Source organism: Myxococcus sp. SDU36 (assembly GCF_030168875.1).
Classification (GTDB): Bacteria; Myxococcota; Myxococcia; order Myxococcales; family Myxococcaceae; genus Myxococcus; species Myxococcus vastator.
Genome location: NZ_CP077414.1, coordinates 55,999 through 171,341, shown reverse-complemented (window position 1 = coordinate 171,341; position 115,343 = coordinate 55,999). Strand labels below are relative to the sequence as shown.

86 protein-coding genes and 1 pseudogene (2 of these 87 only partly in view) are annotated in these 115,343 nt (G+C 69.4%); 53 read left to right on the top strand and 34 right to left on the bottom strand.

What is annotated here, in order from left to right; all coding sequences use genetic code 11:
• A protein-coding gene (locus KGD87_RS00685) for an NADase-type glycan-binding domain-containing protein (RefSeq protein WP_284665664.1) crosses the window boundary here: on the top strand, positions 1-586 show its 3' portion. Its footprint begins 938 nt before the window's first position; only the last 586 of its 1,524 coding nucleotides appear in the window; its start codon lies off the left edge, out of view; it ends in the stop codon at positions 584-586.
• 60 nt (positions 587-646) lie between these two features.
• Here the strand turns inward: KGD87_RS00685 and KGD87_RS00680 are convergent, their stop codons facing one another.
• Positions 647-1,273 (bottom strand): hypothetical protein, encoded by a 627-nt coding sequence (locus KGD87_RS00680; protein WP_284665663.1) that lies wholly within the window; start codon positions 1,271-1,273, stop codon positions 647-649.
• A gap of 71 nt (positions 1,274-1,344) precedes the next feature.
• Positions 1,345-1,821, bottom strand: coding sequence for a putative toxin-antitoxin system toxin component, PIN family (locus KGD87_RS00675; protein WP_284665662.1), 477 nt, complete (start codon positions 1,819-1,821; stop codon positions 1,345-1,347).
• Positions 1,822-1,903: 82 nt separating this feature from the next.
• On the opposite strand from KGD87_RS00675, the gene KGD87_RS00670 reads away from it, so the two are divergent.
• Positions 1,904-3,160, top strand: a complete 1,257-nt coding sequence (locus tag KGD87_RS00670) for a DEAD/DEAH box helicase (protein WP_284665661.1) — start codon at positions 1,904-1,906, stop codon at positions 3,158-3,160.
• Between the two features lie 18 nt (positions 3,161-3,178).
• Here the strand turns inward: KGD87_RS00670 and KGD87_RS00665 are convergent, their stop codons facing one another.
• From KGD87_RS00665 to KGD87_RS00650, 4 genes are all read right to left on the bottom strand, one after another.
• Positions 3,179-4,060, bottom strand: coding sequence for an alpha-ketoglutarate-dependent dioxygenase AlkB (locus tag KGD87_RS00665; protein ID WP_284665660.1), 882 nt, complete (start codon positions 4,058-4,060; stop codon positions 3,179-3,181).
• Between the two features lie 96 nt (positions 4,061-4,156).
• Entirely contained in the window at positions 4,157-5,851 is a 1,695-nt protein-coding gene (locus KGD87_RS00660; RefSeq protein WP_502887991.1) for a LysM peptidoglycan-binding domain-containing protein, read from the bottom strand.
• Between the two features lie 117 nt (positions 5,852-5,968).
• Positions 5,969-6,688 carry a purine-nucleoside phosphorylase gene (gene deoD / locus KGD87_RS00655; protein WP_284665658.1) on the bottom strand — a complete coding sequence of 240 codons (720 nt, stop codon included), beginning with the start codon at positions 6,686-6,688 and terminating at the stop codon, positions 5,969-5,971.
• A gap of 13 nt (positions 6,689-6,701) precedes the next feature.
• Complete coding sequence (locus tag KGD87_RS00650; protein WP_284665657.1) at positions 6,702-7,115, bottom strand: energy transducer TonB; 414 nt, start codon at positions 7,113-7,115, stop codon at positions 6,702-6,704.
• 185 nt (positions 7,116-7,300) lie between these two features.
• On the opposite strand from KGD87_RS00650, the gene KGD87_RS00645 reads away from it, so the two are divergent.
• The 5 genes from KGD87_RS00645 (at position 7,301) to KGD87_RS00625 (ending at position 9,753) form a co-directional block, all read left to right on the top strand.
• The gene (locus KGD87_RS00645; RefSeq protein WP_284665656.1) at positions 7,301-7,972 is read left to right on the top strand and encodes an abortive infection system antitoxin AbiGi family protein; all 672 of its coding nucleotides are present in this window, start codon (positions 7,301-7,303) and stop codon (positions 7,970-7,972) included.
• Between the two features lie 60 nt (positions 7,973-8,032).
• Positions 8,033-8,473, top strand: a complete 441-nt coding sequence (locus KGD87_RS00640) for a hypothetical protein (RefSeq protein WP_284665655.1) — start codon at positions 8,033-8,035, stop codon at positions 8,471-8,473.
• Complete coding sequence (locus tag KGD87_RS00635; RefSeq protein ID WP_284665654.1) at positions 8,442-8,939, top strand: MerR family transcriptional regulator; 498 nt, start codon at positions 8,442-8,444, stop codon at positions 8,937-8,939. The genes KGD87_RS00640 and KGD87_RS00635 overlap by 32 nt, the downstream gene beginning before the upstream one ends.
• Positions 8,940-9,003: 64 nt before the next feature.
• Complete coding sequence (locus KGD87_RS00630) at positions 9,004-9,573, top strand: hypothetical protein (protein ID WP_284665653.1); 570 nt, start codon at positions 9,004-9,006, stop codon at positions 9,571-9,573.
• Between the two features lie 51 nt (positions 9,574-9,624).
• Positions 9,625-9,753, top strand: coding sequence for a hypothetical protein (locus KGD87_RS00625; RefSeq protein WP_284665652.1), 129 nt, complete (start codon positions 9,625-9,627; stop codon positions 9,751-9,753).
• A 48-nt stretch (positions 9,754-9,801) separates the two neighbouring features.
• Here KGD87_RS00625 and asnS read toward each other — a convergent pair whose 3' ends face one another.
• On the bottom strand, positions 9,802-11,202 hold the full coding sequence (asnS, locus tag KGD87_RS00620) for an asparagine--tRNA ligase (RefSeq protein ID WP_284665651.1): 1,401 nt from the start codon (positions 11,200-11,202) through the stop codon (positions 9,802-9,804).
• 284 nt (positions 11,203-11,486) lie between these two features.
• Here asnS and KGD87_RS00615 point away from each other — a divergent pair, with 284 nt between their 5' ends.
• Both KGD87_RS00615 and KGD87_RS00610 read left to right on the top strand, forming a co-directional pair.
• A complete protein-coding gene (locus KGD87_RS00615; protein ID WP_284665650.1) occupies positions 11,487-12,515 on the top strand; it encodes a coiled-coil domain-containing protein in 1,029 nt (342 codons plus the stop codon).
• A gap of 84 nt (positions 12,516-12,599) precedes the next feature.
• Positions 12,600-13,625, top strand: a complete 1,026-nt coding sequence (locus tag KGD87_RS00610) for a methyltransferase (RefSeq protein ID WP_284665649.1) — start codon at positions 12,600-12,602, stop codon at positions 13,623-13,625.
• A 1-nt stretch (position 13,626) separates the two neighbouring features.
• On the opposite strand, the gene KGD87_RS00605 is transcribed toward KGD87_RS00610, so the two are convergent.
• Complete coding sequence (locus tag KGD87_RS00605) at positions 13,627-15,837, bottom strand: fused MFS/spermidine synthase (RefSeq protein ID WP_284665648.1); 2,211 nt, start codon at positions 15,835-15,837, stop codon at positions 13,627-13,629.
• A 145-nt stretch (positions 15,838-15,982) separates the two neighbouring features.
• On the opposite strand from KGD87_RS00605, the gene KGD87_RS00600 reads away from it, so the two are divergent.
• Positions 15,983-16,792 (top strand): SAM-dependent methyltransferase, encoded by an 810-nt coding sequence (locus KGD87_RS00600; RefSeq protein WP_284665647.1) that lies wholly within the window; start codon positions 15,983-15,985, stop codon positions 16,790-16,792.
• Positions 16,793-16,984: 192 nt separating this feature from the next.
• On the top strand, positions 16,985-17,662 hold the full coding sequence (locus KGD87_RS00595; protein WP_284665646.1) for a hypothetical protein: 678 nt from the start codon (positions 16,985-16,987) through the stop codon (positions 17,660-17,662).
• Between the two features lie 61 nt (positions 17,663-17,723).
• Here the strand turns inward: KGD87_RS00595 and KGD87_RS00590 are convergent, their stop codons facing one another.
• The 3 genes from KGD87_RS00590 to KGD87_RS00580 form a co-directional block, all read right to left on the bottom strand.
• Positions 17,724-19,178, bottom strand: a complete 1,455-nt coding sequence (locus KGD87_RS00590; RefSeq protein ID WP_284665645.1) for a tetratricopeptide repeat protein — start codon at positions 19,176-19,178, stop codon at positions 17,724-17,726.
• 146 nt (positions 19,179-19,324) lie between these two features.
• The gene (locus KGD87_RS00585) at positions 19,325-21,079 is read right to left on the bottom strand and encodes a DUF4215 domain-containing protein (RefSeq protein WP_284665644.1); all 1,755 of its coding nucleotides are present in this window, start codon (positions 21,077-21,079) and stop codon (positions 19,325-19,327) included.
• A gap of 244 nt (positions 21,080-21,323) precedes the next feature.
• Positions 21,324-22,784, bottom strand: a complete 1,461-nt coding sequence (locus KGD87_RS00580) for a M20 family peptidase (protein WP_284665643.1) — start codon at positions 22,782-22,784, stop codon at positions 21,324-21,326.
• Positions 22,785-22,974: 190 nt separating this feature from the next.
• On the opposite strand from KGD87_RS00580, the gene KGD87_RS00575 reads away from it, so the two are divergent.
• Complete coding sequence (locus tag KGD87_RS00575; protein ID WP_284665642.1) at positions 22,975-24,765, top strand: glycosyl hydrolase family 18 protein; 1,791 nt, start codon at positions 22,975-22,977, stop codon at positions 24,763-24,765.
• Between the two features lie 41 nt (positions 24,766-24,806).
• Complete coding sequence (gene thiD, locus KGD87_RS00570; RefSeq protein WP_284668743.1) at positions 24,807-25,625, top strand: bifunctional hydroxymethylpyrimidine kinase/phosphomethylpyrimidine kinase; 819 nt, start codon at positions 24,807-24,809, stop codon at positions 25,623-25,625.
• A 21-nt stretch (positions 25,626-25,646) separates the two neighbouring features.
• Here the strand turns inward: thiD and KGD87_RS00565 are convergent, their stop codons facing one another.
• Complete coding sequence (locus KGD87_RS00565) at positions 25,647-27,851, bottom strand: M3 family metallopeptidase (protein ID WP_284665641.1); 2,205 nt, start codon at positions 27,849-27,851, stop codon at positions 25,647-25,649.
• A 167-nt stretch (positions 27,852-28,018) separates the two neighbouring features.
• Between KGD87_RS00565 and KGD87_RS00560 the strand changes: the two genes are divergently transcribed.
• Together KGD87_RS00560 and KGD87_RS00555 are read left to right on the top strand one after the other, a co-directional pair.
• A complete protein-coding gene (locus KGD87_RS00560; RefSeq protein WP_284665640.1) occupies positions 28,019-29,548 on the top strand; it encodes an acetyl-CoA hydrolase/transferase C-terminal domain-containing protein in 1,530 nt (509 codons plus the stop codon).
• A gap of 10 nt (positions 29,549-29,558) precedes the next feature.
• Positions 29,559-30,275, top strand: coding sequence for a tetratricopeptide repeat protein (locus KGD87_RS00555; RefSeq protein WP_350102648.1), 717 nt, complete (start codon positions 29,559-29,561; stop codon positions 30,273-30,275).
• Between the two features lie 294 nt (positions 30,276-30,569).
• On the opposite strand, the gene KGD87_RS00550 is transcribed toward KGD87_RS00555, so the two are convergent.
• From KGD87_RS00550 to dusA, 4 genes are all read right to left on the bottom strand, one after another.
• Positions 30,570-32,786 carry a DNA methyltransferase gene (locus KGD87_RS00550; protein WP_284665638.1) on the bottom strand — a complete coding sequence of 739 codons (2,217 nt, stop codon included), beginning with the start codon at positions 32,784-32,786 and terminating at the stop codon, positions 30,570-30,572.
• Positions 32,779-33,576, bottom strand: a complete 798-nt coding sequence (locus KGD87_RS00545) for a hypothetical protein (RefSeq protein WP_284665637.1) — start codon at positions 33,574-33,576, stop codon at positions 32,779-32,781. Before KGD87_RS00545 ends, KGD87_RS00550 begins: the two co-directional genes overlap by 8 nt.
• Before the next feature lie 310 nt (positions 33,577-33,886).
• Positions 33,887-34,816 carry a hypothetical protein gene (locus tag KGD87_RS00540; RefSeq protein ID WP_284665636.1) on the bottom strand — a complete coding sequence of 310 codons (930 nt, stop codon included), beginning with the start codon at positions 34,814-34,816 and terminating at the stop codon, positions 33,887-33,889.
• Positions 34,817-35,871: 1,055 nt separating this feature from the next.
• Positions 35,872-36,870, bottom strand: a complete 999-nt coding sequence (gene dusA / locus KGD87_RS00535) for a tRNA dihydrouridine(20/20a) synthase DusA (RefSeq protein ID WP_284665635.1) — start codon at positions 36,868-36,870, stop codon at positions 35,872-35,874.
• A 232-nt stretch (positions 36,871-37,102) separates the two neighbouring features.
• Here dusA and KGD87_RS00530 point away from each other — a divergent pair, with 232 nt between their 5' ends.
• The 8 genes from KGD87_RS00530 to KGD87_RS00495 all read left to right on the top strand — a co-directional run bounded on the left by KGD87_RS00530 (position 37,103) and on the right by KGD87_RS00495 (position 47,554).
• Complete coding sequence (locus tag KGD87_RS00530; RefSeq protein WP_284665634.1) at positions 37,103-38,113, top strand: zinc-dependent alcohol dehydrogenase family protein; 1,011 nt, start codon at positions 37,103-37,105, stop codon at positions 38,111-38,113.
• 215 nt (positions 38,114-38,328) lie between these two features.
• A complete protein-coding gene (locus KGD87_RS00525; protein WP_163786492.1) occupies positions 38,329-38,955 on the top strand; it encodes a DUF47 domain-containing protein in 627 nt (208 codons plus the stop codon).
• On the top strand, positions 38,956-39,981 hold the full coding sequence (locus KGD87_RS00520) for an inorganic phosphate transporter (RefSeq protein WP_284665633.1): 1,026 nt from the start codon (positions 38,956-38,958) through the stop codon (positions 39,979-39,981).
• Positions 39,982-40,089: 108 nt separating this feature from the next.
• Complete coding sequence (locus KGD87_RS00515) at positions 40,090-40,221, top strand: hypothetical protein (RefSeq protein WP_284665632.1); 132 nt, start codon at positions 40,090-40,092, stop codon at positions 40,219-40,221.
• 148 nt (positions 40,222-40,369) lie between these two features.
• Positions 40,370-42,829, top strand: a complete 2,460-nt coding sequence (thrA, locus tag KGD87_RS00510) for a bifunctional aspartate kinase/homoserine dehydrogenase I (protein WP_284665631.1) — start codon at positions 40,370-40,372, stop codon at positions 42,827-42,829.
• Positions 42,830-42,944: 115 nt separating this feature from the next.
• A complete protein-coding gene (locus KGD87_RS00505; protein WP_284665630.1) occupies positions 42,945-44,558 on the top strand; it encodes a hypothetical protein in 1,614 nt (537 codons plus the stop codon).
• 14 nt (positions 44,559-44,572) lie between these two features.
• Positions 44,573-45,073 (top strand): hypothetical protein, encoded by a 501-nt coding sequence (locus KGD87_RS00500; protein WP_284665629.1) that lies wholly within the window; start codon positions 44,573-44,575, stop codon positions 45,071-45,073.
• A gap of 381 nt (positions 45,074-45,454) precedes the next feature.
• On the top strand, positions 45,455-47,554 hold the full coding sequence (locus KGD87_RS00495) for a spermidine synthase (protein WP_284665628.1): 2,100 nt from the start codon (positions 45,455-45,457) through the stop codon (positions 47,552-47,554).
• A gap of 11 nt (positions 47,555-47,565) precedes the next feature.
• Here KGD87_RS00495 and KGD87_RS00490 read toward each other — a convergent pair whose 3' ends face one another.
• Together KGD87_RS00490 and rsgA are read right to left on the bottom strand one after the other, a co-directional pair.
• On the bottom strand, positions 47,566-48,933 hold the full coding sequence (locus KGD87_RS00490; protein WP_284665627.1) for a TAXI family TRAP transporter solute-binding subunit: 1,368 nt from the start codon (positions 48,931-48,933) through the stop codon (positions 47,566-47,568).
• Between the two features lie 113 nt (positions 48,934-49,046).
• Positions 49,047-50,132 carry a ribosome small subunit-dependent GTPase A gene (rsgA, locus tag KGD87_RS00485; protein ID WP_284665626.1) on the bottom strand — a complete coding sequence of 362 codons (1,086 nt, stop codon included), beginning with the start codon at positions 50,130-50,132 and terminating at the stop codon, positions 49,047-49,049.
• 378 nt (positions 50,133-50,510) lie between these two features.
• Between rsgA and KGD87_RS00480 the strand changes: the two genes are divergently transcribed.
• The 3 genes from KGD87_RS00480 (at position 50,511) to KGD87_RS00470 (ending at position 54,811) form a co-directional block, all read left to right on the top strand.
• Positions 50,511-50,981: an FBP domain-containing protein gene (locus tag KGD87_RS00480; RefSeq protein WP_163785434.1), complete on the top strand. Its 471-nt coding sequence runs from the start codon at positions 50,511-50,513 to the stop codon at positions 50,979-50,981.
• Positions 50,982-51,038: 57 nt separating this feature from the next.
• Positions 51,039-53,342 (top strand): hypothetical protein, encoded by a 2,304-nt coding sequence (locus KGD87_RS00475; RefSeq protein ID WP_284665625.1) that lies wholly within the window; start codon positions 51,039-51,041, stop codon positions 53,340-53,342.
• A gap of 1,088 nt (positions 53,343-54,430) precedes the next feature.
• Positions 54,431-54,811, top strand: a complete 381-nt coding sequence (locus KGD87_RS00470) for a DUF488 domain-containing protein (protein WP_284665624.1) — start codon at positions 54,431-54,433, stop codon at positions 54,809-54,811.
• Between the two features lie 301 nt (positions 54,812-55,112).
• On the opposite strand, the gene KGD87_RS00465 is transcribed toward KGD87_RS00470, so the two are convergent.
• Positions 55,113-55,430, bottom strand: coding sequence for a hypothetical protein (locus KGD87_RS00465; RefSeq protein WP_284665623.1), 318 nt, complete (start codon positions 55,428-55,430; stop codon positions 55,113-55,115).
• Between the two features lie 464 nt (positions 55,431-55,894).
• Here KGD87_RS00465 and KGD87_RS00460 point away from each other — a divergent pair, with 464 nt between their 5' ends.
• The 6 genes from KGD87_RS00460 (at position 55,895) to KGD87_RS00435 (ending at position 66,505) form a co-directional block, all read left to right on the top strand.
• Positions 55,895-56,980, top strand: coding sequence for an NAD(P)H-dependent flavin oxidoreductase (locus tag KGD87_RS00460; protein WP_284665622.1), 1,086 nt, complete (start codon positions 55,895-55,897; stop codon positions 56,978-56,980).
• A 71-nt stretch (positions 56,981-57,051) separates the two neighbouring features.
• On the top strand, positions 57,052-57,819 hold the full coding sequence (locus tag KGD87_RS00455) for an RNase H family protein (protein ID WP_284665621.1): 768 nt from the start codon (positions 57,052-57,054) through the stop codon (positions 57,817-57,819).
• 80 nt (positions 57,820-57,899) lie between these two features.
• Positions 57,900-59,789, top strand: coding sequence for a methylmalonyl-CoA mutase family protein (locus tag KGD87_RS00450; RefSeq protein ID WP_284665620.1), 1,890 nt, complete (start codon positions 57,900-57,902; stop codon positions 59,787-59,789).
• Positions 59,789-61,981 (top strand): methylmalonyl-CoA mutase, encoded by a 2,193-nt coding sequence (gene scpA, locus KGD87_RS00445; protein WP_284665619.1) that lies wholly within the window; start codon positions 59,789-59,791, stop codon positions 61,979-61,981. Before KGD87_RS00450 ends, scpA begins: the two co-directional genes overlap by 1 nt.
• Positions 61,978-62,961 carry a methylmalonyl Co-A mutase-associated GTPase MeaB gene (gene meaB, locus KGD87_RS00440; RefSeq protein ID WP_284665618.1) on the top strand — a complete coding sequence of 328 codons (984 nt, stop codon included), beginning with the start codon at positions 61,978-61,980 and terminating at the stop codon, positions 62,959-62,961. The genes scpA and meaB overlap by 4 nt, the downstream gene beginning before the upstream one ends.
• 76 nt (positions 62,962-63,037) lie before the next feature.
• The gene (locus KGD87_RS00435; protein WP_284665617.1) at positions 63,038-66,505 is read left to right on the top strand and encodes a methylmalonyl-CoA mutase family protein; all 3,468 of its coding nucleotides are present in this window, start codon (positions 63,038-63,040) and stop codon (positions 66,503-66,505) included.
• 27 nt (positions 66,506-66,532) lie between these two features.
• Here KGD87_RS00435 and ybaL read toward each other — a convergent pair whose 3' ends face one another.
• Complete coding sequence (gene ybaL, locus KGD87_RS00430) at positions 66,533-68,284, bottom strand: YbaL family putative K(+) efflux transporter (RefSeq protein WP_284665616.1); 1,752 nt, start codon at positions 68,282-68,284, stop codon at positions 66,533-66,535.
• Between the two features lie 316 nt (positions 68,285-68,600).
• Here ybaL and KGD87_RS00425 point away from each other — a divergent pair, with 316 nt between their 5' ends.
• Together KGD87_RS00425 and KGD87_RS00420 are read left to right on the top strand one after the other, a co-directional pair.
• Positions 68,601-70,262 (top strand): tetratricopeptide repeat protein, encoded by a 1,662-nt coding sequence (locus tag KGD87_RS00425; protein WP_284665615.1) that lies wholly within the window; start codon positions 68,601-68,603, stop codon positions 70,260-70,262.
• A 91-nt stretch (positions 70,263-70,353) separates the two neighbouring features.
• The gene (locus KGD87_RS00420) at positions 70,354-73,353 is read left to right on the top strand and encodes a DEAD/DEAH box helicase (protein WP_284665614.1); all 3,000 of its coding nucleotides are present in this window, start codon (positions 70,354-70,356) and stop codon (positions 73,351-73,353) included.
• Between the two features lie 43 nt (positions 73,354-73,396).
• On the opposite strand, the gene KGD87_RS00415 is transcribed toward KGD87_RS00420, so the two are convergent.
• Positions 73,397-74,524: an FHA domain-containing protein gene (locus KGD87_RS00415; RefSeq protein WP_284665613.1), complete on the bottom strand. Its 1,128-nt coding sequence runs from the start codon at positions 74,522-74,524 to the stop codon at positions 73,397-73,399.
• A gap of 2 nt (positions 74,525-74,526) precedes the next feature.
• Complete coding sequence (locus KGD87_RS00410) at positions 74,527-76,824, bottom strand: thioredoxin domain-containing protein (RefSeq protein WP_284665612.1); 2,298 nt, start codon at positions 76,822-76,824, stop codon at positions 74,527-74,529.
• Between the two features lie 384 nt (positions 76,825-77,208).
• On the opposite strand from KGD87_RS00410, the gene KGD87_RS00405 reads away from it, so the two are divergent.
• Positions 77,209-78,648 (top strand): serine/threonine-protein kinase, encoded by a 1,440-nt coding sequence (locus KGD87_RS00405; protein ID WP_284665611.1) that lies wholly within the window; start codon positions 77,209-77,211, stop codon positions 78,646-78,648.
• 15 nt (positions 78,649-78,663) lie between these two features.
• On the opposite strand, the gene KGD87_RS00400 is transcribed toward KGD87_RS00405, so the two are convergent.
• On the bottom strand, positions 78,664-80,238 hold the full coding sequence (locus KGD87_RS00400; protein ID WP_284665610.1) for a DUF4419 domain-containing protein: 1,575 nt from the start codon (positions 80,236-80,238) through the stop codon (positions 78,664-78,666).
• A gap of 218 nt (positions 80,239-80,456) precedes the next feature.
• On the opposite strand from KGD87_RS00400, the gene KGD87_RS00395 reads away from it, so the two are divergent.
• The 3 genes from KGD87_RS00395 to KGD87_RS00385 all read left to right on the top strand — a co-directional run bounded on the left by KGD87_RS00395 (position 80,457) and on the right by KGD87_RS00385 (position 84,097).
• Positions 80,457-82,295 (top strand): S28 family serine protease, encoded by a 1,839-nt coding sequence (locus KGD87_RS00395; protein WP_284665609.1) that lies wholly within the window; start codon positions 80,457-80,459, stop codon positions 82,293-82,295.
• A 198-nt stretch (positions 82,296-82,493) separates the two neighbouring features.
• The gene (locus tag KGD87_RS00390; protein ID WP_284665608.1) at positions 82,494-83,534 is read left to right on the top strand and encodes a phosphagen kinase; all 1,041 of its coding nucleotides are present in this window, start codon (positions 82,494-82,496) and stop codon (positions 83,532-83,534) included.
• Positions 83,535-83,653: 119 nt separating this feature from the next.
• The gene (locus KGD87_RS00385) at positions 83,654-84,097 is read left to right on the top strand and encodes a methyltransferase family protein (RefSeq protein ID WP_284665607.1); all 444 of its coding nucleotides are present in this window, start codon (positions 83,654-83,656) and stop codon (positions 84,095-84,097) included.
• Between the two features lie 38 nt (positions 84,098-84,135).
• Here KGD87_RS00385 and KGD87_RS00380 read toward each other — a convergent pair whose 3' ends face one another.
• On the bottom strand, positions 84,136-85,440 hold the full coding sequence (locus KGD87_RS00380; protein ID WP_284665606.1) for a hypothetical protein: 1,305 nt from the start codon (positions 85,438-85,440) through the stop codon (positions 84,136-84,138).
• A gap of 255 nt (positions 85,441-85,695) precedes the next feature.
• On the opposite strand from KGD87_RS00380, the gene KGD87_RS00375 reads away from it, so the two are divergent.
• Positions 85,696-86,172 carry a hypothetical protein gene (locus KGD87_RS00375; protein ID WP_284665605.1) on the top strand — a complete coding sequence of 159 codons (477 nt, stop codon included), beginning with the start codon at positions 85,696-85,698 and terminating at the stop codon, positions 86,170-86,172.
• Between the two features lie 53 nt (positions 86,173-86,225).
• On the opposite strand, the gene KGD87_RS00370 is transcribed toward KGD87_RS00375, so the two are convergent.
• Positions 86,226-88,031, bottom strand: coding sequence for a WD40 repeat domain-containing protein (locus KGD87_RS00370; RefSeq protein WP_284665604.1), 1,806 nt, complete (start codon positions 88,029-88,031; stop codon positions 86,226-86,228).
• 501 nt (positions 88,032-88,532) lie between these two features.
• Here KGD87_RS00370 and KGD87_RS00365 point away from each other — a divergent pair.
• The 4 genes from KGD87_RS00365 (at position 88,533) to KGD87_RS00350 (ending at position 94,653) form a co-directional block, all read left to right on the top strand.
• Positions 88,533-89,888 (top strand): FAD-binding oxidoreductase, encoded by a 1,356-nt coding sequence (locus tag KGD87_RS00365; RefSeq protein WP_284665603.1) that lies wholly within the window; start codon positions 88,533-88,535, stop codon positions 89,886-89,888.
• 101 nt (positions 89,889-89,989) lie between these two features.
• On the top strand, positions 89,990-91,174 hold the full coding sequence (locus tag KGD87_RS00360) for a class I SAM-dependent methyltransferase (RefSeq protein WP_284665602.1): 1,185 nt from the start codon (positions 89,990-89,992) through the stop codon (positions 91,172-91,174).
• A 147-nt stretch (positions 91,175-91,321) separates the two neighbouring features.
• On the top strand, positions 91,322-93,496 hold the full coding sequence (locus tag KGD87_RS00355) for a methyl-accepting chemotaxis protein (RefSeq protein ID WP_502888053.1): 2,175 nt from the start codon (positions 91,322-91,324) through the stop codon (positions 93,494-93,496).
• A 329-nt stretch (positions 93,497-93,825) separates the two neighbouring features.
• Positions 93,826-94,653, top strand: a complete 828-nt coding sequence (locus KGD87_RS00350; protein WP_284665600.1) for a hypothetical protein — start codon at positions 93,826-93,828, stop codon at positions 94,651-94,653.
• A gap of 180 nt (positions 94,654-94,833) precedes the next feature.
• Here the strand turns inward: KGD87_RS00350 and KGD87_RS00345 are convergent, their stop codons facing one another.
• The 4 genes from KGD87_RS00345 to KGD87_RS00330 all read right to left on the bottom strand — a co-directional run bounded on the left by KGD87_RS00345 (position 94,834) and on the right by KGD87_RS00330 (position 101,319).
• Complete coding sequence (locus KGD87_RS00345) at positions 94,834-97,239, bottom strand: helicase-related protein (protein WP_284665599.1); 2,406 nt, start codon at positions 97,237-97,239, stop codon at positions 94,834-94,836.
• 69 nt (positions 97,240-97,308) lie between these two features.
• Positions 97,309-98,286 (bottom strand): NADP-dependent oxidoreductase, encoded by a 978-nt coding sequence (locus KGD87_RS00340; RefSeq protein WP_284665598.1) that lies wholly within the window; start codon positions 98,284-98,286, stop codon positions 97,309-97,311.
• A 225-nt stretch (positions 98,287-98,511) separates the two neighbouring features.
• Positions 98,512-100,443 carry a bifunctional metallophosphatase/5'-nucleotidase gene (locus KGD87_RS00335; protein ID WP_284665597.1) on the bottom strand — a complete coding sequence of 644 codons (1,932 nt, stop codon included), beginning with the start codon at positions 100,441-100,443 and terminating at the stop codon, positions 98,512-98,514.
• 126 nt (positions 100,444-100,569) lie between these two features.
• Positions 100,570-101,319 carry a sulfite exporter TauE/SafE family protein gene (locus KGD87_RS00330; RefSeq protein ID WP_284665596.1) on the bottom strand — a complete coding sequence of 250 codons (750 nt, stop codon included), beginning with the start codon at positions 101,317-101,319 and terminating at the stop codon, positions 100,570-100,572.
• A gap of 148 nt (positions 101,320-101,467) precedes the next feature.
• Here KGD87_RS00330 and KGD87_RS00325 point away from each other — a divergent pair, with 148 nt between their 5' ends.
• The 7 genes and pseudogenes from KGD87_RS00325 (at position 101,468) to KGD87_RS36840 (ending at position 107,081) form a co-directional block, all read left to right on the top strand.
• Complete coding sequence (locus KGD87_RS00325; protein ID WP_284665595.1) at positions 101,468-102,247, top strand: DNA alkylation repair protein; 780 nt, start codon at positions 101,468-101,470, stop codon at positions 102,245-102,247.
• A gap of 189 nt (positions 102,248-102,436) precedes the next feature.
• The gene (locus KGD87_RS00320; RefSeq protein ID WP_350101089.1) at positions 102,437-102,694 is read left to right on the top strand and encodes a TetR/AcrR family transcriptional regulator; all 258 of its coding nucleotides are present in this window, start codon (positions 102,437-102,439) and stop codon (positions 102,692-102,694) included.
• A gap of 6 nt (positions 102,695-102,700) precedes the next feature.
• Positions 102,701-103,966, top strand: a complete 1,266-nt coding sequence (locus KGD87_RS00315; RefSeq protein ID WP_284665593.1) for an MFS transporter — start codon at positions 102,701-102,703, stop codon at positions 103,964-103,966.
• A gap of 351 nt (positions 103,967-104,317) precedes the next feature.
• Positions 104,318-104,710 carry a VOC family protein gene (locus tag KGD87_RS00310; RefSeq protein ID WP_284665592.1) on the top strand — a complete coding sequence of 131 codons (393 nt, stop codon included), beginning with the start codon at positions 104,318-104,320 and terminating at the stop codon, positions 104,708-104,710.
• 132 nt (positions 104,711-104,842) lie between these two features.
• The gene (locus KGD87_RS00305) at positions 104,843-106,024 is read left to right on the top strand and encodes an SMP-30/gluconolactonase/LRE family protein (protein WP_284665591.1); all 1,182 of its coding nucleotides are present in this window, start codon (positions 104,843-104,845) and stop codon (positions 106,022-106,024) included.
• A 39-nt stretch (positions 106,025-106,063) separates the two neighbouring features.
• Positions 106,064-106,423, top strand: a pseudogene (locus KGD87_RS36845) (AraC family transcriptional regulator ligand-binding domain-containing protein); the annotation flags it as partial.
• 67 nt (positions 106,424-106,490) lie between these two features.
• Positions 106,491-107,081 carry a helix-turn-helix transcriptional regulator gene (locus KGD87_RS36840; protein WP_350101085.1) on the top strand — a complete coding sequence of 197 codons (591 nt, stop codon included), beginning with the start codon at positions 106,491-106,493 and terminating at the stop codon, positions 107,079-107,081.
• Positions 107,082-107,100: 19 nt separating this feature from the next.
• Here the strand turns inward: KGD87_RS36840 and KGD87_RS00285 are convergent, their stop codons facing one another.
• A complete protein-coding gene (locus tag KGD87_RS00285) occupies positions 107,101-108,126 on the bottom strand; it encodes a pirin family protein (protein WP_284665589.1) in 1,026 nt (341 codons plus the stop codon).
• A gap of 112 nt (positions 108,127-108,238) precedes the next feature.
• Positions 108,239-109,555 (bottom strand): ferritin-like domain-containing protein, encoded by a 1,317-nt coding sequence (locus KGD87_RS00280; RefSeq protein ID WP_284665588.1) that lies wholly within the window; start codon positions 109,553-109,555, stop codon positions 108,239-108,241.
• A 371-nt stretch (positions 109,556-109,926) separates the two neighbouring features.
• Here KGD87_RS00280 and KGD87_RS00275 point away from each other — a divergent pair, with 371 nt between their 5' ends.
• The 3 genes from KGD87_RS00275 (at position 109,927) to KGD87_RS00265 (ending at position 113,668) form a co-directional block, all read left to right on the top strand.
• Positions 109,927-110,466 (top strand): hypothetical protein, encoded by a 540-nt coding sequence (locus tag KGD87_RS00275; protein WP_284665587.1) that lies wholly within the window; start codon positions 109,927-109,929, stop codon positions 110,464-110,466.
• Positions 110,467-110,489: 23 nt separating this feature from the next.
• The gene (locus KGD87_RS00270; RefSeq protein ID WP_284665586.1) at positions 110,490-112,382 is read left to right on the top strand and encodes a methyl-accepting chemotaxis protein; all 1,893 of its coding nucleotides are present in this window, start codon (positions 110,490-110,492) and stop codon (positions 112,380-112,382) included.
• Positions 112,383-112,585: 203 nt separating this feature from the next.
• Entirely contained in the window at positions 112,586-113,668 is a 1,083-nt protein-coding gene (locus tag KGD87_RS00265) for a helix-turn-helix transcriptional regulator (RefSeq protein WP_284665585.1), read from the top strand.
• A 7-nt stretch (positions 113,669-113,675) separates the two neighbouring features.
• On the opposite strand, the gene KGD87_RS00260 is transcribed toward KGD87_RS00265, so the two are convergent.
• The 3 genes from KGD87_RS00260 to KGD87_RS00250 all read right to left on the bottom strand — a co-directional run.
• Complete coding sequence (locus KGD87_RS00260) at positions 113,676-113,936, bottom strand: DUF3892 domain-containing protein (RefSeq protein WP_284665584.1); 261 nt, start codon at positions 113,934-113,936, stop codon at positions 113,676-113,678.
• Between the two features lie 92 nt (positions 113,937-114,028).
• Entirely contained in the window at positions 114,029-114,712 is a 684-nt protein-coding gene (locus KGD87_RS00255) for an iron-containing redox enzyme family protein (protein WP_284665583.1), read from the bottom strand.
• A gap of 82 nt (positions 114,713-114,794) precedes the next feature.
• Positions 114,795-115,343 carry the 3' portion of a GNAT family N-acyltransferase gene (locus KGD87_RS00250; protein WP_284665582.1) on the bottom strand. The gene runs 261 nt beyond the window's last position, so the window shows 549 of its 810 coding nt (coding positions 262-810); the start codon falls outside the window, past its right edge; it ends in the stop codon at positions 114,795-114,797.

Below are 115,343 nucleotides of genomic sequence, written 5' to 3'. Positions count from 1 at the left end.
CGACGGCCTCTCACCGGTCTCCGGTCTGCTCCACCTGGAAGACGCGCGCTTCTTCGAGGCGGATGCCAGCCCTGCGCGGATGCTGGCGACCCTTGAGCAGACCCACGAGAAGGAGGCCCAGGAGGCCAGGGTCTGCATGAGCAGATGCGAGCGCCAGCGCAAGGCGGTCGCCTTGCCCGAGGGCAGCGTTGACTGCTCCTGCGTGCTCGAGTGCCTGGGCGGCTGCAATCGCGTCTCCAGCCTCTCGCTCATGAAGCCCCAGCCCTCGCGCCCCGGCGGGGCCTTCATCCTGGGCTCACTCGCCCGCCCCACGTCCTTCCTCCATGGCAGGGTCGAGTTCACCGGAACCCGTGAGACCTGGCCCACCTTCCGCCAGACGCTCATCGCCTATGCCGGAGCGAAGGCCGAGGCCGTGCTCACCTACGACGAAGCAGACGCCCGGAGGGGGAACGCCCTCCGCATGCGCATCCATGTCCTCGACTGGAGCGAGACGAACGGCAAGGCGAGCCTGGCGGCCATCACCACCTTCCTCGTCTCCGAGACCCACGTCCGGGTGATGCGCCATCACCCGGTGAAGCGGGCCTGAGTCACCCCAGCGGGCCCGGAGACCACCTCCGGGTCCGCCGTGAGCGCTTCAACCCCGCGCTCAGGGCTGCTTCTGGAGCTGCACCGTCAGTGACGTCATGCCGCCGGACGCGCCGAACGAGACGGTCCCCGCGCTGAAGTGCTGCTCGGTGAAGCGCGTGACCAGGGCGCCGGTGATGGTGTCGTGGGACGCCAGGTCCTCATCCCAGAGACGGAAGGCCCACCCCTCCGCCATCAACTGGCTCGCGCGCGCCGTACACCCCCCCGTGGTCCACGTAGGCGAGGTGCTCTGCACCACGGGCGTCCTGAACGCGGAGGTGGCCCCCGGACACGCCATCTCAACGAACACGTCCGGCGGTGAGCTGTCCGCGTCCCACGCCGAGCCATTGTTGTTGGCGGCCACCTGGGCGGAGACGGGCTGGACGCGCCAGACACCCTCCGGGTCCACGCCGCAGGCCTGGTCCACCTTGCACACCTGCGCGGTGCCACACGCCTGGCACGCGGCCCCTGCCTTGCCACACGCCGAGGTCGACGTCCCCGTCTGACAGACATTGTTGAAGCAGCAGCCGGCGCAGTTCGAGGTGTTGCAGTCCACCTTCTGCGGCGTGCCGCCGGGGTTGTCGTCATCTCCACCGCAGGCAACGAGGATGGACAGGGCCAGCGCTACGAGCATCGCAATCCGGAACATGTTCTCTCGCTTGGGAATCGAGTGCAGGTGCAGCTCGACGCGAAAGATGTTCCGGAGCGGGCGGCGTGTATCTACCCCCTGGGTGGTAGGCGGGCCACGGCCTGCCGGGGCGTGAGGATGGCGAAAGACAGGCCCGCACGGTCCGCCATGGACAGCACCCGCTTGTCCTTGCTCACCAGCCACGCCGCTCCGGCTCGCGCGGCCAGGCTCAGGAACTTCTGGTCGTCCCTGTCCCGACAGCGGGGCAATGACGGCGTGGGCACGGACTCGGCGGACGGTGCCATGTGGACCTGGGCCCGGTAGCGCTCGAACGCAGCGGTCCGCTCTGGCGCGCCCAGGCCGGGCTGGAAGTTGCGCGAGGCCAGCACGTAGCCCAGCTCCGCCAGCGTGTCCGTGTCCGTCCAGGCGGTCAGCGTCCCCGCGGCGAGGGCCCCGGCCAGCGGGCGTGTGGAGGGGTCATCGAACACGAAGAGGTCCAGGACCACGTTGGTATCCAGGACCACTGGCAGCGGCGTGAAGGGCATCAGGTGTTCCAATCCGGCCATCATGCCCTCCTGGCGGGCGGGAATCACGGCGCCTGCCCCGCGAGGCCCTTTCCCACGAGGCCTCGCGACGTGGTACCCCCAAGCCGTGAGCGACTCCTTTGAACAACTGGGCCTCTCGCGGGAGACGCTGGGCGCCCTGCGCCGCGCGCGTTTCACGCAGCCCACCCCCATCCAGCAGCAGGCCATCCCTCCAGCACTCGACGGCAGGGATGTCATCGGCTGCGCGGCCACCGGAACGGGCAAGACGGCCGCGTATGTCCTCCCCCTGGTGGAACGGCTCGCGGGCAAGAAGGGCACGCTCGCGCTGGTGCTGGCCCCCACGCGTGAGCTGGTCCAGCAGATCGCCGAACCGGTGCGCTTCTTCGCGGAGCCCCGCCGCCTCACGCACACCGCCGTCATTGGCGGCGAGGACATGGGCGCGCAGGTCAACGCCCTGAAGACGCTGCCCTCCTTCGTCATCGCCACGCCCGGGCGGCTGGTGGACCTGATGGAGAACACCGACATCCGCTTCCCGCACCTGGAAGCGCTCGTCCTCGACGAAGCGGACCGGATGCTCGACATGGGCTTCTTGCCGCAGCTCGAGCGCATCGTCGCCCACCTTCCCCGCCGCCGGCAGACGCTGCTGTTCTCCGCGACGCTCGGGCCCGACGTCACCCGCTTCGCCAAGAGCCGGCTGTACAACCCCGTGCGCCTGGAGGTCACCCGCAGCGGCACGCCCGCCGAGCGCGCCGAGCAGCGGCTGTACTTCCTCCGGCCCGAGGAGAAGACGCCGCTGCTGCTCACCCTGCTGGCCCAGGACTCGGCGACGGCGCTGGTGTTCACCCGGGCGAAGGAGCGCGTGGACAAGGTCCAACGGGCGCTCCAGCGCGCGGGGTACCGGACCGCGGTGCTGCACGCGGACCGCACGCAGAACCAGCGCAAGCAGGCCATGGAGGGCTTCCGCAACGGCACCTACCGCTGCCTCGTGGCCACCGACATCGCGGCGCGCGGGCTCGACGTGGAGGACGTGGGCCACGTCATCAACTACGACCTGCCCCATGCGCCCGAGGACTACGTGCACCGCATCGGCCGCACGGCCCGGGCCGCCGCCAGCGGTATCGCATCGACTTTCGCCACCACGCGCGAGGGGCAGGTCATCACGCGCATCGAGCACCTGATGCGCTCGGAGATTCCCCGCGTCCAGGTGCCGCGCGAGGACCCCGTCTTCAAGGAGGCGTGGGAGAGCTTCCTCTCCGCGCAGAAGGACCCGGGCCCTCCGCAGCAGGACCACGGGCAGTCGAAGCGCACGCCGGACCAGGCACCGGGCCGGCACGCGCGCTCGCATGGCAAGCGCCGCTCGTAGGCGCGGGGCGGCCTTGCGTCAGGCTGGCGTGCCCGGCGCCTCGCGCGCGAGGGCATCGCGGAAGAAGGCGCTGCCCTGGGCCAGCCGCGCCATGTAGGGCCGCACGTCCTCGCGCGCCTCGGGGGAGAGCGCGGCGAACGGAATGACGTGTTCGTCCGGCACGTAGCGGAACGTCAGGTTGATGCGGCGGGTGCGAAAGTCCGACAGCTCCGGGGCCAGCGTCTTGCCCGTGCGCGTGTCCACCCGCTGCACGCGGTGGAACGTCTGCTCCTTCCAGCGCGCGCCCCCGAAGAGCTGGAGCGAGCCGTCATCCAGCCACTGCTCCAGCACCACCGCGTCGCGCTCGCCCGGACGGGAGGAGGTGACGAACTGGATGAGGGCACGCTCACCGAAGGACAGCGAGGCCACGGGGCCCGGCTCGAAGTCCTTGTGCTCGCCCACGCGGGCGGTGTCCACCCAGCGCCCGTCCTCCAGCCGGCTGCCGTAGAAGTTCACCAGGCAGGTGTTGAGGTGCCAGCGGGGAGGCATGTCCGGCCCGCGGTACATCCGCCGCGCCAGCTCCTCGATTTTCGCCACCTGGCGCTGGAGCACCGGCGGGAAGGGCTCGGCCTGGACGCACCGGTTCAGGATGCCCTTGGGCGGGTGGTAGTAGTCGAGGCACGCGAACTGCCAGTTGCCCAGCCAGTACACCGGCCGCAACAGCCTCCGCTGGGACTGCCCCGGTGGCGGGGGGAAGTGCTTGGAGTAGCGCTCCTCCCAAAGCGGGTGGAGCGTTGAGAGCCAGCTCAGGGCCTCCGCGCGGTCGGCGGCGGACATGAAGCTCCCGTTGTAGTGGTGGCCGGGGGAGCGCTGACGGGCCTTGTGGGCCAGCGAGCGGCCCTTGTGCGGGGGAAACGCCATGGACGGCCCGTGCCTACCACACTCCGGAACGAACGAACCCCGTGTCACCACCTGGGAGACACGGGGCCCAAGCCTGCATGGCGGGTGAAGGACGCGTCACCGGCCGTGGGTGATGCCCGCGGCGCCCTCGCCCTTCTCGCGCGTCGGCACGACGGTGGGCTGCACCGCCGGAGCCGGGCTGGCGGCGGCCTGCTCGGCCGAAGCGGCGGGCGTAGCCTCCGGAGACGTCTTGGCGGACGCGGGCTGTTCCTTTGTGGCGGCGGGAACCACCGTCGACGCCACGTTTACGGCGTTCACGGGCTTCACCGTCGAAGCCACGTCAATGGAGGTCCCCGCGGCAGGCTTCACCATCGGCGCAACCTCCCCCGCGGGAGCCGCGGACAGCACGGTCGAAGCCGCCTCGACGGAGGCCGAGCCCACCGCGGGGATGACGGAGGCAGCCTGCCGCGCCGCGGTGGCCCCGGCCCCCTCCGGCCGCGCACAACCGTTCTCCGCCTTGGACTCGGACGCCGCGGCCACCAACGCCGGGGCCGGGGCCACCGCGTCCGGAGGCAGGCGGCGGCCAGGCAGTACGAACGGCGGCGGCACGGGGCAGTGCGTGCAGGGCCCGCGCAGGGGCACGGACAGCCGGTTCCCCGCGCGCAGGAAGTTGTTCCGCATCCGGTTGGCCTTCTTGATCAGCGCCACCGTCGACCCGTACTTGAGCGCGATGCCGCCCAGCGTGTCGCCGTTCCGGATGCGGTGCGTCGTCACGTTGTGCTCCGGCTGGAGCGCCAGGAACGGCTGCACGCGGCGGCCCAGCTCCTGGGCGCGCGGGTTGTGGAAGCGGATGTGGAAGTGGTCGCGGTGGCCGCGAGCGTGCCGGACGACGCCCGTGGGGCCGTCATTGAAAATCGAGTCCAACCACGCCTTGTCCTCGCCCGCGCGCACCGCGTGGTCGTAGATGACCTTCCGCACGCGACGGTCGACGAGAATCATCTGCACGTCCGTCTTCACCAGCACCGAGCGGATGAACTCCCAGTTCAAGGCCACGTCGATGACGTGCTCACGCGCGCGGGTGCGGATGGGGTCCACCGTCGGGTAGTAGAAGCCCACGTCCACGTCGCGGCCGTTCTGGTGGCTCTTGTGGGGGCGCATGTAGCCGCCCTCCTTGTGGCTCATCCCGTTGACCCGGAGCGGAGGCGCGTTCGGGAAGCGGGCCCGCACGTCACGGATGGCCTCGGCCAGGTAGTTGACCGTCTCCTCGGTGGCCCAGGCGCCCGCGGGGGTGACCACAATCCAGTCGTCCCCCTTCGGGAACTGCTGGGCGTTCACCAGCCGGCCGCTGTGCGCGAAGCCCACGGCCATGGAGCCCAGCGACGCAATCTCATCCTTCCACCGCCGCGCCAGCTCCTCGTCGGAGATGTCCGCCGAGTAGAGCGGCCCCGTCGGCTCGGCGCCCATGGCAACGGCGTCCGGCGTCTCCTTCTCGCCGTCATCGCCCTCACCCTCGGCCAGCTCCTCCTCCTCGGACTCCAGGTCCTCCGCGCTCAGCGCGCAGCCCTCCGCGGGCTCGGAAGCAGCCGGGGCCGCCACCGGCTCGGCGGGCGGAGCGGACGCCAGCGGAGGAGCCTCCGGCGGCGGCTCGGCGGCGGCCACGGGGACGGAGTCCTGGGCGCGCACGGCGGCGGCCGGCACGGTGCCAGAATGGGGGGAGACACGCGCGGCACAGCCGGCGCAGACGAGCAGGAGCCAGATTGGGTAACGCACCGGCGCGGAGGATGGCCCGGAATCCTGCTGGGCACAAAGCACCGACCGGGAAATCTGGCCGCCCCCGGCGCCCCCAAGCGCTGTGAAAGCGGCCCTCTCGTACCTTCAGAGCGGACGGGCCTTCCCCGGTCCCCTGCCCGCCTGCCCTCCAACCAGGCGCTACGGGGTGGGCTCGGCGTGGGCGACGTCCAGGGCGAGCTCAATCATCTCGTCGAACGTCGTCTGCCGCTCCTGCGGCGTGAGCTTCTCCCCGGTGATGATGTGGTCCGACACCGTGAGCAGCGCCAGCGCGCGGGCGCCCGACTCCGCGGCCACGCCGTAGAGGCCGGCGACCTCCATCTCGACGGCCAGGACGCCCATCCGCGCCAGGGTGGCGTTGAGCTGCTCCTGCGGGTGGTAGAAGAGGTCGGAGGTGAAGACGGGTCCGGCGCGCACCGGCTTGTTGCGCCGCTCCGCCGCCTCCACGGCCCGGCGCGCGAGCGTGAAGTCCGCAACCGCGGCGAAGTCATGCCCCATCAGCCGCATCCGGTTCACGTTGGAGTCCGTGCCGGCGCCCGTCGCGACGATGACCTCCCGGACCTTCACGTCGGTGCTCAACGCGCCACAGCTGCCCACGCGGATGAGGACGCGCGCCCCGTACGTCTTGATGAGCTCGGTGGCGTAGATGGAGATGGAGGGGACGCCCATGCCGTGCCCCATCACCGACACCCGCCGGTTCCGGAACGTCCCCGTGAAGCCGAGCATGTTGCGCACGGTGGTGACCTCGCGGGCACCTTCCAGGAAGCGCTCGGAGATGTAACGCGCCCGGAGCGGGTCGCCAGGCATGAGGACTACGTCAGCGAAGTCACCGGGGGCCGCGGAGATATGAGGAGTCGCCATGGGCGCACCATAGCTACGGCGCCGCCACCCAGGCCACGTGGAAGTGGGCGTCCAGCGTGGCGCCGGGGAAGCTCGCCGGAAGCGGCGGGAAGGGCGCCGCCTTCTTCACGGCCGACAGCGCGGCGGCATCCCACGTCTTCGACCCGGACTCCGTGGACACGTCGGCGGAGAGGAGCTTGCCGTCCCGGCCAATCACGGCCCGGACCACCGTCTTCTTCCCCAAACCGGGCGTGCCTTTGGCGCCGGGTTGCCGCCACTTCCCCGCGACGCGCGAGTAGACCTTCTGCTGGTAGTCGGCGCTGGTCAGGTCCTGCTGGAAGAAGGCCTGGAGCCGCGGACTGCCCGCGGCGGCCAGGGCCATGGGCGACAGGGCCAGGGTGAGCACGGCGGCGAGCGCCAGGCGGCCATTTCGGAGCAGGATTTCCAAGAGCGTTCCCTCGTCAAGAAGCCGCTCACCATAGCCGCGCGGACAGCCCCCGTCCTCCCGAATGCAAGACAGGCAGGCGCGGCGTGCCACGCGCCGTTCGAGTTGCATCCCCCTGCCCCGTCCGGGACATTGCCCGCGGAGTAGGGATGATGCTCGGCTACCAGACGCATCCACAGTGGCGAGACATGTCTGACTTCGTGGTCCACTTCACGAAGCCGGGACCGCCCTGTCATGACGCCTACCAGAACATGATGAGCATCCTCGGCGCCCGGACGCTCATCCCCGGAGCCGAGGGCTTCGGCATCGCCCGCCGCGAGCCCGCCGTCGCCGAGCGCCACCGCTCCGTGTGCTTCAGCGAGATTCCCCTGGACCAGCTCGCCAGGCTCGTCCAGCGCCGCAGCCTGTACGGCATTGGCTTCAGCAAGAGCTACATCCTCTCCCAGGGCGGAGGCCCCGTCTGGTACGTCCAGTACGCCTCCCCCGCGCACCTGGCCCTGAAGCACCAGGTGGAGCGCGCGCTCGCGGCGCCTTCACCCCAGCAAGAGCCCATCTGGTCCATGACGCCCTTCGTGGACATCCAGGGCGACCGCCACAACGCGCCCTACAGCTACCGCTTCGACTGGGAGCGCGAGTGGCGCGTGCCAGGCCTGCTCCGCTTCACCGAGTATGACGTCTCCGCCCTCTTCCTCCCGGAGGAGCTTCACGACACCGCCCGCGACTTCTTCGCCTGGGCCGTGCGCGAGAAGGCGGGCCCTGGCTACTTCTGTCCCTGCCTGGACCCGCTGTGGAAGTCGGAGCAGATCGCCGAGGCGCTCGCGAAGCACGCCGTGGATTCCGTGCGCCTCAAGGCCGGCTAGCGCCCTGAGAGACAAGGGCGCTTGACCCTGCACCTTGGTGCAGACCGTAGCGTTCCGCGCATGAACCGGAACGAACCCACCCGCATCATCCAGGCCAGCGCCCTCTACGACCTCGTCGTCACCGCCCCCTTCGCCACACCGTGGACGGCGGGCTGGCTCCTGGAAAAGCTGCACGACCTTCATGTCGTCCTGGGCCTGCCCGGCGCCGCGCCGCCGGAGTTCGGCCCCATGCACCTCTTCTTCGTGAGCCTGATGGGCACCATCGTCACCGTGTGGTCCCTGCTGCGCCTGTGGCGTCCCGAGCCCGTCCTGGGCGCCATGGACACCCTGGGCCGCGCCGGCTTCTCGCTCTGGATGGCCGTGGCGTTCGCAGCGGGCCAGACGGGCCTCCTCGCGGTCATGCTCACGCTGGAGCTGACGTGGTTCTTCGTCCAGGGGGGTGCCATCCTCCGGTGGTGGAGGAACACCCATGCCCACGCGCCCCGCCCCCAGACGGCCTGACGCCGCCCCCCTGCGCATCAGCGAGCTGGCCCGGGCCGCGGGCGTGGGCATCCCCACGCTCCGGTTCTACGAGCGGCGCAAGCTGCTGCCCCCGCCCCGCCGGACGCAGCGCGGCTACCGCAAGTACACGCCGGAGGACGTGACGCGCGTGCGCTTCATCCGGCGCGCGCAGGAGCTGGGCTTCACGCTGCGGGAGGTCGCCGCCTTCCTCGCGATGTCGGACGGGCGCATCCCCTCCCCCTCCGAGGTGGAGACCTTCGCGGCGGCGAAGCTCCAGGCCATCGACGCGCGCGTGAAGGACCTCCAGCGGATGAAGCGCGCCATCCAGAAGCTGCTGGCCCAGGGAGGTTGCCCACCGGACACCGCGTGCCCCGTCCTGGCCGCACTGGGCGACCTCCCTCCGGCGTCCACGAGCCGACAGCGGTCACCACCGCGGGGGGTGCCAGGCACGTCACCAAATGGTTAACCCTGCGAGCCTGACGTGGCGTTCGAGGGGGAGAGACCAGGTGGGCGGGAAGCGCTTTCCAAGGATGTTTCTGGCGGGAGTCGCGGGGCTGCTGGTGGCCTGTGGTGGCAACACCGGAAGCCGTGGCGTTCCGGCCCCCGCCAGCGAGGCGCCTGACAACGGGACGCCTCCCGACGCGGGCCTGCCCTCCCATGGCACGGACGCGGGGACGACGCCCGACGCGGGAGGCGGTCCGGGCACTCCGGACGGGGGCGAGCCCGATGGCAGCCCACCGCCGCAGACCCGCCTCTGCGCGCCCACCGCGGGCGAGCCCCGCTGGGTGCTTGAAGCTGAGCCCATCTCCGCCACCGTGACGTGTACCACCGGCCACGCCGCGCCGGACACGCGCTTCGCCGTGGACAACCTTCCTCCGGACGCCCATTTCGAGTACCGGGGCGCCACCTCCAGCGTGTTCCCCAAGCGCAGCCACACGCTGAAGTTCCCGGACGAAGACCTGTTCTCCGAGCCTGTCTTCGGCAACGGCTTCAAGAATCGCAAGCACGTCGGCCTCTACACGGTGGCGGACCATGTCAACAAGCGCCTGATGGCCGCGCACGGCATCGACAAGGACGCGGACGCCTTCCGCGCGGCGTGACTGGGCGAAGTGGGGCCAGAAGCACCGCGACTTCGGCGACCCGGATGACCCGTGGGGCGGCCACGGCAACTTCCCCTCCTGGCCACGCGCCAGGACTTCAACTCCTACGAGGAGGAAGTCGAGTACGTGCGCCAGTGGATTCGGACCCGCTGGGGCGCGCTGGAGCGCCAGCTGCCTTGAACGGGCGGGTGTCCCCTCCCTCGGTGGAGGGGACACTCGGCCCGCGGCCTAGAACGCCGCGGAGCCCGGCACGCGCGGGTACGGAATGGCGTCCCGGATGTTCTGCAGGCCGCACATGTAGACGATGAGCCGCTCGAAGCCGAGCCCGAAGCCCGCGTGCGGCACGGAGCCGTAGCGCCGCAGGTCGCGGTACCACTGGTAGCTCTCCGGCTTGAGGCCGAACTTCTGGATGCGCTGGTCCAGCACGTCCAGGCGCTCCTCGCGCTGGCTGCCGCCGATGATTTCGCCAATGCCCGGGGCGAGCACGTCCATGGCGGCGACCGTCTTCCCGTCGTCGTTGATGCGCATGTAGAAGGACTTGATGGCCTCCGGGTAGTTCATCACCACCACTGGCCGGCCCACGTGCTCCTCGGTGAGGTAGCGCTCGTGCTCCGTCTGGAGGTCCTTGCCCCACTCCGGCGCGTACTCGAACTTCTTCTTGGCCTTCTTCAGGATTTCGACGGCGTCGGTGTAGTCGATGCGCTCGAAGCTGGAGTTGATGAACTTCTCCATGCGCTCGGTGACGCCCTTCTGCACCCGCTCCTCGAAGAACTTGAAGTCCGGCGCACAGTCATCGAGCACCGCCTTGAAGACATACTTGAGGAAGCGCTCGGCCAGGTTCGCGTCCTCGGTGAGGTCCGCGAAGGCAATCTCCGGCTCAATCATCCAGAACTCGGCCAGGTGCCGCGTGGTGTTGGAGTTCTCCGCCCGGAAGGTGGGGCCAAACGTGTACACCTTGGACATGGCCAGGGCGTAGGCCTCCACGTTGAGCTGGCCGGAGACCGTCAGATACGCCTCCTTGCCGAAGAAGTCCTTGTGCCAGTCAATCTTCCCCTCCGGCGTGCGCGGCGGATTCACCGCGTCCAGCGTGGAGACGCGGAACATCTGCCCGGCGCCCTCCGCGTCGCTCGCGGTGATGATGGGCGTGTTGACCCAGAAGAAGCCCTCCTCGTCGAAGAAGCGGTGGACGGCCATGGCCGCGCGGTGACGCACGCGAGTAATCGCGCTGAACGTGTTGGTGCGCACGCGCAGGTGGGCCACGTCGCGGAGGAACTCCAGCGTGTGCTGCTTGGGCTGGATGGGGTAGGTGTCCGGGTCATCCACGAAGCCCAGCACCTGGACTTCATCCGCCTGGACTTCGTAGGCCTGCCCCTTGCCCTGGGACTTCACCAGCGTGCCCCGGCTGATGACCGAGCAGCCCGCGGTGAGGTGCAGGATTTCCTTCTCGTAGTTGGGCAGCGAATTCGGAGCGACGACCTGGATGGGGTCGAACGTCGACCCGTCGCTGACGTTGACGAAGCTGATGCCCGCCTTGGAGTCGCGGCGCGTGCGCACCCAGCCGCGGACCTCCACCTTCGTCCCCTCCTCCACCCCTCCCGCGAGGGCCTTCTTCACACTGACGACCTGCATTGACGCTCTCCCTTGAGCCGTTTCGGGGACTGCGAGTTAGCCGGGCCCCGGCCCCGAGGACAAGGGCGCTGTGGCCCCAAGCGTCAGCGCCCAGGCCGCCCGGAGGCGCTGCTGGGGGCTCCAAGCACCCCGCCAGGCCGCCTGAAACCCGGCCAATCGTGTCAGACCCTCCAGGTATCTTTCTCTCATGGTCGCCCGAAAAGGGGACCAGCGATTCCACGAAACCCTCACGTCCCTCGCGGGCCTCACGGCCTGCCCTGGCCGTGCCCTACCTGGAGAGTCACATGGCTACTCGCAAGACGTCCAAGCGCAACGTCGTCGCCCGCAACCGCTCCACCGAGGCCACCAAGGCCGCCTTCGAGGAGCTCGCTCGCAAGGCGCGTAGCAAGCCCATCGTCTCCACCAAGGAGCAGGACGCGCAGGAGGCCCACGCGAAGAACGTCCTCCCGGACGTGTCCAACCTCACCGCCGAATCCGCCGTGAAGAAGGTCACCGAGGCCGGCCTCACCATCAACAAGACGCTGGCCGGCATCAACGAGCAGGTCATCTCGCTGGTGGAGGAGCTCAAGCAGCTCGACGAGGCCATCCAGCTCAAGACGGAGGAGCTGAACGGGCTGCACGGCAAGGACGTGGCCGCCAGCGCCATCGACGTGCTCGTGGCCGAGTACGACAAGCAGAAGGCCGCGCTCGCGGCGGAGCTGGAGCGGCTCCAGAAGGACATCGAGGACACCCGGGCGAAGGCCGCCGCGGACCAGTCCGCCGAGCGGCAGGCCACCGAGGTCGCCCGCAAGCGCGCCGAGGAGGAGTACGCCTATGACACCCAGCTCCAGCGCAAGAAGGAGCAGGACGCCTTCGCCGAGTCCCTGCGCCAGCAGGCCGCCACCGAGCGCGACCGCAAGGAGAAGCTGGAGAAGGACTGGGCCACCCGTGAGGACGCCCTGAAGCAGCGGGAGAAGGAGCTGGAGGACCTGCGCAAGCAGGTGGCGGACTTCCCGCTGGTGCTCAAGAAAGAGACGGACACCGCCGCGGCGGTGACAGGCAACCGGGTGAAGTCCGAGTGGGAGCTGAAGCTCACGCTCGCCACCAAGGACGCGGAGACAGCGCAGCGCGTCGCCGCCATGGAGATTTCCTCGCTCAAGGAGACCGTCACCAAGCAGGCCCAGTCGCTCCAGACGCTCCAGACGGAGCTGGCCGAGGCCAAGCGCCAGGTCCAGACCATCGCCGAGAAGGCGCTCGAGTCCGCTTCCGGCGCCCGCGCGCTGGCGGAAGTCCAGGGCGTCATCGCCAGCCGCGACTACAGCAAGGGCAAGTAGCCCGCAGCGGGGGAGTCTTGGGCTCACGGTTTATTGCCGCCATCCCGGGTGATGACAGGCTTTGAGCGCTGTTAGACTCCCGGAATGGACAAGCCCCCCGGCGGGAACGCGTTTCCCACGCAGCTCCTCTATGAGCGAATCGGTGGCTATTGGCTCACCCAGGTCATTGGCGCGGCGGCCCGTCTGGGAATCGCGGACCTGCTCGCCCAGGGGCCTCGGAGCAGTGACGCGCTGGCGGCCGAGCTCGGCGTCAGCGCGGACGGCCTGTACCGGCTGCTGCGGGGCGGCATCCCCGCGGGCATCTTCCAGGAGGTGGGTGAGCGGACCTTCGCCCTGACGCCCATGGGCGAAGGGCTCCGCTCGGACGTCCCTGGCTCGCTGCGGGACATGGCCATCGCGCAGAGTGACCGTGCCCACTGGCTGCCGTGGGGCCAGCTCACCGAGGCCGTTCGCACCGGGAAGTCCCCGGTGCGCGCGGCCCTGGGCACCGACATCTGGGAGCACTTCGCCAGGCACCCCGAAGAGGCGGCGCACTTCGCCCGGGCCATGGGCAACCTGTCCGCCCTGGTGGCCCACGAGCTGACGCAGCAGGTCGACTTCTCCTCCTTCGCCCACGTGGCGGACATTGGCGGCAGCCAGGGGGCGCTGCTGGCGCAGGTGCTCCGCGCCAACCCCTCCTGCCGGGGCATCCTCTTCGACCTGCCGCACGTGCTTGACGGCGCGAGGGCCTTGATGGAGGCCCAGGGCCTCACCGGACGGGTGGAGCTGGTGGGCGGCAGCTTCTTCGAGCCGGGGCTCCCCTCCGCCGAGGCCTACCTGCTCAAGCACATCCTCCACGACTGGGATGAGGACTCCTCCCTCGCCATCCTGCGGCACATCCATGCCGCGGCGCCCTCGGGGGCCCGGCTCTTCGTGCTGGAGCTGGTGATGCCCGACAACCAGACGCCCTCCCCCGTGCCCCTGCTGGACCTCAACATGCTGGTGCTGGTGGACGGACGGGAGCGCACGGCCCACGAGTTCCAGTCGCTGCTGGCCCGGACGTCCTGGGAACTGGTCCGCATCAGCCCCACCCAGGGCGGCACCTGCATCATCGAAGCCGTGAAGCGCTGAGCTACGGCGCGACCTGCTCACGGAGGAGGAAGAGCTCCGCGAGCAGGTTGTCCACTGGCGCGAAGTCATCCGTGAGCAGCAGCGCGGGGCCCGCGGCCAGATAGGCGTCAATCTCCGCGCGAGGCACCCGGCCCGTGCGCGGCTGTTCAATGCCCAGGCCGCGCAGCAGCTCCGGCAGGCGCTCCAGCTCCATGGGCCGCGCCGAGCCCGCGACGATGTAGACACCCTGCCCCTTCGAGCCGCTGCGGGCGTCGTGGAGCAGCTCCACGTGGGGAAAGACGTCCTGCATCGTCCGGAGGGCCGAGCGCAGGAAGGAGCCCCGGGGAATCTCGTCGATGACGGTCAGCAGGTAGAGGCCGTCCGGCTTGAGCAACGAGCGCACCAGCACGTCGTACTCGCGCGTCATCAGGTGGTAGGGCACCGACAAATCATTCACCGCGTCCTGGACAATCAAGTCGTACGCGCCGCGCTCCGCCATCTCCTGGAGGAACTGCCGCCCGTCCAGGCTGAAGGAGGCGATGCGCGTGTCCGGCTTCACGCCGAAGCGCTCCAGCGCGATGCGCGTCACGGCCGGGTCTATCTCCACCACCTCCATCCGGACCTGCGGGACGTAGGTCTCCACCCAGCGCGGCACCACGTAGCCGCCGCCGCCAATCACCAGCACCCGGGGCTCCGCGGTGCGCGCGGCCACGTGGCGCACCACCTCCGAATGGATGTACCCGTGCGGATAGCCCAGGTACGACGGGTCCTCCAGGTCCACCAGGGTGTGCGTCAGGTGGTCCAACTGCATGGCCAGCAGCCGCCGGCCGTCATGCTCCACCTGGTTGACCTTGATGCAGAAATAGTCCGTCTCCTCCGTACACGGAGACGCGAACAGGCCCAGCGCGCCGAACACCCCCGCCAGCGCGAGCGTGCCCGCGGTGGCGCCAACGAAGCGGGGCCGCCGCCACACCTGTCCCACGAAAGCCGCCAGCGCCACCAGGCCCAGGCTGGCCCCCATCACCAGCGGGTAGACGCCCACCTTCGCGATGAGCCACCAGCCGGTGAGGAACGAGCCCAGCAGCGCGCCCGCGGTGCTCCACGCGTACAGCCGGCCCACGGTGCGCCCCGCCCGCGCCACGTCCGCCAGCGCCAGCCGGAGCACCTGGGGTGACAGCGTGCCCAGGGCCGTCACCGGCAGCAGGAACACCGCGGCCGTGTACGCGACGATGCGCGCCTGCAGGCCCAGGCCGTCGAAGTGGCCCTTCAGCACCAGCCACTGGTGGATGGGAGGAATCAGCAGGCAACTGGCCGCCGCAAGCAGCATGGAGCCGGCGAGCACCTCCTGCCGGGGCCACCGGTCCGCCAGGTGGCCGCCCACGAAGTTGCCCAGCGCCATGCCGGTCAGCACCACGCCGATGATGCCGGTCCAGCTCAACAGGGAGACGCCCACGGTGGGCGCCAGGATGCGGCTGGCCGCCAGCTCGATGGCGAGCGTGCAGAAGCTGGCGCTGGCCACCAGGAAGCACGCCAGCACGGGCCGGGTGCGCAGGTCCACGCCTGTCGAGGACGGCGCGGCGTCCGCTGCCGCCACGGCGGACACCGGTTCCACGGGCGGCGCGGACACGGAGGCCTTGGGCAGCGCCAGCAGCGCGCACAGCAGCAGCGCGCCCGACACGGTGAGGACGATGGTGGGCACGGGGAACCACGCCAGCAGCACGAAGCCCGTGAGGAAGTTGCCGGCGAGGCTCCCCAGCGTGCCCAGCGCGTACAGCAGGCCCACGATGCGCCCCGCGCGCGACAGGTCCGGCAGCAGCAGCCGGAGCGCCAGCGGCGTCACCATGGCCAGCACGAAGCTGACGGGGAAGAAGCCCAGGAACGTGAGCAGGAAGGTCCGCGGCAGCACGGGAATGGGCCGCAGCGCGGCGCCATCCCCCAGCACGGCCACCCATCCCAGCGGCAGGAGCGCCAGCACCGCCCCCAGCGCGGTGAGGCCCGCCAGCCACCGGAACGACGCGCCCCGCTCCGACAGCCGGCCGCCGGCGTAGCTGCCCAGGCTGATGCCCGCGAGCACCACGCCGATGATGCTCGTCCACGTGTGGAGCGAAGCCCCGATGAAGGGCGCCAGGAGCCTGGCGGCGGCCAGCTCCAGCACCAAGGTGGCGCAGCTCGTCACCAACACGAGGAGGGCAGCGCGAAGCACATCCAGACGAGACGCGGGGAGAAGAGCCATGCGGTGGCCGCGACTGTACCATCCCCGTCCAGGGCGCCCATCCGTGCTGGCGGGAATCACCCGAGGCGCGGGGAATCACGCCCGGCGCATACGATGGGGCGTCCCACGCCGTAGACCCCGTCGAAACGTTGGAGGCCCTGACCGCATGGATACCGAAGCGCTCGCCCGAATCCCGGGCGTCAACCCGAACGTCCCCAACGCCGCCCGCATCTACGACTACACGCTGGGAGGCACGCACCACTTCGAAGCCGACCGGCAGGCGGCGGAGTACATGTTCTCGCTGGTGCCCTCCACCCGGAAGTGGGTGCGCATGCTGCGCGCCTGCCTGCGCACCGCCGCGCAGCGCCTGGCGGCAGACGGCTTCCACCACTGGGTGGACTTCGCGTCAGGCCTGCCCACCGGAGACCATGTCCACGCCGTGCTGCCAGACGCCCGCGTGCTCTACAGCGACGTCAACCCGCTCACCATCACCACGGCCCACCATCTGCTGGGGGACACGCCTCGCGTGCGCTACATGGAATGCGACATCCGCCAGGCGGGCGCCTTCCTGCGGCGGCCCGACGTGAGTGCCTTCCTGGGGGGAGAGCGCCGCGTCGCCTTCGGCGCCAACGGCATCACCGTGTTCCTGTCCGCCGAGGAGAACCGCCAGTTCTTCCGCGACCTGTACGACTGGGCAGCCCCGGGTTCGAAGTTGTTCACCACCTTCGAGACGAAGTCACCGGACCTCAGCACCCCGAAGTGGGAGCAATTCGTCGGCATGTTCCGGCAGATGGGCGAGTCCTTCCAGCTCTACTCCCTGCCCGAGTACCTGGACCTGTGTGGCCCCTGGGCCCGGGACGCCACCGGCGTGCTGCCCGTGCGCGAGTTCCTCGGGCTGCCCCCGGAGCACATCACCGACGAGGACCGCGAGGGCGTGGGCATCGAGTTCTACGCCGTCGTCCTGGAGAAGCGCTGACCGTCCTCACCGGGCGGGGCGAGCGTGCGGGCAGGCGCTCGCGCCCATCCCCGTCGGGGCGGCACCTCGCCACGCCTCCCTGCCGTCTGCCTCCCCAGCGGCGCGTGACTACCGTCTTTGCAGGCAACACGCGCACACGAGAGGAGACGGAGCATGTTTCAATCGAGAAGGCGTCGGGTTTTTGCGGGCGTGATGATGGGAGCGGCCCTGTCGGTGGCCAGCGTCGGGTGCAGTTCGACGCGCTCGGCGAAGGTGGACGAGGCGTGGCTCGCCCGGGTGCCAGAGGACCAGCTGGGCGACGTGCGGGATGCCCAGTCGCAGCGGCGCATGGCGCAGGACGCGGTCACCCGCTCCGAGGTGGCCGTCAATGACGCCAACCGGGAGCTGGAGGTGGCCAAGCGCAATGAGGACGCGGCCAAGGCCCGCCGGGACGCGCATGACGCCGCGCTGAAGGCCGCCAGAGCCACCGGCCAGAGCAGCAACATCACCCAGGCGCAGTCCGAGCTCCAAGGCGCGGACTCCGGCCTGCGCGCGGCCCAGGCGCAGGTGAAGTACCGCGAGCAGGCCATCAAGACGATGGAGGCCCAGAAGGAGCTGCGGGAGAACGAGCTGGCGGTGGCTGACGCGAAGCTCCGACAGGCCGAATACGAGGCCCTGAAGGAGAACCAGGACGTGCGCGCCCAGGACCTGTCCGAGGCCGACTTCGCCTCCGCCACGGCGGACGCCCAGCGCAAGCTGGAGGAGTCTCAGCGCAAGCTCCAGTCGAGCCAGCGCCAGGAGCAGCAGGCCCGCGCCACCTGGGAGCGGATGCGCAGCCAGGTGCAGGGCTACGGCGGCAGCGGCACCGAGTACGAGCAGCGCAATCCGTAAGAAGTCACCGCGACCACCGGCCCGGCCGAGCCAGGATTGGCGCGGCCGGGTCCGCGACGCATCACTTCGGCGGGCGGAAGACGTACTGGAACACGGGCGCGTCGGGCCCCGGCGGGTACTGCGCGTCCAGGAAGGCGAAGTGGGCGTGGCCGGCGATGACCGCCTCGTTGAGGCTGTCGTAGAGCACCGTCACGCCGGTGGCTCGGCCGGAAGCGTCCACCTGGACCTGGACCTTGAGGTTGCCCTTGATGCCCGGCGTCTCCTGGAGCCGGTTCATGTAGAGCGCGACCAGGCCCATGGATACCCGGTTGTAGATTTGCTCCTGCGTGCCTCGCGCGGGCTGGGACGGCAACCGGAAGTGGCGCACCAGCGCAGCGGCCTCGCGCTCGGCCTCGGCGACCTGGCCCTCGGGCGCCGCCAGCGCCGCGCGGTAGGCGGCCAGCGCATCCTGGTGACGCGCCTGCTTCAACACCAACCGGGCACGCAGCACGTGGATGTCGGCGCGGGCGGGCGCTCGCTTGGAAGCCTTCACCAGGTGGGCTTCGGCCGCCGTGGAGTCTCCGCGCGCCTCGGCCAGCTCGGCCAGGCGAAGCAGGGGCTCCGGGTCTTCTGGCGCGGCGGCGGCGAGCCGGACCAGGGCCCTGTCCTCCGCGTCGGCGCGGCCCAGCTCACGGTGCAGCCGCGCCAGCAATCCCAGCGACGCGGGCTCCACACCGCCCAGCTCCGCGTAGCGCTCCAGCGAAACGGCCGCCTTCTCCTTCTCCGAGGCGGCCAGCCACAGGTCGGCCTGGAGCCGGTGCGCCTCCTTGTCCCGGGGCTTGAGGGCCACCAGCTTCTCGCCTGCGGTCGCCGCGGCGCGCACGTCGTTGGCGGCGCGGGCCAGCTGCGCCAGCTTCCGCAGCGCCTCGGGCTGCTCGGGCCAGGCCTCCACCGTCCGCGTCAGCTCCGCGCGCGCGTCCGCCTCCCGCGCGGGAATCCCCGCCAGCAACATCGCCAGGGACGTCCGAATCTGCGGCGCATCCAACTGCGCGAGCGCCTCCCGCAGCCGGGCCTCCGCCTCCGCGGGCTTGCCCTCCGCCTGGAGCAACACGCCCTGCGCCCACAGCGCCGGCGCGAAACCCGGGGCCTGCTTCAAGGCGGCGGCGATGGGCGGACGCGCCTCCGCCAAGAGCCCCCAGCGCACGTAGATGAGCCCCATGCCCACGAAGGGCCAGGGGTTCTCCGGGTCCAGGGTGGAGAGCGCCTTCAGCTCGTTCCAGCACGCGTCCGAGGGAAAGCTGAGCCACGCCCGGTACATGCGCGGCATCAAATCCCCGGGCCGCGCCCGTGACTGCGCCTCCAGTTCGCTCTCCATCGCGCTGGCGCGGCCGCGTGCCCGGGCCGTCTCCAGTTGCCGCAGCGTCGCCATGACGGCTTCGGGCGGAGGCAACTCCCGGCGCACCACCGCCCCCCGTGCCGGCGCGGCGAGCACGAGCAACACGAAGCACAGCGGGAGCGCGAACGAACGAGAGGCCATGGGGCGCGCGGACGATAGCAGACGCTCGTCCAGCGGAGGCCGCCTGCTCCCTTGGCGGCACGAACTCAGCGATTCCAGGGAAGCCCCGCTCCGGAAGGACGAACCTTCCGGAGCGGCGCCTCGACCTTCACCTCAGGACGACGGGCTCAGCCAATCTCCAGCCGGCACGTCGAGCTGCAACCGTCGCGGCTGACGGTGTTGCCGTCATCGCACTCCTCGCCTTCGTCCTCCTGGACGTCGCCGTCGCCGCAGCGAGGGCCCCAGAGGCAGCCTCGGCCGCACTCGCCGTAGCCGCCGGCGTTGACGCCGTCATCGCACTCCTCGCCGGCATCCTCGTCCACCACCGCGTCGCCGCAGGTGGCGGTGCACTCGGTGCGGGCGGTGAGGAAGTTGTTGAGCGTGAGGCGGTACGAAGAGCCCGAGGTGTGGCGCTCGGCCTGGAACACGACGACCTCGTAGATGCCCCCCAGCCGCAGGCCCAGCGCGCTCGCCTGGCTCGACATGGTGATGGTGCCCGTCGCCGGGCCGTGCACGCCGCCCAGGTCCAGCGCCAGCCGCCCGTTGACGAAGACCCACACGTCGTCGTCGCCGCGGAAGGTCAGCACCTCGGTGCCCTTGTACTCGAACCAGTACCGGGCCTCGCTGGTGAAGTGGAAGTTGCGCTGCTGGCTGATGGTGTCCGCGCGCGTCGGCTCGAAGCCCGCGGCCACCCAGCCGCCGCTGTAGAGCGGCTCGTTGTCGAGCGGGAAGAAGTGCTCGTTGTCGAAGACGTACGAGCCGTTCTGCTGGCGGTCGAGCACGAAGCTGCCGACGATGGTCTTGTTGACCTGGTCCACCGCCCGATACCACTGGTCGAACGCGGCCCGGCCGTTGGTGTTGTTCGACGCCTGGCCTTCCTTGGCGTAGACGGGGCGGCCGTTCGCGTCGAGCCGGTTCTGCAGGATGCCGTCCTCACGGCCCCCGTTCTTGTTCTGGAAGTCGATGTGGCCGCGCGGCAGGCCGCCGGTGGCCGGCAGGTCATAGCCGCGGAAGTCCCGGTAGACGACGGGGATGGACACCTGCGCCGGCGGCTCCTGCTCGATGAGCACGCACGCGAAGCCCTCCTCCAGCTTGCAGTCCGGCGAGCAGCCGTCATTGGCGCGCGTGTTGCCGTCGTCGCACTCCTCCACGCTGCTGCCGGGGAGGATGAGGCCGTCGCCGCACGTCTCCGCGCAGGTGCCGTCAACGCAGCGGGGCTCCGTGGTGCACAGCGGCGAGCAGCCGTCACCCATCACGGTGTTGCCGTCGTCGCACTGCTCGGTGCCCTCGGTGACGCCGTCACCGCAGGTGGTGCGGCTGCACGGCTGCCCCGGCGGGCACTTCCAGCCGTCCTCGAGCCGGCAGACGTCGCTGCAGCCGTCGCCCGGAGCGGTGTTGCCGTCCTCGCACTCCTCGTCACCGGCGATGATGCCGTCACCGCACTCCTTGGCGCGGCAGCGGCCACCCTGCGCCGGGCACGCCCAGCCACTCTCAATCCGGCAGCTCCCGTTGCAACCATCACCGCTGGCCAGGTTCCGGTCGTCGCACTCCTCGCCGTCCTCGACGCGACCGTTTCCGCAGTTCGTCAAGCGGACGCACGGCTCGCCCGGCACCTCGCAGAGGAACCCACCCTCCACCGTGGTGCAGGTCGCGTTACAGCCGTCGCCGTCCGTGGTGTTGCCGTCGTCACAGGCCTCGTGGGACTGGCGCTGGCCGTCACCACAGTCGTTACCAGCATCCGCCGTGGACCCATCCGGGATGTTCGGGTCGGTGCCGGCATCTGGCTTCGCCGAACCTCCCCCGCTGTTACAGGCCACCAATGTGAAGAGAAGAGATGCGAGCAATGTGCTCGCCAGACGAGACCTGCGATGGGGGTTCACCATGGGAGCAAATGCTGAAAGTGCTTCGCACGGCTGTCAACGCGTCACGGCAAGTCAGCGGATGCGCGGTGCAGACGGCACGCAGATGTGCAGGCAGGACGGACTTTCCGTGCGTTTCCCGTCTCCTGCGCACATTTACATTCATGATAACAACGGCCGAAACTTCACTTTCGTAGAAAGCCGCGAGTGACGTGAATCACGGGACTCACACGCCCCGTACGGGCCGCTCAGCACGCACCCACCGGCGTCACTGGGCCACGTTGCGGACGTACTGGGCGTAGAAGCGCACCGCGTCCGCGTAGCCCTTCACCGACACGCGCTCATCCTTTCCGTGGAGGCGAGACAGGTCGGCGCCGTCCAGGCGCAGCGGCATGAAGCGGTAGACGTTCTCACTCAGCCCGGTGAAGTAGCGCGAATCCGTCGCGCCCAGCATGAGGTACGGGGCCACGACGACGTCGGGGAACACCTGGCGCACGCTGCGCTGGAGCTGCGACCACGCATCGGAGTCCATCCGCGACACGGGCGACGGCTCACTGATGAAGCCCAGGGTGCCCACCTTCACCCGAGGGTCATCCACCACGCGCCGCACGTGCTCCAGCACGCCCTCCACGGAGTCTCCCGGGAGGATGCGGAAGTTCACCACCGCGCGGGCGCGGGCGGGCAGCACGTTGTCGCGCTCGCTGCCCTCGAACATGGTGGCCGCGGTGGTGGTGCGCACCGCCGCGTTGGTGGTGGCCTTCGCGGTGAGCTGGCGCAGCACCAGCGGCTCGAACAGCCACAGGTTGGCGAAGAGCGTGCGCATCCCGAAGCCCATCTCCGGCCCCGCGAACTCGAACAGGGCCCGGCTGCCACCGCGCAGCCTGGCGGGCATGGGCGCAGCCTCCAGCCGGGAGATGGCGCGGCTCAGCACGCCCACGGCCGTCTGGGGCGGCGGCATGGAGGAATGGCCGCCTTCGCCATCCGCCACCAGCTCCGCGCTGGCGAAGCCCTTCTCCGACACGCCGACCAGGGCCACCGGTGACGCCACGCCGGGCACGGTGCCGGACACAATCATCCCGCCCTCGTCCAGCACGGACTCCAGCGTCACGCCCCGCTCACGGAGCAGCTTCGCCATCGCCTCCGCGCCCTCGCGCCCTCCCACCTCTTCATCCCCACCGAAGGCGAGCAGCACCGTGCGCCTGGGCTGGAAGCCCGCCGCGAGCAGGGCCTCCACGGACTCCAGGATGCCGAACACGCTCCCCTTGTCGTCCAGCGCGCCACGGCCCCAGACGTAGCCGTCCGCCACCAGGCCGCTGTAGGGCGGGTGCGTCCAGGAGGCCTCCGTACCAGGCTCCACGGGCACCACGTCCAGGTGCCCCAGCAGCAGCGCCGGGCGCAGCGCTTCGTCCGTCCCTGTCCAGGTGTAGAGCACCGAGTGCGCCCCCACGGGCTCGCGCTTCAGCGTCTGGTGGAGCCGGGGGTACTGCTCCCGCATGTAGTCGTGGAGCGCGGTGAAGGCGGCGTCCTCCGCGGGCTGCCCCTCCGCCGCCGCCAGCGTCTTGAGCCGCAGCGCGCCGCTCAGCCGGGCCGCGGCGGCGTCGGCGTCCACGGTGAACGCCGCGGGCGCCTCCGGCTGGACCTGCCGCGACGTGAAACGAAGCGCCTTCGTGAGGAGAACCCCCGCGAGGGCAACGACGACAACCAACAACGACAAGAGGATGCGTTTCATCGGCGAGGCTCGCGGTGGGGGCACCTCACGCTAGCAAAGGCGGCCCGCCACCCCACTGCTTCTCGAGGGCAGGGCCCCGCGGCGGGCCCCGCCTCCACGAATTACTGACTTACAGCACTGTAACTATTTTCCATCTTCACCGCGAAACATAAGTCGTGTAGATGACGCGGATTGTCGCAGGGGGTGCGCAGTGAAGAAGCCGTCCACGGTGTGGAGACAGCGCTGGCTTGGCCTGGTGTTGGGGACACTGGCTGGCTGCGCCGGTGGAGGTGCGGAGGACCCGGGCCTTCCGGGCGCCCCGGGCGCGGCCACGGCCCAGGCGGCCGATACCGAGGCCCTGGTGACGTGGCTGCCGCCCACGAGCGACGGCGGCCACCCGGTCATGTACTACATCGTGCGCTGTGAGCCCGCCTGTGGCGGCGCCATCGTCACGTCGGACCAGTTCCAGGCCACCGTGCGCGGCCTGAACAACGGCTTCGCGTACACCTTCAAGGTGTCGGCGGTGAACGTCAGAGGAGAAGGCCCCTCCTCCGTGCAGTCGGAGTTGGTGACGCCGCAGCCCGGCCTCTCCATCTCCAACCCCACCGTCCCGGGCCAGCCCCGCGGCGTCCGGGCCACGCCGGGCAACGGGCACGCCTTCGTGAGCTGGCTGGCCCCGGCCAGCTACGGTGGCCGGCCGCTGCGCCAGTACCGGCTGACGGCGGAGCCTGGGGGCGTCTCCGTGACGGTGGACGCGCCGGCCGCGAGCGCCGTCATCCCCGGGCTGGTCAACGGCGTGCCGTACCGCATCACCGTGGCGGCCACCAACGAGAAGGGCGAAGGTCCCCTCGCGGTCGCCAACACCCTGCAGCCCCGCGCCGGGGGCGAGCCCACCGAATGGGTGACGGGCTACTTCGTGGGCTACCAGCTGTGGATGCAGCCGGTGGACGCGGTGGACCTGGCGGGCATCACCCACCTCGTCGTGGGCCGCGTCAAGCCGAACCCCAACGGCACCCTCAACGCGAACTTCGACGCCAACATCGACGACAGCCACGGGCGCGCCATGGCCAAGGCCCTGGCGACGCGCGCGCACCAGCAAGGGCGCAAGGCGCTGCTGATGCTCGGCGGCTTCGGCGAGCATCAGAACTTCGTGCACGCGGCGTCCGCGGCCCAGCGCGCGCACTTCATCCGCAACATCATCCAGCTCATGGACGAGCTGGGCTACGACGGCATCGACGTGGACTGGGAGCCCATCATCCTGGCCGCGGACATCCCGGAGGGCGCCCCCCTGGAGCCCGATGACGGGGAGCCCCTGCTCGCGCTGCTGGAGGGCCTGCGCGCCGCGCGCCCGGACATCATCCTCACGGTGCCGGTGGACTGGTTGAACTCCAACTTCAACATGAGCCGTCATCGCGCCGACTTCATGAAGCAGCTGGCGTCGCGCGTGGACCAGCTCAACATCATGTCCTACAAGATGAGCGGCCACTGGGGCGGCTGGGAGAGCTGGCACTCCAGTCCGCTCCACGGCCACTCGCAGTTCCACCCCACCTCCGTCTCGCACTCCGTGGAGGGCTACCTGGACGCGGGCGTGCCCGCGGGGCGGCTGGGCGTGGGCATCGGCTTCTTCGGGACGTGCTGGGGCGGCGTGACGGAGCCGAACACGCCCCTGGATGGCCGCGAGGGGGTCTTCGAGGGCCAGAGCGACAACTTCATGAGCTACACCAACATCATGACGCACTACTACCGCGCGGACGCCAGCCGCTGGGACGACGTGGCCCAGGTGCCCTACCTGTCGTTCCCCTCCGGCCACGGCCCGGGGCTCTGCAACTACGTCTCCTACGAGGACGCGCGCTCCATCTCCGTCAAGGGCCAGTACGCGCGTGAGAAGAACCTGGGCGGCGCCATCATCTGGACCCTCAGCCAGGGGCACTTCCTCCAGCCGACGAACGGCCACAGGGACCCGCTGCTGGACGCGGTGAAGCACGCCTTCCTGGACCCGTGAGCGACGAGAAGCACTGGCGGCGGAGCGCCCGCTCCCGCACCATGGCGGCCATGGAGACTTCGAAGTCCGTGGCCACCGCGCTCACCATCGCCGGCTCCGACAGCGGCGGCGGCGCCGGCATCCAGGCCGACCTGAGCACCTTCGCCTTCCACCGCGTCCATGGCACCAGCGCCCTGACGGCCATCACCGCGCAGAACACGCTGGGCGTCACCCGCGTGGACGTGCTGCCCCCCGAAGCCGTCGCCGCGCAAATCGACGCCGTGGCGTCCGACATCGGCGCGGGCGCGGTGAAGACGGGCATGCTCGTCAACCCGGCCATCATCACCACGGTGGCGCAGCGCCTGCGCGCGCTGGGCCTGGGCCCGCTGGTGGTGGACCCCGTCATGGTGTCGCGCGCCGGCGCGCGCCTCATCGACGACGCGGCCGTGGGCGCGCTCAAGGAGCTGCTGCTGCCCCTGGCCACGGTGGCCACCCCCAACCGGCACGAGGCGGAGCTGCTCGCCGGCATGAAGCTGGAGACGCTGGAAGACATGCGGGAGGCCGCGCGCCGCATCCACCGGCTCGGCCCCCAGGCGGTGCTGGTGAAGGGCGGCGGCATGACGGGCGCGCTGCGCGGCACCGACGTCTGGTTCGACGGCGAGCGCCTGGAGACGCTGCACCTGCGCGCGGTGGACACGCGCAACACCCACGGCACCGGCTGCACGCTGTCGGCGGCCATCGCCGCGCACCTGGCACTGGGGCGCACGCCGCTGGAGGCCACCCGGCGCGCGAAGGACTACGTCACCACCGCGCTGGAGCACCCCCTGCCCCTGGGCAAGGGCCCGGGCCCCTTCAGCCACTTCTTCCCGCTGGAGGGGTAGCCCGGGCCCGTCACCGGGCAACTACTTCGCGGCCTTCTTCGGCGCGGCGGGCACGGGGAAGCCGCGCTTGCGCATCAGCGCCTGGATGCCCGCCTCACGGCCCCGGAAGGCGCGGTACGCGTCGGCCGGGTCCAGCGTGTTGCCCACGGAGAAGACGTGCTTGCGCAGGAGCGCGGCCACGTCCTGGTCGTAGGCGCCCTTGCCTTCGGTGAAGCGCTCGTAGGCGTCCGCCGTCAGCGTGTCCGACCACAGGTAGCTGTAGTAGCCCGCCGAGTACCCGTCACCCGCGAAGACGTGGCCGAACTGCGGCGTGCGGTGCCGCATGACGATTTCCTTCGGCATGCCCAGCGCGTTGAGCGTGTCGCGCTCGAAGGCATCCGCGTCGATGGGCGTGGCCCCCGCCAGGTGCAGCTTCATGTCCACCAGCGCGCTGGACAGGTACTCCACCGTCGCGAAGCCCTGATTGAAGGTGGAGGCCTTCTTGATGCGGTCCACCAGCGCCTGGGGGATGGGCTTCCCCGTCTGGTAGTGCAGCGCGTAGGTGTTCAGCACCTCGGGCGTGGACAGCCAGTGCTCCAGGAGCTGCGAGGGGAACTCCACGTAGTCGCGCGCCACCGCCGTGCCGGCCAGCGACGGGTACGTCACGTTGGAGCTGAGGCCGTGCAGCGCGTGGCCGAACTCGTGGAACAGCGTGGAGGCGTCCTCCCAGCTGATGAGGACGGCCTCACCGGGCTGGCCCTTCACGAAGTTGGAGTTGTTGGAGACGATGGTGGTGACTTCACTTCGGAACCGCTCCTGGCGGCGGTACGCGTTCATCCACGCGCCGGAGCGCTTGCCCTTGCGCGCGTAGGGGTCGAAGTACCACAGGCCCACGTGACGCCCGCTGGCCTGGTCCTTCACCTCCCAGACGCGCACGTCGGGGTGGAACACTGGCACGTCCGTCACCGGCGTGAAGGAGAAGCCGAACAGCTCACCGGCGACCCAGAACATGCCCTCGCGCAGCTTCTCCAGTTGGAGGTAGGGCTTCACCTCGTTCTGGTCCAGGTCGTACTTCGCCTTGCGGACCTTCTCCGCGTAGTAGCGGTAGTCCCAGGGCTCGATTTTGAGCTTCGCGCCCTCCGTGTTGGCCGCGCGCTGCATGTCCGCGACCTCTTCGTGGGCGCGGGCCACCGCGGGCTTCCAGACGGCCTCCATCAGCTCCATGGCGCGCTCGGGCGTGCGGGCCATGGCGTTCTCCAGCCGCCAGTGCGCGTGCGTCTTGTAGCCCAGCAGCGTGGCGCGCTCGGCGCGCAGCTTCAGGACTTCGGCGATGATGACGTTGTTGTCGCGCGCGTCGCCGTTGTCACCGCGGTTGACGTAGTTGCGCCAGACCTTCTCGCGCAGGTCGCGCCGCGACGAGTACGTCAGGAACGGCTCCATGGAGGAGCGCGTGTTGGTGATGATCCACTTGCCCTTCTGGCCGCGCGCCTCGGCGGCGGCCGCGGCGCCCGCGCGCACGGAGTCTGGCAGGCCCGCCAGGTCCGCCTCCGACTCCAGGACGACGGTGTAGCCCTCTTCGTCCGCGAGCACGTTCTGACTGAAGGAGGTGTAGAGCGACGCCAGGCGCTGGTTGATGGCCGCCAGCTTCTGCTTGGCCGCCGCGTCCAGCTTCGCGCCGGAGCGGACGAAGCGCGTGTAGTGCAGCCAGGTGAGGCGCTGCTGCTCGGGCGTCAGCTTCGCCTTGTCGGGCGACTGGTACACCGCCTCGATGCGGCGGAAGAGCGCCTCGTTCTGGTAGATTTCGTCGCTGAAGGCGGCCATCTTCGGCGCCATCTCCCGCTCCAGCGCTTGGAACTCCGGCCCGCTCATGGACGAGCTCCAGATGCCGTAGAGCGTCTCCACGTCATTCTGCGTCTTGCCGGCGGCCTCCAGCGCGACGAGGGTGTTCTCGAAGGTGGGCGCCGAGGTGTCATTGACGATGGCCGCCAGTTCGCCGCGCGTGCGCTCCATCGCGGCCTCGAGCGCCGGCTTGAGCAGCTCTACCTTCACCTGGTCGAACGGCGGCACGCCGCCATGGGGGCCCGCCCACTTCGCGAGCAGCGGGTTGGCCTGCTCCGGAGCGGCGGGGGCGGCGGGGGCGGCCGGCTGAGGCGCGGTGGCCATGTTCTGGGACTCCTGCGAGGTCGTCGCACAGCCGGCGGACACGAGCACGGCCATGCCCGCGCCAGCGAAGAAGAGCTTACGCATGTAGAGGATGTCTCCCAATGAAAGGGCTGAAGAGGGGCGGAGCCTAACGGCATCCCGCCGCGAACCGGGGGACGGAATCGCGGGCGCACCAACAGGCCTGCTTGCCCATATGTTCCCGGCCAACGCCGTGGCCCCGGGAAAGACGCGGTGTGTTACACCCGTGCCCAATGACCGCGACGAGCACGCTGAAGGACCGCATCGAGAACGCCGCGCTGCTGGCGAAGGTCGTCCCCGTCGAAGAGGCGGTGAAGCACGTCGTCCACGGCAGCACCGTGGCCATCAGCGGCTTCACCAAGTCGGGCGAGCCGAAGACGTTCCTGCCGGCGCTCGCCTGGCACTTCTCCCAGTCGGCCCCGGACGCCCGCATCACCCTGCTGTCGGGCGCGTCCCTGTCCGAGGACGTGGAGGGCCCCATGGCGCCCTTCATCGCCAGGCGCGGTCCGTACATGTCCTCGCCTGCCTCGCGGCGCCGCATCCACGCCGGGGAGATGGACTTCACGGACGTCCACCTGTCCGCCTTCGCGCGCAACCTGATGTACGGCTTCTACGGCGACATCGACGTGGCCGTCGTCGAGGTGTCGCGCATCCGCAAGAATGGGAGCGTCATCCTCACCTCGTCGGTGGGCATCAGCGCGGAGGCGCTCGCCCGCGCGAAGAAAATTGTCCTCGAGGTCAACACCTCGGGGCCGGACTACACGGGCTTCCACGACATCGTCCTGCCCGCCGTCCATCCGCACGTGGGCTGGCCGCTGCCGCTGGTGAACGTGAGGGACCGCATCGGCAACCCCTACGTGGAGTTCGACCTGAGCAAGGTGGTGGCGGTGGTGGAGTCCCGCACGCCCGACCACCCGGTGCCCTTCAAGGCGGCGGATGACACCGCGAAGCGCATCGCCGAGCACGTCATCGACTTCCTGATGCGCTGCCGCGACCAGTACCAGTGGGGCAAGCGACTGCCGCCCATCCAGTCCGGCGTGGGCAACGTGGCCAACGCCATCATCGGCCAGCTCTACGACTCGCCCTTCCAGAAGATCCGCTTCTGGACTGAGGTCTTCCAGGACGGGATGCTGCGCTACGTGGAGGACGACGCGAAGTTCGAATACGCGTCCGCCACCGCGGTGTCCTTCTCCTCCGAGGGCCGCCAGCGCTTCCTGAACATGTTCGAGCGGAGCAAGGACCGGCTGGTGCTGCGGCCCATGTGGCTGTCGAACAGCCCCGAAATCATCTCTCGCCTCTTCGTCATCGCGATGAACACCCCCATCGAGGTGGACATCTACGGGCACGTCAACTCCACGCACATCGACGGCTCGCGCATCGTCAATGGCCTGGGCGGCTCGGGTGACTTCTTCCGCAACGCATACCTGAGCATCGTCCACACGCCGTCCACGCGCCGGCTGCGGGACGGCCGCACGGTGAGCTGTGTCATGCCGTACGTGCGGCACATCGACCACACCGAGCACGACATCAAGTGCGTCGTCACCGAGCAGGGCTACGCGCTCAACATGGACATCCGCTCGCCGAGGCGCCGCGCCCAGGACATCATCGACCGCTGCGCGCACCCCTACTTCCGGCCGATGCTGCACGCGTACCTGGACATGGCGGGCCCCGGCGACGAGCCGCGCGCCACCGACATGAAGGTGCTCCAGGGCTGGTGGGCGGACTACGACGCGGCGACGCGTGCCTTCCCCCAGAACGGCTGAGACACCGGCGGTGGAGCGCAACGGCCGCGAACCCTGTCCCCCGGAGCTGGCCGCCCAGCTTCGAGAGGTGGACCGCCTGCGACGCAGCGGGCGGTACGCGTCCGCGCTCGCGCTCGCACGGGCGCTGGCGGAGGCCCATCCCCGGCAGGCCCGCGTGCTGCTGGAGGTGGCGCAGACGCTGGCCATCTGGGGGGGCGTCCCCGCGGAGGCGCTGGAGTGGTACGAGCGCGTGCTGGCGCTGGCGCCCGGACACCTCACCAGCCGGCTGCACCGCGCCCTGTGCCTGTCTCGCCTGGGCCGCCATGAGGAGGCGGTGGCGGACTTCGACGCGCTCGTCTCGGCGGGTTACCGCAAGGCCCTGGTGCTGCACATGAAGCGCGCCGAGGCACTGGAGGCGCTGGGCCGGGATGAAGCGGCGGAGCGGGACTGGACGCTCGCGCTTGCGGAGGCCCCGGGCAACCCGTGGCTGCTCCAGCAGCGCGCCGCCGCGCGGGCCCGCTTGGGGCGGCTGGACGACGCGGCGAAGGACCTCACGGAGGCGCTCGCGTCCCAGACGGGCGACGAGGTGGACCCGGAGCTGCTGCACGCGCGCGGCGTGCTGCGTGCGCGGCAAGGTGACGTGGACGGGGCGCGCGCGGACTTCGCTGCGGGGCTCTCCGCCTTTCGTGAAGGCGACCCTCCTGCGCTGCTGGAGGCGCTTCGTGAAGGAACCATGCGCAAACCATGACGGGTCCTTCGCCGCCATGACATGCGACAAGAATGGCCATGCACTCGATGGCTCCGGCCGCGGGTGGATGTTCCGAACCTGCCCCCATCGCTCAGTCGGATAGAGCGGCGGTTTCCTAACCCTTGAAGCGCCTCTTGGTCCTCGGGTGAGGTTGGCCAAGTGGCAGAGATTGCCAGACGCGGAAGTTCGCTCGCATTCACCGGGGACCGGCCGTATTGTCGCTCGGAAAAGAATTTCCTGCACCAGCCCCCCAACAGAGCCTTCATCTCTCCTGTACTTTGGTTACGGGAGGGCCTACGCCTTTGGTGCGGCTCGCTTGGTGCGCCCCGGCTTCGCAGCCGCTGCGATCTTCTGCTCCAGCATCGGCTGGTCGCAGTGCAAAGCTTCCACTGTCGGCTTGAGAATTGGCATCACCGCTTCGAACTCGCGCGGCACACTTTCGGGAACTCGGCCTGCGAACAGTTCAACGAGGACTCGGCTGAGCAGGAGGACTTTGGCGTCACCGCGCGAAAATCGGCGCCCGCGCGCAAGAAAGCGCCCAACCTGCTTTTCCGCCGTGACAAGCGCCGCTCCAACAGCGTCCGCGCTGCGGCGCATCGGCCGCTGGTCTGCCTCCGCCTTCCGACACACCATAATGATGTCTATGTCGATGGGCTCCGCCGCCTGGGCCTTGGGCGCTGCGACCGACATCTCCGCCTTCACCGGATGTGCCTGGACCAGCGAGAAGCCGGCATCCGCAATGGCCTGCGCCACCGCGACCCATCCGTCATCACGCGAGTGGTGATAGCTGAAAACGAGCAGACCGTCCTTCACCAGTACCCTGCGACACTCGGTGAATACGCTCGACAGCTTGGACGCGAAGGCACTCGCGTCCTCATCTTGAACCTCACCGCGCTGGCGCGTCGTCTCCAACGCCAAGCCGGAGGGCAGCAACTCGCGCTGCCACGCGAAGAAGAAGTCGGCCAACTCAGAGTAGTGGACGTTGTCGAAGAAGGGCGGGTCGGTCACCACGAGGTCAACCGACTCATCGGCAAGGCCGGTTGCGGCGGAGTTGCCGCATGAGAGGTACACCCCCGGAAACTCGGGCTGATCGGTCCAGTCATGCACTTGGACTTGCGTAAGCGGCACAGAAGTGTCGAACACCTTCTCACCCTTCGGCTTGTCGCCCGAGCGGTCAACAGCCACCTCGAACGGGTTCTTCCGGTACTCCAGCGCACGCATGAGTCGAAGGCGGAAGAGCGTCGAGAAAGAGCCAGAACTTTGCGGAGTTCCCCAGGGGTTCGCTTCGATGGGCATCCGCTCCGGCTTAAGCACATGGTGCGAGAACATGTGCCGAACCGCGCCGGTTCCCTCGCCTTTGTATGAGGCGAACATGTTGTTGAACTCCAACGTGCCGGAGAACACGAGCGCAAGCGCATCGCGTTCGGGCCCTTCGGGCAGACCTCGAATCGCGTGGCCGAGCCTTCCGAGGGCAAGGAGTTGGCGCGCGTTGAAGAAGTCACCCCAGGACCGATAGCCGTAGTTGATGGCTTGGTCGGTGTTCCAGCCCGGTTCAAGCTGTCCGGCGGGTCGCACTACCTCCGCCGTCGCGAGTTGCTGCTCAGCCGCTCGGAATGCAGCAACGTCCGCCTCAGTGGCGCGGAGGTATTCCTTCTTGCCATCCGCGTTCAGCACGAGCTTCGCGTAGAGTTTGTGCTGCGGTGGCGTGCCAGCGGCCCGCAGGGTCCGCCCAATGCGAAACTCGTGGTTGCAATGGGTGCACTTAGCGCTCATTCCCTTCGCCGGACCGGAATGCGGATCAAAGGCGTGCTTGCACGCCGCGCACCGAACCTGCTGCTCATGGTACAACCCGCGGAACACCTCGCCGCACTCGGGGCACACGATGTGGACGGTCGGGTACTTCTTCACGTAGGCATGCTTTGCGAACACGTACGAGGAGAAGAGCTCCACCGTTTCCTTGCACTCAGGACAGTCCGCAACCTTCACCCAGAAGAAGTAGAGCACGTCGCTCTCGCGGCCCGTGCTGTCCTTCGCGCGATACATCGCGCGAATCTCGGCACCAACCGAGCGCTCGACCTGCTCGAAAGCACGCTCGACCCCTGCTTGGTCAATGGTGCCGAGGCTTACGCGGACTCCAGTGAATGCGACGGGATTGATGTCGCGCCCTAGCGCCGCGCACCCGAGCTTGGCAGCCTCCCCCACCGTAGTGCCACTGCCCATGAACGGGTCGAAGACCACGAGGCCGTCCAGATCCACGCGCTGGTAGAACTCTCGCATAAGCGGGCCGCGCTGGCCTGGAGCGGCGCCGAGCACGATAGCCCGGAACACTGACCCGAGACGCTGCGCCCACCATTTGTGTACATGGTAGATGGGACGGAAGACCTCCTTCCGCCAACTCTCGACCTCCGCAACCTCGCTGAGCTGTTCGAAGGGGAAGTCTTCACGCTCGATGGCGCGCTGCACGCGGGTCACGGTCATCGTACGCGCGGTGTTCGCCGCCGGCCTACTCATCGTCGCTGTCCACTGCTACGGGTAGAACCGGGGACACGAGCTTGACCTGCTTGCGGCTGTCGCCAGTCGGCCGATACGCAATGAACTCGTGGGCCTTTCCGGCAGATGGGTTCGGCGCGTAATTCGCTTTGATCTGATTCGTCTTGAGGTCGAACTCGTAGCCAACCACCAGTTGGTCCACCTCAACTCTCGTGATTCGGCCTACCTGCTGAAACCGACTATCAGGGGCGTAGTCAGCGGGTATGATGAGCGTCGGCAGAGACGTAACGCCCTCCAGCAGTGCAAACGGAGTGGGCGCTACGTACATCTTCCTGTCACGCACCATGAGGTCCCCGTAGCTACCGAAGCCCCGAAAGCTCCGGTTCTTGTGGATGTACGTGTGGTCGGCGTTCAAGAAGTCGCCGTGACACAGGACCAAGTCAATTAGCGGGTATTCGCGCTCCGCCTTCGCGACCTCGGTTGGGTAGCGGCCAAATACGTAGAAGACGGTTCGACCCTTGTGCTTGCCGGTGGGGACTTGGCTGTTCGAGTCAAAGGTCGCCTCGCGGCCAGGATAGGCGAGCGCCTTGAGTTCGTAACCCTCAGGATGGGTCACGAGGGTGTAATCGGGGTAGCTATTGCGACCCGCGTCGTCAAAGTCGATGCTTACTGCGGCGAGGCGCTGCTCGAACCAATTCTGGAAGTGGTACTCCTTGTCCTTCTCGCTGACCTTCTTGATGAGGTCGCCGTTCTGGATGGCAGCCTTGCAGGCAAGGAAAATGTCGAAGCAGCGGGTCGTAAGGTTCCGCATCGGTTACACTGGGCAAGTAGAGGCCCATGAAGTGGGCCGACTAGTGACCGTCGAGGGTCTACCACAGCCCGCTGACCCGCGGGGTTCTGGCCGTCGCGCATCTTCCCGCGCCTTACGCCCGTCCGAATGGCGATGCAGCGAGTGCCCCTCCGTGAGCACCTGCTGTAGAGGCCCAGAGGGGTCCGTGGGCAACGCTGTGGGGCTTCCCCAATCACGCCGGTGCGATGGTCCCCCACGAATGTAAGCCGATATGACCACGCACTGCCCCGTCTTCGACGGAGCCGCATCGAGTGCCACCTCCGCTGGAGCTCTACACTTCCCGGCCCAGGGGACAGAGACTCGGCGCACACACCTTGCAGGGGACCGATGCACCCCGGCAGTCGAGTCCCTGCACCTCACGGTTACTCTTCGAACAGAAATGATAGAGAGCCTGCTGCACGATCCGTGGCGAGCACGATGGAACGTCGTCGCGAAAATCGCGGAGGTTAACCTGCGCTGCATGCTCTCTGAGCCACGCTGCCCGGACCTCATAAGACCGTACAGCACCTGGAGGGCGTAGCGCATCGACTGCCCGTGCGACGTTCGTGTCCACCACGAGTAGCCGGTTCCCGTCCACGTCAGGCGCCCACGGCGTCAGCCCAGGGGCTAGGGCGGGTGTCGAGAGCGCGCTCACGAACATGGTCGCAAGCTTCCTTCCCACCCGGTGCACCTGGGCGAAGTGGTCGACGAGTTGCTCAGCGCGGCGCTGCGGGTCTGGCTCGCCCTGCCGAACAACAGCGAGCCCCTTCGCGAGCGCCCCATTCTTCCACACACGAAGCCAGGCCGACGTTGGCAACTTCCCCATGTCCCCCATGCGGCGGAACAGGAAGGTGGCCGCCTTCACATGACACTCAGCTCCCGGGCGGCTTCGGCAGTCCACACCCGTCTTGCCCTTGTGCACGTCGCACCGCCTCTCGAACATTTCAGCCGATGAGAGGTGCTCGCAGTCGTGGTGCTTCAGGCGCAGTTCGAGGATGGTCGCGGACACGAGCGACTCAACCGCTTCGGCAGTCATAGTGCGTTGCTGGCGCATGATGACCACATCTCGCAGCGCCTGGAACATCGAGAGCGCCACGAAGAGATGGAAGAGCGCAGGCGACTCGCCTCGCGCCAGTTCGCCCGGCTCGATGGCGAAGGCGCCGACTCGTGAAGGGTCGCAGTAGAACGGCACGGTGCCCGGACCTTCGGCCTTGCCGTACACGTTTGCGAAGTACCACGCTGAGACGCGCCGGAGTGCATCCACTGGCGCAGTGTGCTCGGAGATAGGGGAGGCACCGGTGCCGGGCATCGCGCGGTTCCATGCCACAAAAAGAGAAAATCCTCCAGGGGGTCTGGAAATCCCGTCTACGCAGTCAGTGGAGGCGTGCGGCGAGCCTCATTTCTGGCACGTTTCGATCAGGAAAACTTCTCTTCCCCCGGCGGGATATGGACCGAGGAGAAGTCTTCGTCCCCTATATATCGCCGTACAGGCAAGGTGTGATTAGTCAGGCGAGAAGGGGGTGAGCGCCATGCTGCGCGCCGCGAGGAAGCTCTTGGCTTCGCCTCTTACCTGGAGGAGGACGGTGGCCATCCTGTTCACGTTGACCGAGCATCTTCGGGACCAAGTGCGGCACGGGAAGTAGTGCTTGCGGAGAGGTCCCGCTGCGAATGAGGCAGGCGGGGCTCCTCCGCCTTCGGAGAAGGCAGCATCCGCTCCGTGGGGGCCTTCCCGGACCGCGCCAGCGCCACATCACCACCGTCGCATTGAAATCCTCCATCACCTGAGCAACCGCCGCTACCGCGGCATGTCCCTGCGAAATCCCATCCAAGTCCAGTCCGCTCAGCAGTTCCCCTGAAGCATTCCGAGGTCCTCCCCCGTTCCCCATCCTTCACAGCATCCGGGACTTGCCCCCGGGATGAGGCGGGGGAGCGCTGCTGGACGCGCTCCGCGAAGGAACCATGCGCAAACCATGACGGGCGTCACGCCGCCATGACATGCGACAAGAATGGTCATGCACTCGGCGGCTTCGGCCATGGGTGCGGATTCCGGGCGTATTGCACCCGGAGAGGCAGGGGTGCTCGCGGGTGGGGCTGTGCTCGAAGCAGTGCCTAATTCGCCGTGTGAGCGCCGACTTGGAGCGGTGCTTGGGGACCACGGTGGCAGCGGGACGCTTCACGAGGGCGCGGACCACGCCGAGTGCGGCGGTGGGCCAGAGGGAATCGCATGCCGGTCCGACAGGAAGCGGCCCGAGTCTGCGGTTCCCTCTGGTGTCGGGGTCAGGCCGCGACGTCGACTTCGGGCTCCCGCCGCACCTTCGCCAGCGCCGCCACGACGACCTCCGGCCCCGAGCCCTGCTTGTGGGCATTCTCACTCAGGTGCCTGCGCCACGCGCGCGCCCCCGGGAGCCCCTGGAAGAGCCCCAGCATGTGCCGCGTGACTGCGCCCAGCGGCGCGCCGCGCAGCATGGCCTTCTCGATGTACGGCAGCATCGCCTCGACGACGTCGTGCCGCTGCGGCACCGGCGTGGTGGCGCCGAAGAAGCGGCGGTCGGCCTCGGCCAGCAGGTACGGGTTTTCGTACGGAGCGCGACCCATCATCACCCCGTCCACGTGGCCCAACTGCTCCGCGGCGGCGTCCAGCGTCTTGATGCCGCCGTTGATGCGGATGTCCAGGTGCGGGAACTCCACCTTGAGCCGGTGGACCAGGTCGTAGCGCAGCGGCGGCACGTCGCGGTTCTCCCGGGGGCTCAGCCCCTGGAGCCACGCCTTGCGCGCGTGCACGATGAAGCGGGTACACCCCGCCGCCGACACGGTCCGGATGAAGCCCTCCAGCGTCGGCCACTCCTCCAGTTCGTCGATGGCGATGCGCGACTTCACCGTCACCGGGATGCTCACCGCATCCCGCATCGCCCCCACCAGCCGCGCCACCAGCTCCGGCTCCGCCATCAGGCACGCACCGAAGCGCCCCGACTGGACGCGGTCGCTCGGGCAACCGACGTTGAGGTTGATTTCGTCGTAGCCCCACTGCTCGCCGACGCGGGCCGACTCGGCGAGCGCCGCCGGCTCCGAACCGCCAAGCTGGAGCGCCACCGGGTGCTCCGCGGCGTCGTAGCCCAAGAGCCGCTCCCGGTCGCCATGCAGGATGGCGCCCGTGGTGACCATCTCCGTATACAGCAGCGTGTGGCGGCTGAGCTGGCGATGGAAGTACCGGCAGTTGCGGTCCGTCCAGTCCATCATCGGCGCGACAGACAGCGGCATGGGAGAAGTCGGCATCATGCGAGAACCCGGGGCAGCAGCCGGAGCGTCCCGTTCAGCGGGCCGCTCCCCTGCCGCCAGCATGTAGCCGGGTTTGCCGCCCCTGCCCACCCCTTTGCCGCCTCCGCTCCCCTGGCCTCCGGGCAGGCGCACACGGCGAAACACTTCACTCCGGGCACTTCCACCCAGCCGGAGAGCCCTTCCCTCATCGGTTGCATGGCGGCCCTGACGGTCCGTGGATAGTCATGCCCGCATGAAAGCCTACGAACTGCAGCAGACGGGGAGCGCCGACGCATGGGTGCAGGTGGAGCGTCCGGGGCCCACGCCGGGCCCCGGCCAGGTGCGGGTCCGGATTCGCGCGGTGTCCCTCAACTACCGGGACCTCTACATCGCCCTGGGCCGCTATCCGGGAACGCGCCCCGCCTCCCTCATCCCCGTGTCGGACGGCGCGGGAGAGGTCGTGGCCGTGGGCCCCGGCGTCACCCGCGTGACGCCAGGTGACCGCGTGGCCCCCACCTTCTTCCAGACGTGGACGGACGGCCCGCCCTCACCAGAGAAGACGCAGAACGCCCTGGGTGGCAGCGTGGATGGCGTGCTGGCGGAGTACGTCGTCGTGGACGCGGAGGGGCTCGTCCTGCTCCCGGAGCACCTGTCGTTCGAGGAAGGCGCCACCCTCCCCTGCGCCGCCGTCACCGCCTGGAACGCCCTGGTCTCCGAGGGCCGGCTCCAGCCGGGCCAGACGGTGCTGGCGCAGGGCACCGGCGGCGTGTCCGTCTTCGCGCTCCAACTGGCCAAGGCGCTGGGGGCGCGGGTCCTCATCACCTCCAGCCAGGACGCGAAGCTGGAGCACGCCCGGAATCTGGGTGCGGATGGCACCATCAACTACAAGAAGCACCCGGACTGGGACGAGCAGGCGCTGGCGCTCACGGGCGGCCAGGGGGTGGACCACGTCCTGGAGGTGGCCGGCGAGCAGACCTTCCCCCGCTCCGTCCGGGCCACGAAGCCCGGGGGCCACATCTCCCTCATCGGTATGCTCAGCGGCGGCTTCGCCAGGCCGGACCCCGCCCTGGTGGAGCCCAAGAAGCTCGACGTCCAGCGGACTTACGTGGGCAGCCGCGCCATGTTCGAGGACCTGAACCGGCTCATCACCCAGCACCGCCTCAAGCCCGTCATCGACCGGAGCTTCCCCTTCGAGCAGGCGCGCGAGGCGCTGCGCTACATGGAGTCCGGCGCCCACTTCGGGAAGATTGTCATCGCCGTCTGAGCGGCCGGGCCGCGAGCAAGGCGGCCAGCCCTGGTTCCTCCCCTCTGTCCCCGGCGGGCGCGCCCTAGCGAGGGTGGGAGCCACAGGCAAGTAGAAAGGAAGGCTGGAGATTCTCTCCACTTAGGGTAGTCACGGGCGCGCCACGGGCGCGTGACAGACATATCAACCGCCCTCAAGAACGGCGTCGCCTGCCCCCAGGCGACTTGGAGGGACGGATGCTCGAGAAGCTGATGCCGAAGTCGGACGAGTTCTTCGACGACTTCGATGCGCAATGTGCCGTCACCGTCGAAGGCGCGAAGATGCTCTACGCGCTGCTCAGTGACTACCGCGACGTCGCCGCGCGGGTCCAGGCGCTCAAGGACGTGGAGCACCGTGGGGACGAGGTCACCCACACCGCCTTCAACCGTCTGCACCAGCAGTTCATCACCCCGTTCGACCGGGGGCAGATTCACTCCCTGCTCTCCCGCATCGACGACGTGTTGGATTTGACCAACGCCGCCGCCGCCCGCCTGCACTACTACGAAATCCCTTCCAGCCTGCCGGACGCCACGGAGCTGGCGCGCCTGCTGGTCCTGTCCACGCAGAAGGTGCAGGAAGTGGTGGCCGCGCTGCGGCTCATCAAGAAGCCGGAGCAGATTCTGGCCGGGTGCAAGGAAATCAAGCGCCTGGAGACGCAGGCGGATGAAGCCCTGCGCGCGGGTGTCGGCCGGCTCTTCAAGAGCGGGGCGGACACGCTGCTCATCATCAAGTGGAAGGAGATTTACGACTTCATCGAGACCGCCACCGACAAGTGCCAGTCGGTGGCCAACGTCATCGAAGGCGTGGTGCTGGAGCACAGCTAAATGCTACTCGCCGCCGTCATCCTCATCGTCGCGGTCGCACTCATCTTCGACTTCATCAATGGCTTCCACGACGCGGCGAACTCCATCGCCACCGTGGTCTCCACCCGAGTGCTGTCCCCCAACCTGGCCGTGGCCTGGGCCGCCTTCTTCAACTTCGTGGCGGCCTTTGGCGGGGGCGTCCACGTGGCCAACACCATGGGCAAGGGCATCATCAACTTCGAGATGCTCCGGGACCAGGGCCCCAGCGCGGTGCTCGCCGTCATCTTCTCCGCGCTCATGGGCGCCATCGTCTGGAACCTGCTGACGTGGTGGTGGGGCCTGCCCTCCTCGTCGTCGCACGCGCTGGCGGGAGGCATGATTGGCGCCACGCTGCCGGTGCTCGGCTTCGCCGGCCTGGTGGGCTCGGGCATCGCGAAGATCGCCGCCTTCATCGTGTTGTCGCCCCTCATCGGCATGACGCTGGGCATCGGGCTGATGGTGCTCAGCACCTGGACGGTGCACCGCCAGACACCGCTGAAGGTGGACTCGTGGTTCCGCCGGCTTCAGCTCGTGTCGTCCGCCATCTTCTCCTACAGCCACGGCACCAATGACGCGCAGAAGGTGATGGGCATCATCGCCGTGGTGCTCTTCGGCACCATCTGGAAGGACCGGCCGTTCCACATCGACTGGTGGATGATCATCTCCTGCCACGCGGCCATCGCCCTGGGGACCTTCTTCGGCGGGTGGCGCATCATCCGCACCATGGGCCACAGCCTCACCAAGCTGGCGCCCATTGGCGGCTTCGCGGCGGAGACGGGCGGCGGCGTCACCATCATCGCGCTCGCACAGCTCGGCATCCCCGTATCCACCACCCACACCATCACCGGCGCCATCGTCGGCGTGGGCGCAACCCGCGGCTGGCGCGCGGTGAAGTGGGGCGTCGCCGGCCGCATCATCTGGGCCTGGGTGTTCACCATCCCGGCCGCGGCGCTGACGGCGGTGTTTGTCTACGGCCTCACCCAACTGGTCGTGCGCCTGGCAAGCTGAACGCCCGGGAGGGCTCGCGTTGACCTTCGCGAGCCCTTCCCTGTCATGCGGGGACCTGCCGGGTCCCCTGCTTGACTTGCCGCGGCAAGTTCGGCCAGCCTTCCCTTCATGAACGGCGTCAACGACCAGCACGCGCAGCGCGAGGGAACGACGCTCCTCGCGCCCGCGTGTGTCCTGACGACCGCGCTGACCGCCACGACGACGACCACGACGACTCCCCGCCGGGCGCGGGTGGTCTAGCCACGGAAGCCACCTTGGTTTCCAGCTCGGCCCCGCGCTCTCCGGCGCGGGGCTTTTTTGTTTTCACATGCCGCAGGAGCCCCGACATGCAGCCCTCCCCGCAGACGACGCCGTCCCGCCTCGCCGCCTTCCACGCGGAGGTGCGCTCATGAGGGTGATGAAGTTCGGGGGAACGAGCGTGGGCACCGCCGAGCGGATGCGCGGCGTGGCGGACCTGGCCGCGGCGGCGCGCAAGGAGACGCGGGTGATGGTGGTCGCCTCGGCCGTGACCGGCATCACCAACCTCCTGGTGGACGCGGCCCGCGCGGCCCAGGAAGGCCAGCCGGTGGAGTCGCTCCAGGGCCGCTTCGAGGATGTCCACCGCGGCATCCTCCGTGAGCTGGCGGCGGAGCTGGGGGAGACGCAACTGCGCTCGCTGGAAGAGGGACTCTCCACGCTGGCCTCGGAGCTGCGCGGGCTGCTGCAGGGCGTGGGGCTGCTGCGGGAATGTTCGCCCTCCGTGCTCGCGCACCTGTCCGGCCTGGGCGAGCGCGCCTCGTGCCTGATTCTGGGTGCGCTGATGCACGCGCGCGGACTGGCGCCGCACGCGGTGGAGCCACGGGACGTCATCCTCTGCGCCGGGGACCCGCTCCAGGCCACGCCGCTCCAGGAGGAGAGCCGGGCGCGCTTCTCGCCGCTGCGCGAGGCCAGCGGCCCCGGGCTGATGCTGATGCCGGGCTTCTTCGGCGGTGACGCCCGGGGCAAGACGATGTGCCTGGGCCGGGGTGGCTCGGACTATTCGGCGGCGCTGGCGGCGGCGGCGCTGGACGCGGAGCTGCTGGAGATATGGACGGACGTGGACGGCATCTTCAGCGCCGACCCGCGCCTGGTGCCGGAGGCCTTCCCGCTGCCCGAGGTGAGCTTCGAGGAGGCCATGGAGCTGGCGTACTTCGGCGCCAAGGTGCTCCACCCCAAGACGATTGCGCCCGCGCGGGAGCGCGGCATCCCCGTGCGCGTCTGCAACAGCTTCCGCCCCGACCACCCGGGCACCCGCGTCACCGACGACGCCGCCCCGCCCGAGCACCCGGTGCGCGGCCTGTCCTTCCTGCCCGGCATCGCCCTGGTGAACCTGGCGGGCGCGGGGCTCAAGGGCGTTCCGGGCACCGCCGCCCGCGTCTTCGAGTCCATGGCCCACGCCAGCATCTCCGTGGTGCTCATCACCCAGGGCTCCAGTGAGTGCTCCATCAGCTTCTGCGTCCAGCAGGCGGACGCGGAGCGCGCCGTGCAGTCCCTGGAGGCGGCGTTTGAAATGGAGCGCGCGGCGGGCAAGGTGGACACCATCGAGCAGCAGCGCGGGCTCGCCGTGCTCAGCATCGTCGGGGATGGCATGCGCCACCGCGTGGGCGTGGCGGGCACCTTCTTCAGCGCGCTGGCGGACGTGGGGTGCAGCATCGCCGCCATCGCGCAGGGCTCCAGCGAGCGCAGCATCTCCGCCGTCATCGCGGAGGTGGACGGTCCCCGCGCCCTGGCCCACGTCCACGGGCGGTGCTTCGGTACCACGGAGGTCGTGGAGCTGCTGCTGGCCGGCGTGGGCAGCGTGGGCAGCGAGTTGCTCAAGCAGGTCCACCAGCAGGCGCCCAAGCTGCGCGCCCACGGCGTGGACCTGCGCGTCTGCGGCATCGCCAACAGCAAGCGCGTCGTGACGGCGAGCGAGGGCCTTCCCCTGGAGGACTGGAAGCAGCGGCTGTCGGCCGCCAGCGACGGCGCGCCCCTGGACACCTTCCGCGACTGGGCCCGCGCGAAGCGGCCGGGCCGGCCCGTCTTCGTGGACTGCACCAGCAGCGAGGACATCGCGCTGGCCTACCCGTCGCTGATGGAGGCGGGGCTCCACGTCGTCACCGCCAACAAGAAGGCCAACGCCGGCCAGTGGAGCCATTATCGCAAGCTGCGCGAGACGGCCTCCCGCCACCAGCGCCGCTTCCTCTACGAGACGAACGTGGGCGCGGCGCTGCCCGTCATCGACACGCTGAAGAACATGCTGCGCACGGGAGACCAGGTGCTGCGCGTGGAGGGCATCCTCTCCGGCTCACTGTCGTTCATCCTGGGCCTGACGGAGGAAGGCGTCCCCCTGTCGCAGGCGGTGGGCACCGCCATGGAGAAGCGCTTCACCGAGCCCGACCCGCGCGACGACCTCCACGGCACCGACGTGGCGCGCAAGGTGCTCATCCTCGCCCGCGAGCTGGGCCGCGACGTGGAGCTGGCGCAGGTGACGCTGGACTCCCTGCTGCCGTCGGACTTCGACGCCACCGGACCGCTGGAGGACTTCCTCGCCCGGCTCCCCCAGGTGGACGCCGCCTTCCAGCGCCGCGTGGAGGCCCTCCGCCAGGAGGGCAAGGTGCTCCGCTACGTGGGCAGCGTCACGGAGGACGGCTGCTTCGTCGGGCTCGTGCCGGTGCCCCTGTCCCACCCGCTGGCGGCGGTGAAGGGCGGAGAGAACGCGCTCAGCTTCACCTCGGAGCGCTACAGCCCCACACCGCTGGTGATTCGCGGCTACGGCGCGGGCGCGGCGGTGACGGCGGCCGGCGTGCTGGCGGACGTGCTCCGCCTGGTCGACGGGCCGCTCCCCTGAGTTGACGTCCGGTCCGACAGGTCCGCGGCCAATGTGCGTTTGAAGTTGACCGCGGACTTGTCGACAATGCCCCGCCTGCCCTCGAATGCGCGAGCGGCAAGGGGGAGAGAACCGAATGGACGTGACTCGCAAGCCGACCCGAGGCCTCACCCGCAAGGTGCTGGCGCTCGCATTCACCCTGGCGCTGACAACTGCGTGTCCCGGTGACGACGACGGTGATGATGATGGGGGCGGCTACACGGGCGACCCCATCACCCTGAGCGGCACGGTGACGTATGACTTCGTCCCGGCCGTCTATTCGCCCTCCACGCGGCGGGGGACCCTGGACTTCGCCCAGTCCTCCGTGCGGCCCGTGCGCAACGCCGTGGTCCAGGTGAGACAGGGCACGCGCGTGCTCGTCGATGGAACGACGGACGAGCAGGGGCGCTACACGCTCACATACACCCCTTCCAGCAGCAGCGGACTGAGCCTGGTCGCGCTCGCCAAGACGACCTCGCCGGAAATCCAGATTGAGGACAACACCGACAACAACGCCATCTGGGCGGTGGGTGACGCCATCACCACCACGGTGACGACCAAGGACTTGCACGCGACGCACGGCTGGGCGGGCACCAACTACACGGCGAGCCGGCGCGTCGCGGCGCCCTTCGCCATCCTCGACAGCATGTACACCGCGTCGCGGGCCTTCATGGACGTGCGCCCGGTCAACTTCCCGCTGCTGAAGGTGAACTGGAGCCCGAACAACGTGCCCCAGTCGGGCAGCAAGCCGCAGGGCCGCATCGGCACGTCGCACTTCTCCTTCACGGAGAACGAAATCTACGTGCTCGGCCGGGACGGCGCGGACACCGACGAGTTCGACGCCCACGTCATCGTCCACGAGTGGGGGCACTACTTCGAGGCCAACCTGTCCCGCGCGGACAGCCCGGGCGGGCCGCACTCCAGCGGTGACATCCTGGACCCGCGCCTCGCCTTCGGCGAGGGCTATGGCAACGCGCTCGCCAGCATCCTGCTGCCGGAGCCCATCTACGCCGACACGTATTGGAACGGCACGACGCTGACCGCCTTCGGCTTCGACGCGGAGAGCGAGCCGCTCACCACCGACGACCCGCGCAAGGGCGCCTTCTCCGAGATGAGCGTCTTCCGGCTGCTCTACGACTTGTACGACTCCGGCACCAACGAGTCGCACGACGTGGTGTCGTACGACCTGGGCATCCTCTACGACGTGCTCGTCGGCCCGCAGAAGGCGACGCCCGCGCTGACCACCATCGGCTCGTTCATCAACGGCCTCAAGGCCCAGTCCGGCGTCAGCCCCGCGGACGTGGACCTGATGCTGGCCCACTACAACATCGGGTCCATCTCCTCGGACTTCGGGGATGGGGACACCCCCCTGCGCGCCATCTACACCGACGTGCCGGGCATCCCGTACACCACCGAGGTGCCGCTGGTGGGCGGGCTCGACTACAACAAGCGCGAGCAGAACCAGTACTACGTCTTCACCGGCACGGGCCGGAACATGACCGTCAGCGCGACCCACGCGACGCAGGACGTGGGCATTGAAGTCTTCGGGCAGGGCGGACGCCTGGCGGACGCCGACATCGGCTACACCGGCACGGAGACCGTCAGCATCCCGACCCAGGCGGACGCGCGGTACGTCGTCGTCGTGTTCGGCTTCAAGGAGACGGCCGGCAACTACAGTCCCTTCCCCACCCTCTCCATCACCAGCCAGTGACTTCTGGAGCGCACATGAACTTCAAGGCAATCGCAGCCCTGTCCAGTCTCCTCGCGCTCACGGCGCAGGTGGCCTGCACCTCCCCGTCGAAGTCGAACCCCACCCCTGGCGCCAGCTCGGACACCACGAAGGCCGGCGCGCCGGTGAAGGTGGACGCGAAGCTGGGTGAGGACCAGGCCCGCGTCTCCCTGCGCTTCGACGCGCCGGCGACCGACGTCCAGGTCAGCCTCTCCGGCGTGGACGGCCTGGAAGTGAAGAGCGCCGCCACCCCGGTGTCGGGTGGCAACTTCACCCAGGACGCCCTGTCCGAGTTCGACGTGAGCTTCACGCCGGGTGAAGGGCAGTCTCACCTCGTCGTCACCGTCACGGGTGAGTTCCGGGGCACGCACCTGTCCAGGGTGTTCAGCTTCGCGGTGGGCACGCCCACGGCGGCGCAGCAGAAGACTGAAGGCACGACGGTGACGGGCGACGACGGACAGCCCATCAAGGTCATGCCCTCATCCAACGCCGAGTAGTCCCGCTGGCACGGCCGGGGCCCGGGAGACCGGGCCCGGCTGCAGCAGGCCCCTGAAAAAACACAGCGGGGAGCGCGCCCCCCGACGCACTCCCCGCCGCGTGAGCCACTCAGACGAGAGCTCCAGAAAAAACATTGGGAGCACGCCCCCTCGACGTGCTCCCAATGACTGCGCGGCCCGACTCCGGCGCGCCCTCCCCCTCTGGAAGCAACAGCCCCCCCGGGCTTGCTTCCTCCCCATCCCCACTTCGAAATTGAAAACGCACGGCGCCGAAAACCTTGAGGCCATCCCTGCGTTTTTTTTCGGACCGCCTGGAGCCATGCTCCGCCCACACGGCCATACACGCACGCTGTGTACGGGCCCTCGCGAGTCGCTCCCAGGATGACCACTGACCTCCCCGCCCCGAAGTCCTCGACCCACGCGCTCACGGGGACGCTGTTCCACCTCTGGGTCTTCCTCGGCTCCTTCCTGCTCTTCCAGGTGGAGCTCATCCTCGCGCGGCTGCTGCTGCCCTCCTACGGAAGCAGCGCGGCCATCTGGACGACGTGCCTGGTGTTCTACCAGGCGGTGCTGGTGCTCGGTTACTTCTACTCGAGCCGCGTCGCGGTGGCCGCGCACCAGGGCCGCTACCGCTGGGCCCACCTGGGCTTCGTGCTGCTGGCGGTGGTCGTCTTCCCGTTCCGGATGCACCTCTTCGAGCTGCACCCCGTGGCGGCCATCCTGCTCACGCTGACGCTGTCACTGGGGCTGCCGTTCCTCGCCCTGTCGACGACGAGCGTCGTCGCCCAGGGCTGGTTCACCCGCACGGAGCATCCCTCCCGGGGCGACCCGTTCTTCCTCTACGGAACGTCCAACGCGGGCGCGCTCACGGCGCTGCTCACCTTCCCCTTCCTGGTGGAGCCGGCGCTCGACCTCCAGGAACAACTGGGCGTCTGGTACGCGGGCTACGGCGCGTTCGTCGTCTTCGCGCTGCTCTGCATCCAGCGTGTCCGCCCGGCGCTTGCGGGTGGGAGCACGACGTCCGAGCCCGTGGCCCGGACCGAGCCAGTGCCCCGCGCGCCGCGCGCCTCCCGCATCACCTGGCTGCTGCTGTCCGCGAGCGCCAATGCGCTGCTGCTCGCGGTCACCAACGTCCTCACGCTGGACGCCTCCATCCCGCTGCTCTGGATTCTCCCCCTCTCGCTCTACCTGCTCACGCTCATCGTCTGCTTCTCGAAGCGCCCCCCCACGCCCACGGGGTTGAACCGGCTCGCGCTGGGGAGCCTCGCCGTTGCCATGGGCGCGGCCCTCTTCGCGCTGGCACGCGCGCAGACTTCGCTCCCCTCCCTGGTGCTGCACAGCGCGGTGCTGTGGGTGGGTTGCCTGCTGATGCACGGCAACCTCGTGTGGTGCCGCCCGTCGGACCCGCGCCTGCTGGGCGCGTTCTATCTGCACGTCTCGCTGGGCGGCCTGTTGGGCACCTTGCTGCTGGCCCTGGTCGTCCCCCTGACGCTGGGCTCGCTGGCGCTCCCCTACCTGGACCACGGCCTCACCGGCCTGCTCCTGCTGGGCGGGCTGGCGGCGAGGGACCTGATGCGCCGGAGCCAGGGGCTGCCCGTCCCGAAGCTGGCGCCCTACGTGTCCAGCGGCGCCGCCCTGTTCGTCGTCGCCGTGCTGGTGCTCTCCGGGTGGATGCTCGCGCGCGGTCGCATCGAAGGCTCGCGCACCTTCTACGGCCTCTACACCGTCAAGGACGCGGAGGGCCTGCGGCTGTTCCAGCACGGCAGCACCGTCCACGGCGTGGAGAACCTCCACCCGGACGCGCGAGGAGAGCCGCTCTCCTACTACCACCGGGGCTCCGCGGTGGGCCGGGTGCTGGCCTCGGAGCGGATCGCGCGTGAGCGCGTGGCCGTCGTGGGGCTCGGCATCGGCAGCCTCGCCGCGTATGGCCGCCCCGGCGAGCGCTGGGACTTCTACGAGTTGGATCCAGAGGTGGAGCGGCTCGCGCGCCAGCACTTCAGCATGCTCGGCTCCAGCCAGGCGGAGCTCCGCGTCCTCGCGGGGGATGCGCGCCTTCGCATGGAGGAAGCCGAGGACGGCGGGTACGACGTCATCGTCCTCGATGCGTTCTCCAGCGACTTCGTCCCCACGCACCTGCTGACCCGGGAGGCGCTGAGCCTCTACCTCCGGAAGCTCGCGCCGGAGGGGCTCCTGCTGTTCCATGTCTCCAGCCGGCTCTTCGACCTGGTCCCCGTGCTCACCCGCTTGAGCACGGAGCTGCGAGTCCAGGGGCTCGTGAATCAGACGGAGCGCCTCACCGCCGAGGAGCTGGCGTCGGGCCGCTCACCCAGCGTCTGGTTCGCCATGAGCGCAAGCAGCGACGTCGTGGCCCGCCTCACCCAGGAGCTGCCCTTCCAGCCGGTGGACACGCCGCCCGCGCTGAAGGCCAGGCGCGTCTGGACCGACAGCTACGTCAACCTGCTGCACGCGCTCGCGCCCTGAGGCCGCGGCGGCTACGCGGTCTTCTCCCGGGCCGCGAGCCCCTCGGGCGAGGGCGCGCCGGATTCGGCGATGCGCCGGCTGAGGCGGCGACGGACGACGTCGACGTGCTCCCGGAAGAAGTAGAGGTTCTCCGCGTAGGCCAGGGGCATGGGGATGCGGTTCACCTCGCGCTCGGCCTCGTCGAGCCGCCGCAGCATCTCCTCCAGCATGTCCCGGCCCGGGTCCTCCTCGAGTTGGAGCTCGATTTCCTTCAGCCGCGCGTACCAGCGGAAGATGCGCGAGCGCACGCGCCACTGGTACAGCGCAGGCGCCACCCGGCCCAGGGGCACCAGGACGGCGATGAAGGGCACCAGCATCACCCAGAGCCGGTCCACCAGGTTGGCGGCCCAGAACGGCAGATAGCGGTGCAGGAGCGGAACGCCGGAGTCGTAGTAGCGGCGCGCCTCGCTGCTGAACGGGAAGCCCGCCTCGAGCGCCGCCGGGAATTCGCCCGTGCGGTCCAGGATGCCGGCCTTGCCGTGGACCTCGCTGGCCGCGCGCATCAAGAGGTAGGCCAGTGCTGGGTGGAGCGCCTCGGTGGCCACCAGGTTCGCGGTGGGCGCCAACATCACCACGTCATGGTCCGGTACGTCCGCGGCCAGGTCGAGCACGCCTCGCGGCAGCACCTGCCGGGACAGATAGGGGTAGCGGCGCACGTAGGCCTCGGCCCGCGAGAAGCTGAGGAGGTTGATGTCCGGTACCCGCGCGAGCCGCTGGACGGGCGGTGACTCCGCCGGGGACACGATAAAGACTGCATCGACCTTGCCCTGCTTGAGCTGTTCGATGGCCTCGTCGCGCTCCAGGTTCAAGAGCTCCGTGGGCGCGGCGCCCACGCCGTTGGCCTCCAGCAACTTCGTGGACAGGGCGCGCGTGCCGCTCTCCTCGGGGCCCACGACGATGCGCTTGCCCTGCAGGGCGCTCAGCTCGTCGATGAGGGGCCCCCGGTAGAAGACCCACAGCGGCACGTAGGAGAGGCTCCCCAGGGACACGACGTGCGGCGCCTTGGTGGCGTCGGACGTCCCGCTCTGGACGAAGGCCACGTCCACGCCCGACTGCTCGTCCTCCAGCAGCTTGATGCTGGTGAGCGAGCCGTCCGTGGGACGAATCTCCACCGTGACGCCGTGCTTCGCGAGAATCTCCTGATACTTGCGCGCGAAGTACCGGAAGCCGCCCTCGTCCCCGGCCGCGGCGATGACGAGCTTCTTCGGCGGCGCGGGCTTGACGAAGTAGAACGTGACGGCGAACGCGATGCTGACGATGACGAGCGCGGGGCCCAATGTCATCCACAGGTCCCACCGCAACGTGCGACGCAAGCGAGCCTTGAGCGAGTCCTTCTTCATGATGGGCGCGGAGTATAGACACGGCGCGCGCCCGCCACGGGGCCCGGCCGCCGAAGGGGAGGCCGGGCAGTCAGGAGGCGGTCACTCCAGCCGCCTCCCGAGGGCCGGACGCCTCAGCTCCGCCGGCGCTTGGAGCGCGATGCATCCCAGCCCGTCAACGTCTGGCTGCGCTCGTGGCGCCGTTGGTCGCGCTCGGCGGAGGCATTGCTCTGACGGGCCTTGAAGGCCTGCTCGCGCCGCAGCCGCTCGTAGCTGGCGAGCCGCGCCTCGGGCAGGGCCCCCGACGACACGGCCGCGCGCACCGCGCACCCGGGCTCTTGCTGGTGCTGGCAGTCCGTGAAGCGGCAGCCCGCGGCCAACTCGAGGATGTCGGTGAACGTCTGGCCGACGCCGTCGTCTTCGCCCCAAAGCCCCAGCTCGCGCATGCCGGGCCCGTCGATGAGCAGTCCGCCGCCCGGGAGCACGAACAGCTCGCGGTGCGTGGTGGTGTGACGGCCCTTGTCGTCCTCGGCGCGGACCGCCTGGGTGACCAGCCGCGCCTCGCCCAGGAGCCGGTTGACCAGCGTGGATTTGCCGACACCCGAGGAGCCGAGCAGCGCCCCCGTCTTCCCAGCCGGCAGTTGCACGCGCAGGGACTCGATGCCGTCACCTGTCCACGAGCTCAGCGCGAGCACGGGGACGCCCGGGGCCAGCGCCTCCACCTCGGCCACGAGCGAGTCCGCGTCCGGGCGCAGGTCCGCCTTGGTGAGCACCACCACGGGCGCGGCGCCGCTGGCCCACGCCAGCGCCAACGCCCGTTCGATGCGGCGGGGATTGAAGTTGCCGTCCAGTCCGGCGACGAGGAACACGATGTCCAGGTTGGCGGCGATGAGCTGCCCGTCGCGCTCACTGCCCGCCTCGCGCCGGGTGAGCACGCTGGCGCGAGGCAGCACCGCGTGGAGCAGCGCCTCGCCCTCCCCGTCGGGGAGCTGGAGCGCCACCCAGTCGCCGATGGCGGGCAGGGACTCGACGCCGGGGGCTTGATGGAGAAGCCGGCCCGCGGTGCGCGCCAACAGGGTGCGCGTGTCCGTCTGGACCGTGAGCAGTCCTCGATGCTGGCGCACGACGCGGCCAGGGACGAGCGACAGCGGGGACTGCGAGACGAGCGAAGAAAATGCGTGTTCAAAGGCTGGACCCCAGCCGAGGGTTTCAAGCGACATGGTTGGAAGGACTCCGGACAGAGCGGTGCCATTGGCGCACCTGGTTCTTCAGGGCTCCCCGAGGAGCGCACGGCCGCGCTGTGTCAGACTTCACGGCCGGCTAGGCGGCCTGCGCCCTCGAGGCGAACAGGACTTCCACCGCGTCGAGCACAAGGGGCGAGTTCACGAGGCCTCCAGAGGGTTTCAAGAGGCGGTGTCCATCACCGCCCGGCACGGCATGTCTACTCCGGCGAGCGGCGACGGGAAATAGCCACTTCGCCCCTTCGACATGGGTCCCATGGACGCGCGTGCACCGGGCGAGCGCTCGCTTGCCTGGTGGGTTTCGGTGGAAACGGACACGTCCCACTGTTAGGGGCAGATGTTCTCCAAGGAGCAGCCGTGTTCCGCTTCGAAAACGACCGGGCGCTCATCGAATCCTTCCGCCCCAGAGACCGACGCGTCATCGAGATGCCCCCGGGCATCACCTTCCCGCTCTTCGTGCGTGACTACCTCGCCTGGACGGAGACTTCCGGCGCGCGCGTGTACCTCATCTTCTCCGCGCCGGGCAGCCGCAAGCCCATTGGCATCATCTTCCGCCGGGACGCCCTGGGCGGAGAACCCGTCACCCGCATGTGCGAGTGGTGCCACAGCTACGGCTCGGCTCACGAGGTGTGTCTGCTCACTACAGCGGTGGACAACAAGCGTCGCGTGGGGGTGAACCTCTGCGCCGACCTGCGGTGCAGGGAGAAGCTGGAAGACGCGGCGGACCGCTCCGGCCGCCATCCGCTTGAATTTCTCGGAAAGCTCAATGAGCGAATGTTCCGTTTCGCGCACGAGGCATTGGGCATCGAGGCGCAGCCCGCCGCATGATATCCGCCGGGCAATCAGGCTTGACCGTGGCGGCATCCTTCGCTCTTTAACGAAGTGATGCCCCCTGTCCGCCTCCTCGTTCTCGCCTCGCTGCTGGCCACGGGGCTCGCCGCCGCCGCTCCCGTCGTGCAAGTGCCGGAGGGCGGCCGCCCCGTGGAAGTGCTGGCCCAGGGGGTCGTCTGCGGGCCGGTCCGCAACGGCTGGAGTTTGGGCCCGGATTTGCGCTCCGTGCATCCGCCCGCCAAGCCGGACGACAACCTGCGCACGCAGGACCTCAAGGTCGCCGACACCCTGGCGCAGTGCGCGACCAGCGAGCGAATCGTCACGGTGATTGCCACCGGGCCGCTGCCGCGCATCGACTCCTCGGGGACCTCCTTCTATCCGGATGAAGGCCGGCTGGAGCTGCGCGGCGTGGGGCTGTTGAACCTGGGCGTCGCGTGGTCGGGCAAGCCGCGCGGCGAGCCGGAGCGCCCCGCCATGCAAGGGCAGGACGTCTGTCTGTCCCCCTCCAAGCCCCGGGGGCTCGCGGACTGCGCGGTGCCCGTGCCGCAGGGCCTGCCCACGGACACGTCGCTGTACTGGATTCCGCCCTACGGCCGCATCGGGCCGGATGTGAAGACCTACGACGCCTTCGGGAACCTGGTGGACCCCGAATCGCTCCGCATCCGCCCCGGCCGCACCATCCTCACCGAGCCCCTGGTGCTCTCCAACGGCATCGACGTGTCGAAGGGGCCGGGCAGCGTCCCCGTCAGCCATTCCGAGGCGATCGCCACCGCCGACTGCGGCATCGCCCGCTGCGAGCCGGACGACGGCTTCATCTCCGTGCGCAACGTCCCGGGCGTGGATGCCACGGTGACGCTGCGCGCGCGGCTGGTGCCACGTGTCTACTTCTCGCGGGGCGACGTGCTCGACCAGGTCATCACCACCACGCTGTCCGTGCTGGCGTGTCCGCTCACGGCGGTGGAGGGCTCGGTGCTGCGCGGCGCGGAGAACTCCGCGCTCGTGGTCAGGTTGGATCCGGTCTGCGCCCATGACCCGCGCACCCTGCTGTGGACCGTCAACGGCCTGCGCGCCCGCGTGGAGCGCGTGGTGAAGCTGGCGGAGGGCACCTATGTGATGCTGCGCACGGGCGGCACGTCCGACCAGCAGGTCACCATCACCGCGCTGACGTCGCGACAGGATGGAACGGTGGTGGCATCGGAGACGGCGAAGACGCTGCCCCTCCCCGTGCCCCGGGCCAGCCTGGAGCTGCCCGGACATGGCTCCATCGATTTCATCCCGACCAACCGGCCCGCCGAGGTGAGCATGGCGTCCAACGCGGGGCTGGGACGCTTCGTGCTGGAGCCACTGCCTGGCGCCTACAGCGTCACGACGCGGGAGTCCGTCACCCTCATCCAGGGTGAGGCGGCGCCGGGCGCCTTCGTGGCGCTGCGCTTCGGCTACCGGCTTCCCACGCTGCCCGCGGAGCTGGCCACCACCGACCTGGTAATGGTGGATGAGCGCTTTCAACGCGTGGTGCGCGAGGCCAGCGTGCCCGCCCGCATCGAGAACCTGGTGGAGTTCGTCTGCGCGGACAAGGACGGCAAGGACCAGCGACTGGAGCCCAGCCGCCCCCACCGGATTCCCTATGAGATGCGCAACACCTGTCGCGTCATCGTGCACCGTGAGCGCTTGAAGCCGGAGGATGGGAACCAGGAGGTCCTGCTCCGCATCAGCGTCACGAGGCCGGATGGCTCGGTGCGCGGAGAGAGCGGCGTCGAGCAGCGGATGTTCCTGCGTCCGCAGGGAGAGCAGCGCGACATCCCCGTCCCAGGCAACCTGGGGCAGTACGACCGCATCACCGTCCAGGTCTCCCATGTGGCGGACGAGTCCCGCTACGCCTTGAGCGCGACGGACCGCACGGGCCTGCCCTCCGCGCAGTGGACGGCCATCGTCACCGGTGGCCTCTTCCGGCTCTACACGACGGCCGCCATCCCCGCGGGCCTCTACCGCGCCACCGAGCCCACCGGGCAGCTCGCCATCAACTTCGGTGTCGTGTCGCGCCTGGCTTTGCTGAACAACGAAGGCCAGGAGCGGCTGCTTGGAATTGAAGCGGGATTGATGGGACTGGGACTCGTGCCGCAGTCGGGTGACATCCAGTTCCCGCCGACGCTCGCGGTCGTCCTGGGTCTGGGTCTTCGCGTTCCGATTGGACCGGGCGCCGCCGTGGGTGCGCAGGCGTGGATGGCCTACGAGTTCCGCGGAGACATCCGGCGCCGCACGGGAGGAGATCCCTCGCTGGACCCCGTCGTTCCGTCGAGCAAGTGGTCCTTCATCTTCGGACCGAGCATCTCTGTCGGCAACGTGGGCTTCAATCTCTGAGCGCTGATGAGGCGAACCGGTCCTCGCGAATGAACTCTTCCGCTGAGGACCGGCTCCCACTCGCCCATCCCACACACCCGAGCCGTCAAACTGAAACGGGCTGCAATGCCCCGCCCTGCTACCCCACGCCCGACCACTCCGCTGCCCTGCGATGCTTCTTCAGCGTCATCGCGTGCTGACGGAGTCAGTGCGACTGACTGCTGACCTGTGCTGTCTGTGCTGCCTGTGTCATCGTGACCGACTGCTGATCTGTGATGTCTGTGTCAGCCCGATCTTGCGTTGACTGGTGTTGCGTGCTGCTTCGGCTTGCGTGCTGCCCATACCGCCCCGTGCTGCGTACCGCTCGTGCTGCCCCGTACCGCCCCGCCGCCCGTACCGCCCCGCCGCCCGTACTGCCCCGTCCTGCCGTGCTGCCCCGTCCGACCCGCCGCCCGTGCTGCCCCGTCCTGCTGTGCTGCCCCCGTCCGACCCGCCGCCCGTACTGCCCCGTTCTGCTGTGCTGCCCCCGTCCGACCCGCCGACCTTGCTGCCCCGCCCTGCTGTGCTGCCCCGTCCTACCCGCCGCCCGTGCTGCCCCGCCCTGCAGTGCTGCCCCGCCCGACCCGCCGCCCGTACTGCTGTGCTGCCCCCGTCCGACCCGCCGCCCGTGCTGCCCCGCCCTGCTGTGCTGCCCCGTCCTACCCGCCGCCCGTACTGCTGTGCTGCCCCCGTCCGACCCGCCGCCCTGACTGCCCCCGTCCGACCCGCCGCCCTGCCTGCCCCGTCCTGCCCGCCGCCCTGCCTGCCCCGTCCTGCCGTGCTGCCCCGTACCGCCCCGCCCCGCCCCGACCCGCCGCCCGCCCCGCCCTGCCCGCCGCCCCGTCCTGCGCCCTGCCCCGTCCTGCCCGCCGCCCGTCCTGCCCCGTCACGCTGCTGCATCACCCCATAGCAGGGCGCGTGCCGCCGCCGATCCACGCCCCAAGGCCAGCATTTCCAGGCACTTGGAGACATCGACCTGGGCCAACAGGGCCAGCGCCCTTTCGGTCCCGGTAAGAAATCCGGTCCACCGCGGATGGAATACCGTCCCTCCGATTCAGGGTTGCCCGGCGATGCCGCTCAAAACCAAACGTTGGTGTGTGCCTTCGGAGCCAGATGACGGCTTCCGCGTCCTCGTCTGCCGTTACCGGCCGCGAGGTCTGCCCAAGGCCAAGGAGACGTGGGACGCGTGGCAGAGCAACCTGGCGCCCAGCCCGGAGCTCTTCGACGCCTTCTACGGAAAGGGCCGCACACCCATCACCCTGGAGGCCTACCGCGAGCGGTACCTCCAGGAGATGACGTCGCAGCACGAAGCCATCACCGCGCTCGCCAACCGAGTGCGGCAGGGTGAGACGGTGACCCTCCTCTGTTCAAAGGACTGCATCCTCGAACAGGTCTGCCACCGAACAATTCTCGCCGGGCTCATCGAAGCGGCAGCGGCCCGGACGCATTAGCGGCTCCGTCCACGTCTGGCGCCGCCCCGTCGCCGACGCCTTCTCAATCGCGTCGAGCAGGCGGTGCAGCTTCAACGCCTCGCTGAAGTCGGGCGCCCATCCGCCACGCGAGCTCGCCCCGATGATGCCCACCCGAATCTTCCGCATGCGCGCTCCCGGCCCGTGCTCCGCGACCGGCGGCAGCAATAGGCGGAGGACCGCGCCTCCAACAGGCATCCGGGAACGGCGGAAGCCGCGGCCGGGGCGGCGGTGAACCTGCACCGTCACGCTCCAGACCGCGGCCATCCCCGTGCGGCGTGGACTACTGCTTCATCTTCTCGATGGAAGACGCCATGTTCTCGGTCGTCTTCTCCACGTTGAACTTGGTCCGGACCTGGTCCCCCTCCTTGATTTCACGCCGGAGGTGGCTGCTGATGTCCCGGCCCTTCTCGATGGGCTTCCCATCGATTTGCGTGGAGTGGCTCACGCCCATCGCCACCACCGCGCCGTTCTCATCCTTGATGAAGACCTTGTCCCTCCGCAGGGCCACCACGGAGCCGCTCAGCTCCTGCTGTCCCTCCATCTGGCTGCCGCCCATTCCGCCAGACATCTCCGAGCCGCTGCTGGGTGGCTGCTGCATCGGTGGTTCCTGCGGCGGCATTGATGGCTCTTGCGGCATCGAAGGTTCCGGCGGCATCGCCGGCTCCTGCGAGCCTTGCGCCAGAGCCGCGCCACCCCACGCCAGACCCGCGATCATCCCCATCACCTTGAGCTTCATGACCGACCCCTTTCGTCCTGGAGGGCGCACCTCGCCTCCGGAGCCAACCGTGACCATGCCCGGCGGCTTTGCCAGCCGGTGCCACGGTGCGACGCGCCCCCTGGAACGCGCCCCCAAGCTCGTCAGCCCCTCCTCGCGAGGCGATGCCAGTCGCGCCCCCAAATGCACGCGAGCGCCCAGCACCGGGAGCGTGCCATCCCCGGCGGACAGGCCAACTGGACGAAGCGAGAAGCCAGGTTGCGCGCGCTTGGAAACACGTGTCGTTTCTCCCACCCTGCCCCGCGCCCGCGGTTATCCCTCCGCCATTGCCGACCCAAGGAGCCGCGATGAGCCCGCACCGACCGAACGAAGCCCTCCAGAAGCTGGGCATCCACCACCCCATCATCCAGGGCCCCTTTGGAGGCGGGCTCTCCACCGAGCGCCTCGCGGCGGCGGTGTCGAACCTCGGAGGGCTGGGCTCCTATGGGGCCTATCAACTCCCCCCGGAGGAGCTCGGCCGCGTGGCGGACCGGATTCGGGCGCTGACGGACAAGCCCTTCGCGCTCAACCTCTGGGTCTCCGACCATGACGCGGGCGGGGACGCGCTCAGCCCGGAGGCGTTCGACCGCGTGTACCGCCTCTTCGAGCCGTACTATCGCGAGCTCGGCGTGGAGAAGCCGACCATGCCCGAGCGCTTCCACCATCGCTTCGAGGACCAGGTGGAGGCGCTGCTCGAAGCACGGCCGCCTGTCTTCAGCTTCGTGTTCGGCGTGCCCTCTGCCGCCATCCTGGCGGAGTGCCAGCGCCGGGGCATCCTCACCTCCGGCGCGGCCACCACGCTGGCCGAAGCCGAGGCCCTGGACGCGGCTGGTGTCGACCTCATCGTGGCGACGGGCTTCGAGGCCGGCGGCCACCGCCCTTCCTTCCTCGCGCGCGCCGAGGACTCGCTGATGGGGACACTGGCCCTCACGCCGCTCGTGGCCGACCGGGTGAAGGCGCCCGTCATCGCGGCGGGTGGCATCGCGGATGGCCGAGGCCTCCGCGCCGCGCTCACGCTGGGGGCCCAGGCCGCGCAACTGGGGACGGCGTTCCTTGCCTGTGAGGAGTCGGGAGCGACGGACACCCACCGCGAGCTGCTCTTCAGCGACCGCGCGAAGCACACCACCTTGACGCGGGCCTTCACGGGCCGGCTGGCGCGAGGCATGCGCAATCGTTGGACAGAGGAGCTGGCCGCTCAGCAGGCAGCGCTCGCGCCCTTCCCCATCCAGAGCTGGTTCCTGTCGAAGCTCAAGCCCGCGGCGGTCAAGGCGGGCCGCACGGACCTCGTGTCGCTCTGGGCAGGCCAGGCCACGCCCAACCTCCGGCACCGGACCGTGCCCGCGTTGATGGAGTCCCTCATCAAGGAACTCGCGCCCCTCTCGGTCACGCACTGAGAGTGCCATGCACTGAGCGCGCGACCATCGCTGTCCTGGCGGCGGCACTTCTCGCCGAATAGGGTGCCGGCATGGAGCACCGCCCGACCCTTGTCTTCGCTGATGGCGCCTGTTCAGGAAACCCCGGCCCGGGTGGCTGGGGGAGCCTCATCGTCACGCCCGACGGCCTGGTGACGGAGCTGGGCGGCCACGAGCCGGAGACCACCAACAACCGGATGGAATTGACGGCCGTGGGCAAGGCCTTGCGCCACCTGGAGCGCACGCCGGGCCCCATCCACATCCACACGGACTCCACGTATGTGATTCAGGGCGCCACCCGGTGGGCGTTCGGCTGGAGCCGGCGCGGGTGGAAGACGGCCGAGGGCGGCGAGGTCGCCAACACCCTCTATTGGAAGCGGCTGATGGCGCTCCTGGCGCAGCGCAAGGAGAACCACGCCGCCGAGGCCGCCGCCGTGGCGTGGTTCTACATCCGGGGCCACGTGGGCGTCCCCGGCAACGAGCGCGTGGACGCCATCGCCGTGGCCTATTCGAAGGGACGCGACGCGCGGCTCTACACCGGCCCGCTCCAGGGCTACGGCGTGGCGGTGCATGAGCTGCCGGAGGACATGTCCCTGCCACCGGAGAAGCCCAAGGAGCAGCGCGAGGCCTCGGCCAAGACGTACTCCTACCTGAGCCAGGTGGGCAGCGCCGTGAAGCGCCACGCCACCTGGGCCGCCTGCGAGCGCCGGGTGAAAGGGGTGTCCGGCGCCCGCTTCAAGAAGACAAAAAACGCAGTGGATGAAGCCAAAGTGCTGGAGGACTGGGGCTTCAAGGGACAGGACGTCCCGTCGGAAGACTGAGGCAGCCCCTCCAAGCCCATTGCCCCGCCGGTCCATTGCGCCTATGGGTCGGTGCCACTCCCATCCCGCGAGGACGCAGCATGGCCCAAGAGCCTCTCCATATCGCCTCGGAGTTCCCGGCCCCGTCGGTGGAAGACTGGCGCCGGCTCGTGGACAAGGATTTGAAGGGCAAGCCCTTCACCGCGCTCCAATCGCAGTTGGAAGGCGGCCTGTCGCTCCAGCCGCTGTACACGCAGCAGGACGCCGCCGTCGCGCCGCCCGAGCCGCCTGGCGTGGCCCCCTACGTGCGCGGCACCCAGGCCCTGGGCCTCACCGAGGGTGGATGGGGGGTGTGCCAGGAGTACAGCGAGCCGGACGTGTCGCAGGCCGCCGAGGCCATCCGCACGGACCTCGAGCGCGGCGGCTGGGGCGTGTGGCTCCACCTGGGCGACCCGCACGGCGTTCGCGTACCGGATGCCGAGGCGCTGCGGCGGCTGCTCGCCCATGCGCCGCTGGACACGACGCCCGTCCACTTGGAGCCCGGGTCCGACCCGCTCGCCGCCGCTCAGCACCTGCTCCACGTCGCGGAGCAGACGGGGGTGTCCCGCGCGGCGCTGAAGGGAAGCCTCGGCGTGGATCCGCTCGGCGTCCTGGCTCGCACGGGCTCGCTGCCCGCGGGGCTGGACGCGACGCTGTCCCAGGCCGCGCCCCTGGTCACCTCGCTGCGTGAAGCCGCGTCCAGCCTCCGGGTGCTGCTCGTGTCCACGCGGGCCTACGCGGACGCGGGCGCCACGTCGGTGCACGAGCTGGCGTGGGCCATCGCCACGGGCGTGGCGTACCTGCGCGGGATGGAGCGCGCGGGCGTCTCCCCCGACGTCGCGGCGCGCTCCATCCAGTTCGCGGTGTCTGTTGGCGGACAGTTCTTCCCGGAGATAGCCCGGCTGCGCGCGGCGAGGCTCTTGTGGTCCAAGGCCGTGGCGGCGTGTGGCGGCTCACCGGAGGCCCAGGCCATGGTGCTGCACGCGCGCACCGCGAGCACCACGAAGACGCAGCGGGACCCGTGGGTGAACATCCTCCGCGCCACCGCGGAGTCCTTCGCCGCCGTCGTCGGTGGCGCGGACAGCGTCAGCACCTCGCCCTTCGACGAAGCCCTGGGCACGCCCGACGCCTCCGCTCGCCGGCTGGCGCGCAACACGCAGCTCATCCTTCGCGACGAGTCGAGCCTCAACCGCGTCGCCGACCCCGCGGGCGGCAGCTACTACCTGGAGCAGCTCACGCAGGACGTCGCCCGCGCGGCGTGGGCCGAACTGCGGCGCATCGAGGCGCTGGGCGGCATGGCCCAGGCGCTCACGAGCGGCGACGTGGCCCGCGTGCTCGCGGAGACGCGCGCGGCGCGCGACAAGGCCGTGCGCACCCGCCGCCTGCCCATTGTCGGCGTGAGTGAGTTCCCCCACCTGGGCGAAACGGCCGTCCAGCGGCAGTCCCGCGCCGCGGCGGCCACGGCGCCCGACACGTCGGGCCCCCTGCCCCTGCGCCCGGTGCGCGTGGCCGAGCCCTTCGAGACGCTGCGCGACGCGAGCGACCGCCACCTCGCCGCGCACGGTGCGCGCCCGAAGGCCTTCCTGGCCAGCCTGGGCACGGTGGCCGAGCACACCACCCGCTCCACGTGGACGGCCAACGTCCTGGCCACGGGGGGTATCGAGCCGGCGGACGCGCACGGCTTCGCGGACGTCGCCGACGCGGCGGCCCGCTTCGCGGCGTCAGGCGCGACGCTGGCCGTCATCTCCGGGCCGGACGCGCTGTATCCCGAATGGGTGCCCGCGCTGACGGCGGCGCTGAAGGCGAAGGGCGCGCGCGCGGTGGCGGTGGCGGGCCGTCCCGGTGAACACGAGGCCGCCTTCCGCGCGGCCGGCGTGGACGCCTTCTTCTACGCGGGAGCGGATTTGTTCTCGCTCCTGTCCTCACTGCACCAGCAGCTCGGAGTGGCCTGATGCGCCCCCACGTACCGGACTTCTCGGGCATCGACTTCGACGCCCCCGAAACGCACTCCGCCGCGCCTACGCGCGAGCAGCAACTGCGTCAGGCCGCCGAGGCCACGCGCGACGCCGAGCGCTGGGACACGCCCGAGGGCATCCCCGTCAAGCCGGTGTACACGCGCGAGGATTTGGAGGGCGTGGAGCACCTGGGCTCGCTGCCGGGCCTGCCGCCCTTCGTGCGCGGCCCCTACTCCACCATGTACGTGCAGCAGCCGTGGACGGTGCGGCAGTACGCCGGCTTCTCCACGGCCGAGGCCTCCAACGCCTTCTACCGCCGCAACCTCGCGGCCGGACAGAAGGGCCTGTCCATCGCCTTCGACCTCGCGACGCACCGGGGCTACGACAGCGACCATCCCCGCGTGGCGGGTGACGTGGGAATGGCGGGCGTGGCCATCGACTCCATCAAGGACATGCGCATCCTGTTCGACCGGATTCCGCTCGACCAGATGAGCGTGTCCATGACGATGAACGGGGCCGTGCTCCCGGTGCTGGCGCTCTACGTGGTCGCCGCCGAGGAGCAGGGCGTGCGCCCCGAGCAGCTCAGCGGGACCATCCAGAACGACATCCTCAAGGAGTTCATGGTCCGCAACACGTACATCTACCCGCCCGCTCCGTCGATGCGCATCATCGGCGACATCTTCCGCTTCACGGCGGAGAAGATGCCGCGCTTCAACAGCATCAGCATCAGCGGCTACCACATGCAGGAAGCCGGGGCGACGCAGGACCTGGAGCTGGGCTACACGCTGGCGGATGGCGTGGAGTACGTGCGCGCCGGGCTCGCGGCGGGACTGGGTGTGGACGCCTTCGCGCCGCGCCTGTCCTTCTTCTGGGCCATTGGCATGAACTTCTTCATGGAAGTGGCCAAGATGCGCGCCGCCCGCCTGCTCTGGGCGAAGCTCATCAAGGGCTTCTCCCCGAAGACGGACAAGAGCCTGGCGCTGCGCACCCACAGCCAGACGTCCGGCTGGAGCCTCACCGCGCAGGACGTCTTCAACAACGTCGTGCGCACCTGCGTGGAGGCCATGGCCGCCACCCAGGGCCACACGCAGAGCCTGCACACCAACTCGCTGGACGAGGCCATCGCGCTGCCCACGGACTTCAGCGCGCGCATCGCCCGCAACACCCAGCTCTATCTCCAGTTGGAGAGCGGCACCACGCGCGTCATCGACCCGTGGGGTGGCAGCTACTACGTGGAGCGCCTCACGCACGAGCTGGCGCGCAAGGCGTGGGCCCACATCCAGGAGGTGGAGGCGCTGGGCGGCATGACGAAGGCCATTGAAGCCGGCCTGCCCAAGCTGCGCATCGAGGAGGCGGCGGCCCGCACCCAGGCGCGCATCGACTCCGGCCGCCAGGCCATCATCGGCGTGAACAAGTACCCGCCCGAGCGCGAGGACTCCATCGAGATTCTCAAGGTGGACAACTCGGCGGTGCGCGAGGCGCAGATCGCGCGCCTGCGCGAGCTGCGCGCCGAGCGCAACGCGGAGGACGTGCGCCGCAAGCTGGACGCGCTCACCGAGGCGGGCCGGCGCGGCGACGGCAACCTGCTGGCGCTGGCCATCGACGCGGCCCGCGCCAAGGCGACGGTGGGCGAAATCAGCGACGCGCTCGAAAAGGTGTTCGGGCGCTACGAGGCCACGGTGCGCAGCGTGTCAGGGGTGTACTCCAGCGAGGCGGGCAAGGACGCCCAGGGCATCATCGAAGCGCGCGCGAAGGCGGACGCGTTCCTCGCGCGCTTCGGCCGCCGGCCGCGCATCCTCATCGCGAAGATGGGGCAGGACGGGCATGACCGCGGCCAGAAGGTCATCGCCACCGCGTTCGCGGACCTGGGCTTCGACGTGGACATCGGCCCCCTGTTCCAGACGCCCGAGGAGTCCGCGCGGCAGGCCGTGGAGAACGACGTGCACGTCGTGGGCGCCAGCTCGCTCGCCGCGGGCCACCTGACGCTGGTGCCGCAGCTCAAGCAGGCCCTCAAGGCGCTGGGCCGCGAGGACATCATGGTCGTCGTGGGCGGCGTCATCCCCGCGCAGGACTACGACGCGCTGCGCGCCGCGGGCGCCGCGGCCATCTTCGGCCCCGGCACGGTCATCTCCAAGGCGGCCATCGAGCTGCTCGACAAGCTGGCCGCGTCGCTGGAGGAAGAGGCGTGAAGCTGTTGCCCGCGGACGCGTATGTGGACGGCGTGCGCGCGGGCGACCGTGCCATGCTCGCGCGCACCATCACCCTGGTGGAGAGCGAGCTGCCGCGCCACGCCACGCTCGCCCAGGAGGTCCTCACGCGGCTGCTCCCCGCCACGGGCGGCAGCCGACGCGTGGGCATCAGCGGCGTGCCGGGCGTGGGCAAGAGCACCTTCATCGATGCGCTGGGCATGCACCTGGTGAACGCCGGCAAGCGCGTGGCGGTGCTGGCCATCGACCCGTCCAGTACCGTGTCCGGCGGCAGCATCCTGGGTGACAAGACGCGCATGGCGCGGCTGGCGCGGGAAGAGGCCGCGTACATCCGCCCCAGCCCGTCCAGCGGCACCCTGGGCGGCGTGGCGCGCAAGACGCGCGAGACGCTGCTCTTGTGCGAGGCGGCGGGCTTCGACGTGGTGCTGGTGGAGACGGTGGGAGTGGGCCAGTCGGAGACGGTGGTGGCCGACCTGGTGGACTTCTACCTGGTGCTCATGCTGGCGGGCGCCGGGGACGAATTGCAGGGCATCAAGCGCGGCATCCTCGAGGTGGCGGACATGCTCGCCATCAACAAGGCGGACGGCGACAACACGCCGCGCGCCGAGCGGGCCCGCTCCGAACTACGCGCCGCGTTGCACCTGATGCGGCCGGGCGCCGAGCCGGAGATCACCACCTGCAGCGCCCTGGAGGGCAGCGGCATCGAGAAGCTGTGGACCTCCGTGGAGACGCAGCTCGGGCGGAGCGCGGCCTCGGGCGCGCTGGAGCGTCGCCGCAAGGCGCAGCAGGTGCAGTGGATGTGGACCATGGTGCAGGACGGCCTCCGAGCGGCCCTCCGTGCGCACCCCGAGGTGTCCGCGCTGGTGCCCACGCTGGAGGCGGACGTGCGCGAAGGGCGCGCGACACCGACGTCGGCCGCACTGCGGGTGCTGGGCGCGTTCCTCCCTGAAACGAGGGCCTGACGGCCCGCGTCGTGGAGCAGTCACTCACGCTCCAATCCCTTGCCTCGACGCAAACGGCGCTCTTACTGTACGCGCCGTGCGAAACGTCCAGCAGACCCCCGTTCCCCAGCCCTACAAGCCTCGTTTCCACGTCCGCATCGTGACGGCCGCCTCCCTGTTCGACGGGCATGACGCCGCCATCAACGTGATGCGCCGCCTGATGCAGGCCTCGGGCGCGGAGATCATCCACCTGGGGCACAACCGCTCGGTGGCTGAGATTGTCGACTGCGCCATCCAGGAGGACGTGCAGGGCATCGCCATCACGTCCTACCAGGGCGGTCACGTCGAGTTCTTCAAGTACATGATTGACCTGCTGCGCGAGCGGAAGGCCAACATCAAGGTCTTCGGCGGCGGCGGCGGAACCATCCTCCCGTCGGAGATTGAAGAGCTCCACCGCTACGGCGTCACGCGCATCTACTCGCCGGACGACGGCCGGGCCATGGGCCTGCAGGGGATGATTGACGACCTCATCTCCCAGTGTGACTTCGAGAAGCGGCCCGAAGACTTCGCGCCCCTGCTCGACGCGCCGTCGCCGCGAGACCCGTCCCGCGTCGCGCCGCTCATCACCATCGCGGAGAACTTCGCGTCCCAGGGCGCGGCCCTGCGCGAGGCCATGTCGCATATCCAGGCCAAGGGGCCGCGCGTGCCCATCCTGGGCATCACCGGCACCGGCGGCGCGGGCAAGTCCAGCCTCGTGGATGAGCTGGTGCGCCGCTTCCTGTCGGACTTCCCGGACAAGACGCTCGCGGTGCTCTCCGTGGACCCGTCCAAGCGCAAGTCCGGCGGCGCGCTGCTGGGTGACCGCATCCGGATGAACGCCATCGACAACCCGCGCGTGTACATGCGCTCGATGGCCACCCGCCAGAGCAACCTCGCCCTGTCCAAGCACGTGGGCGACTCCATCGAAATCTGCAAGGCCGCCGGCTTTGACCTCATCGTGGTGGAGACCTCCGGCATCGGCCAGTCCGACACCGAAATCACCGAGCACTCCGACGTGGCGCTCTACGTGATGACGGCCGAGTACGGCGCGGCGACGCAGCTCGAGAAGATCGACATGCTCGACTTCGCGGACGTCATCGCCATCAACAAGTTCGACAAGCGCGGCTCGCTGGACGCGCTGCGCGACGTGCGCAAGCAGTGGAAACGCAACCACAACGCCTTCACCACCGCCGATGACGCGGTGCCCGTGTACGGCACCATCGCCTCGCAGTTCAACGACCCGGGGATGAACCAGCTCTACCGGGCGCTCATGGACACCATTTCCGCGAAGACGGGCGCGCCGCTGAAGTCCAGCTTCGAGCTCACGCCGGGGATGAGCGAGAAGAAGTGGATCATCCCGCCCGAGCGCACGCGCTACCTGGCGGAAATCGTCGAGGCCTGTGAGTCCTACGACGGCTTCGTGAAGGCCCAGGCCGCCATCGCCCGGCGCATGTACCAGCTCCACGGCACCATCGAGGCGCTGCGCACCAACGTGGGCAAAAAGCGCCTGGAAATCGTCGAGCCCAAGGGCCCCTCCGACACGGTGCAGGTCACCGAGCGCGTCGAGGGCGAGCCCGCCTACCTGAGCGAGCTGGTGGAGCTGTACAAGGATTTGGAGTCGCGGCTCCACGCCGACTGCCGCCGGCTGCTGGCCGAGTGGCCCGCGACGAAGCGCCGCTACGCCGCGTCCAAGTACCAGTTCCAGGTCCGCGACAAGGTCATCGAGCTGGACCTGTACGCGGAGACGCTCTCCCACCTGCGCATCCCCAAGATTGCCCTCCCCCGTTACGAGGACTGGGGTGACATCCTCATCTGGCTGCTGCGGGAGAACGCCCCGGGCGCGTTCCCCTTCACCGCGGGCGTCTTCCCGCTCAAGCGCGAGGGCGAGGACCCCGCGCGCATGTTCGCCGGCGAGGGCGGCCCGGAGCGCACCAACAAGCGCTTCCACTACGTGTCGCGCGGCCTGCCCGCCAAGCGCCTGTCCACGGCCTTTGACTCGGTGACGCTGTACGGCGAGGACCCGGACCACCGGCCGGACATCTACGGCAAGGTGGGCAACTCGGGCGTGTCCATCGCCAACGTGGACGACGCGAAGAAGCTCTACTCCGGCTTCGACCTGGCGGACCCGTCCACGTCCGTGTCCATGACCATCAACGGCCCCGCGCCGATGCTGCTCGGCTTCTTCCTCAACGCCGCGGTGGACCAGCAGTGCGAGAAGTGGATTCGGGAGAACGGCAAGGTCGACGAGGTCGAAAAGAAGATGGACGCCCTCTACCGCGAGCGCGGCCTGCCGCGGCCCCGCTACCAGGGGGACTTGCCGCAGGGCAACGACGGGCTGGGCCTGCTGCTGCTCGGCGTGTCCGGCGACGAGGTGCTCCCGCGCGACGTCTACGAGCGCATCCGCGCGAAGACGCTCCAGTCGGTGCGCGGCACCGTGCAGGCGGACATCCTGAAGGAAGACCAGGCGCAGAACACCTGCATCTTCTCCACGGAGTTCGCCCTGCGGGTGATGGGCGACATCCAGCAGTACTTCATCGACCAGAAGGTGCGGAACTTCTACTCAGTGTCGATCTCCGGCTACCACATCGCGGAGGCCGGGGCGAACCCCATCTCCCAGCTCGCCTTCACGCTGGCCAACGGCTTCACCTTCGTCGAGTACTACCTCTCACGGGGCATGGACATCGACGACTTCGCGCCCAACCTCTCGTTCTTCTTCTCGAACGGGATGGACCCGGAGTACGCCGTGCTGGGCCGCGTGGCGCGCCGCATCTGGGCCAAGGCCATCCGGGACAAGTACGGCGGCAATGACCGCTCGCAGAAGCTGAAGTACCACATCCAGACGTCTGGCCGGAGCCTGCACGCGCAGGAGATTGCCTTCAACGACATCCGGACCACGCTGCAGGCGTTGCTCGCGCTCAACGACAACTGCAACTCGTTGCACACCAACGCCTACGACGAGGCCATCACCACGCCCACCGAGGAGAGCGTGCGCCGCGCGCTCGCCATCCAGCTGGTCATCAACAAGGAGTTCGGCCTCTCCAAGAACGAAAACCCCAGCCAGGGTGCGTTCATCATCGAGGAGCTGACCGACCTGGTGGAGGCGGCGGTGCTGGCGGAGTTCCGCGCCATCTCCGAGCGCGGCGGCGTGCTGGGCGCCATGGAGCGCATGTACCAGCGCTCCAAGATTCAGGAAGAGTCCCTCTACTACGAGACGCTGAAGCACGACGGGACACTGCCCATCATCGGGGTGAATACGTTCCTGGACCCCAAGGGCTCTCCGACGGTGACGCCGCCCGAGGTCATCCGCGCGACGACGGAGGAGAAGAACTACGCCATCACCGCGCGCGACGCCTTCTGGAAGCGGAACGAGGCGACGGCGCCCAAGGCCCTGGAGGCCGTGCGCCGCGCGGCGCTGGACAACGGCAACATCTTCGCCGCGCTGATGGACGCCTGTAAGGTCTGCACGCTCGGCCAGCTCTCCCGCGCGCTGTACGAGGTGGGCGGACAGTACCGGCGCAACATGTAGTCCTGGCTGGCGCGGCGCCCGTGGGCCTCAAGGCACCACGGCGTCCGCGGGCGCCGGCAGCAGCGGCCGGGCCTTCAGCGCGGACAGCCGCTCCAGCACGTAGTCCAACATGCTCCGTGCCAGCGCGTGCTCGCCCATCACCACCCGGGCCACGCCCAGCGACTCCAGGTAGTCCCGCTCCTCGTCGCCATGCGTGCGCACCACCGCGGGAAGGGACGGATTCACGCTCTTCACCTGCTCCACGATGGCGCGGGCCTGCAGCGCGTCCGGCGTGGCGATGATGAGGATGGACGCCGTGTCCAGATGCGCGTGCTCCAGGATGCCCGGCACCGCGGCGTCCCCATAGATGGCGGGCACCCCCTCCTCACGCAGGCGCTCCACGTACTCGCGGTTCTGCTCCACGACGACGAAGGGAATCTTCCGCTCCGTCAGGCTCTGGCCAATCACGCCGCCCACACGCCCGTAGCCAATCAACACCGCGTGCTCACGCAGCTGCACGTCCCCCATGCCAATGGGCAAATCAGACAGTTCGTCTTCCTCGGGGTCCATGCGCGCGGCGAACCTGGGCTGCCGGCGCAGCCACGCCAGCAGCGGGTCAATGGCCTTGAAGACGAGCGGATTGAGGGTGATGGACAGCAGCGCCCCCGACAACACCAGGCTCTGCCCCTCCTTCGGCAGCAGCCCGAGCGTGACGCCCAGTCCCACCAGGATGAACGAGAACTCCCCAATCTGCGCCAGGCTCGCGGACACCGTGAGGGCGGTGTTCACCGGGTAGCGGAACGCCAGCACGATGAAGAAGGCGGCCAGCGACTTGCCCAGGACGATGATGCCCAGCACGACGAGGACCTGGAGCGGCTGCCGCACCAGCACCATCGGGTCGAAGAGCATCCCCACCGACACGAAGAACAGCACCGCGAACGCGTCCTGGAGCGGGAGCGAATCCTCCGCCACCCGGTGGCTGAGCTCCGACTCGCTGACGACCACGCCCGCGAAGAAGGCGCCCAGCGCGAAGGAGACCCCGAAGAGCGCGGCGGCCCCGAAGGCAATGCCCAGCGCCACCGCCAGCACCGACAACGTGAACAGCTCGCGGGAGCCCGTCTTGGCCACCTGAGTCAGCAGCCAGGGCACCAGCCGCTTGCCGGCGACCACCATCACCACCACGAAGAGGCAGACCTTCCCCAGCGTGACGGCCAGGGTCCAGACGAGGCTGTCTCCAGCGGCCGCCGTCGCGGGCGTCTGCGTGTCGGCGGCGCCAAGGACGTTGCCCAGCGCGGGGAGGAGGACCAGGGCGAGCACCATCGCCAGGTCCTCGACAATCAGCCAGCCCACCGCGATGCGGCCATTCACCGAATCCAGGGCGCCCCGCTCCTCCAGGGCGCGCAGCAGCACCACGGTGCTGGCGGTGGACAGCGCCAGGCCGAACACCAGGCCCGCGCCCAGGCTCCAACCCCACCAGTGCGCGACCGCGGTCCCCATCACGGTGGCGGCGGCGATCTGCACGATGGCGCCCGGCACCGCGATGTTGCGCACGGCGAGCAGGTCCTTGATGGAGAAGTGAATCCCCACGCCGAACATCAACAGGATGACGCCAATCTCCGCCAGCTGCCCGGCGAGGCCCCCATCCGCGACGAAGCCCGGCGTGAACGGCCCCACGGCCACGCCCGCCAGCAGATAGCCCACCAAAGGTGGCAGCTTCAGCCAGCGAGCGACGAACCCACCGACGAAGGCCAGTCCGAGTCCAACGGCGATGGTGGCGATGAGCGTGGTGTCGTGAGGCACGGCGGAAGCTCCCTGGGCGCTACGCGGAAGGGGGTATGAAAAAGCGGCGCGGCGAGGAATCCAGCTCTGGGGGCGGGACCCTCGAACACCTTTCGTTCATGGGTGGTCTTGAGCGGACGCTCGCGCTGATGCAGTGAGCTTCCGCCGGGCGGCAATCTACTACGCAGCGCGCCCGTTCCCAACCTTCATTGGCACGCGGTGCGCGATGTGCTCGCCAAGCATCACTTCGAGCGAGCAACGCGCCATGTCACCCCGTGGGCGACGCCTCACCGCGTCCCCAGCTTGAGGAAAGAGCACATCCCCGCGGAGGTCCCTCATGCGTGCTCCCCTGCCCTTTGTCTTGATGTTGGCCCTGGCGCTCGCCGGCACGTCCGCCGCTGCCGCGGAGCACTCGGCCCCGACCCTGGAGTCCCTGGCGGACGGCGCGCTGCCGCTCGACGGGCTGGGGACGCACGAACGCCAGGTCACCACGGCCTCCCCTCAGGCCCAGGCCTTCTTCAACCAGGGCCTGCGGCTGGCATATGGCTTCAACCACGATGAGGCAGCACGCTCGTTCGCCCGAGCCACGCAGTTGGACCCCACCTGCGCCATGTGCTTCTGGGGCGTCGCGCTGGTGCTGGGCCCCAACTACAACATGCCCATGCTGGCGGAGAATGCGCCCGCCGCCTGGGACGCACTTCAGCGCGCCCGGCAACTCGCCCCCCGCGCGACGCCGGTGGAGCAGTCCCTCATCACCGCGCTCGTCCAGCGCTATCCCGGCCCGGAGGCCCTGCCGCCGGAGAAGATGGCCCCCTTCAACGAGGCCTATGCCAGCGCCATGGCGGACGTGGCCGCGCGCTTCCCGGAGGACCTGGACGTGCAGACGCTCCACGCCGAGGCGCTCATGGACCGGAACCCCTGGAAGCTGTGGTCGCTGGACGGGACGCCGGCCCCCGGCACGGAGCAGATTGTCGCCACGTTGGAGTCCGTGCTCGCCAGGGACCCCCACCACCTGGGCGCGAATCACTATTACATCCACGCGGTGGAGGCCTCGCCGCACCCGGAGAAGGCGGAGCCTTCCGCGGACCGGCTGGGCGCGCTGGCGCCCAAGGCGGGGCACGTCGTCCACATGCCGGCCCACATCTACCAGCGCGTGGGCCGCTACGCGGATGCCTCGGAGAGCAATCGGAAGGCGGCGGCGGCGGACCTGGCCTACCTGAAGCAGGCGAAGCCGCACGGCCATGTCTATCCCATGTACACGTCCCACAACTTCGGCTTCCTGGCGTACTCCGCGTCCATGGAGGGGCGGAAGCAGGAGACGCTGGAGGCGGCACGGGCCTCGGCGAAACACTTCCCGCCGGAGCTGCTCACGATGATGCCGGGCATGGACTTCTTCGTGGCCCAGCCGCTCTTCGCCATGGTGCGCTTCGGTGACTGGGAGCGCCTCCTCGCCGAGCCCCGCCCGGATTCGAAGTACCCCGTCCAGGAAGGGCTCTGGCTCCACGCGCACGGCATGGCGCTGGCGGCCACGGGGCAGTTGCCACAAGCCCGCGCGGAGCTGGCCGAGCTGCGGCAACTGGCCCGCACCGTGCCTCCGACGATGGCCGCGAACCTCAACACCGCGAAGGACGTGCTGGGCGTCGCGGTGCGCGTGTTGGAGGCCCGCGTGGCCCAGGCCGAGGGCCAGCCCCAAGCCCTGACGCTGTGGCGGGAAGCCGTCGACGCCGCGGACCGGCTCTCCTACGCCGAGCCCGCGGACTGGTTCTACCCGGTGCGCCACTACCAGGGCGCCGCGCTGCTGGAGGCCGGACGCAGCCAGGAAGCGGAGGCCGTCTACCGCGAGGACCTGCGGCGCAACCCGAAGAATGGCTGGGGCCTGTTCGGCTTGACGCAGTCGCTGGAGGCGCAGGGCCGTCAGGAGGAAGCCGCGCGCACCCGCGCCGCTTTCGAGACGGCCTGGGCGCGCGCGGACTTTCCGCTCACGACGACCGCGCCCTGAGGGCCAGGGACACACCCTGACACCCCGCCGCACCTGGAACGCGGCCCGGGTTGCACGAGGCTCCGCATGGGGATAGGGAAGCAGGCCTCGTATGTCTGCGACCGCGGAGCTGCTCGATGCCGTCCGGGAGGAAGCGCGCCCGGACACCTGGTCTGCCGGCACGGGCCTCGCTCGCGCGGGCGCCGTCTCGGTGCTGTCCGTGGATGAGGAAGAGGCCGTGCTGCGGGTGCGCGTCCCCAGCCGGCCCACCCCCGTGAAGACGGTGCTCTACCTGGATGAAGCCATCTGGGAGTGCGACTGCCGCGGCCGGGTGGACCCCTGCGAGCACGTCGTCGCGGCGGCGTTGATTCTCCACCAGCATTCCACGGCACGGCGAGCCCCCGCGCAGCGCTCGGGCGCGAACACCGTCACCAGGCCCGGCGCCCCCGCGGCTGGCGCGCCGAAGCCGGAGCGCATGGTGTACCGGTTCAAGCGCGTGGACGGCGGGCTCCAATTGGAGCGGCTGGTGGTGCGTCCGGACAACACCGCGCGACTGCTGGCGCGCAGCCTGGCCTCGCTGCTCACCAACCCCGTGGAGGCCGCTCGCATCCAGACGCAGCCGTGCGATTTGCTCGCGGACAAGCTGCTGCTGAAGCCCACCCGGGGCGCCCTGCCGCCCGAGCGGCTCAACGCGCTGCTGCGCGTCCTGGAGCCCGCGCGCACCGTGCTCTTCGACGGTGCGTTGGTATCGGTGACGAGCGAGCCCGTCATGCCCCGCGTCACCGTGGAGGACCGCGGTGAGAACACGGTGCTCAAGGTGGAGAAGGACCCGCGCGTCACCGAGGTGGTGAGCCCCGGCCTCGCGCTGTGCAGCGGGACGCTCTGTCCCCTGGGGGAACAGACCCTCACGGGACCCTGGTTGGAGAAGCTGCCGCAGGAGCGCGCCTTCGCCCCCCACCAGATGGGAGATTTGACGGGGAAGGTGCTGCCGGACCTCGCGCGGCGCATGTCGGTGGACGTGCGCAGTCAGCGGCTGCCTCCCATCGACCGCACGCTGAAGCCTCGCATCTCCCTGGAGCTGAACCAGCTCGACGCGGGCCTCTCGGTGCTGCCGACGCTGGTGTATGGCTCGCCGCCCTCCGTGCGCATCGACAACGGACGCATGGTGTACCTGAAGGGCGCCGCGCCCGTGCGCAACGAAGCCGCAGAGCAGCTGCTCATCCACCAGCTCCGCGACGAGCTGAACATGGCGCCCGGGCGGCGCGTCACGGTGCAGGGCAAGGAGGCCATCCAGCTCGCCGACAAGCTGCGGCGCTGGCGCGGGGGCCTCACGGGGGATGGCGCGGCGGTGGTGACGAACCCGAACGTGCAACTGCGCCCGGTGCTGAAGGTGGACACGGGCGCTGGCGCCGAGGGCGTGCCACACGTGGGCTTCTCGTTCGACTTCCAGGTGGAGGGGGAGGACCGGGAGTCGCCTCGCACGGTGGATGCGGCTGCGGTCATGCGCGCCTGGGAAGAAGGAATCGGGCTGGTGCCGCTGGAGGGCGGCGGCTGGGCGCCCCTGCCCTCGGAGTGGCTCAAGTCCCATGGCCAGCGCGTGGCGGACCTGCTGTCCGCGCGCGGCCGGGATGGCCGGCTCGCCAACCACGCCATTCCGCAGCTCACGGGCCTGTGTGAAGCGCTGGAGCACCCCTCCCCACCGGGCCTGGAGCGGCTGGCCCCCCTGGTGAAGGGCTTCGAGAAGCTCCCCGAGCCGCGACTGCCGGAAGACCTCACGGCGACGCTGCGCGCGTATCAGCTCCAGGGCGTGAGCTGGCTCACCTTCCTGCGACAGGCGGGGCTGGGTGGCGTGCTCGCGGACGACATGGGTCTGGGCAAGACGCTGCAGACCATCTGCACGCTGGGCCCGGGCACCCTGGTGGTGGCGCCCACGAGCGTGCTGCCCAACTGGGAAGCGGAGGTGAAGCGCTTCCGTCCCTCGCTGAAGGTCTCCGTGTACCACGGCCCCGGACGCGCGCTGGATGAGACGGCCGACGTGACGCTGACGACGTATGCCCTGATGCGCCTGGACGCGGAGGTCCTGGGCGCGAAGCAGTGGAGCACCGTCGTGCTGGACGAGGCCCAGGCCATCAAGAATCCAGACAGCCAGGTGGCGCGGGCCGCGTATGGCTTGCAGGCGGACTTCAAGCTGGCGCTGAGTGGCACGCCCATCGAAAACCGGTTGGAGGAGCTCTGGAGCCTGATGCACTTCACCAACCAGGGCCTGCTCGGCGGACGGAAGGACTTCGAGGAGCGCTGGGCGCGGCCCGTGGCGGACAACCACAAGGGCGCGGCGGAGCGGCTGCGGGCGCGCATCCGGCCCTTCATCCTGCGCAGGCTCAAGCGGGACGTGGCGCCGGAGCTGCCGCCCCGGACAGAGGCCGTGCGCCACGTGACGCTCACGGAGCGGGAGCGCGCCGTCTACGACGCCGTCTACGCGGCGACGCGCGAGGAAGTGGTGTCACAGCTCGAAGCGGGCGGCAGCGTGTTGAAGGCATTGGAAGCCCTGTTGCGGCTGCGGCAGGCGGCGTGCCACCCGGCGCTCGTTCCGGGCCAGCAGGCCAAGACGTCGTCCAAGGTGCAGGCCCTGGTGGAGGCGCTGAGCACGGCGGTGGAGGACGGGCACAAGGCGCTCGTCTTCTCACAGTGGACGTCGATGCTGGACCTCATCGAGCCCGCGCTCCAGGAAGCGGGCATCGGCTTCATCCGGCTGGATGGCAGCACCGCCAACCGCGGCGCGGTGGCGGCATCCTTCCAGGACCCGAAAGGCCCACCGGTGATGCTGATTTCCCTCAAGGCGGGAGCGACGGGGCTCAACCTCACGGCGGCGGACCACGTCTTCCTCGTGGACCCGTGGTGGAACCCGTCCGTGGAAGCCCAGGCCGCGGACCGCGCGCACCGCATCGGGCAACAGCGGCCCGTCATGGTGTACCGGCTGGTGTCTCAAGGAACGGTCGAGGAGAAGATCCTCACGCTTCAGGCGAAGAAGCGGGAGCTGTTCGAGGCCGCGCTCGGCGGCGGCTCCGGAGCCACCGCGATGACGCGTGCGGACCTGATGCAACTCCTTGCGTAGCCGTCTCCGCGCCGCTCAGCGCACGCCGCAACTCCCGTGGAAATCAACTGCCCACAGGACGCATCGTGAAGGAAACAGCCTCCGTGCCGAGCATGTACTCGTCCCCGTCCGAGACCTGCTGCCGGGTGATGCGCTCGTTGTTGAACCATGTTCCGTTCGACGAATTCAGGTCCTCGATGAAGACCTCGTCCCCCACCCGCGTCACGACAGCGTGCTCACGCGAGACACGCTCCGACTTCACGACGAGGCTGCAACGGGGGCCTCGGCCAATCGTGAAGCGCTCCGTGGAGACGGACACCGGCGTGCCTTGCGCCCACCGGACGAAGACCTCCAGCGGCGTGGGAGCCTTCACGATGTTGGTGGTCTCCGCCGACTGGTCCTCCAGAATCGTCGCGGCTTCGTCAGGCGGCCGGAGCTTCGGCACAGGACGCGCCACCAGCGGCCGTGCCGCAATCGGCGTCGCGACGGGTGCCTCCGCCTGAGCTGCCTCCTCTGGCTCCTCCACGATGCCCAGGGCCGCAAGCTCCGCGGCAATGTCGTCACTGGACACATCCCCCTTCACGCCGCTGCTCGCCGGTGCCTCGGCCTCATCGTTCGCGTCGTCCGCGGCTTCTTCGGACTCCGAATCGTCTGAGTCTTCGGCGGACTCCTCGGCATCAGAGTCGTCGGCCTCCTCATCATCCGAGTCGTCCGATTGGGCGGCCAGCCCCTCCGACGGCTGCACGGAGTCCTCGACCTCCGCGAGAATCTCCTGCATCCGCGCGAGCACCAGCTCGGTGGAGCTCACCTGCGCCACGGACAGGGGCACCGGGGTGACGCCAGGAGGTTCCGTCGCGGGCTCCTCCGTCGCGTCGTCCGCCGAGAAGGCGCCTACGGACAGAGCAGCCGCGGCCGGGACAGCCGGAGCCGCCGAATCAGCCACCACTGCCGCGGCAGACACCAACTCCTGCGCACCAGCCCCAGGATTGACGGGCGGCACAGCCGCTGCCACCGGCCCAGCCACCCCGCCCAGCGACACCACGGTGGGGGACACGTAGCCATTCTGACGCGCGAGCTGGAACAGGGCCTGCGCCACCAGCGCATCCCGGTCCACGCCCATGTCGCGGCTCATCAACTCCAGCGCCCGCCACAGGGGCTCGGCGACTTCAATCGTCTGACGAATCCGCTTCATGACTACCCCCTCAGATTGTTCTGCCACGGCGACACATGGTTCGCGTCGGTCAGCCAGAAGAACATCGCCTGTGTCTCCGCGTACTGCTCTTCGGCAATCCCCGCCAGATTGGGATGCAACTCCTGGAGGGCAACCCCTTCGAAATCAAACGTTGGCAGGTCCGGGTCGATGCGACCACGGGTCCGCCGGTTTCGGCACTGCCACAGCCGCTGCGTGGCCTGCCCCGCCGCGTGACCGAAGTCCGCCGGAGGCGTCAGCGCATCCGGCATCCGCAGCGCATCCTCCCCGCACGCCCACAAGAGCCAGGTCAGCGCGCTCCAGTCCCCACGGACCGCCCGGGACAAGGCCGGCAGCCCCAGCCCCTTCAAGGACAGCGTCTCGTCGATATCCACCGAGTCACCCTCCGCGTCCTCGACCTCCGTCTGCTCCAGCTCGACGGGCCCGTCCGGCAGCAGGGACGCCACATCGGGCGGCAGCCAGGGCACGTTCGCGCCGGACTTGAAGCGGGAGAGAATCTCCGCGCGCAGCAACTGGAGCCGCGTGGCGTACTTGCGGACCACCGCCTGCACCGCGTCCAGGTCCTTCGTGGGCCCGTCGGGGACCTCGTCGAACGTGCAGTGAACAGACTCACGCCCCGGCCAGAACTCGAAGCGAGGGAACAGCACCCGCCCATAGGCCGAGAGGAACTTCCACGAATCCGGCTCCGACGGCGCCAGCGCCTCCGCGTCCTTCCGCATCTGCTCGCCCAGCCCCAGGTTCGCCAGGATGAGGCTCCGGGTGAACAGGTACGCCGGGCGCTCCGGCGCGAGCAGCATCGCGGCCAGGATGAAATCCAACGCCGCCCGGGGCCGCTCCTGCTGGTCGTGAAGCACCGCGAAGCCCCGAAGCAACGTCGCGGCCTCCGCGCCACGCATCAACGCATCCGCCAGCGCCGCCCGCTCATCCCCGGCGCTGTTCATCACGCCTTCGGCATGCTCGCGAGCACTCGCCTCCGTGCGAGGCAGGGTGAGCGCCTCCAGCCACGCCTTCAGCGGGCCCGCATCCAGCGACACGGCGCTCGCTCGCGCCATGGCCAGTAGCGCCTCCCGGTACCGCCGGTCCGCCCGAGCCTGCTCGGCGAACGCACGCCATTCCGCGGCGCTCCTCGGCAGATTCGTGAACACCTCCGAGGACTCCAGCGCCTCGTGGTCCTGGACGACGCCCAGGTCCCGGGTAACGACGGCGTTGCCCTCCGCATCCAGCAGCTTCCACGTGCCGCACGCGAAGTCGTCCTCCATCTCCCCTTCGTCGAACCGCACCCGAGCGTCCGCGTACTCATCCACGGCGCGGGAGTGGTAGCGCCCGTGCCGGCTGCCCTCGCGGAACTCGCCCTCCCAGAGGAGCTGTCCCTCCCGGTCCCAGAACCGGCACAGCCCATGCCGCTCGGTCTTCGCGTTGAGCGACACGGACGCCCACTGGTCCTGGTCCTCGCGGTACTCGGCCTTCTCCGGGAGGTTCGCGGGCCGCGTGGGGTACGGCGCGCCGGTGGAGGGCACCACGCGCTCACCGTCGCCGTTGTAGTGCAGCACCTGCGTCACGCGGCCGTGCGCGTAGACCATCACCGTGCGGCGGACCTTCTCGCTGACGCCATTCTCGTGCATCCGCTCGGTGGTGAACTGGTCGGACGCGTACCAGGTGCGCGGTCCGTGCAGGTTGCCCTGCTCGAAAGCGCCGTCCTGGGACACCTCTCCGCTCTCATGGAAGCGCTTGAAGGGCCCGTGGGGCTTGCCGTGGACGAAGATGCACTCGTTGCAGAGGGTTCCGTCGGCGCGCCAGTACTTCCAGGGGCCGTGCTTCTCACCCGCCTCGTCGGTGTCGCCGAAGCACCACTCCGCGTCGCCTGCGTCCCATTCCGCGTGGGGCGGGATGCCAGGCGGCGGCGTCCCCTCCTCCGTCAGCTTGCGGTTCGCCGCCCGCTGCTGCTCGACGGCCAGATCCACGGAGTCCAGCTTGCTCAGCCAGGTCGCGAACGCCGAGGCCGACATCGCGCCCGACGCACGCCGGACCTCGACGCCATCCTTGAAGGCCACCAGCGTGGGAAGGGAGCGAATCTCCAGCCGGCCGGAGACCTCTTCCTGCGCCTCCGTATCGAGCTTGCCGAAGGTGATGTTCGGGAACTCCTTCGCGGCGGCCTCGAAGGTCGGCGCGAAGCCGCGGCAGGGGCCACACCACTCCGCCCAGAAGTCCACCACGCACACCCCCGCCCCCTGGGTGATGCGCTCGAAGTTCTCCTGGGTCATTTCGACGGTCTGTCCTGCCACGACGACTCCCTTGCGAGGTGCGTGGGGCGATAGAAATGAGCAAGGGCCCTCACGTCAACGGTGCAGTTCACGAATGGCACACGCGACGCTCGAACACCGCCAAGCCCAGGAATCCACACGCGAATCCCGTCTCAGAAAGCGAAAAAGCCCACGCCTTGAGAGGTCGTCGGGAAGATGCTGCGCCCCTGGCTGGATGGGGTCCGTCCCACCTGGGAGAGGTCACCATGACCCCGGGTGAAACAGCTCCGCGAAACTCTTGAAACAATTACAATCCCGGTAGGTCGCTGAGCGAAGGGCCTTCCGCGAATTCAACGGCGACTGCATCCGTCATCGGGAGGATCGACGCCAACGTTCTTCATCAGGCTCGGGTATACACGTTGCGTCATGAGTCGCTCATCCTTGGTCGAAACAGTGCTGGGGCAGAAGTATCGAGTGCTCCGGCGGATTGGCGTGGGGGGGATGGGCACCGTCTACGAGGCGGAGCAACTCGACGGAGGCCGTACCGTGGCCGTCAAGGTGCTCCGGCAGCACCTCCTCGGCGAGCCGGCCGTGCACGCGCGCTTCCGCCGCGAGGCCCAGGCCACCGCGGGCTTGAAGCACCCGAACATCGTCGAGGTGATGGACTTCCACGAGGCCCCGGATGAGCCGCCCTTCCTTGTGATGGAGCTGCTGCAGGGCCAGACGCTGAAGTCGCTGATGAAGAAGGAAGGCCCCCTGCCCGTGGAGCGCGCGGCGGCCATTGCCCACCAGGTGGCGACCGCGCTGGTGGCGGCACATCAGGCCGGCGTCATCCACCGCGACATCAAGCCCGACAACCTCTTCCTGGTCGACACGGGGACCGAGGCCCTCCGGGTGAAGCTGCTGGACTTCGGCGTCGCGCGGCTCATGCACGAAGACGACGCCACCGCGCTGGGCACGGAGTCCGGCGCCTGGGTCGGCACGCCGTCGTACATGGCCCCGGAGCAGATCCGCTGCCGCCCTGTCGACGGACGCGCGGACATCTACTCGCTGGGCGCCTGCCTGTATCACCTGGTGACGGGACAGCGGCCCATCGACGTGGCGGACAACGTGGCCCTGCTCTCCGCCGTTCTCCACAATGTGCCCGCCCCGCTCAGCGGCGTGCGCACCGACGTGCCGGATGGTTTCTCCCAGGTGGTGGAGCGCACGCTGGCGAAGGACCCGGCCGCGCGCTACGCGGACGCCCACGAGCTGGCCCAGGCGCTTGAGCCCTGGGTTCGCGCCGCCCCCCCGGCGCCCGCGATCCCAGCACCGCTGCCCCCAACGCCTGTCGCGGCGGAGCACGCCGCCACACCGCACACGCCCGCCGCGCAGCACGTCCTCGTCGCAGAGGAACACGTCCCCCCGCCGCACCCGCGCTCCCGCCTGCAGACCGTCCTCATGGTCGCCAGCGCGCTGGCGGTAGGCCTCGCCGCGACGGGCGGGCTCGTCCTGACGGCCTCGGGGATGACGCCCGCGGAGGAGCTCGCCCGCCTCCAGGTCGTCGAGCTGCCCAGCCTGACGGAGAACGGCGCCGCCCCGCTTGCGCCCCGCGGGTACAGTGACGGCTGGGTCGCCGAGTCCATCGAAGGGCGCATACCCGCGCTCGACAGCTGCTACGCGCGAAACGGCGAGGACGCCGCGTGCCGTCAGGACACCTACGCCCTGGTCTACTCCCCCGAAGGCGTCGTCCTCGGGGCTCGCATGCACCCGCCCCAGCCCATCCCGCTCGCGCGGTGCATCAACAAGGTCCTTCGGGGGCTCGCCCTGGGCAAGCCACGCGAGGCCATCGCCGGCACCGCCACGGTCCTGCTCCGGCGGGAGTAATCCCTCCCACGGGAATCAGCACCACAACTCCTCGACCTCTCCCGGCGTGAAGCCCGGCTCCTGGAAGTAGGCGCGCCCCTGCGAATTGAGCGCCTTGTGAAGGAACTCCGTCAGCGATTCGGCGACGCACACGCCGGTCCGCGACTGAGCGCTTTCCACCCAGTAGAGCGGGAGCTTCCCAGGCTGCTGATGGTTGAAACGGTAGGCCAGGAAGCCGTGCTCGCCCACGTCACAGAAGCGCGTCCAGCCGTGTGGGCAGCCGCGGGATTCCGAGTCACGCGAGTGGGTCTTGTTCCAGCGCGTCCCGTCGTGGAACTCCAGCGCCCCCGACGGGCGGATGCGGTACACGGCCGCGTCCCCCTGACCGAAGAGCGACGCGCCGTCGCATGCGGCGTAGAACTGGCTGATGTCCGCTGGGATTCCACCGTCGCCCCACAGGTCGCGCCACTCGCTGTGACGGTCCTCCGGGAGGGGCTCGGCCATGCGGTGCTCGGCCTCGACGCGCCGGAGCATCGCATCCAGCCCCAGGTCCTCGTGGACCACCCAGCCCGGCACCGGCCGCAGCGCCAGCGTCTCCGCGGACTGGAGCGTCCCCATGAAGCCCGCTGTCACGGCCATCCGTGCCTTCACCATCCCTGCATCGGTGGCCACTGCGAGCAGGAGCGACACCCGGGACAGCCCGGTGGGCAATCTGTCACTGGACAGGGTGTCGCCCTTCTCCGTGGCGTCGGGCTTGCCCAGCGCCTGGGCCTCCAGCATCGGATTGGGAAAGTCATACTCGCCCGTCGAATAATTTCGAAGGAAGGGGAACAGCTTGCCAATCCAGCCATTGAAGGTATCGCTGCCATAGGCGTGGTGCAGCTTGTAGATGGCTCGCCAGAACTCGCGGTCCTCCCGTCCCTCGGAAGCCCGGATGAACTGGTCGCACAGCGGCAGCAGGTGCCGGGCCCAGGTTTCCATGCCGTACCGAGGAAGCTGTCCGACCTTGTCCCGCAGCTCGCGCCAGTCCTCCGGCGTCCCCTCGATCGTGATGGTGGGGATGCCGCAGATGCACATCATCACGTAGTCGAAGTACTCCCGCATCGCATCCATCAGCACGATTTGACTGACCACGCGCTCCACCGGCCCAGTCGTGGAGAAGTCGCACACCATCAGGTCGTGCAGCGCGGGAGAGTGCCCTTGAATCATCCCGGAGAAGTCGTCCACGACGCCGGACCAGAAGTCATCCGATGCGAGGTCCGTCTGGGACGCGTCGCGTGTCACCATCAGCTGCTTTCGCCCCTGGTGGCGCACCAGGTCAAATCGCAGCGCCTCCGCGTTGCGGGTGATGTGCAGGGCCAGCCCCTGGGCAATGGTGATCCAGAGGATGTCCGGAGACAGCACCAACGGGCGGTGCCCGCTGAAGGCCAGATGCACCGCGGAGAGCAGTGGATGGGTCGCCTCGGGACGCACGAACCGCGCCTCGCGATGGGAGGCACCGAGCACCTTGGCGTCGAGCCGCCCGCGCAGGGCCTCGGTGAGCCCGACCTCTTCCAAGGACAGGACGGCGGGCTTCACGGCGTCAACGGCGAAGGTCACGCGATGGGGCATTCACGCATTACATCGCGCGTGCTCGGATGGCGGCAAGCGCCCCTGCGAGCGTGAAGGCAGACAGCGCTCCGCCTGGAAATCTCCAGCGGCACGCGGGGACTGGTACCCGCACCACGACGAGGCACGGCGACGGCAGACCGATGCGCTACTGTCTCGCGGCCATGGCATCTGCGGCACCGCGTCCATCGACAGAGGGGTTCATGCTCCGATCAAGAAGGTTGTCCCACTCCATCCTGCTTCTACTTCCGCTGCTGCTGATCCTGACCCAGCCGGCCTGTGGCGACGACACGCCCGAGCCCAGCCATGACGCAGGCACCCAGACGCCCGACGCGGGCACCGACGACGCGGGCACCGAGCCGGACGACGCGGGTACGGACGACGCAGGCACCGAGCCGGACGACGCGGGTACGGACGACGCAGGTACGGACGACGCGGGCACCGGCGACGCCGGCACCGAGCCTGACGACGCGGGCACCGACGACGCCGGCACCGTGCCGGACGACGCGGGCACCGACGACGCCGGCACCGAGCCAGACGACGCGGGCACCGACGATGCCGGCACCGAGCCGGACGACGCGGGCACGGGTGAGGAGGACGGGGGTTCGGACCCGACGGACGGGGGCAGCGGAGACGGAGGCACGGAGCCACCAGAGTGCCCGTTCGGGTCGCCGGATGGCGGCGTCTCGAACCCGGGCGACCCGACCGTCGTCCAGGACCCGACCGCGGACATCCTGGACCGGCTGCGAGCCATTCCCGGCCTCACCGTCACGGAGAACCCCAACGGCGTCACGGTCCCCGCGGGTCACCGCTTCTTCGTCATGGAGTACGACCAGCCCGCTGACCACGCACGCCCCGAGTGCCAGCGCTTCAAGCAGCGATTGGTCCTGCTGCACCGTTCCGTCACGGCGCCCGTGGTCTTCTACACGAGCGGCTACTACGTCTCCCTGAGCGCGGGCCGCCGCGAGCTGACGACGTTGCTGGCCGCCAATCAGCTCTCCATCGAGCACCGCTTCTTCCTGCCCAGCCGTCCGGAGCCCGCGGACTGGAGCCAGCTCACCATCAAGCAGTCGGCGGACGACTTCCACCGGGTCGCCCAGGCCCTCAAGCCAATCTATTCCGCGTCCTGGGTGTCCACGGGCGTCAGCAAGGGCGGAGAGACCATGGTGTTCTACCGCCGGTTCCACCCCGAGGACGTGGACGCGACGGTGGCCTATGTGGCGCCGCTCGTGCTCGGCGAAGATGCGCGCTTCCCCGACTTCCAGGCCACCGTGGGAGGCCCGGAGCTGGCGTGGTGCCGAGAACAACTCCACACCTTCCAGCGCGCCGCGCTGAACCGCCGCGAGGAGTTGGTGACGCTGCTCCGGACCTACGCCGCGAACCGGGGGCTCACCTACAACCAGCTCGGCTTCGAGCGGGCCCTGGAGCACGCCGTCATCGAGACGTACTTCGCCTTCTGGCAGTACTCCGTCCCCCAGTACTGCGACGCGTTCCCGGATGACACGGCGTCGAGTGGGCACCTGCTGGACATGATTGACTGGGCGGTGGGCCTCGCCACGTTTTCCGACAACAGCAACTCCGGCATCACCCCGTACTACCCCTACTACTACCAGGCGAGCCTGGAGCTGGGCTGGCCCAAGCCCTACGAGGCGCACCTGGGCGACCTCATCCAGTACCCCGGCACCAACATCGCGCCGGTGTACTCGACGCCCGGCGTGCCCGTCGTGTTCCGGCCCCAGGCCATGCAGGACATCGAGGCCTGGCTCGTGGCGCATGGCCAGCGGGTGATGTTCATCTATGGCGACCTGGACCCGTGGACAGCGGCGGCGTTCCCGCTCGGCAACGCGCAGGACTCCTTCGTATTCACCGTTCCGGGCGGCAACCACGGAAGCGCCATCAACCAGCTCCCCACCACCTTGCGGGTCCAGGCCCAGGACATCGTGCGGCGCTGGGCAGGGGTCCCGTCACTGAAGCACGCCCCGGTGCCGCTCCCGGAGGCAGACACCGTCGAGTTCGGCCCGCACCTGCCGCCCCGGCTGCAACAACCCCCTGCCCGGTAGCCCGCGGCGAACGCCCCTCAAAGCGGCCCCAGGGGCCGGCACCGCCCTGGTGTCCGACGCGCTGACGCTGACGTGTCATCTCTCCGGCTGACGTGTCAGCGTCGCGTGCCACGCGGCGCCGCCATTGCCAAACATCGGAAATCACATCCATGTGAGCAGCAACCACCGTGGCATGTGTCGTGCTCAAGCCACGGAGCGATGCTGCTCCACAAGCACCTCACTCCCGAGCTGAAGTCCCGGCTCGGACGGCTGACGACAGGCAACGGATGGACGCTCCGGAAGGCCATCCAGAGCGGCCTGGACCACGAGGACTCCCAGGTGGGGGTCTACGCGGGTGACAGCGAGTCCTACGCGCTCTTCTCCCCGCTGCTGCATCCCATCATCCAGGACCACTGTGGCCATGACCTGAGCGGACACACGAGTGACTTCTCACTCGACGGGCTGCCTCAGGATGACCTGGACCCCACGGGCGAGTTCATCCTCTCCACGCGGGTCCGCGTCGGACGGAACCTGGCCCGGTACGCCTTTCCTCCAGCCATTGGCACCAGGGACAGGGCCGCACTGGAAGCCGAGGTCGTCCAGGTCCTCTCCGGCCTGCGGGGCCACCTCGCGGGCGACTACCATCCCCTGGCCAGCCTCTCCGAGGCGGAGCGGCGGGAGCTGGTGCACCACCACGTCCTGTTCCAGCAGTCGGACCGCTTCCTGGACAGCGCGGGCGTCAACCGCGACTGGCCGCGCAACCGCGGCATCTTCCACTCCGCGGACCTGCGCTTCATCGTCTGGGTCGGGGAGGAAGACGCCCTGCGCATCATCAGTATGCAGCCCGGCGCGAGGCTGGCGCAGACCTTCCTGCGGCTCCAGACGGCGCTCGAGCAGCTCGACGGGCAGCTCGACTTCGCGCGGGACTCACGGCTGGGCTTCCTCACGGCGTGCCCCACCAACCTGGGCACCGCCATGCGCGCCTCCGTCCTCATCCGCCTGCCCCGCCTGTCACGTCGGCCGGACTTCCGCGCGCGGTGCGCCCGCCTGGGGCTCGCGGTGCGGGGCCTGCACGGCGAACACTCCGAAGCGCATGAAGGCATCCATGACGTCTCCAACGTCGTCCGGCTGGGCGTCACCGAGCGGGACATCTACCAGCGGCTTCGGACGGGCCTCCGCGCGCTCATGGCGCTGGAGTCCGCGGAACGTAAGCGCGGACACCCGGGCGCGGCGTCCGGCGAGCCGCCGCCTCCAGGATGACGTCGACCATGTGCTTGGAGCGCCCCTGTCGAGGCTCCTTCCGAGGAGACTCGGGACCCTTGGCGGGCTGGCGAGAACGCGCGTTTCGAGCGGCAACCGCGGTTTCTACATTGCGAGGCATGCAAAGACTCCTTCCGCCGCGTCTCGCGCTCATCCTGTCTGCATTGATGGCCGCCTTCGACAGCTTTCTTCCCGGCCCCGAGCTGGTGCCTCCCGCATATCAAAGGCTGGGCCTGCCATTGGTCGTCCTGGGCCTCGGCGTCGCCGTGGCCGCACGGGCCCAGTTCGCACGCGCACGCACCAACATCTACACCTTCAGCCAGCCCGACCACCTGGTCACGGATGGACTGTTCCGCTTCACGCGAAACCCCATGTACCTGGGCTTCTGCCTGGCGCTGACGGGCCTCGCCGTCTTCCTGGGCTCTCTCGCGCCGGTACTGTGCGCGGTGGCCTATCTCGTCATCTCCGACCGCTGGTACATCGCGTTCGAGGAGGAGATGATGCGGGCCCGGTTCGGAGAGGCCTACCAGCGCTATGCGCGGCACACCCGCCGGTGGCTTTGACCCGCTCCCCGCTGAGCCCCGACGCCCTCCCGTGACGGTCAGCGAGGGGCGACGATGTAGCGGCCGAGCCGTGACACGGAGGCGCTGACGGTGTTCGCCTCCGTGTCCACCAGCGCCCCGGGAACCGCCTGCGCGGCGGCGTCCTCGGGCTTCCAGTAGAGCGTGAGGGAGGCTTCGTCTCCCCCCGCCGGGATGAGGGCCGGCTCGTAGCGAATCGTCAGCCGCGCGGGCCGCTGGAGCAGGAAGCCGCTGGGCAAGAAGGCGTAGTTGTTGGCTGATTGGAAGTCGTTCCACGCCGCCGGCACCACCATGCCGGAGCGCCAGCTTCCTGGCTCCACCTGAAGCGCCTCGGTCACCGCTCCCGCGGGAAGGCTCCACTGCACCCGGCCGCCATACAGCGACACGGTGCCGCCTGGGGGCATGAAGCGCGAGGAGTCTCCACACTGGTTCGGCAGCAGCTCTCCGGCACTGGCCAGTGCCTCGAAGGTGTCCGAGCCCGCCAGCGCATCCAGGATGCGCCGGTACTGGTACACGGACGTCGTCTTCGGCACGCCTTCGAAGAGCACCTCCACGCCCTGGCCGCTGGCCCAGAGCGCGTCGATGCGGCGCACGCTCTCCGCCAACTGCGGGTAGTCCAGCCCGTTCCGTTGACAGAGATTCCAGGCGGTGGGCGCATGAAGCGCGTTCACCGAATCACACAGGGACTCCGCCTGCCCGCCGACACGGTACGAGATGGCGCGGACGAACCACTCGTGTGACAACTCCTGGCGCAGGAAGAACACGACGTGTGCGTACTCATGGGCGAGCAGCACCTGGCTGTCGCGAGCCAGCGCGGCCTCCACCGTGAGCGGGCGCGGGACCTGAGGCGGAGGCGCCCGCGAGGCCTCCCAATCCCACAGACAGACATTCGACCCGGGCCCTGGCGCCAGGCCCGTGCGGTTCATGAACGCGGCGCCCGCCAACGTGCCAGGCGTCCCGCAGACACTGTCCGACGCCAAGTGGAGGTCCACGGGAGTCATGAGCGGCAGCACGTCCACGCCCGTGAGCGACAGCAGCTCGTCCTTCACGGCCAGGAAGCCCGCGTAGCGCGCGAAGATGTACGTCTCCTCCAGCGGGCAAGGCTGCTCACAGACGATGCGGAAGGTGTCTCCCGGGCGCTGATAGGCCGCATAGGGCCGGCCGCCGAGCGTCACGTCCTCGCGGGGCACCGCGAGCACCTCGATGGGCGGCGTCCCAGCGTCCACGCCCGCATCCGAGGCAGGCCCGCCCGCATCCGGACCGCCACCCGGAGGCGCGGTGCCCTCATCACCACAGGCCAGGACCAGCAGGAGTGCGGTCAGCACGCCACAACGCGCCAGGGTGGATGGTGCGAATCGAGACATGTGGGCACGCCCTCTGGAATGAACCTCCTCCGCGAGGAGGATGTTTCAGATGTGACACCCGACAATCGGAAGCACGGCGAACCATGCGCTGGGCACATGACGTGTGTCCAGGCCTGCCATCATGGTAGAGACAGGAGTCGTCGGATTCACCCCCAACCCAGAGTAACCACCATGACCTTTTTCTCGCGAAAAGTGCTCGCCCTCCTTGTGTTCTTCATGTCCTCGACCGCGCTCGCCGCTGAGACGTGGGTCCAGGGCCGCGCCGTGCTCCACGCCTGTGTCTATGCCAGCTCCTACGAGGCCCAGCTCGAGCTGAACTACCGGAACTACGCCCTGCCCTGGGGCACCTCCGTCTATCTCATCCACGGCTGGGGGGGCCTCGACAGCTTCGTCCCGTTCGACTGGGAGAACACGCAGACCCTCGAAGTCTCCGCGTCCGCGCCGTACACGTGGAGCACCACGGTGACGAGCATCATCTCCAACCGCACGTCGCCCAAGTGGTACGAGCACTTCGACTTCGTCTGGAAGGTCGTGCTCCCCAACGGCCACGAGTTCTACGAGAAGGGCAACGGCTCCACCTGGGGTTACTACGCCGCCAGCCTGCTGGACATCACGGAGCGCCCCTGCACGTCGGACGGCAACTTCGTGGGCCCCTTCTACCCGCTGTCTGTCACCTCCATCGAGAAGTGGTAGCCATTCCGTGACGCTTCAGCGGCGGGGGCGCCAAATCCAGACGCCCCGCCGCGTCAGTGGAGGGTGAACACGCGCCGCGAGTCATCCCAGGACATTCCATGTCGCCGCAGCACCCGCGCCAGGTCCAGCTCCACGGGCGGCGGGTGGGCGAAGTCCTCGAAGCGCAACAGGTGGAACGTCCGGTCGGAGGCCGCCGCCGCCAGCCACGCTCCGTCGGAAGTGAAGGCCACGGCGGAGACGAACCCCTGCTGCCCAGATACCTCCCCCATGAGGGCCCCGTCAGGAAGCCGCCAGATTTTCACCTCGCCCCCCATTCCGCCGGACGCCACGAGCGCCCCCTGGGGCGCCACCGCGAGCGACAAGACGCCCACCGTGCGCACATCCATCGACGTCCGCACGCGGCCGTCCTCCGGATTCCAGAGCCGGATGGGCTGACGCATTCCCGCGGTCAGCAGCTCCCCGGACGCCAGGAACGCGACGGCGCGGACCCTGTCGCCCGCCTCCAGGACGCGCGACACCGCGCCCCGCGCCACGTCCCAGACCCGCACCGTGTGGTCCGCTGAGCCGGAAGCCAGCCTTTGCCCCGTGGCATCGAACGCCAATGCCCACGGCTTCCCGGTGTGCCCTGTCAGCCGGGCCACCTGGGTCGCGGAGGGGACAGCCCAAAGCACGACGTCCCGCGCCACCCCGGCCGCGAGCAACCGCCGGTCCGCGCTCACGGCCACGGCCCCCACCGCGTCAGGTGCCTCCAGGCGGGAGTGGAGCTCGCCGCTGGACGACACCGACCAGCTCCGCAGGCCGTCCTCCCCACCCGACACGAAAGCACCTGGCCCCACGGAGGCCAGCACCTCAGGCCAGACGGGCAGCTCCCGCAGCAGGACATCCGGAGGTCGCTCGGGCCGGGACCAGACCTTGAGCACGCCGTCCATGCCACCAGAAGCGAACGTGCGTCCGTCCGGGGACAGGGCCACGGCCATCACGAAGGTCCGGTGCGCATCCAATCGCTCCAGGACCTCGCCACCGCCGCGCACGTCCACACGCTGCACGCGTCCCTCCCAGCCCGCCTGCACGAGCTGCCGGAAACCGGCGTCGATGGCCACGGCCGAAAGCGCCCCCGTGTTGCGCTGCACGTCGAGCAGCGCGCCGGTCCGGGCATCCCAGAAACGAATGGCCCGGTCCGCGGACGCGGTCATCACCCGCTCGCCATCCGCGGAGAACGCGCAGGACGCCACCACGTCCCCGTGCCCCGTCAGCCGGTGCAGCTCGCGCCGCGCCGTCAGGTCCCACACCCGCGCGGTCCGGTCCGTGCTTGACGACACGAGCCGTGCTCCGTCGGGGGAGAAGGCCACCGCGATGACGATGTCGTCATGCGTGAACCGGAGCACCTCCGCGCCGTCACGGAGACGCCAGACACGAACCGTCTGGTCCAGGCCACCACTCGCCAGCCATTCACCCTCCGGGGAGAAGGCCAGGCCCCGCACGACATCCGTGTGCCCGGACAGCAAGGCCACCCTGCGGCCCTGCTTCCAGTCCCAGAGCCAGAGCGCGCCGGGCCTGCCAGCGGCGGCCAGCCAGCGACCATCCGGCGAGAACGCGAGGGCATGGAGCTCGGCGTCGTGGCCCTTCAGCTCCGCCACCTGCGCTCCGGCCTCCACGTCCCAGACGCGCACGACCGCGTCATACCCTCCCGACGCCAGCAGCCTGCCGTCGGGCGAGAAGGCCAGCGCCAGCACCGAACCCTCGAACTGCTTCGCCCACTCGAGCAACGAGGCGCGCTTCTCCGCCCACACCTGGCCCCAGCGCGCCGTGGGTGAGTCCTCCGTCTCGCGGCCGCGAAGTAGCCGGCCGCCAGGGCCCATTGCTTCGTCTCGGTGGCCGCGTCACCGCGGGCCCGGAAGAGTTCGGACCGCCCGTCTCGCACCACCGCGGCCTCCGGCGAGGACCGCCGCCCCGCGCAGGACACCGTGAGCAGGACCAGGACCCACCACCACGAACGCAGGCGCATTCCGGATTCATCACCCGGGACACGGCCCCGGCACAATCCCCTTCGCCCAGCGCATGAGCCCGTGGCGGAACCGACACTGCGCATTGTCAGCCCCCTCTCCCCTATCAGGCCTGCCAGGCGCCACGTCCGCGCCCATCCGCCAACGCGTGCCTGGGCGCCCCCTCCCGCCCCCCTGCTGTGAGCGCTCCTCCGCGCTCGCCAGGCGTCCCTAGCTTGGCTGTAGGGGGCCTTTCCCATCACCGGCCCCACGGAGGAGAAAGCCATGCCCCTGGACCCTCGAAGTGAGTCTGCGCGAACAGGCGAAGGACGACCGCCCGGGCTGCCCCCAGGCCGGGTCGAGCAGCTACGGGCCCGCTTGCGCGGCCGGCTCGTGCGCCCCGAGGACGCGGACTACGAGGAGTGCTGCCGCGTCTACAACGCCATGATTCACAAGCGGCCGGCGCTGATTGCCCGGTGCGCCGACGTGGCGGACGTCCTCGCGGCGGTGGAGTTCGCGCGCGAGCAGGGCCTCATGCTCGCGGTCCGCGGGGGTGGGCACAACGGTGCCGGCCTGGGCACCTGCGACGGGGGGCTCGTCGTCGACCTGTCGCTCATGCGCGGCGTCCGGGTCGCCCCCGAATCGGGCACCGTGCGTGTGGCGGGAGGAAGCGTCTGGGGCGAGGTGGACCATGCCACGCACGCCCTCGGGCTCGCCGTTCCCTCGGGAATCATCTCCACCACGGGCGTGGGCGGCCTCACCCTGGGGGGCGGCCTGGGCCACCTCACGCGCCGCTACGGCCTCACCATCGACAGCCTGCTCGCCGTGGACATGGTGCTGGCGGACGGGCGCTTCGTCACCGCGAACGCCGCGCAGCACCCGGACCTGTTCTGGGCCGTGCGCGGCGGCGGCGGCAACTTCGGCGTCGTCACGTCCTTCCTCTTCCAGGCCCACCCGGTGGACACCCTCCTGGGAGGCCCGACGCTCTGGCCCCTGGAGCGCGCCGAGGAGGTGATGCGGTGGTACCGCGAGTTCATCGCCACCGCGCCCGAGACACTCACCGGCTTCTTCGCCTTCATGGTCGTCCCGCCCGCGGCGCCCTTCCCGCCCCACCTGCACTTGCAGAAGATGTGCGCGGTGGTGTGGTGCTACACCGGAGACCCGGCCCAGGCCGACGCGCTCTTCAAGCCCGTGCGCACCATGGGCCCCGCGCTCGACGGCGTGCAGACCCTGCCCTACCCCGCGCTGCAGAGCATGTTCGATGCACTCTATCCGCCGGGCCTCCAGTGGTACTGGCGCGCGGACTTCGTGCGGGAGCTGGGGGACGAAGCCATCTCCCGGCACGTGGCGTTCGCCCACCGCCTGCCCACGATGCACTCCACCATGCACCTCTATCCCATCGACGGAGCGGCGCACCGGGTGGCGCCAGGCGACACCGCCTTCAGCTTCCGGGACGCGCGGTGGGCGGAGGTCATCGTCGGAGTGGACCCCTCTCCCGCCAAGGCCGGGGACATCACCTCCTGGACGAAGGACTATTGGGAAGCCCTGCATCCCTACTCCGCGGGCGGCGCCTACGTGAACTTCCTCATGGACGAGGGCCAGGAACGCGTCCAGGCGACGTACCAGGACAACTACGCCAGGCTGGTGGAGGTGAAGGACCGCTACGACCCGGACAACCTTTTCCGCGTGAACCAGAACATCCGCCCCAGCAGCGGCGCGCCGGTTCGCCATTAAGCCACCATTCCCTCGCGCCCTTGCTCGCCCGGAGCGGCCTCGGTTGGTACCTTCCGTGCCCGCAGGTTCGCTCCCCCCCCCAATCGCGAGGAGAATGAGGCATGGCAACGGGCTTCGAGGCTTACAGGATGGAGGACCCCACGCTCCTGGCGGGCGTGAAAGAGGCCCTGCTGCAATCCTACTTCGCGGACTTCGACCAGGGCTTTCTCAAGACGCCGGCGGGGCAATCGGACGTCGCGGACCACGTGGATGGCCGGTACAACCGGTGCGTTGACCACGTGCTGCCCTGGCTCGCGAGGTACGCGCAGTTGGGCAAGGCGGACATCGTCGAGCTGGGCTGCGGCACGGGCTCCAGCACCGCGGCCTTCGCCCAGGTCGCCCGCCATGTCACGGGGTACGACATCCACACGCCCTCCGTGCGCGCGGCCGAAAGCCGCATGAAGGCCCTGGGATTGCGCAACGTCGCCATGAGCGTCGTGGAGCCCGCGCGGTTGCTGGAGACCCTGAAGCAGGAGAATCCCAACGGCGCTGACGTCTTCGTGCTGTACGCGGTGCTCGAACATCAGACGCCCGCCGAGCGCCTGGAGACGCTCCGCACCGGATGGGAGTTGCTGCGGCCGGGAGGACTGCTCGTCGTCGTGGATACGCCCAACCGGCTCGTGTACTTCGACGCGCACACGTCCCTGATGCCGTTCTTCCACTTCCTGCCGCCGGAGCTCGGGTGGCCGTACGCCTCGCGCTCCCCTCGTGAGAACTTCCGCGAGGCCATGGCGCAGGTGTCCGCCGAAGACGCCCCCATGCTGCTGACCCGATGGGGCCTGGGCGTCAGCCACCATGAGCTCGAGCTGGCGCTGGGGGACATCGACCCCGTGCTGGTGGGGACGGGCTTCGAGCCGGAGGTGCTCGACATGTTCCCCGTCACACTCGACGAAGAGCTGCTGCGTTTGTACGTGGAGAGGAGCGGCGCTCGCGTGCCCCTGGCGTTCACCCGGAACACGCTCAACTTCGTCCTGCGCAAGGGCGACAACGCCGACCTCATCGCCCGCCGACCTTCGCCGCCTCCGGTGCGACACCTCGTCAACGAGACGTCACACCCAGTCCAGGCGCAACGCCTCCACGAACTGGAACAGCGCGTCCGGGAGCTGGAAGAGCACATCGCCACCCCGCCCCTGCGGCACCAGCTCGCCGATAAGCTCAACGGCGCCTTCAAACAGACGGCCCTTCACCGTCAGGCCCGGAAGCTCGTCGAATGGTCGGTGGGCCGCGTCAAGCGCGGCTCGCGCTGAGTCCTGGCGACGAAGCCCGTGAAACATAAAATCCGGTTAATCCCCACCCAGGAATCACCGGCTGTCGATGAAACATACAGGCGGAGGTCGAGCGGCCGAGCGGGGTGAAGCAGACCCATTTTACAAGAGCGTCTCTCGCGTCCGAGGATTGACGCATCCATGCGTCACCTCCGCACTCCGACTCACGCGCCGGCGCTTCACGCCTCCCCCGGTGTTTCACCTGTCTCACCTGCCGGCGCACGCCTGTCTTCACGAAACACGTCGTGGTGCTGGGTGCTGCCGTTCCTCCTGATACTCTCCACCTCCGCGTGGGCGGACACAGGGCGGCCCAGCGTCGACTTGAATGAGGGCTGGCGGTACCGCTGGGGAGACTCCCCGCCGGGCCCCGCCGAAGTGCCAGCCTGGGCCCTGGAGTCAGGGGATGAGCAGGCGTGGAAGCCCGTGGCGGCCCTCCGCGAGCCGCCGGGCCGGGGAGCGCACACCTTCCTTTGGCTGAGCATCCCCATCCCCCAGGAGCAGTGGCTGGAGCCCGCGCTCTACCTGGGCACGGTGGCCAATGCCTTCGAAGTCTACGCCAACGGCCAGCGCGTCTACACGAGCGGGCGGCTGAATCCCTCGGGCACGGAGGAGACAGACAACCTCGCGTGGCGGCTCATTCCCCTGCCACCCACGGTGGAGGGCACGCGCCTGCTGCTGCGAATCCAGAGCAGCGGCCCCATCATCGGCGTGGGCGGCGCGGCCCGGGTGGGGGCGCACCATCAACTGCTCGCGACGGTGACGCGCACGGGGCTGGCGCCCTTTTTCATGGGCCTGCTGCTGTTCATCATCGCCGGTGCCGCCGCCGTGGGCGCCCTGGCGCGGCGCCAGACGCAGATGCTCCTGCCGCTCATGCTCTTCGCCAGCGGCTCAGCGGCCATGATGCTGGGCACGAGCGGCCTGATTCCCGCGCTCTGGGGCGGCTATCTGCTGGGAAGCCAGCTCACGCTGGTGGGCTCGTACTGCATCCTGCCCGCGCTCGCCTGGTTCATCTCCGACAGCGTCCTGGAGAACCGGATGCGCTGGTTTCGATGGAGCGCCTGGGCCACCTGCGTACCGGCCGCCGTTCAGGCCATCATCGCGATGACCGACCTGGGCACGGCGCAGCGGTACCTCGGCCCCTTCGTCGCCTACTCGGTGCCCTGCCTGCTCGCGTGCGTCATCATCGCGGGTATCTCGGCGTGGCGAGGCAACCCCGACGCGCGAATCTTCTCCATGGGCCTGGCCGTGTTCTTCGGTGTCGTCCTCCACACCACGCTGCCGGTGTTCGGCCTGGTGGAGTCCACGGACTCGCTCATGCACTGGGGCTTCCTGGCGCTCACGCTTTCGCTGGTGGGCATCGTCGTCCGCCGCACGGCGTTGATGGTGCGCGCGCTCGAGTCGCACACGCGTCAACTCGAGGAGCGGCGTCATGAGGTGAAGCGGCTCGCCCAGGACATGGGGAGCGGCGCCGGCGAGCTGGCCACGGTGGCGCAACAGCTGCGCACGTCCAGCGAGGTGCAGACGGCGGGTGTCAGCCGGCAGGCCGCGGCGCTCCGGGAGGCGGAGCAGACGGTCCAGGAAATCCGGCAGGGTTCCCTGGTGACGGCGGACAAGGCGCGGCTGCTCGCGAGCTCCATTGAAACCGCCGAGGAGGCGGGGCGCGATGGCGGCGCGGCCATCGCCCGCACGTTGACCAACCTGGAAGCCATCCGTCAGGAGGTCTCCGAGATGGCGAGCAGCATCCTCGCGCTGGACACGCGCACCCGTGAAATCTCCAGCATCGTGGACACCGTGAAGGGCCTGGCGGACCAATCCAACATGCTGGCCATCAACGCCGCCATCGAGGCCGCGCGCAGCGGGGAGCACGGCCGGGGCTTTGGCGTCGTGTCGCGCGAGGTCCGCAGCCTCGCCGACCAGTCCATCCTGGCGACCCACCGCATCCGCGAGGTGCTCGACGGCGTGAGCCTGAGCATGCGGGAGACCGCGAAGATGAGTGAGCAGGGAGAGCAGCGCGTGAAGGCGAGCCTGGACGCGGTGCGCGTCTCCGGCGCCCAGCTCCAGCGGCTCACGGCCATCATCGACGACACCGGCACCAGCGTGCGGCAGATCTCCGCGGCGGTGGCGCAGCAGGACGCGGGCACCTCCCAGATTGCCCAGGCCATCCAGGAGCTGTCCGCGCAGATGCAACATACGCTGCGCACCGTCGAGGAGACGCAGAAGGTGTCGGGCTCGGTGCAGACGCTCGCGGAGAACATGGCGGGCACGGCTCGCATCGCGCTCCAGACGGGCACGCTCGATGACTGAGCATGCCCTCTAGCGCGCCATGCCCCGGCGGCAAGCCGTTGTCGCGTGCAACGGAACACGCTCGCCTCCGACTTCAGCGGGCGCAGAGGGTAGGCCCGGGGCCCGAGCCCCTGCCTGACCCACCCAGCGCATGAAGCGGCGCATCCCGGAATACCGGCTCCGGCTTGCCGGGCATTGAAGCGTCCTGCGCACGGACGCGTGGAGCCCTCCTGTCAATGGCAGCCCCTCCGCCGTGCCCTCACCCTGGCCTCGCGTCAAAGGGGAGGCAGCTCATGAAGGGTTGGCGGCTGGGTTGTGCAGCACTCGCGGCGTGGTGGTTGGTTGGGTGCATGGGAGGACCCGGCGAGCAGGCAGACAGCTTCGGGGAGCAGGAGGAGTCGGAGTCTGCCGAACAGGACAGCGTCGAAGCGCAGTGGAAGGACACGGAGAAGAAAGTCTATTCAGAGAACTTCGGAAGAGGCGCGGGCCCCGAGTGGAGCCACCGCACCGTGTCCCGGACGCCGAAGGGAGAACGAAAGTTCCTGGGGCCCTTCAGCGAGCAGGAAGTCACGCTCAGCCTGGCCGACCTGCCAGACCATGACGAGGTCGAGGTCCAGTTGGAGCTGTTCGTCCTCAATTCGTGGGACGGTAACGACACGACGAAGGGGCCGGACCGCTGGGTCGCGAGCGTGGACGACGGTCCCGTCCTGCTGGATGCCACCTTCTCCAATGACGACGCGCCGTTCGACGCACGCTACGAGCAGTCGTACCCGAAGCCCTACCTCCAAGGCAGCCACCCGGGCCTCACCGGCGCCGCGAAGAAGGGCAAGCTCGGGTACCGGGACGAGTCCGGCTACGGCAGCCGTGGGGACGCCATCTATCCCCTGTCCTTCACCTTCAGGCACACCGGAGACCGGCTGACACTCCGCTTCGCGGACCCGCCTCGAGGCGAGGCCAACGAGCAGTGGGGCCTGGATTCGGTGAAGGTGAAGGTCCGGAAGAAGAAGGTGGGCGACCTGCTGGTCAGCAACAACGTGGACAGCAGCGTGCTGCGCTACGACGGGATGACGGGGAACTTCATTGACGTCTTCGTGCCGGCTGGAAGCGGCGCCAATGCGGCCACCCTGACGTTCATGCCCTCGAAGCGAAAGAAGCCGCATGAATACGAAGCGGACTGAGCGCCGCCGTCCCGTCAATCCCTGAGCAAGGCCTCGCCTCCGCTCCCGGATGAGCGCCACCAGCGCTCGAAGGCTGGCGGGGGCGCGCCGCTTCGTGGGGCAGGCCTGATGCGTTCTCGGGTGTTTGCGATTCCGTGAGGAGCCCTCATGTTCGACGAAATCGCGGCCGGCGCCAGCCCCTCATGATTCCGAGGGGCCGTCCCGAAACTCCGGCGCCTTCCGATGCGCGCCGCTCTTGCCAGCCGCGGGCGCGGGGCCGCCACGTCGACGACGGCGGCGCCGCGGCGGAGGGTTTCCAGTGGCGCCTCCCAGCTCGCGCAGCACCCGCGCCCGGACTCCCCCCTCCAGGCGGAGTTCCTGCATGAGCGCCTGCACCTGCCGGCCCCCGTGCGGGTGGCGCAGGGCCTCGCACAGCCGCTCGACGATGTCGATGCGCAGGGCCACGCTCCCGAGCACCTCGTACCCGTAGGCCCGTGCGTCCCGGCGGTCCAGCTCGGAGAGCGGAAGCACGGGCGCTCGTGGCACCCCGGCGGGACCTGGCCGCTGGAGGAACAACGACGTCAGCATGCAGCGCCGCTCCAGCGCATGCGGGGCGAGGGCCTCGGCGACGTAGACGAAGCGGTGTCCCTCGCAGACGCCTTGCACCGTCAGGCGCGCGCGGGCCTCCTCATCCAACAGCCGCCACTGCTCATGCGCCTCGCCCCGCGCAATCACGCCCAGGCCCTCGGACAGGCGGTACGCGAGCCCACGCGCCGCCGCGTTGCGCCCCGCCCCGGAGAAGGACTCGGCGGGAAAGCCGCCCATGGCCTCGGTGACGAGGTCCCGCGCGAGCGCCAGCAGACGCCGCTCCAGGCGCTGCCGCGCGCCGCCCGTCCAGACCTCCGGCTCCGCCAGCGCCAGCAATGGGGAGCGACGGTCCGTCCCGCGAACGAGGCGCGCCAGGGGCTCGCCTTCGAAGGAGATGGCGCCCGTCGCATCCACCTGGAAGGCGTCATGGCCCGCGTCCACCACCCGCTGGACGAACTGCTCCTCCGTCATCGCGAAGCCCTCGGCGCCCGGCAGCGCCTCCAGCAGCTGCCCCAGCCTGGCGAAGGGGCTGGCCGCACCGGACGGAGGCCGCGCGGTGGCCTTCACGAAGCGACGTGTGCTGCGCCTCGCGGCACGCTGCACGAAGCGCTCGACGAGCCGCTCATGGAGCGCGTCCCCCAGCGCCTCCTCGATGCCGCGCGTCCGCTCCTGCCAGTGCTCCGCCTCGTGCAACCACCCCGGCCGATGGCTGATGTACGTCCAGATGCGGATGGCCGCCAGCCGGTCCATCAGCGTGTGGAGGTCTCCGGACACGTCGTCGAGCGGCGCCACCTGCCTGTTCAGCCAGACGGCGTCCAGCTTCCCGTCCCCCGCGGTGAGCTGCAGGAAGGTCTCACGCAGCAACGCGACATGCTGGCCGAAGAGCCCCTTGCGGAAGTCAGGTATCTGGCAGACCTGCCACAGCAGCTCCACCATGGCTGGCCCGGTGGCCACGTCCTGGATGGCCGGAACACGCGAGAGGTCCTTGAGCGCATCGAAGTCATCCGCGCGCTCCACCCGGATGAAGGCCGTGTGGCCCGGCGCGCGCGCCAAAGAATCCAGCAGGGCCTCCGGGCTCGAGAAGTCGAGCGCGGCGTTGCGCCAGATGAGGCTCCGGACCGCCGGGAAGCGGTGCGTCTCGATGGCGGAGACCACCCGCGGCGACAGCTCCGGCAGCGTGTTCAGCGTGCCGAAGCTCCCGTCGTTCAAGTGGCGTCCGGCGCGGCCCGCGATTTGCGCCAGCTCGTCCGGGTAGAGCTCGCGCTGGTCGGCGCCGTCGAACTTGGACAGCGCGGCGAAGGCCACGTGGTCGAGGTCCAGGTTCAGCCCCATGCCAATGGCATCCGTGGCCACCAGGTACTGCACCTCTCCGGACTGGTACATCGCCACCTGGGCGTTGCGCGTCCGGGGAGACAGCGCGCCCAGCACCACGGCCACGCCGCCCCGGAGGCGCCGGAGCGATTCTGCCAGCTCATAGACGCGGTCCGCGGAGAACGCGACCACCGCCGACCGTGGCGGGAGGCTCTTCAAGGAGCGATGCCCGGCATACCGAAGCTGCGACAGACGGGTGGCGCGCTTCACCGACGCATGGGGAATGAGCGTCTGGACCATGGGCCGCATCGTGTCCGCGCCCAGGAACCAGGTCTCCTTGCGTCCCCGGGCGTGGAGCAGCCGATCCGTGAAGACGTGCCCGCGCTCGCGGTGAGCGGCGAGCTGGATTTCATCCACCGCGAGGAAGTCGACGGGCCTGTCCGTCGGCATCGCCTCGACGGTGCAAATCCAGTAGTCGGGGCGCGGGGGCACGCGCTTCTCCTCCCCCGTCATCAGCGCCACGCGGCCCTCGCCCACCCGAGCAGTCACCCGGTCGTAGACCTCACGGGCGAGCAGGCGGAGCGGCAACCCCATGATGCCCGAGCCGTGTTCGAGCATGCGCTCGATGGCTCGGTGCGTCTTCCCTGTGTTCGTGGGCCCCAGCTCCGCCACGACGACGGGCGGCCGGCTGGACGGGCTGGAGTTCATCCACGGATTCTAACCTCTGCCGGGCCCCTCCGCCCGGCTCCCCAATGGGAGATTCCCGGAGCCGGCGGCTCAGTGAATGCGCAGGGCCAGCTTGCCCAGGTGGTGCTTGCTGGCGGCTTCGAGCGCGCGGCCCGCCTCGTCCAGCCGGTACACCTGGAAGACTTCGACATGGAAGGGCGCTGCTTCAATGAGCCGGTTGAGGCGCGTGAGGACCTCGGCGTTCGACTCGCCGTTGTAGGCCGTCAGCTTGACGCCTTCGGGGGCACGCGGCTCCGGCTCCACGCCATGCGGGTAGGCGATGTGGCCTCCCTTCTTCACGGCTTTCAGCGCCGGCTCCCGGCCCTCGCCGCCCGCGAGCACCAGCGCCGCGTCGAGCCCGTCCGGCGCGAAGTCCCGAATCACCTTCGCCACGTCCTCACCACCCCGCCCGTCCACCGCCTTCTCCGCGCCCAGGCGCTTCACCAACTCCACGCCGTCCGGCCCCGAGGCCACCGCCAAGACCCGCGCCCCCAGACGCCTGGCGAGCTGCACCGCCAGATGGCCCACGCCGCCGCTCGCGCCGTACACCAGCAGCGACATGCCCTGACGAACGTTCAGCGCGTCCTGCACGCCTTGAAGCGCGGTGATGCCGTCCGCCGCCAGGACGCCCGCCTGTTCCGCGCTCAACCCCTTGGGCACGAGCGCCGTGTTGTCGGCCTTCACCACCGCGTACTCGGCGAAGAACCCGCCCTTGTCGTTGAGGAAGCCGGAGCCGTACACCCGGTCGCCCACCTGACGGATTTTGACGCCCTCGCCCACCGCCACGATGGTGCCGGCCCCATCCGTCCCCAGCACGTAGGGGAAGGAGGACTTGCCGGGCTTGAGCGACTCCATCTCGCCCTCGCGCTCCGCGGCGTCCCAGCTGCCGACGCCCGCGGTCTCCACCTGGATGAGCACCTCCCCCGGGCCCACGGGTGGGACGGCCACCGTCTTCATGCCCAGCACCTCTGGCCCACCGAAGCGGTCGATGGCGGCGGCCTTCATCTGCGACGGAATGGATGTCTTCATGGCGGTTCCTCGCGGGCGGGGTGCGCACGCCCCGATAGGGTTCTTCCGGAGCGTGGGCATGCCTCCCGCAAAATGCAGAGGACACCCACGGCGCCGCGAGCCAGGGGCTGCCCGCATGCCCGCCACCACGGCGGCCCGTACCGGCGAGCGGCCGTGCGAGCGTGGCCGTGCGTCCTCACGGCCATCGAGGTCATCCGCTACTGGAGGGCGTGTCCCTCCGACGCGCTACTCGACGAACGACTTCGTGCTGTAGAGCGACGCATCCACCTTGCGCAGGACGGGCAGGTTCGTGCCGGGCTCGCGCTCGGCCTGACGGTCGATGTACGTCTGGAGGACGTCGGCATCGAGCACGCCGATGTCGGAGCGGCGCTCGGCCGGCACGTTGGCCAGCGTCGCGTAGCCGTCACCACCCGTGGCGTTGAAGCTCAGCACGAACAGGCGGTAGGAGGCGGTCGGCCGGAGCTCGTTCCACTGGCCCGTCGTCTGGTCCAGCACCTCCAGGTTGCTGGCGCGCTGGCCGCGAGCCTGGGCGGCGTTGACGTCGAAGCGCAGGCCGCCGGTGTACGGATAGGGCCCCGTGGTGCCGCCCTCCCGGAACGTGGCGTGCAGCCCGTCCTCAATCATCGACTTCACCTCGGTGCCAGTGACGTCCAGCCGGAACAGCATGTTGCCGAAGGGCAGCACCTCGATGACGTCCGCCGCCGTCACCGGTCCCTGCAGCGGCCGGCGCACGCCGCCAGCGCTCTGCAACGTGATATCCGCGCCGCCGTAATCCGAGTTGGCCACTTCCAGGTAGGCCTGAGCCACCAGTTGCTGGATGTCGCCGCCCCGGCTGTGGACCTCGCCCAGGGCGTTGCAGCTCACGCTGGAGCGGCCCGGCTCCGTGTTTCCCGGCACGCGACGATTGCAAAGCTCGTCGCCCGCCGTGGCCACCACCGTCCGGCTGTACTCGTCAACCCGGCCCTGGAACGGCGCCAGCACCTGCGCGGCCGCGGCATCCGGCTGCGTCACCCTTAGGAAGCCGCTGGCGGCCACGCTGGCCAGCATCGCGGCGTTGTCGGAGTCAGAGACGGGCGTCCCATCCATGGAGAACTGGTTGCCGATGAGCACGTGGGGCGTGCCGCCACAGGACGTGACCACGCCCGCGGCGTCGAAGCGGATGGTCATCTCACCGACGACCTGCGAGTACTGCCAGGCCTGCCCCAGGCACACCGTTTCGCCGTCGCGGTTGCGCAGCGACTCCGCATAGGGCCCCGCGGGCGTCCCGACGTTGAAGGTCTCCATGTCGGCAGGCCCCAGCAGCGTGTGGGAGTCACCGCCGATGACCGCGTCCACCCCGCTCAGCTGCGGGATGATGGTCCGGTCGAGCTGGTACCCGATGTGGCTCATCACGATGATTTTGTTGATGCCCTGGGCCCGCAGCGCATCGATGGCGCGTTGGGCGGCGGGCACCTCGGCCTCGAACGTGGTGTCCGCATCCGGGCTGGAGGACTCCTTCGTCTTGCCCGCAATCGTCAGGCCGACGAGGCCAATCTTCTGGCCACCCCGTTCGACGACGGTGAACGGCTCCACGTAGCCGGCAGCCCTGGAGGTGTGCAGGGCGGAGCCCGCGCCGAACTGGACGTTGGCGCTGATGACGGGCGTCTGGCACTGGCCGGCATGCAGGCGGTCGATGAAGTTCTTCAGCTCGGTGTCGCCCTTGTCGAACTCGTGGTTGCCCAGGGTGAAGGCGTCGAAGCACACCGTGTTCATCATCGCGGCGTCGGCCTCGCCAATCTGGCCCGCGCGGTTGAAGTACAGCGTGCCGGTGAGGGCGTCACCCGCGTGGAGCTTGAGCACGTTCTCCTTTCCAGCCGCCAGCTCCTTCATCGCGGACGTGACGCGCGCGAAGCCCGAGGATTCGACCTCCGCGGCCACGGTGTCACCCACGGCGTTCGTCACGTTCAGCTCCAGGCTGGAGCCCGCCAGATGCGAGTGGTGATCGTTGATGTGGAGGATGGTCAAGTCCAGCGGCGCGGGCTGCTCGCCAGGGTCGACGTCATCGTCATCACCACACGCGGACAGCACGCTGGCCGCCATCCACGTCACCGTCAACCAGCGCGTCCGGTTCGACGAACGCGCCCCCCTACGCACTTCCTTCTCCGTCTTCAATCGCATGAGCCGCTCCCAGGTGCCTATCGGAAGGCGGCATGGTGTCGGGCGTGAATGGCAGCCCGGTTACGCCTTCCTACGCGGCCGGTGACACTTTCATGGCGATTGTCCACAGCCCAGGCCCCAGCACCTTCACCCCGCCAGCATTTCGCGGGCAACCATGTGCATCCCGAGGAGCATCAAGCTGACCAGGAAACACGCCCGGAACAGCACGGGTGAGAGCTTCTGGCGCAGCCACTGCCCCACCTGCATCCCGACGAGCGCAGGCAGCAACATCAGGAGGGACTGGCCCAGCTGCGTCCCCGCGCCAGCTGCGTTGATGTAGAGCCCCGCCGCCAGGGCCAGCGTGGACACCGTGAACGAGATACCCATGGCCTGAATCAGCTCCTCTCGCTCGAAGCCCAACGCTTGCAGATACGGCACCGCGGGGATGACGAAGACGCCCGTCGCCGCCGTCACGAAGCCGGTGAGCGCGCCCACCCAGGGCCCCAGGCGCTTGTCCGCCACCGGGCCCACCGTGAGTCGGGCCCCACTGATTCCCCAGGCCGCATAGGCCACCAGCGCCACGCCCAGGGACACCGTGGCCCAGGCGCCCACGGGCGCGCCCAGCAACCACGCTCCGACGAGCGTGCCGGCACAGACGCCCACCTGCATCGGCGCCAGCCGCCGCAGCAAGGGGCCCAAGGTCGACCAGGGACGGAGCTGCCAGACATTGGTGACCAGGGAGGGCACGATGAGGAGGACCGCCGCTCGGGCGGGAGGCATCACCAGGGCCAGCAGTGCCATGGCGATGGTGGGCAGGCCCAGCCCCACCACGCCTTTGACCAGGCCCGCGAGCACGAAGACGGCAACAGTCACCAGGAGGCTGTCGGACGATGGCATGGGGGAAGATCCTGGTGGGTGAGGGACACGCGACGCAATGATTCTGGGTGCCGCCCTCCCGCCTGAAAATTCGAAACTGCCCGCTGCCGCCTCAGGCCCAACCTGAGGCAGCGTCCCTCGAAGGTTCGGCGCGCTATCGTCGCCCCACATGCCAACGCCGACATCCGCCAAGGGCCCTCGTGGTGACATCGACGCCCGCGTGAAAGAAGCTCTGGCCGGGCTCGAACGCCTCGCCACCCCCGCCATGCGGGACAGTCTTGCCCGGTACGGGATTCCCGCTGACCATGCCCTCGGGGTGCCAATGCGGGACGTCCAGGGGCTGGCCAAGCGCCTTGGCCGGGACCATGCGCTCGCCAAGGCCTTGTGGAAGACGGGGGTCTACGAGGCACGCATGCTCTGTGCCTATATCGGCGAGGCGGACCGCGTCACACCCGCGGAGATGGAGCGGTGGTGCCGCGACTTCGACAACTGGGCCGTCTGCGACACGTTGTGCTTCGCCCTCTGGGACCATACTCCGCATGCATGGGCCATGGCGGACAAGTGGTCCAGCCACCGCGAGGAGTTCGTCAAACGCGCGGCCTTCGCGTTGCTCGCCTCGCTCGCGGTTCACGACAAGTCAGGCGAAGACGCGCCACACCTCAATGGGCTGGTCCTCATCGAGCGCGAAGCCACCGACGCCCGCAACTTCGTCAAGAAGGGCGTGAGCTGGGCCCTGCGCGCCGCTGGTAGCAGACGCGGTCCCGCGGTGCGCATTGCGGCGCGCGCCCTGGCCACCAGGCTTTCGGCCAGCGAAGACGCCACCGCTCGCTGGATTGGCAGGGATGCGCTGCGCGCCTTCGCCAAGCTGGAGGCGAAGCCACCCAAGCCCGCCGCCAAGGCGCCCCGTGGGAAGACGGCGACGCGGCCCCCAAAGCGCTCGCGCGACTGAGGGCCGTGGCAGGTAGGGGCCACACAGCGGCACCGTGGACCGCCCGGTCCGAGGAGCAGCGACCCACGCAGGAAGCCCCCTCCAGACCGCGGAATAATGGGATGGGTACGTTCGTACATACCGCCAGCGGCACCGTGAGGCCTCGTACCTCCTGCCGCATCCCCGGAGACCACGTGGCGCCCCGAAGATATGCCCCCGCGCGAAGGGCTTGTGCTCACGCTCGAGCGCTACACGCTCGCGGCGCGCCAGCGCGCCTTCCGGCAAATCACCCACGACTGGATGCGCCGCAGCCGCGCCGTGCTGGAACGGTTCGTCGACGCCAGGATGGCGCACGAGCTCGACGCCTTGATTGAGGGGCTGTTCATCCACGTCAGCCTCGACCCCGCCCCACGCAGCCGCGACCTGACCCGGGACGCCGTGCGCCGCCTTCTCTCGCTCGCCCCCTGACCCGCCATGCCCCCCACCTCTCCGCCCCAGGCCCCCCGCGAGTACCGGGCGGCCCGCGCGGCCGTCGCGGCGCTGTTCCTCACCAACGGCGCCATCCTCGCCAACCTCCTGCCGCGCTATCCGCAGCTCAAGGCCGACCTGGGCCTCAGCAACGCTCAATACGGGCTGGCGGTCGCCGCGTTCCCCAGTGGCGCGATGGTGGCGGGGCTTGCCGCCGGAGCGCTCATCCGCCGCTTCCGCTCCTCACGGGTCGCTGTCGCCGGCACGCTGCTGACGAGCCTGGGCGTGCTGGTCGCGGGCCTCGCGTCGTCGTGGTGGGTGCTCGCCGCTTCGCTCTTCTTCGCGGGCGGCATGGACGCCATCACCGACGTGGCGCAGAACTCCCATGGACTGCGGGTGCAGCGGCTCTATGGCCGGTCCATCCTCAACTCCTTCCACGCGGTCTGGAGCATCGGCGCGGTGGTCGGCGGACTCATGGGCGGGCTGGCCGCGGGACTGAACGTGCACCGGGGCCTGCATCTGGGATTCTCCGCCCTGCTCTTCGCCGGGGTGTCCTTGATGGCGCTGCGCTACACGATTCCCGGCCCCGAGCCCATCGTCACCGTCGAGCCAGAGGCAGCCGCGGCGCACCAGGGCAGCGTCCCCGCGCGGCGTCCGCCGACGGGGCGCGGGCGCATCTGGCTGATGTTTTCCGCGCTGGTCTTGATTGCCGTCGGCGGCATCCTCGTCGAGGACGCGGGCATGACGTGGGCAGCCGTCTACCTCTCCGGGACACTCGGCGCCACGGCCGCTGTCGCTTCGTTCGGGTTCGTCGCCCTCGTGGGCGCGCAGTTCGTGGGCCGGCTGCTGGGCGATGGAATGGTGGACCGGTTCGGCCAGCGCGCGGTCGCTCGGGCGGGGGGCGCCACCACGGCGCTGGGCATGAACGCTGCGCTGTTGTTTCCCTCCATACCGGGCACCATCGCGGGCTTCGCGCTCGCAGGATTCGGCGTTGCCACGCTGGTTCCCGCCGCCATGCACGGCGCCGACGAGCTGCCCGGCCTGAGCGCGGGAACGGGTCTCACCGTCATCAGTTGGCTGATGCGCCTGGGGTTCCTCGCGTCGCCCCCGCTCGTCGGGCTCGTCGCCGATAACGTGGGATTGCGCGTGGGTTTGCTTGGGGTGCCGCTCGCGGGGACCATCGTCGTGCTGCTCTCCGGAGTCCTGGCCACCGTCCGCGCCCCCGCCGCTTCACCGGGCGGCCAAGGCCCCTCGCTTCCACAACCCCATTGAAGCAAAGACTCAGCGCGCATGCAGCGGGCGCCGGCCTCGACGACTTCGTCCTCCTCAAGCGACTGGCCCTCGGCGCGATGTCGGAGGTGTTCCTCGCGGAGGCGAAGGGCGCATCGGGTCGGACCGGCTGGTTGCGCTGAAACGGATGCGACGACCTTTGGGTGCGCCAGTTCCTGGACGAGGCCCACCTGGCAACCCTCCTCAATCATTGCCCGACCAGTCGCAGGCCTCCAGGCGCTTCACCAGACCGACCGCTGGCACGCCCCCAGGGGACATGCTTGCATTCTCGCGGCGTCACGTGCCTGTCACGGAGTCCACGAGGCACGGAGGCGCTCCACCCAAGAAGGCCCCATGCCCGTTACCTTCAACCACACCATCATCGCCGCGAAGAACCGCCACGAATCCGCCCGGTTCTACCGAGACCTCCTCGAAGCCCACGAGGCGCCGTCCTGGGGCCCCTTCACCAACATCCAACTCGACGAAGGTGTGCTGCTGCAGTTCGCGGAGCCTCCCGTCGACATCCAGATGCAGCACTACGCCTTCCTCGTCGACGACGAACGCTTCGACCGGGCCCGCGCGCGGCTCCAGGCGCAAGGCCTCACGCACTGGGCCGACCCGCAGCGGAAGCGGCCCGGTGAAATCAACCACGAGCACGGAGGCCGCGGACTCTACGTGATGGACCCCGCCGGACACGGACTCGAGCTCATCACGCGTCCGTATCTCCCGGACGTACGGAACCCGTAGGCCTCGGGGCAGGGTCAAGGGGCGCGCTCCAGCAGGGCGCCCCACCCGAGCGCGTCGGTCAAGTCGGTGGCCGCCGAAGTCAAGTCGGGGAACGTCGAAGCCTCTACCTATGAAGGCAGGAGGAAGCTCGACATGAAGACGTTCAACCTGCTGGGCCGCATCGCCGTGACGACGTGGATTGCCGTGGGCTGCAACAGCGAGGAGCCTGATGTCGTGGAGGACGACGCGCCTTCACTGACCCAATGCCACCCCTTCGCCGCACGTGACACATCCCCCGTCCGCTCGCAGCGAGCGGAGGGGGTTCCCACGGAAGTGACCGCCTGGACGACCCCCATCGCTCCCGCCTACGAAGGCCCGCTCGCGGTGAATAGCGACCTGGAAGGCGCCGAGCGCTTCGGCGCCACGGAGCTGCGCGGCGCGGAGGACATCGCGTTCGACGCCCAAGGCCGGCTGTATACCGGCACCGCGGATGGAACCGTCTGGCGGGGCACCGTCGACGCGGAAGGCCGCCCGACGTCGTTCACCGCGCTGGCGACGCTGACGGACGCCCGTCCCCTGGGGCTGGCCTTCGACGCCTGCGGGAATCTGCTGGTCGCCGCAAGCAAGCGCGGACTCGTCGGCATCAGCCCCGACGGCATCGTGCGCACGCTCGCGGACCGCGTGGATGGGACGCGGATTGAGTACGCCGACGAGCTGGCCGTCGCCGCGGACGGAACCGTCTATCTCTCCGACGCCAGCACCCGTTACGCCAGCGCCTGGCCCTATGACTTCCTCGAGGGCAAGCCCAATGGCCGCGTGATTGCGTACGAGCCGGCGACCGGCGCGGTCCGCACGGTGGTGGACGATATCTACTTCGCCAACGGCGTGGCGGTGACGGCCGACGAAAGCGCGATCCTCATCGCGGAGACGTTCCGGGGCCGGGTGCTCCGGCACTGGCTCTCCGGAGCGCGCGCGGGAACGACCGAGCCCTTCATCGAGAACCTCCCTGTCACGCCCGACAACATCACGCTGGATGCGCAAAGCCAGCTGTGGACGACGGGCTACCTGCGCACCGACGAACTCGACGCGCTCTCCGGCAGCGCCCAGCAACGACTCGCGTTGCTCCAGAACTTCACCTATGAGCAGCTCGTCGCCGGCTTCCCCGTGGCGCCGCACGTGCTCGTGACGGTGCATGACGCGCAGGGTACACTGGTGCGCAGCTTCCACGACGCCACCGGGGGCCTGTTCTCGCTCAGCACGGCCGTGCCGCACGCATCGTGGCTCTACCTGGGGACCCTCTCCGGCCAGGGGATTGCGCGCGTGCCGGTGCCTTGACGCTCCTGGGGGCGTCTGGGAGTCTTTCTCGCTCACGCGATGGAAGACTCCCTGCTGCTCGGCACCTGTGGAACAGCGCTGGGCCATCAGATGCTCGGCTTCGCGCTCTCCCGTGGCTTCCGGGAGAGCGACGTGCTGCGAATCATGCAGACGGACCGCCGCACGCTGGCGGACCCGGACGCGCGGCTGCCCTTCGGACCCGCCTTGCAGTTCTGGGAACACGTGGCGCGCACGCTCGACGACGCCTCGGTTCCCATCCAGCTCGCGAAGATGATGTCCCCGAACGACCTGGGCGTCGTCGGCTTCGCGGCCATCACCTCCACCAGCGTCCGTGAGGGTATCCACCGCGCGGTGCGCTACTACGCGCTGCTGGCGGACACCGCCCGCCTCCAACTGACGGAGGTACCAGAGGGGCTGCCGGCTCGAGTTCATCCGCGCCAGCGCCCCCGGGCTCGGCATGCGCGTCATGAACGAGAACTCGATTGCCAGCATCCTCCACGTGATTCGGCTGGCGAGCGGCATCGACTTCGACCCCGTGGAGGTGGCCTTCCGACATCCCGCGCCCAGCCCCGTGACGGCGCACCGGCAGTTCTTCAGGGTGGTCCGGTTCGGCGCGGACTGGGACGGGCTCGTCGTTCCCACCGACGTGCTCGACCGCGCGCCCGCGGGCACGAAGACGCCCATGAGCGCCTTCTTCGAGCGCTATGCGACCACGCAGCTCCGCGCTCTGCGCGCGAGCCAGTCCTGCACCGACCGCGTGCGCTCATCCATCCTGGAGCTGCTCAGCGGCGGCGAGCCCCGCATGGCCGCCGTCGCCCAGCGGTTGGGGACGACGGAACGCACGCTGCGGCGACGGCTCGACGAGGAACAGGTGTCCTTCAGCGAGCTGATGGACGATGTCCGCAAGACGGCCGCGCGCGACCACCTGCAAGACACCAGGGCCAGTGTGTCCGACCTGGCCTTCCTCCTGGGCTTCTCCGAGGTCAGTGCCTTCAGCCGGGCCTTCACGCGGTGGTACGGCACGTCGCCGCGCGCGTTCCGCCAGCGCCCCGACTGAGCGCTGGCGGTCCTTCGGCTCAGGCCGGACGTTCGATGCGGCCATCCGCGTGCCGGGCGAAGCGCCCTTCCTCTCGCGGATGGACCGGGTCATTGGCCGGCCAGGGCCAGCCGCCGAAGCCGGTGCGCTGGTAGTCCGCGAAGGCCTGCTGAATCTCCTGCCGCGAGTTCATCACGAACGGGCCGTACTGCACGACGGGCTCGCCAATGGGACGGCCCTGCAGCATCAACAACTCCGCCGCGTCCGCGCCGTTCTCCAGCTCCACCGCGACGTCCGCCCGCAGTTCGACACCATGCGACGGAGGAATGGCACGCCCCGCCACGCGCAGGCCAGCGCCGAGGAAGAAGTAGAGCATCCGGTTGCTGCCAGGGGCCGCCGCCGGCAGCGTCCACCGCGCGCCCGGGGCCAGCTTGAGCGTCCAGATGGCCACGTCCGCCGTTTCCTGCGCGGCCCACGACTTGGGCGGCGGCGGTGGCGCCTTCACGTCTCCCAGGCTTCCAGCCACCACCGTGACTTCCGTGGCGCGCCCTTCCGCGTCCCGGGCGACGTGCCGGGGAATGACGTGGTTCCACAGCATGGAGAAGTGCGGCTCCACGAGCTTGTTCGCCCGCGGCAGGTTGAGCCAGATTTGAAACAGCTCCACCGGGTTCGGCTGGTCGCGCTGGAGCAGCGGGAACATCTCTGAATGGTTGATGCCCGCGCCCGCGGTGAGCCACTGCACATCCCCGCCGCCGAAGCGCGCCGCCGCCCCCAGGGAATCCGAGTGGTCGAGCAGGCCGCTGCGCACGACCGTGACAGTTTCGAAGCCCCGGTGCGGGTGCTGGGGGAAACCGGGCACCACGGTGCCGTGATACATGTTCCAGCCGTCCCGCCCGTCGAAGTCCTGGCCCAGGTTGCGGCCCGCCAGCGAGGCGGACGGCCCGAGGCGCTCATTCCCCACGGGGTACTTGTCGTCGTGGTGGACGCAGAAAAGGAACGGGTCCGGGGTCCGCCACGGCATCCCGAGCGGCTCCACACGAAGGACGGCTTCTGGCTGCTGACTCATCTGCTACGCCTCATCCCTTCCGGAGCCCCATGAAAATTCCCTGGGTCGGGACTCCCTCCGCTGAGCGTAACAGCGAGCCCTCCGCGCCGCTTGCCCCACCGTCCCACGAAGTTCAGGCCCACAGCTCCTGAGCGAGCGTGTCCACCATCGCCACGGCGACCTCGGGCGGGGGCAGCCCGGCCTCGGACACGAGCACGGGATTCACCGGCATGGCGGCCTCCTCGCGCAGGGCCTCCGCGGCCCGCTGCTTCGCCAGCCGGAGCACCTCGCGCTCCCCGTCCGACAGCCGCGCCTGCGCCCAGGCATCAATCTTCCAGGAGAGCTCCGCGTGCCGCGTCTCGTCCTCCGCGATGCGGGCCATGGAGGCGCGAACCTCGTCGTCCTGGGCATGGAGTGACTGGTGCCGCGCCACCAGCGCGCCGAACGTCTCCCGCACACAGCCCTCCACCGCGTTGTCCAGCGCCACCGCGAACAAGGAGCGGGGCGCCGCCGCATCCACCCGCGGGGCCTGGGGCGTCGCGCCATGCCGTCCCGCCAGCCGGGCGCTGACCTCCGTGTGCATGACCTCCTCCAGGGCGCTCATCAGCGCCGCGTCCTGCAGCGCGAGGTCCGCGCCATGCACGGCCAGCTCCTCCCGGAGCAGCAGGAAGGCCTGGATGGACGCGGCCTCCAGGTGGGCAATGGCGGCGAAGTGCTGGCCCAGCACATCGTCACACGCCACCGAGCCCCGTGAGCGCAGTCCTTCGGGCCTGCGCCCCACGGCGCAGTTGTCCGTGCCCCGCGCGAGCACCTTGCGCTCCTCCTCCACCACCTCGCCCGTTGACGACACGCGCAGGGCATACTGCGTCAGCTCCGTCCCCTCACCACACGCCATGCCCTTGGTGCCGACGACGCCGAACGCGCCGTCGCCCAAATCCTTCACCGCCCCATACTTGAGCCCGTCGCAGCGCACGCTATAGCCCGCGGAAAAGGCAGTCAGCGCGGCCTCCTGCGTCGTGTCGATGGGCCCCAGGAACGACTTCAGGGCCTCCAGGGAGGCGATGGCAGACACCACGTCGCCGCGTGTCGTCGCGAGGAAATAGTCGGTGCAGATGAAACCGCAGGCGGAGCGGAACCCACTGGCGGGCGACAACGCCTCGAGCTCTGACAGACATGTCTGGGTCTGGGTCGCCGTCGCGCAAGGTGTTCCCGCGGAGGAGAGCGGGTTCGTTGGCACGGACTCGCCAGCCGCATGGAAGCTCCGCAGTTGCACGAAGTCTGGCGCGACCGCGGGTGACAATCCCGTCACGGACAGCCCACCATTTTCACAAAGGGGCGGCTCATAGCCCGTCAGGTCCACTTCACCGTCACATCCGGCAAGTGTCAGGGGCGACAGGAGCGAGGCGCGAAGGGCCCGGGAGAAGAGCAGACGCAAGCGATTCGATTCCATGGGTGCAGGGCCTCCTTCGGATGGGAGTCCGCACCTCAGCAATGAAGATGCCAACGCCCGCGGGCCCGGGAACAGCGGACAGGCACCGCGAAATCCGGACGTTTCTTGCCTGCCCCGCTCAGAAACCTGAGGGGGCACGCGCTCTTGGCTTGCGCGATTTCAAGAACGGCATTCCTGGCTAAATCAGCGACACTGAAACACGAGTCAATGGCGACTCCCTCACAGTGTATGGCCAGGCAACCCGAGCGGTCGCCCAACATGAGCCACGGGTTTTGTTTTCAGGCAAATGCCTGTGTCACACTGGCGCCGCAAGCCTGACGCAGGCAGCGCCTCACCCGGCCCGGTGAAAGCGCTTCGAGGATGAGGTGCGGATGTCGTCGTGGTTCGGTATCGCAGTCGCAGTGCTGGCGCAAATGCCCGCCGACGGCGCAGCCCAGGTGAAGAAGGTAGACGGGCTGGTCCCCGCGCTCCGGGAGATGGCCGCGGATCCCCTCGTCATCCAAGCGGTGCGTGAGCAGAACGCCCGCCGCGAATCCCTGGACGCCATTCAAGCGCAGGACGCCGCCTGGATGGCGACGCCCGCGCTGACGCCTTTCAAGGAACGGCTGCTGAGCAGCGCCTGCTCGCGCGTCCTGAACCGGCACCGGACGAAGCTGGGGCGTGTCATCGCCGAGGCCTTCGCCATGGACAACCAGGGCGCGCTCGTGGGCGCCACGCGGCGCACGTCCGACTACTGGCAGGGCGACGAGGAGAAGTTCCAGGTGCCCTTCACGCAGGGCCTCCAGCTGCGTGAGAAGCCCTTCTTCGACGAGTCGTCGCAAGCCTTCGTCATCCAGGTCTCCTTCCCGGTCCGTGAGCGCGGACGAACCATTGGCGCGCTCTCCGTCGGCATCTCCCTGCTGGACCTCTGACTCTCCTGCTCGCTCGACATCCCATGCGCTTCCTCGACGGACTGAAGCTTCGCACCCGCCTCATGCTGGCAGTGTTCCTGCTGGTCATTGGAGCCATCGCCCCGCTCAACCTCGTGGGCAACTTCTTCGCGGAAGAGGCGCTGCGGGAGCAGATCCACGCCACCCTGCAAGCGGAAGCGGAGGGGCTGAGGGAGCTGGTGGAGGCGGCGCTCACCGAACGTGAGGGCAACGCGCGCAGCTGGGCCGAAGACTCCATCGTCCGAGGCGCCCTGCTGTTCGACACCTTCGAGAAGAGCGACGCGGTGCTGGCCTCGCTCCAGAAGCGCCATGCCTCCTTCGCGGGGTTGGTGCTCTTCTCCGAGGACGGCCGGGCGCTCTCCGCCAGCGACCCCGCGCTGCTCGCGCGCTTCGCGAACCAGGAGCAGGAGGTCCGCGAGACGGCCTGGTTCAAGAACGCGAAGCAGAACCGGCTGGATGGCCATGGGCTCGCGCAGGTGGACCCCTTCTTCCAGAAGCGCGTGCTGTCCTTCGCGGTACCGGTCATCAGCCCCATCAGCCAGTCGCGCATCGGCATCCTGCTGGCGGCCTATGATTGGGGGCGCATCGGCGCGGAGGTCGAGGATGCGCTGGCGCGCGCGCACGAGCGGGGACAGAAGAGCTTCGCGCTGGAGGTCCTCTCGGCGGAAGGCACGCCCCTGTTCGACTCCCGCGAAGAGGGCGCGCAGCGCGCCACCGACGCGCTCCGGTTCGAGGCCCTGGACGACAGGACGGAGGTGGACGTGGGAGATGGCTGGCGCTTCGTGGCGACCGTGTCTCCGCAAGAGGCCTACACCCCGCTGGAGCGGGGCTCTTGGATTGCCCTCATCCTGACGGCCGTGTCGTTGATTGCGAGCATGCTGGGCTCCTGGTGGCTGGCCCGGAGCGTGACGCGTCCCATCTCCACGCTCAGCGACGTCGTCGGCCGCATCGTGCGCGAAGGCGACCTGACTCAGCAGGTGGAGGTACCCGCACGCCAGGACGAGGTCGGCGAGCTGGCCGCGTCCTTCTCCCAGATGATGAGCCACCTGCGCGAGTCCACCGCCAGCCTCCAGCAGGGCACGCGGGTGCTGGGGCAGACGGTGGCCGAGCTGACCCGCGCCTCCGCCCAGCAGGAGCGCAACCTGTCCCGCCAGGCCGCCGCCCTCCAGGAGACCCAGACGACGGCGCAGGAAATCAAGCAGACGTCGCTGATGGCCGCGGACCGCTCCCAGGAGGTGCTCGGCGTCACCACGCGCGCCCGCGAGGTGGGCACCGCCGGCGAGGCCACCGTCAGCGCCAGCCTGGAGGGCTTCGAACAGCTGAGGGAACAGGTCGGGCGAATGGCCGGCAGCATCACCGCGCTGGAAGAGCGCACGCGCCAGATTGGCGGCATCACCCAGTCGGTGAAGGACCTGGCGGACCAGTCCAACATGCTGGCGCTCAACGCCGCCATTGAATCCGCGCGCTCGGGCGAGCACGGCAAGGGCTTTGGCGTGGTCGCCCGGGAGATTCGCAGCCTGGCGGACCAGTCCATCAGCTCCACGGGCCGCGTCCGCGAAATCCTGGATGACGTCCAGCGCGCCATCCGCGCCACCGCCTCGCTGTCCGAGGAGGGCCAGCGTCGCACCGAGGTCGGCCTGGGCCAGGTGCGCGCCAGCGGTGAGAGCCTTCGCGAGCTGGCGGGCATCATCCAGGACAACGCCAACGCAGCGCAGCAGATCGCCGCCGCGGTGAGCCAGCAGAGCGCGGGGGTGTCACAAATCTTCACCGCCGTGACGGACCTGTCCCGGATGATGGATGAGACGCTGCAGAGCATGAAGGCCACCCAGCAGACCACCCAGACCTTGCGCGACGTGGCGCAGCGCATGGAAGCGGTCGCGAGCACCTATCGCGTCTGACGCCCAATCCCGGGCTGGCCGCGTCTCGTCAAGCCAACAGCAGCCCCTTGCATGACCACCGGGAGGCCAGCGAGCCTCCTGTCAAGCCCCGGGCCTACCCCTGGGGGGTGAGGGACAGCCTTTCAGGCGGAGCCTATTGAATGGACTGACACGGAAACGGACCCGCAGGGTTGCCTGACCAGGCAGGAAGGAAGCTCGCGTCGATGAACCTCTCCTCCCATGAATTCCTACTCCGGGACAAAGTCATCGCGGCTCTCAACAGCACCTTGTCCCTCCCCAAGGCGCTCGAATCCGCCCGGGCGCCCCTGCTGGAGCTGACGCCCGCTGACTACGTGGGCCTGTGCCTCATCAACCTGGGTCCCATCGTCGAATTCCAATGGCTGGTGCCAGGCCACCGGATGGCCCTGCTGGATGAGTATTCCAAGTGGGTCGACTCCGACTTCGTGCGGGCCCCCATCTTCGCCCAGCCGAATGTGGTCCTCCGGGACTCGGAGATGATTACCCGCAAGGAATTGGAGCGCAGCGCGCTCTACCAGCGCAGCAAGGAGCTGGACCTGAGCCTGGAGCACGTCATGGCGGTGCTCCTGCCCGTGTATCCCCAGCTCCTGGGCGCCTTCACGCTCTACCGGGACCGCCGGCTGGCTTTCTCGGAGAAGGACGCCGCCTTCCTGACGAGCCTCACGCCCCACCTGCTGAACGCGGTGCGCAACTGCCGCGACATGCAGGCGGCCTCCACGGGCTCCCGGCTCCTGGAGGAGCTCTACAGCCGGCCCGACGCCGCCTACGTCGTGGTGGCGCCGCCCTCACACGAGGTGCTGCGCTCACGCCGGGCCGCCACGCTGCTGGAGCGGTGGTTCAAGCCCTCGGACCTTCATTCCTCGGGGATTCCGCTCGTCCTCATGGAGCGGCTGGACGCCCTGACGCGGATGACGCCGGACGCGCGGCTCCAGAACACACGCTGGGTCTCCCTCCACGGGGATGCATACCGCGTGGTGCGGTTCGTCGAACTCCCCGAAGCCGAAGGCCCGCGTCAGTGGGCCCTCATCCTGAACGAGATTCCCTTGTCGATTCCCCTCCCCGAAACCATGCGCATGCAGCTCACGACCCGGCAGGTGGACATCGCGCAGGGCATGCTCCGCAACTGGTCCAACGAGCAGATTGCCAGCGAGCTGGGGCTCTCCGAGGACACCGTGAAGACGCACGTGCGCGACATCTTCCGCCGGCTGCAGGTCGACAACCGGACGGACTTCCTCTACCAGGCGGCCCACCTCAACAAGCCCGTCTGAAGCAGCTTCAGAAGCGCGGCAGCTCCAGCAGATTGTCCGTGAGGATGCCATTGGCCTTCGTGCGCAGGTACGGAGGCCTGGCATTGATGACCTCGACCTTCACGTCCCGGGGCCACGTCTGCACGCGGGCATCTCCCCCTGCCTGGAGCCACTGGACCAACTCCAGGCGGCTGCCCTCACCCAGCTCGTTGCCCTCCGTCCAGCGAAGGCGGGCAATGTGCTCGTGAAGCGCGCCTCCTTCGAGACGAATCTGGGTGATGTAGCGCATGAAGACGCCTCCCACTTCGCGGACGACGATTCGAAGGGGAGGATGGCCTTCAAGCGCGGGACTGTCTCTACCACCGGGGAGGTATGCGGCCTTCAGCGCTCGCGGAAGATGCCCGGGTAGATGCACCGCGTGGCGCGGGCGGAGAAGATCACCGCCGCCTGGTCCTCGGGGTCCGTCAGCGTCCGCAGCACCGCCTCCAGCTCCGCCACGTGGTCCCCGTCCAGCGCGCCGTGGCTGCGCAGGAAGGTGACGGACTTGCGGATGTTCGGAATCGCGTCGGCCGCAATCAGGCGCTCCACGACGCCGCTCGCGCGTGTCTGGGACAGGTACTCCAGCACATACGCCGTCCCCAGCACCGCCGTCGGCACGCCGGACCGGGAGGTGAAGAAGTTCCAGCCGGTGTAGGCGTCCACCGCGGGGGTCCGCGCCGCGGTCTCCACGCGCGCCGCCGGGCACCCCAGGTTCTTCAGGTCCGACAGCAGCCACTTCTCGTGGCCGCGCTCCTCGCCGGCCTTCTGCACCAGCAGCTCCGCCAGGTGCGGGTGCCGGCCCTGGCGCTTGAGCCGGTGGCCCGCCTCCGCCAGCATCGGCGTGCTCCAGCGCGCATAGTGGTAGGTCTGAATCAGGTAGTGGATGTAGCCCTCGGTGTCGATGGTGCCGTCGAAGAGGCGACGGGCGTCGGGCTGCGCGTCCAGCGCGGCCACCAACCCCCGGCCCTCCTGCTCCAGCACCGCCACCCAGTCCACCTGCGTCGGGTTCTGCACATGCGTGTTCACGGACGTCTCCTGTTCCCGGGCCGTCTTCCAGTCCCGGCTGCTGCGCGTTGAAGGTGAAGGGAAGGAAGCAGCGCCAGCGGCCTCAAGCGGCGCGGCGGAGGGGGTGCTGCGCCAGCGCGTTGAAGCGCGCCAGGGTGCTGGCGGGAACCTCATCCAGCGCGGCGATGAGCGGCAGGGTGAAGCGGCGGAAGCTGGCGTCGTAGAGGGGCTCGGAGATGAAGCGCGCCCCCATCTTCCGGGCGAAGAGCGTGGGCGCCCTCGGCACGCGCAAGCCGTCCAGCAGGCCCTGCTCCGCGCGCAGCCGCTCCATGGGCGTGTAGTAGGGGTTGCTGGGGATGGCGGGCGCCTCCACCGGCTCCGGCACGTCCACGCGCCAGCGCGGGCTCATCCAGCCCCGGTAGGCGGCCACCTGGCAGGACAACATCGCGTCCTCGCGCGAATCCGTGTCCAGGTTCGCGGACGCAAGCCAGTGCGTCACGCCGCGCCGCCGGCTCTCTTCGTAGATGCCCGCGTGCAGCCGGGTGACGGCCTCGGAGTGCCGCCAGCCGTCGAGCACACAGAAGCGCGACGTCTCCGCGATGACCATCCCCGGGCGGACCACGTCCGACAGGTCCAGCTTCTGCTCCAGCTC

Bases quoted from the DNA above. Each gene is read 5' to 3' on its own strand.
- KGD87_RS00680 (WP_284665663.1), bottom strand. From the start codon at position 1,273: ATGTTCCGGATTGCGATGCTCGTAGCGCTGGCCCTGTCCATCCTCGTT.
- KGD87_RS00675 (WP_284665662.1), bottom strand. From the start codon at position 1,821: ATGATGGCCGGATTGGAACACCTGATGCCCTTCACGCCGCTGCCAGTG.
- KGD87_RS00665 (WP_284665660.1), bottom strand. From the start codon at position 4,060: ATGGCGTTTCCCCCGCACAAGGGCCGCTCGCTGGCCCACAAGGCCCGT.
- deoD (WP_284665658.1), bottom strand. From the start codon at position 6,688: ATGGCGACTCCTCATATCTCCGCGGCCCCCGGTGACTTCGCTGACGTA.
- KGD87_RS00645 (WP_284665656.1), top strand. From the start codon at position 7,301: ATGTCTGACTTCGTGGTCCACTTCACGAAGCCGGGACCGCCCTGTCAT.
- KGD87_RS00640 (WP_284665655.1), top strand. From the start codon at position 8,033: ATGAACCGGAACGAACCCACCCGCATCATCCAGGCCAGCGCCCTCTAC.
- KGD87_RS00635 (WP_284665654.1), top strand. From the start codon at position 8,442: ATGCCCACGCGCCCCGCCCCCAGACGGCCTGACGCCGCCCCCCTGCGC.
- KGD87_RS00630 (WP_284665653.1), top strand. From the start codon at position 9,004: ATGTTTCTGGCGGGAGTCGCGGGGCTGCTGGTGGCCTGTGGTGGCAAC.
- asnS (WP_284665651.1), bottom strand. From the start codon at position 11,202: ATGCAGGTCGTCAGTGTGAAGAAGGCCCTCGCGGGAGGGGTGGAGGAG.
- KGD87_RS00615 (WP_284665650.1), top strand. From the start codon at position 11,487: ATGGCTACTCGCAAGACGTCCAAGCGCAACGTCGTCGCCCGCAACCGC.
- KGD87_RS00610 (WP_284665649.1), top strand. From the start codon at position 12,600: ATGGACAAGCCCCCCGGCGGGAACGCGTTTCCCACGCAGCTCCTCTAT.
- KGD87_RS00605 (WP_284665648.1), bottom strand. From the start codon at position 15,837: ATGGCTCTTCTCCCCGCGTCTCGTCTGGATGTGCTTCGCGCTGCCCTC.
- KGD87_RS00600 (WP_284665647.1), top strand. From the start codon at position 15,983: ATGGATACCGAAGCGCTCGCCCGAATCCCGGGCGTCAACCCGAACGTC.
- KGD87_RS00595 (WP_284665646.1), top strand. From the start codon at position 16,985: ATGATGGGAGCGGCCCTGTCGGTGGCCAGCGTCGGGTGCAGTTCGACG.
- KGD87_RS00590 (WP_284665645.1), bottom strand. From the start codon at position 19,178: ATGGCCTCTCGTTCGTTCGCGCTCCCGCTGTGCTTCGTGTTGCTCGTG.
- KGD87_RS00585 (WP_284665644.1), bottom strand. From the start codon at position 21,079: ATGGTGAACCCCCATCGCAGGTCTCGTCTGGCGAGCACATTGCTCGCA.
- KGD87_RS00580 (WP_284665643.1), bottom strand. From the start codon at position 22,784: ATGAAACGCATCCTCTTGTCGTTGTTGGTTGTCGTCGTTGCCCTCGCG.
- thiD (WP_284668743.1), top strand. From the start codon at position 24,807: ATGGCGGCCATGGAGACTTCGAAGTCCGTGGCCACCGCGCTCACCATC.
- KGD87_RS00565 (WP_284665641.1), bottom strand. From the start codon at position 27,851: ATGCGTAAGCTCTTCTTCGCTGGCGCGGGCATGGCCGTGCTCGTGTCC.
- KGD87_RS00560 (WP_284665640.1), top strand. From the start codon at position 28,019: ATGACCGCGACGAGCACGCTGAAGGACCGCATCGAGAACGCCGCGCTG.
- KGD87_RS00550 (WP_284665638.1), bottom strand. From the start codon at position 32,786: ATGAGTAGGCCGGCGGCGAACACCGCGCGTACGATGACCGTGACCCGC.
- KGD87_RS00545 (WP_284665637.1), bottom strand. From the start codon at position 33,576: ATGCGGAACCTTACGACCCGCTGCTTCGACATTTTCCTTGCCTGCAAG.
- dusA (WP_284665635.1), bottom strand. From the start codon at position 36,870: ATGATGCCGACTTCTCCCATGCCGCTGTCTGTCGCGCCGATGATGGAC.
- KGD87_RS00530 (WP_284665634.1), top strand. From the start codon at position 37,103: ATGAAAGCCTACGAACTGCAGCAGACGGGGAGCGCCGACGCATGGGTG.
- KGD87_RS00525 (WP_163786492.1), top strand. From the start codon at position 38,329: ATGCTCGAGAAGCTGATGCCGAAGTCGGACGAGTTCTTCGACGACTTC.
- KGD87_RS00520 (WP_284665633.1), top strand. From the start codon at position 38,956: ATGCTACTCGCCGCCGTCATCCTCATCGTCGCGGTCGCACTCATCTTC.
- KGD87_RS00515 (WP_284665632.1), top strand. From the start codon at position 40,090: ATGAACGGCGTCAACGACCAGCACGCGCAGCGCGAGGGAACGACGCTC.
- thrA (WP_284665631.1), top strand. From the start codon at position 40,370: ATGAGGGTGATGAAGTTCGGGGGAACGAGCGTGGGCACCGCCGAGCGG.
- KGD87_RS00505 (WP_284665630.1), top strand. From the start codon at position 42,945: ATGGACGTGACTCGCAAGCCGACCCGAGGCCTCACCCGCAAGGTGCTG.
- KGD87_RS00500 (WP_284665629.1), top strand. From the start codon at position 44,573: ATGAACTTCAAGGCAATCGCAGCCCTGTCCAGTCTCCTCGCGCTCACG.
- KGD87_RS00495 (WP_284665628.1), top strand. From the start codon at position 45,455: ATGACCACTGACCTCCCCGCCCCGAAGTCCTCGACCCACGCGCTCACG.
- KGD87_RS00490 (WP_284665627.1), bottom strand. From the start codon at position 48,933: ATGAAGAAGGACTCGCTCAAGGCTCGCTTGCGTCGCACGTTGCGGTGG.
- rsgA (WP_284665626.1), bottom strand. From the start codon at position 50,132: ATGTCGCTTGAAACCCTCGGCTGGGGTCCAGCCTTTGAACACGCATTT.
- KGD87_RS00475 (WP_284665625.1), top strand. From the start codon at position 51,039: ATGCCCCCTGTCCGCCTCCTCGTTCTCGCCTCGCTGCTGGCCACGGGG.
- KGD87_RS00470 (WP_284665624.1), top strand. From the start codon at position 54,431: ATGCCGCTCAAAACCAAACGTTGGTGTGTGCCTTCGGAGCCAGATGAC.
- KGD87_RS00465 (WP_284665623.1), bottom strand. From the start codon at position 55,430: ATGCAGCAGCCACCCAGCAGCGGCTCGGAGATGTCTGGCGGAATGGGC.
- KGD87_RS00460 (WP_284665622.1), top strand. From the start codon at position 55,895: ATGAGCCCGCACCGACCGAACGAAGCCCTCCAGAAGCTGGGCATCCAC.
- KGD87_RS00455 (WP_284665621.1), top strand. From the start codon at position 57,052: ATGGAGCACCGCCCGACCCTTGTCTTCGCTGATGGCGCCTGTTCAGGA.
- KGD87_RS00450 (WP_284665620.1), top strand. From the start codon at position 57,900: ATGGCCCAAGAGCCTCTCCATATCGCCTCGGAGTTCCCGGCCCCGTCG.
- scpA (WP_284665619.1), top strand. From the start codon at position 59,789: ATGCGCCCCCACGTACCGGACTTCTCGGGCATCGACTTCGACGCCCCC.
- KGD87_RS00425 (WP_284665615.1), top strand. From the start codon at position 68,601: ATGCGTGCTCCCCTGCCCTTTGTCTTGATGTTGGCCCTGGCGCTCGCC.
- KGD87_RS00420 (WP_284665614.1), top strand. From the start codon at position 70,354: ATGTCTGCGACCGCGGAGCTGCTCGATGCCGTCCGGGAGGAAGCGCGC.
- KGD87_RS00415 (WP_284665613.1), bottom strand. From the start codon at position 74,524: ATGAAGCGGATTCGTCAGACGATTGAAGTCGCCGAGCCCCTGTGGCGG.
- KGD87_RS00405 (WP_284665611.1), top strand. From the start codon at position 77,209: ATGAGTCGCTCATCCTTGGTCGAAACAGTGCTGGGGCAGAAGTATCGA.
- KGD87_RS00400 (WP_284665610.1), bottom strand. From the start codon at position 80,238: ATGCCCCATCGCGTGACCTTCGCCGTTGACGCCGTGAAGCCCGCCGTC.
- KGD87_RS00390 (WP_284665608.1), top strand. From the start codon at position 82,494: ATGCTGCTCCACAAGCACCTCACTCCCGAGCTGAAGTCCCGGCTCGGA.
- KGD87_RS00385 (WP_284665607.1), top strand. From the start codon at position 83,654: ATGCAAAGACTCCTTCCGCCGCGTCTCGCGCTCATCCTGTCTGCATTG.
- KGD87_RS00375 (WP_284665605.1), top strand. From the start codon at position 85,696: ATGTCCTCGACCGCGCTCGCCGCTGAGACGTGGGTCCAGGGCCGCGCC.
- KGD87_RS00370 (WP_284665604.1), bottom strand. From the start codon at position 88,031: ATGGGCCCTGGCGGCCGGCTACTTCGCGGCCGCGAGACGGAGGACTCA.
- KGD87_RS00360 (WP_284665602.1), top strand. From the start codon at position 89,990: ATGGCAACGGGCTTCGAGGCTTACAGGATGGAGGACCCCACGCTCCTG.
- KGD87_RS00350 (WP_284665600.1), top strand. From the start codon at position 93,826: ATGGGAGGACCCGGCGAGCAGGCAGACAGCTTCGGGGAGCAGGAGGAG.
- KGD87_RS00345 (WP_284665599.1), bottom strand. From the start codon at position 97,239: ATGAACTCCAGCCCGTCCAGCCGGCCGCCCGTCGTCGTGGCGGAGCTG.
- KGD87_RS00340 (WP_284665598.1), bottom strand. From the start codon at position 98,286: ATGAAGACATCCATTCCGTCGCAGATGAAGGCCGCCGCCATCGACCGC.
- KGD87_RS00335 (WP_284665597.1), bottom strand. From the start codon at position 100,443: ATGCGATTGAAGACGGAGAAGGAAGTGCGTAGGGGGGCGCGTTCGTCG.
- KGD87_RS00330 (WP_284665596.1), bottom strand. From the start codon at position 101,319: ATGCCATCGTCCGACAGCCTCCTGGTGACTGTTGCCGTCTTCGTGCTC.
- KGD87_RS00325 (WP_284665595.1), top strand. From the start codon at position 101,468: ATGCCAACGCCGACATCCGCCAAGGGCCCTCGTGGTGACATCGACGCC.
- KGD87_RS00320 (WP_350101089.1), top strand. From the start codon at position 102,437: ATGCCCCCGCGCGAAGGGCTTGTGCTCACGCTCGAGCGCTACACGCTC.
- KGD87_RS00315 (WP_284665593.1), top strand. From the start codon at position 102,701: ATGCCCCCCACCTCTCCGCCCCAGGCCCCCCGCGAGTACCGGGCGGCC.
- KGD87_RS00310 (WP_284665592.1), top strand. From the start codon at position 104,318: ATGCCCGTTACCTTCAACCACACCATCATCGCCGCGAAGAACCGCCAC.
- KGD87_RS00305 (WP_284665591.1), top strand. From the start codon at position 104,843: ATGAAGACGTTCAACCTGCTGGGCCGCATCGCCGTGACGACGTGGATT.
- KGD87_RS36840 (WP_350101085.1), top strand. From the start codon at position 106,491: ATGAACGAGAACTCGATTGCCAGCATCCTCCACGTGATTCGGCTGGCG.
- KGD87_RS00285 (WP_284665589.1), bottom strand. From the start codon at position 108,126: ATGAGTCAGCAGCCAGAAGCCGTCCTTCGTGTGGAGCCGCTCGGGATG.
- KGD87_RS00280 (WP_284665588.1), bottom strand. From the start codon at position 109,555: ATGGAATCGAATCGCTTGCGTCTGCTCTTCTCCCGGGCCCTTCGCGCC.
- KGD87_RS00275 (WP_284665587.1), top strand. From the start codon at position 109,927: ATGTCGTCGTGGTTCGGTATCGCAGTCGCAGTGCTGGCGCAAATGCCC.
- KGD87_RS00270 (WP_284665586.1), top strand. From the start codon at position 110,490: ATGCGCTTCCTCGACGGACTGAAGCTTCGCACCCGCCTCATGCTGGCA.
- KGD87_RS00265 (WP_284665585.1), top strand. From the start codon at position 112,586: ATGAACCTCTCCTCCCATGAATTCCTACTCCGGGACAAAGTCATCGCG.
- KGD87_RS00260 (WP_284665584.1), bottom strand. From the start codon at position 113,936: ATGCGCTACATCACCCAGATTCGTCTCGAAGGAGGCGCGCTTCACGAG.